The sequence below is a fragment of the Rhizobium laguerreae genome (genome assembly GCF_019778565.1).
Classification (GTDB): Bacteria; Pseudomonadota; Alphaproteobacteria; order Rhizobiales; family Rhizobiaceae; genus Rhizobium; species Rhizobium laguerreae.
In genome coordinates, this window is the sequence record NZ_JAAXQT010000013.1 from 1 (window position 1) to 115,343 (window position 115,343).

Sequence of the window (115,343 nt, forward strand, 5' to 3'; positions counted from 1 at the left end):
TCCACGCGATCCGATCGACCCGCGGTAACGTGCGAATAATGGACAGGGAAAAACTGATCGAAATTGCCGGTGGCTGCTATGGAGTGCCGGAGCGCGAATACGAAAAGCTGCTGGGTCCGCTCCGCGCCAGGTAGATTAGCCCATTCGCTTAACCGCTTCGGAAAAGGGCAATACGAGCAGGATATCGCCTGTTTCGTTTCTGATCTCGACGCTTCTTGACGCAATGTCATATCCAAGCAGCACGGCACTGCTCATCAATGCGCGAGCATCACGCACCGCTTCCATGCGAGCGGCATCCAGATCAGCAAGCTCGGTTCCTTCCCAGTCGTCGAGCGATCCTGCTTCAGACAGAATGTTGAAGTAGAAGCGTGGCATTCGAAATCCTTCACAGCCCGGCGTGGCCGGCAGGATAGCCTGTTCATTTTGCCTGTCTGTCGCGGTCAAAGCAACAACATCAGTAACGCGTTCGCCACTATGCCATGTCGCAGCCGGCAACTGTCCGCAACCGCACGGATGGTTGGCCTTGGGAGGTTGATGCACTACGGTTCTTATCGCGATCCGGGCGAGCTGTTGCGAGGCTCAAGGAGGATGATATGGCGAACTTCAATCTCTCACTCCAGATAGAAGACGTGAACGTGCTTTCGGACGCTGTTCGGACTTGGTGCCGGCATAATCACGCCGCGCCAACGGAACAATCAATGCAGTTGCTTTGCAGCGCGGCGGTCGACCTCTATAATCAAGGACACAGGACGCGCGAGGAGCTGGTCACGCTGTTGATCACTAGGTTTGATAGCCCCGACTCGCTGAAGGTCAACGCGCCGTCGTCCACGTCTCACCACTAGTGATATCGGTCTCCTCTCCTGGCCTGACACTAGAGGGTGACAAGACGCTCCTATCGGATCTTGGAGGCATAGAAATGCTTCAGTCCCTCATTTCATTGCCCGATCAAGACATCGAGCTCGTCATCACCGCGGTTCGGCAGTGGTGTACAATGAACGACTGCGAGATCGATAGTAACGAAGGCCGTCGCGCCCTGACCCTTGCCATCGACCTCGTCCAGTACTCCTCCCGAGATACTCTCTTCCAGGACTTGACTAAGCGCCTTTGCCCCCGGTCCGGTCCGATAGACGCGGAAACCTCCGGCGCTGGTTGACGAGCACGGGTACGAAGGCTGAAATTCTTCCGATTCATGGACGTGGAACGCAGGTAGATTCCTTTGCACATTTGCGGTGCGTTTATCAGCGCCGGCTGTCGGTGCCGCTCATCCAAGCTCATGCAATGGTCGATGCCGGAGCTATCGACCGCGTTTCAGCCAACCATGCAATTCCAACAATTTTTCGTAGTCCTTCTCGACCATCCGGCATGGGACGCGGTCGAACGACTGTTCGCCGTGGAGACCGCTGAAGTCAGGGTGTCTCTCCTGGCCAGGTCTCGCGCCATTTGTAGATCGGCTGGTATATACATCTTCCACTGCTGGACTCATCCATCGGTAGACGGCAATTTAAGCACTTGCTGATGTATGGTGACAAGCCGGTTCGATTCCGGCCCGCAAGCCGCGAAATTCCGCGCAGCCGAACCTTCCACAGGAACGCTCATGAGAGCACCCTCGCAGCGACAGCAGCCTCCATGAACGTCCTGCGGGCAAGCTCAGCGCCTCCACGGTGTCTGATGGCGTCTGAGCATCTGCATTTTGCAGCCGCGTATTCTGGTTGCGATTGCGATGGCCAACGATGGAGCAAGGCTTCCAATGCAGCCTTAGGACCGTCGATACGCTCGAGGAAGCCATTTCCGATACGAACGAACACGGGGGCTCCCCAACTGATGTTCGGGTCAGCTTTGATGATCGTCTCCATTGACGAGCCTCCTTCTTTAGCTGCGTACGATGCCAGTCGACCGAACCTTGCTGTTGCGCGGCAGTTCCCATTCGTCGGCGTCTGTGCGCAATCGGACAGGGATCAACAGCGCAATATCGGAGAGATGGCCCCGATACCTGATGGCCGCGCGGACCTCCTGGCAAGCTTTTCGGTGGTCGACTTCAATCCCTCAGCACCGCGGGGGTGTTGGCATCGTTGCCGATGACCGCGAGACCGTCGAGTGGGAGGGCTGCAGGTTGGGCTGCGCCGGGTTGGCGACGTGATGCAGAGGGAAAAACTTCAGCTCCCATCGAAGTAACGAAAACAAAAGTCTCCGCCGAGCCGGCCATCAGCGGCGTCATTGTTATGCTACCGGTGGGGTTGCGGCCGGGCCGAGTTCCGGCTGTTCAACGGTGTCCACAAGCACCTGCAATTCACGCTCATCGAGAGTTTCCTTCTCGAGGAGAAGCCTAGCGGACCGATCCAGTATCTCTCGCCGCTGTCCGAGGAGCGCCACTGTTTCATCGAAGACACGGTCGACGATCCGACGGATCTCCTCGTCAACCCTCGCTGCGGTCTCATCGGAATAGTCGCGCTCCTGCGGACCGTAATACAACCGATCAGCCCCCAGTAACGAGCGCCGGTCTTTCTCCAGAGCCACGTGTCCCAGCTTGTCGGTCATGCCATAGCGTGTGACGATCGCGCGGGCAATGTCCGCAACTTTGACGAGATCGTCGGCAGCACCCGTCGAAAGATGGCCAAAGACGATCCATTCCGCCGCGCGGCCACCGAGCAGCACGGCCATCTTGTTCTCCAGTTCCTCCCGCGTCATCAGGAAGCGATCCTCGATCGGACGCTGGACGGTATAGCCGAGGGCACCGATCCCTCTCGGAATGATGGACACTTTGTGCACCGGATCGACGCCGGGCAGCGCCATGGCGACCAGCGCATGTCCCATCTCATGATAGGCGACGATTTCACGCTCTCTTGGATTGAGCAGGCGATTGCGCTTTTCGAGACCGGCGACGATGCGTTCGCGTCATTGAAATCGGCCATCGTCACCGCCTCCGCCCGACGGCGCGTGGCGAGCAGGGCTGCCTCGTTGACGAGATTGGCGAGGTCGGCGCCAGTGAACCCCGGTGTGAGCGCGGCGATTTTTTCCGGTGAGACATCGGCCGCGAGCTTCACTTTCCTAAGGTGCACGCCGAGAATCTGGAGCCGGCCCGACTTGTCCGGCCGATCCACCAGCACCTGCCGATCGAAACGACCGGCACGCAGCAGAGCGGGATCAAGTACCTCTGGTCTGTTGGTTGCGCTGTCTGCGGAGGAATACATGAACTACCTCCTTGGTGGTCCAGTTTTCGTCCGCGCCCCCGTTTCGAACCGCTGGCACGCTATCAACGCACGCAGCATTTAACTGATAATAGGACTTGAGCTGTCTTGGTTCGTGCATGTCGTTCGGCCGAACTCGACCGGTTTTATGTCATAGCCCTCGTCAAACGATAGAAGAATGAGGACGCTAGAACCCTTGTTCTGGAAGACATGGTAGTCTCAATCAACGCTGCCTCTGTTTTAAGCTTTTCCGGTCACACACGATCTTTTTCAGGGGTACTGACCAGCTTCGCGGCGTCTATATTCGCCTTCCCAAGAGCAGAGTTCATCGTTTTCCCAGATGCGATTTCTGCAGCCAGCACGCCAATGAACTCGTCACCGGCGCCATGGGTGCTTTCAACAACGACCCTGACGGCCTCAATAAGGATTTCATTCCCTTGGCGATCTGCAAAAGCGACACCGACACCTCCTGCGGTCACCACGACCTCGGGAAAGACACTGGCAAGCCTCTTTGCAGCTTCCAGAGCGCCAGCGAGTGTTTCTACGACTGGAAGCCCTGCCAGCATTTCCGCTTCGATTGCGTTGACGACGAGGATATCGATGAGCGGCTGAAGATCGGACGATAGCGGGCGCGCCGGTGCTGCATTGATCAGCACACGCCCACCCGCCCGCTTCACCGCTCTTGCCGCTGCGACATTGGCGGCATCCGGGATTTCGCTCTGCAAAACAAGGAGCGTCGTCCTGTCCAGAAGATCCCGAGCCGCTGCGACATCGCCATCGCCAAGCGTGAGATTGCTTCCGGAGACGATGACTGCGCCATAGTCTCCTTCGGCATCGAAGATCGCCACACTCATGCCGGTGGATTGCGATGCGCTACGCCGAACGAAGGTGTGATCGACATTTTTGCGATCGAGATTTGCAATGAGAAACCGCCCGAATTCGTCATCGGCAACCGCCCCTATCATCGACGTCGCAATACCCGTGCGCGCCGACGAAACGGCCTGGTTGCCGCCCTTGCCGCCGCTTTTCGGATGCCATGATGTTCCCGTCACTGTTTCACCCTTGCGCGGCCGGGCCGGTCCCATCACGGCGATGTCGTAGTGGAGGCTGCCAAAGACGGTGACGCGGGGTGCAGTTGTCATGGGAGTCGATCTTTTCGTTTGGACGTGACGGCGGACATGGTCCGCTCGAGATTGCGTTCGGCAGCTTTGTAGTCACGCTGGGCAACGGCAACGAACACAGCGTCGAGGATGTTGAGCTGCGCGATCCGCGCGGCGGCATTCTCGCCCATCAGAGGAGAACCCTGCGCGGTGGAACAAAGCACCACGTCGGCCGCCTGCGCCAACGCAGACGAGTTGTAGTTGGTGATGGCAATCGTGCGAGCGCCGTTTCGCCGCGCAAGCTGGATCGCCTCGATCACCGCCGTGGTATTGCCCGAATGGGAAAAGCCGATTGCAATGTCTCCGTCGACCAGCAGCGACGCCGACATCAGCATCATGTGCAAATCATCGAAGACGCTGGCCCGCACGCCGATCCGCAGAAATTTGTGCGACACATCCCGCGCAATTTGCGCGGAGCCGCCCACGCCATAGAAATCGCGCTGTTTGGCACGATGGATCAGATCCGCCGCCCTGTCGAACGCCTCCATGTCGAGGATCGACAATGTTTCTTCCAGGGCATTGATCGAGGTGCGAAACACCTTTTGCACGATCTCCTGCGACGTATCGTCTACCGAGAGTTCCTGATGCATTTCGGCCGTGGGCTGGCGGTTATACTGGCTGACCGCCGCGCGGAAATCCCGATACCCGGCAAAGCCGAGTTTCTTGGTGATCTTCACCACCATGGCTTCCGAAACTCCGGCATCGTCGGCAATCTGTTTCAGAGACGTGTCGTCGCTGAAGTCGCGCAACGCAAACACCGTATCGACCACCTTAGCTTCAAGCGGCGTCAGCAAGGGCATCATCATGCGGATTCGAGGGCCGACGGCCTTCGTGTCGAAGTTTTCGGTATTCATTCTCGTCCCCTCGTGGCGCGATCGATCATCATCGCAACGAGGATTATAAGACCGGTTGCCAGCAGTTGATAGAAGGCCTGGACGTTCATCAACGTCAGACCGTTGCGCATCGTACCGAGAATGATGGCGCCGAGGATCGTTCCCAGAATGCTGCCCTTGCCGCCCATCAGCGAGGCTCCGCCAATGGCCGCGGCGGCAATCGCATCAAGCTCCCAGAGATTGCCGAGGATCGGCTCGGCAGCGCCCAGGCGCCCGATCAGAATCAGGGACGCAAGAGCTGCAAGTCCACCGGAGATCACATAAGCCGTGATCTTGGTACGGGCGATCGGTACGCCGGCGACGTAGGCCGCTTCCTCGTTGCCGCCAACGGCCAGGAGATACTCGCCGATCGGGGTCTTCTTGAGTAGGACCCAGGCGGCCAGCGCCACAACGGCAACGATCAGAACGGGTGTTGGGATCCCCAACAGGTTTCCATTGAAGAGCGATCGAAAACCCGTGGGGATGCCAAGAACGGGATTGCCGCCCGTATAGATGAGCGCGAGCGCGCGGTATGTACTCAACGTACCGAGTGTCACGATGAAGGGCTGCAGACCGACATAGGCGACCAGCACTCCGTTTATGAAACCGCAGGCGATGCCGATCCCGAGGCCCGCCAAGATCGCAAGTGGAACCGGCGTTCCGGAAAGAAGCAGGGTCGCCGTGATGACCGCCGATATCGCAGCCGTAGGACCGACGGACAGATCGATACCGCCCGATATGATCACCAATGTCATGCCAAGCGCCAAACAGGCGTTGATGCTGGATTGCTGCAGGATATTGACCAGGTTACGTTCCGACAGGAAGCCGGGAACCAATGTTGCAAACACGGCCATGATGACGACGAGGCCGATCAGCGTGCCGGCGTCTCTCAAAGAAAACGAGAAGCGACCGAATGCGGGCAAGAGTTTCGTGTCGGCGGCGGCCGGCGAGTTGCTCATAACGTGTTCCTTTGTTTCGTCCACGCCTAGGCGGCCGGAGCTGGCGTGCGGCCGGTATTTGCACCGGGAATGGCATGCGCCACGATGGCGCTTTCGGTGAGGTCGGCGCGTGCGATTTCCGCGGCAATCTGCCCGTCCCGCATGACAAGGACCCGATCGGAAAGCCGGATGACTTCCGGCAGTTCGGACGAGACCACCACGATGGAATACCCATCGGCGGCCAGCGCCTCGATGAGGTGATAGATTTCCGCCTTGGCGCCGACGTCGATTCCACGTGTGGGCTCGTCGAACAGGAGAATCTGCGATTTACTTGCCAGCCAGCGGGCGATGATCGCCTTCTGCTGATTGCCACCGCTGAAGAGCCGGATCGGTCTGTCCAACTGAAAAGGCCTGAGATTGACCCGGCGCAGCAGGTCCTCCGCCGTGTTGCGCAACTTGCCGCCCTGAATGATGCCGGCTTTGGAGAAACTTCCGAGCGAGGGAAGTGCCATGTTGATGGTGACCGAGCGGACGGGGATGATCCCCTCCCGCTTGCGCTCTTCAGGAACGAGACCAATGCCGGCAGAAATGGCATCGCGGGGATTGCGCAGGTTCACGGTTTTGCCGTCTATGTCGATCGTGCCCGCCGTCAGTCTGTCAGCTCCAGCCAGAAGGCGCAGGAGTTCCGTCCGGCCGGATCCGACAAGCCCGGCAATGCCGAGAACCTCGCCACGGTGAAGTTTGAACGATGCGTCCCTGATTTTCGTCAGCGACGAGAGCCCCCGCGCCTCGAGTTTGACCGTCGCGGTCGCGTGTGAGACATGCTGCTCCTGCATCAGCTCGCGCCCCACCATCATTGTGATGACATCCTGGTGGGAAGCCGCTCGTACATCCACCGCACCGACAAGCTTGCCGTCGCGCATGACACTGGCGCGCTGGCAGATGCGGAACACTTCGTCCATCTTGTGCGAGACATAGATAATCGTCACGCCACTGGCCGATAGCTTCGTTATAACCTCGGCCAGCCGTTCGAACTCACTGGGCGTCAGACTGGATGTCGGTTCATCCATGGCGATGATCCTGGCGCGGTCGAGCAAGGCCCGGGCAATCTCGACGATCTGGCGCTGCGCCACCTTTAGCGAAGAGATCGGGGCCGCGGGATCGATGCCGGGTTCGATCATCGACAATGCTTCGGCAGCCCGCCGCTCCTGCTCGCGCCTCGAGACGAACAACCCGCCCACGGTCGTCAGCGGATGGCCGAGGAACATGTTCTGCGCGACACTCAGATGCGGGACCTGCTGCAGTTCTTGGTGGATCATGGCGATGCCGGCACCACGCGCATCCATCGGCTTGCGAAAGGAGACATTTTCGCCGTCGACAAACATGGACCCGGAGGTTGGACGAAAGACGCCAGACAGGATGCGGAGCAACGTCGACTTTCCCGCGCCGTTTTCACCGAGAAGCCCATGGATTTCGCCGCGCGCGACATCAAAGGACACGTCGGACAATGCGTTCACGCCCGGGAAGCTTTTGGATATCGCCTCGAATCTCAATCTCGGTGTCATTGCGTCACCCTCCAATCGGCAAGAGATGCCGGCCAGAACGACCGGCATCTTTCTCGTTTGGCGATCACTTCGCCTTGGCTGCGTCTTCCATCAGCACGGCGCGGACATCGACGCCCTCGCCCTGGTAGCGCGCGACATTGTCCTTGGTGATGAGCGCCTGCGGCGTGGCGACGACGCGGGGCAGTTTCTGGCCGGCAACAAGACGCAAGGCGGTTTCAAGAGCTACTTCGCCGGTCAGCACTGGGAAGCTGTCGACGGTGCCCGTCAATTCTCCAGCCTTGATCGACGTATAGGCATCGGATATGCCGTCCGTGCCGAATACGGCGACTTTGTCCTGAAGACCGGCTGCCTTGACCGCCTCGACGATACCGAGCGCCATGCCGTCATTGTTGGCATAGAAGCCGATCAGGTCGGGATGCTGCTGCAGGATGTTGGTGGCGGCGTCATAGGATGTCTGGCGATCCCAGTTGCCCGGAACGCTTGCGACGACTTCGAACTTGCCGCCTTCGCTGATTGTCGACTTGAAGCCATCAGTGCGCTGGACGGCGGCGTAGACACCAGCCTGCCCTTCGACGATCGCAACCTTGCCGCCTTCCGGCCGGTTCTCGATGAACCATTTCGCCACGCGCACACCATTGTCGCGCTGGACGTTGCCGACATAGTGCTCCGCCTGCGGAATTACGGCATCGTTGACGTTGACGACCGGAATGCCGGCAGCCTTCGCCTGTTCGATGACCGGCTGGAGATTGGCGTCGGTCTGCGGCGAGACCAGCAGGACATTGTATCCCTGGGTGATCAGGCCCTCGGCGATCGTCAGCTGACCCAACTGATCGCCTTCGCTCTGTGCCGCCTGGTAGACGACAGGCACGCCGACTTTGTCGCCAAACTTCTTGTAGCCATCACCCAGCGAGCGCCAGTATTCGTTGGTCAGCGTCTTGGACACGGCACCAGCCTTTGTACCTTCCGGCAGCTTGGGAAACGCACCGAGCTTGGCTTCGAGCTGCGACCAGTCCATGCGGTCCTTTTCGGTGTCGGAGTTGAGTGGGGCAAGATCCTGCGCGATGGCGGCGCTGAACAGGAAACTGGCAGCCAGACCTGCGGCAACAGTCGTCTTCAAAAATGTCTTCATCGGTTCCTCCCGAGTGTGAAAGTCACACGCCGTCTGGCGTGCTGTGGCTGTTGGAGTTCAAGATCCCGCGCCAAGCATCACTTCTTGAATGATCGCCTGGGCGGAAACGGCATCCTGACGGTCAATCGCACCAGACAGGCGATTGTCCTGCTCAAGGCGGTCCACGACATCAAGCATGCGCTTGACGGTCTGGATGTTCACCTCGCATTCGTGGACCGGATCGAGACCGGTCATATCCGGGAATGTGTCGAAATAGATCGCCCCGTCATAACCGTCCTTGCGGATCTGGCGCAGCAGTTCGATCGTCTGTTGTGTATGAACGGCGCCAACCATCAGGCCATCGTCACGCTTGGCGTAGCCGTCGTTCAGATGGACGCCGAGCACCCGGCTGTAGCGGGCGATCAGCGCCGCCGCGAAGGCCGGCTGCTCATCGGCATAGAGCACGTGGGCGAAGTCCAACGTCACACCAAGATTGGGGAGGCCGATTTCCTTGATGGCCAACAGCGTCGTGGCGCAGTCGGGCATCAGGCTATAGGAGCGCGGCTCGTTCGGCTTGTATTCGATGCTGATCCGGCAATCGGGATCATGCTCGCAAACTTCACGAATTCCAGAAATCTCGTGTTGCCACAAGGTTGCATAGTCGGCCTGGAACGCGTAATCGAACCCATCCTGCCCGAGCCAGATGGTCATCAGATTGCTGCCGGCCTCACGGGTCGCGTCGATGCCCTTCTTCGTGAGGTCGATGGCTTCACGGCGAACCGCTGCATCAGGGTTGGTGAAGGCGCCAATCTTGAAAGCGGGATTGGTGTAGTAACGCATCGCAAAGCCGTTGACCGCAAGGCCCATATCCCCGATCTGCCGTGCCAATTCGCGCGAATCTTCAGAGACGTGGTCAGGATAATTGAGATCGAGATCCGTCAAGCCGTCGACCTTTGCAGCACGGGCGACCATCTGCTTGACACTCGGCTTCCCGGAAAGATCAGGCCATTCGGCCTGCGGCCGGGAGGCAAAGGAGTTGAGGCGGGTGGCGAATTTCAATGGGGTCACTGGACTGGGCTCACATCGTTTAGCGTTGGGGTCTACTTCACATAATAATAGTAATTTGTAAAGTTATGAAATGTTGTGCGGCGCACCATTTCGCGCGATCGTGCTCGTCCTGGGTCGACGAACGAGGCTCCGCGCTATTTCACCGCGCCCGCCGTCAGGCCTTTAACGATGTAGCGCTCGAGGAATATGCCGATGAGCAGGAGCGGGAGAATGGCAGCACTCGCGATCGCTGCCATGGACCACCAGTTGATGCCCTGCGATCCGGTCTGGCTTGCGACCATTACCGGCAGTGTCTTGGCTTCGGTGCTGGTCAGAAGGGCTGCGAAGAAATACTCGTTCCAGCATAGAATAACCGACAGAATGAAGGCTGCGACCATGCCGGGCAGTGCAATGGGCAGCACGATCCGCACGAACGCGCCCCAGATCGAGCAGCCATCGACAAGCGCAGCCTGCTCCAGCTCCAGAGGGATCGTGTCGAACTGGTCGCGCATGATCCAGATGACGATCGGCAGCACCATCAGCGTGTAGACCAGGATGAGGCCGACAAGCGAGTCCAGCAGCATCAGTTGCTTGTAGAGAACCAGGAAAGGCATCGCGAGCACGACCGGTGGCAGGATGAGCTGGGACAGGAAGAAGAAGGAGATGTCCTTGTTGCGCATCCAGAGGAATTTGTAGGAAAAGCGGCTGAGGCCGTAGGCCGCGAGCGATCCAATCATCACGGCGAGCAGCGAGGCGCCCGCCGACGCAACGACACTGTTGAAGAACCGGCGGATGAACTCGTCGCGCACGGTCGATTGGGCAAAGATCGTGTCGGGCGACAGGCCGAGCGAACGCCAACCTTTCCAGTCCGGCTTGAAATCCACGAAGGGAATGAGATGGCCCTGAGTGACGTTCACGGCGGTCTTGAACGACGTCGTCACCGTCCAGTAAATCGGAAACAGAGAAACGAAGGCCCAAAAGACCAGGGCGGCGTAGATCAACATGCTACGGGTCATGAAGCCGGGCAGCGCGAAGCTTCGACGTGCGGGCGTTTCTGGACGGATTGCCCCATGTGCTGTCGACATCGTGTCAGCCCTCAGTTGTTCTTTGCATCCATCGGCTCGCCCATTTCAGGATGAGCGCGACAAAGACGATGATGATGACGAGATAGACTTCGGCAAGCATGGTGCCGTAGCCGACGTTGGAACGGTCCCGATATTCGCGGAAGATGAAACTCGACACCGTGTCCGTCGCGCCACCCGGGCCGCCTGCCGTGACATTGATGACGATATCGGCGAGTTTCAGCTCGAATATGATCCGCAGGATCAAGGCGGTCATGCTCACCGGCAGCATCAGGGGGAAGGTGATCTCCTTGAACGATTGCCAGCCGGTGGCGCCATCGACCCGCGCCGCCTCCTTGATTTCCGCAGGCAATGCCTGCAAGCCTGCCAGCAGCAGAACCATCATGAAGGGAATGGAGACCCACGCATCCATGGCCATGATCGACAACCGCGCCAGCCAGGGGGTCGAGAAGAAGGCGGGATTGTCCCAGCCAAGATAACGTGCCAGCGTCGCCGCGGGACCGAAGCGGTACTCCATTAGCGACTTGCCGATCATCCAGCTGACGGCGACCGGACTCAGCATCAACGGCAATAGAAAAGCGACGCGGAAGAACTTGCGCGCCTTAATCTCTGCGTTGAGGAGAAGAGCAAGGCCGAAGGCGATCGCATATTGAACGAGAACCGCCAGAACATAGTAGACCATGTTCAAAAGCGCGTTCCAAAAGTAGGCATCCGCTAAAAGCGTGCGCAGATTGTCGAGGCCGTTGAAGTGTCGTCCCTCGACCGCACTGAGGTTCCAATCGGTAAACGCGATGTAGAGGCCGAAGATGGTCGGAAAGATCACCATGGCGACGGTAAAAAGAACGGCCGGAAGGATGAAGGCCGCGCGCTCGCCAGCCTCACCGCGGATCATCACCTGGGATACGCCGAAGACCACAGCCCAGATGAGATAGACATAGAGCAGAGGGCGCCAGCTCTCAAAGCCCAGTGCGATGACGCTCATGGCATCGAGCGACTGCAGCGCCAGGACCGCGATGAAAGCGATGGTCGCAAATGTCAACAAAGCCCTGCCGAGCAGGATATGCTTTCCGGCAGGAGCAGCACGGCGCGCTGCGAACGGTGCATTCGTGACCAGCGTCATTGACTGAGACATGGCAGCAGACCCTCACGGCAGAAGTTCGAAAATTGTTTCTGCGGTTCCGGCGACATGGGAGAATCATGCCGCCGGAGCCCTTCAGATGAGCCTTTGAGGCGATTGACCTCAGGCTCAGACGCCGAGCGATGCCTTGTAAAGCGCTATCTGCTTGTCGCGACCCAGTTGATCGGTGATCTTTTCCCAGGCAACGGCAATCGCATCCGCCCCCTTCTGGGCTGTCATCTGGCCGGCGAACACCTTGGCCAACTCGTCTTCTGCAACGCTGTAATACTGGAAGATGCCGGGGATGCGCGGCTCGATGGCAGCATTGGGGTGATTATACGAGTTCGACTGCGAGGCAAGATAGTTCGAGATGAAGGCCTCGTCGTAGCCAGCCTCGACCCATTCCTTGGTGTCGAACTGGCTCTTGCGATAGCACTGGAAACCGGACGGATATGCCGCCATCCACAGAGCCAGGTCCTTGCCGCCGAGATGGGCAGCCGCGCTCCAGGCTGCCTTCTTCTTTTTTTCGTCGCTGTCGACCCGGGCCATGACGTAAACGCCCCATCCGAGGTAGGCCATGTTCGGGGCGTGGTTCGGACCACTCGGCAACTTGTCCCACTGACCGGTCTTCGAATTGTAGACGTCGTCCGAGCCAGGCAGGATATCGAAGGCGACGGTGTCGCCGATCACCGACGTGTCGCTGGTGCGCGCGCCGGAGCCGACATCGCCCCACCAGGAAACCATGGATCCGGTACCAGCCAGGAACTGCTGGAAGGCGGTGGTGCCGGGGTCCGCATTGAGCTGATCGCCAGACTCCGACGGCAGCGCGTCGATCACGTCTTGAATGGCCCGGACCCAGGCCGGGTTGTTGATCCGCGGCTTCATCGTATCAACGTCGAAGAGCCAGGCCTTGTCGTCTGGATGCTTGGCATAGGCGGTGGCGCGGCTGCCGAGGAAATAGAAGCCGAACCCACCCCAGGCTTTCGGCGCATCGAGATAGCCGATCGCTTCCATGCCGCCGATCGTCTTGCCCTTGAGGAACTTGGTGACTTCCTGAACCTTCTGCCAGGTCTTGGGTACGCCCCAGTCGCCCTCATGTCCCTCGTCCTTCCAGGCCTTTGCCAGGTCGGCATCGGTGAAGTAGTCGGCGCGGTAGTTGAAGTTGTGGCAATCGCCATCAACCGAGATGCGATACGTTTTGCCCTCCCAGGTTCCGACCGGCGCCTTGAGGTAGTCGACATAGTCGTCCATGTCGATCTGGGCCTTGACCCAGTCCGGCATTTCGGATGCAAGCCCCTTGCCGCAGACGTCGCCCTCGAAAGGCGCGCCCATCTCCAGGATATCGAAATCCACCGTCCCGGTGGCGATGGCCTGCTGCAGACGCGGATTATAGTCTGCCTGCGCCAGATCGATCCACGAAATCTTCGCACCCGTATAATCTTCCCAAGATTTCAGAAAACCGCGGAAGATCACATTGTGGAGATTCTGGTTGTTGAGCCCCATGAAAGACAGTTCGACGCCGGCGAATTCGCCCTGCTTCACGCTGCTCTTGGTCGCGCCGAGGCACAGTTCCCCGACCTTCTGCCAATCCGCATCGGTCGGCGAACCCTTGCCGACGCCGGGAATCTGCAGGATCTGGCTGCGCAAGGACGCGTCCTGCGCGCGGGCGCTGCCGACAGCACCGAGAATGGTGCCGGCGGCGGCAAGAGCCCCCAGACTGGCGCCGGTCTTCAAAATGGCGCGGCGGCTCAGGCCGATCGCCATCATTCTTTCGAAGTCACTGACCTTCATAATTCACTCCTCCCGTTGAACAAATCATCACATGTGATGGGTATCGGCCGAGCCCCTGCGTCGCGGTGCATCGGCGAAGCGGCTTTCAATCGAGCCGCAATCCGGTCTCCAGATCGAAAAGATTCACGGATGCCGGGTTTGGCGTCATCGCCATCGGCTGGCCGGATTGATCCTCCACCCGGTCGCGAAAGACGCCGATGACCTTCTGGTTGCCGATCCGGGCAAAAACCTGCGTCTCCGATCCCGTTGTTTCCACGACAGTGACGTTGGCCGTCACTTCGCCGCCAAGCGCGAAATGCTCCGGCCGGATGCCGTAAAAGGCGGGCCGGCCATCGGAGCCTTCCGGGGAGCGAACAAGCGGCAGCCGGATACCGTCGTCGGTCTCGAAAAAACGTGCCCCGGACGTCCGGATGTGGCCTTTGAGCAGGTTCATCGACGGCGAGCCTATGAAACCGGCAACGAAAATGTTGGCCGGCTTGTCATAAAGTTGGAGCGGTGAACCGGCCTGCTCGACGCGTCCGTCCCGCAGCACGACGATGCGATCCGCCATCGTCATCGCTTCGACCTGGTCATGGGTGACATAGATCATCGTGGTCGCGAGCCGCCGCTGCAATTCCTTGATCTCTGCGCGCATCTGCACCCGCAGCTTCGCATCCAGATTGGAAAGCGGTTCGTCGAATAGAAAAACCTTGGGATCGCGCACGATCGCCCGTCCCATGGCGACGCGTTGTCTCTGGCCGCCTGAGAGTTGACGCGGATAGCGTGCGAGATAAGGAACCAGATCGAGAATCTCGGCCGCTTTCTTCACACGGGCATCGATATCCGCCTTAGGCTCTCCGCGCATTTTCAAGGCGAAGCCCATGTTCTCGGCGACTGTCTTGTGGGGATAGAGAGCGTAGCTCTGGAACACCATCGCGATGTCGCGATCTTTTGGCGGCAGATCGTTCACCACCTGGCCGTCGATGAGAATATCGCCGAATGTAATCGGCTCTAGGCCGGCGACCATGCGCAGAAGGGTGGACTTCCCGCAGCCCGAAGGGCCGACCAGCACCACGAACTCGCCGTCGGGTATTTCCACCGAAACCCGGTGGATAACGGTCAGGCTTCCGTAGGCTTTGCCGACGTTCACGATATCCATGGATGCCAATGCGAATTCCTCCCGATGCGTCGCGCTCCCCACGACGGTTGATCGTCCCTCCAGAAGGCGGCGGCGGGGCGTCGCATCCAGCAACACCGCCGCCGCCCGGTCCGCCCTGGAAGGGACATCATTCGGCTAGAAACTTCACATAATAACATCTGCGTGTAAAGTCGTTTACCCGCACGTCCGAAATATTTTTATGCCGCCTCTCATTCTCCGTTCTTTGCTCCTATTTATGCCTGCAATAGCCGGTGGATCGCCCTAGATACCCGATGACGATCCTCTGCTCGACGTTAAAGCATGATTTGCAAACATCACGACGTGTATATACTATGTGAAGAAAATCGCTGCAGCCAAGGGAGGCACCAGGTGCTGAAAGGAATCGATCCGGTCATCAACGCTGAACTGATCCATGCGTTGATGCTAATGGGGCACGGGGACCAGCTGGTCTTGTGCGATATCAACCATCCCGCCCAGACCATCGCCCGGCACACCACCTACGGCCGCCTCATTGACCTCTCCGGCTGTGGTCTTGAGCGTGCAGCGGAAGCGATCCTAAAGCTGTTTCCGCTCGACACATTCGTCGACGCCCCCGTGATACGGATGCAGGTTGTGGGCGACCCGGAAAAGCAGATGCCAATCTTTTCCGCGATGCAGACGGTCCTCGATCGCGCGGAGGTGCGGCCGATCAGGATGGACGCATTGGAACGCTTCGCATTCTACGAGGCGGCAAAAAACTCGTTCGCAATTGTCAGAACCTCGGATCCCGGTCCGTACGGATGCTTTATTTTCAGCAAAGGTGTCATTTAGTCGAAATGACCGCCTTGAAAGGATTGGAACCAGCGACCCTGCTATTGGAATATAGCCAACGTGCTGAAGTTTCTAAGCCATCGGAGCGCCGTTTCGTGAATAGGAGCGAGGCGAAGCCGCTCCGGCCAGACATGCCTCATCCACCCCGCGAATGGAGCCCCTGTCGTCAAAGGAAAGGGATATGGCAATGGCGGCCGACAAAACCCGGTCCCGAATTGACGGGGTACAGGATTGGCCAGATCACTGAGTTCACCGTTAAGACCCTTCATACAAGGTTCCATTCACCGAACATCTTTGGTGACAATAAATGCTTGTCGTCCCAAGCTTGGCATGTCGCGTTAGACTTAAAGTTGCAGGGTCGCCGTTTTGATGTTAATTCTCAACAGGACAGAATTGTTTTACCAGGACCATCATGACCTACAAGGATGCGCGAAAGTGGATCGTTACTTGGAGCTTTGGCCTCATGACAGTCTACGGAGCTGTGTTCATTGTCGGGCCAGCCCTGAGATACCCTCTGGCTTTTGATCAAAGTATTCAATTATTACAAATCGTGTTTCCGCTTTTTCTCGGTTATCTTTCGACGGCAATCGTGTTCATGTTCGAAGGAACAGATGCTCCCCCAGCGATAGCCACGCCCGAATTGCTCGGACTGTTGACTAAAGGTCCATTCGTTGCAGCATCAATAATGAGCCTCGCGCTTTTCGTGGCGTTCTGGATAGCAAACAGCACAGACTCTGGTAGCGCGCTGTCGGACTCAATGTCATTCGAGACGTTTTCTTCCATATTTTCATTGGTCATCGGGATTTATACGGCAACGACCAGCGCTCTGGTCGCATATCTGTTTAAGAAAGAGCGGCAATGAGACGCGTGCTCCTATTGCTGGCTTTCTCCGCCACGCTTCTCAGTCCAAGTCCTAACCTCCGTGCAACCGACGATATCCTCACACTCCAACAGCCAGGTCGACTAACTTATATCGATTTACACGTCAGAAACGAGAGTAGGTTCTTTGGCCTGTATGAATACAATGACAGCGCGACTGCTCCGTTTGATTTTATATGCAAGACTTTAAGTTGCGTCGACACTGGATCTCAGCTTAACAACAAGCTGGGCACGTACAGCCGCTACTTAGAGTTAGCTCGGCCATTTAGTTCCTTTATGTCCCTCGCCGATGAAGAAATTCTCAAAGAAATTACGACCGAGCGCGATGCTTCGCTAAACCGGGCGCGCTACGTCACCACCAATTCAAGCTATGCCTATGCTTTTCTCGAGAAGCAAAATATAAGGCAATTCGACGAACATCGGTATTTGAATTTCCGTCTTGTCGACCGCGATACGGCCTACAAATCCGTCACGGTCTCGATCCCGCCATTGGTCGCCAGGGGTATCGCCATCTGCGCAACCCGCTTGCGCAAAGGTCGGGAAGGCGTGATGCACGGTTGCTATTTGATCGCAATATTGTCAGGCGACCGGCCGTTATTTCGGACAATTGTAGGCGTTAGGACAACACCTGCGGAACGACGGGCTAGCAACCCGTTTGTGGACGCCTCATATCAACATGCGCCGATTTCCGAATTAGATCTAGACAGCAGTACCCCATCGTACACCCTGCCAGCTAGAGCGGTCGCAATACCGGACACTTGTAGGAGGAAAATGGCGGAGGGACTGCATGATGCCTTGGCGTCGAACCCGGGTATCGCCTTCACCAAAGATCGCTTTGAACTGGAGATCGAAGAGCGATGGTTCCGCATCGTCGGTGAAACCGAAACGAGAGTTTCCAAAATCAGAAACGATTCTTGGGAGTCAATCGCGGCAGACATCAGCTTCCGGCCGGGCATCGGCGATACGGGTTCGCGCGTTGTTCGCCTGTACGGTTATTTTGGCCGGCAACCAGGCGATCGCCGGGAAGCGCCAACGCAAGTATATCAAGAATATTACACGAGGATTTCTGCGGTGTGGAGTGACGTCTCTAGCAGGTACTGTCAATAATTGCGCGCTTAAAATTGGTCCGCTACGAGTTTCTGTTGCGTTAGGCCGCAAGATTCTCTCGAAAACCCGCTGAGGCGCCTGAGCAGCGAGCCGAGTCCGGGTTCGTCGACCGCACCAGCCGCCTCGTGTGGGTAAACTAGCTTAACTGCCGGACTGTTAAGCTCTTGAGCCAATTCGAACCAACGACCGGTAGTTTGTGCGATCGCTACCGCATTGTTTGTGTTACGATCATGTTGCGGCAAAAGTCCTAGCCGTGAAGATATACGAACCTAGTCAACGGCTAGTCGAGAGCGATGTCGTTTGATGATCTCTCCGCATGGGCAACGGCCAATCCTGGAAGATCTAAATCCGCAGCACGCATCCCCGACCAACTTAGGCTTATCACTGATAGCCATCGTCCATCCTATTCGCACCTTCAAACATCGACAGTAGAGATCTTCATCTGATGGTGAGCCTGTGAACTTTTACGATCTCGACGAAGATGCCCGTCAATCGCTTCTCATGGCACGCCGCGGTGGTATTAAGAGCTTCGCCCGAAAGGTCGATGGGATTGCTAGCACCATCTACTGGTTTTATCACGGCCATAATGTTCATCCGTCTCACATTGTTGCAAAGCTTCAGAGGTCGCTTATTTCGAATGCACCTCCAGCTAACAGCGCCCGGTCCCTAGAGGAATGACCAATCTGGGCCGTTTGCCGACCGGCAGTTTCTGGCATCCGAAAGGCGATAGCGGACAACCGATCCGGTAGGTCCGTGGTCCCTGACCGACCATTCCTGACATCGCGGATGCGCCTTTCGGTCTCGCCATAGCAGTAGCACCATAAGGCGCCGACGAGGGCGAGACCGTCGATGGGGCGATCCAGGCGCAGGGCGATCTGACTGGAGCTTCCCCGGGCGGGCGAGCATGGGTAGGGTAGATCGTTCGAAGATCGGACGGCGGAGCTGCCGGTCTTGGCCAACCGTGGCGAGCGCCAAACCGGTGCACGTCGGCTGGCCAGTGGAAGCTGGACAGGCCAGCAAGTGCGCTATTTCGAGCGTAATAAAGGTTCAACGGTCTCTTTGTACGACCATTCCGGCACCACAAATGGACCATCAGGTCCATCTCTCAATGATTCCCGCAGTCGAAGGTCATTTCTAAAAAGCTTCTCTCCGATCTGCCGGACCTCGGTAGCGTGATAATCACGCAGGGCAATGTAGCGGTTCGCAGCAACATCTGATGTTGGCATTGCAGCCTTCGCCAGATTGAGGCCGGCCGAAAGCAGGGAGAGGAAATTGAAAAAACCCGCTGACGCATCAGAGCGCCGCATCTCGTCAATTGCGCCCTCGATTTTGCGTGTCATTGATTCATTTGCTGCCACCAAGTTTGAAATTTCCTCCTTGATGCCCATTTTAATCAGCTGTTCTTGGTACTGTTCGTAGTAGCGCTGCCAAGCCACTGCTTGCAGCCTGAGTTTCTCAACGCCAGCGCTTGTCGCATGCAGTTTTGCCAGGGCGGTCGCCGCCCGCATTTGCTGATCAGCAGCAAGTTCCGCGTCCGCGATCCTTACTTTATCGGTTCTCCACACACGCCTTGCCGGGTCATACTCAAGCCAGAGTCCGTGTCGTAAGACAGGAACATTGCTGCGTTCAGCGAAGTCATCGATCCGCAATTGTCGGTCAGCAATTTCATGTTGCATATCTGCCGAGAGGTTAGGCTCTTCGGATGCAAATGTTCTCTCATTGATGATTGCGTGAGAGGGCGTCTGGCCGTATCCACGCGGCACCATCAAGGCCTCGTATCCATCATCCCCTTGGACCCAAACCACCTCGAACAGGACACCGTACTTTCTGTACGAGTTCGGAAATCCGCTCTTATAGGTTTCCAACAAGGCCGCATCGAGAGTGCCGTCACGCGGCGTATAGTCGCCCGTCAAGTCGCTGTATCCTTCTGCAAGCTTGTCGAGCCCTTTCGTGAGACCCCACGCGCCCAGTGTTTCCAGAAACCACGCGGCAATAGTTGGAACTGGCAAACTACTTTCCCCCGATTTCTCGTGCGACCCTTGTCAGTGTCGGATACAGCGACATTTCAATTTTCGCGTCGTAGGGTGCCGCCTGCTCCACCAGCATTGCCGCTGTCTTGCGGTCTAACTCATCGATCGCAGCAAGGAATCCTCTACGAACAATGTCCGGTTGGAGAGCATTGATATCCAACCGTGAGAGTGTGTCCTCTTGGATGAGTCCTTCTTTCGTCACCGGGTAGTTACAGTCAATGCGAAGCTCTTCATTCAGTCTCTGCAACTCATTATATGTCTGCTGGTCGAGGCTAGATACACTCTGAGTCGGGCCTATCCTCATGCCGAATGGTTTTTCAGATCTCGCTGCCAGCGTTAGCTCGCCTTCGAATCTGTTGAAATTGTATTCACGATAGTAAAGGGCGCGAGTTGTATATATTACTGTATTTGAATCCGAGCCGCCCATGCCATCGGGAAATGTGTAGGCTTCCTCGTGGGTCGAGTCCACATAATAACAGATAAACTCCGATCGCTCAATTGTAGCGTATCTACGCAGCGCCTCCAGCGAAGGACTTGAATAAGGCTCTAACAAGCCACTGATCTTTTGGTTCAGCGCGCGCCTCTCATTTGCGAATGACCCCGTAAAGTTTGCATCGACGGCCATGTTGTAAAACCGGAGGTAATTGCTTAACGCGCTAATCCACGCAGCCTCGCTGACAGCGAACGGTAGCAGCGCGTTGTCGCTTGCATTCCCGGTAAGCGCTCCGGTGAGCAGGGCATAGGCCTCCTGCTCAATCATGAACATCAGCGGTAAATGAATCACAAGATTTTCGCCGACTTCATACGATTCATTCAGCACTTGTTGCCGAGCTTTTCTAACGTCGTCGTAGAGAGCGAAGAGGTCGCGGTAGTAAGCGTACCTATCTGCGTCAGTGTTTGATGTCTGACCCTGCTCTCGAAGTTCATAGAGTGCTTGGGCCTGGCCCGCAACGGCCCTCACGGAGAAGTAGTCATAGATATTTACCGGAAGTTTAGCCTGCCCCTCTCTGATCGCTCCAAGCTCACTCAAGGCGGTCTGCAAACCGCGGTTGATCTGAGACAGATTTTCCGACATAGCTGTCAGAATGGAGGTGAGCCCGCCGCTGCCGCTTTTCCTGAACGCCCCTACGATCGTAGAGGCGGCGTTTACGACCAATATGGCGGTTTCTACTTGGCCCGCAGCCGGTTGGACAAGAGCCAGCCAGGTACCGATTAATGGGGCCAAGAGAACTGCGGTACGCTTGGTCATTGGCTTGCGGCATCCCGATTAGATTGAAAGGCAAGCTAGCACATGATCGGCTCCTGGTCACGGTAGCAGCCTGATGCGATGATCGATCAAAGTGCCGGCAGCGTTGCTCTAGCTTGACCGCCAAACTCGCCATGTGTGGTTGGGTCGTGAAGGCCTAGTCGCCAAGTTCCAAGATGGGCGTCGCGAGGTTGGCTGTATCCGACGCCGACTAGCGAGCTATACGCCGGATGGCGATGGGGCCGAATGCTGCTTCCTGCTTAGTAGGCTAGCAAGTGCCAACGTGTGATTCCAGGCGATTGGCCACAGTCGGCTGTTGGCGCAACTACGATGTTCAGGCTAGTCGCCAGCAACGTCTGCTATCGGGCAACAGCAAAGATCAGCTCAACGGCCGACAAGCAGGCGCAAAGTTGACGTTCAGCGATCTGACCTTCTATTTCCGATTGGGCGCCATTGCGAAAGTGAACGATGCTCGCCTTGAGCGGATTCGAACCGTTGACCCTCCCTTTACTAGAATTTCAACCACTTGAGAAGGTTTGATAGTTTCACTCTATCGATTGTCTCGCCGACGGTTCGGGAACATGTCTTCGCCGCGATGGTGCAGACGCGTATGTTGTAGGCGGCATAGCCAACGTAGAGTTACACGTATGGCTGAAATTGCGCTCTGTCGAGATAGAAGTCTCTCTGCGGACTGCGCTCGCCGGTCTGTACGTCGACCACCTGTGCAGTCGCTTACCCCATATCTTCCGGCAGGCGTGAGATTGAGTGCGGGCAGATCACCCAACGACAGATTGACGTCACGGCGACGTAGCAAAAGTTCTTTCGTACATCCGCCACTCCAGCGTCGAGACAAGAGTGTTTTTTTCACCCGGACCCAACCCCAGGATTGTAGTATGGCGACGTATCGCAAACTCGGGCGCCGCCATCCAGGATGCGAGCAAGCTCGTCTTCCATGTGAGTTGCTTGGGCAGCGGAGTAAGCAGACCCTGTCGAGGAAACACCTTCTCATTGACCAACCCAGTACATAATTCGCCCAGCGCGCCCGTGGTAAGGTCCGCAATAGCAGCAAGATCTTCGAGAACTAGACTTCCATCTTCGGCAATGCCCGTTGTGCTGCAGCGAATGTGACCGAGGGAATGGGAAAAATAGGAGGCCATGACACGCTGGAAAAGTCGCGTTAGGCTTGTAAGCAAACTCACATTCGCGGCGATAGCGTCTTCATCAATAACCCAAAGAACGTCCTGTCCTGGCGACGACAGGCCTGACAATAGAAATGCGCTCAGGTGCAACACTCGTAGCAAGCGCTCTTGCACATTCGCCTTCCATCCCTTCAGTAATTCAGCGCCCACCTCGTCCTCGGCGGGACCCGTGAAAAGTGATCCACCCTTTTTGGATATGGCAAACTGTACCAAGTAACCTTCGATACCAGCCGCCGCCCGCATGAATGGAACTAGTGCCTGACGCCGCATACCGTCGTTTAGTGCCTTGAAGGACATTCGTCGGCTGTTCGGCAGGATTGAATGGCGAAATCGGCGTTGGTGCGCCAACCAGTTCTGGTTTTTCGCAAGGTCCAATATCAAGAATGTGTAAGTATCAAAGTGCTGCTTTTGATGGTGGCCGCCAAAATCCGCGACTAGCAGAAGCGTGCGACCCCGCGTGAGGATCGGGAATTGCAACCGCTTAGCAAGGAGGTCAGCATTAAAGCTATCGCTTAAAAACTCGCCCACACCTTTGGGCGAAAAAGTAGATAAATGGCCCGACGAAGGTAATAGGTCGAATGAGACCTGAAAGGGAGTTGTCATGGATGTTCAGCTCGGTTCACGAGGGACAAACTTCCCATATTAGAAAGGCGCATAAATCATTTCTACAATCTATAGACGAACACTGCAAATTAACGAGAATTAAGGGTATGCTGATGTCATATCACCCAGACTATCGGAGGGTTGCAAGTGGCTGAGACGCAGATCGAATGGACTGACGCGACATGGAATCCCGTCGCGGGTTGCACTATCATGTCCGCTGGATGCACGAACTGCTACGCAATGGCCATGGCCAAGCGGCTGGAAGCTATGCATGTAGACAAATATGTGGGCTTAACCCGTACGAGCGGAACAAGGACAATCTGGACCGGGATTGTCCGGGAGGATGAAACCGCCCTCCTCATTCCGCATGCGTGGAAAAAGCCTCGCAAGATTTTCGTCAATTCGATGAGCGACCTTTTCCATGGTTCAGTCTCCGATGAATTCATTTCAAAAATCTGGCAGGTGATGCGCGAAACGCCGCATCACAACTACCAGATCCTCACTAAACGGCCAGACCGCATGGCTGCTGTTATACGCCAGGTGATTGGCGAAATTCTGCCAAACGTGTGGCTTGGAACCAGCGTCGAGAACGAGGCTGTGACGGAGCGCGTTGACCATCTTCGTCAAGTGCCTGCAGCCATTCGCTTTATTTCTTTCGAACCGCTGATCGGTTCTGTCGGCACCATTAATCTTGCCGATATCCATTGGGCTATCGTCGGCGGAGAAAGCGGCAAATCTGCTCGACCACTTCAGGAGGAGTGGATCGATGAGATATACGCCCGTTGCCTGGACCACGAGACGGCGTTCTTTTTCAAGCAATGGGGAACGTGGGGCAAGGACAATAAGCGGCGGTCGAAGAAAGCAAATGGCCGAGAATATAAAGGCCGCACATGGGATCAGATGCCTACCCATGCAATAGCGTGAGGTCACCACGAAACGCTTTCACAATCGGGGGATGAGTGGTCAGGAAACGGTATGATTGGGAAGGTGGCGCGCAACTTGACGAGCACTCGAAGCGCAAACACAAGATTCTGCACGAATATGTCCTGCAATATATAGTTGTCAGATGTAAGCACCCGCAGCAGCCACGCTTCCGCTTCGCCATTGTTGACGGCTTCGCTGGTGCAGGACGATATGCTGGAGGCGCCCTGGGCTCACCCCTCATCTTCGTTGACCGAGTAAATGCCGCTGCTGAGGAGATAAATCTGGCGCGGGCTATCGAAGGGCTTCCCAACATCGACCTAGAATGCCACCTGATTCTGAATGACTCTGACCCGACCGCACTTTCTCTCCTGAAGCAGAACATTGCTCCACTGCTTGCCGAGGTGCGGGAAAGCAGCAAAAATCTGCGAATTGAAACGAGCTTTCTCAACGAGAGATTCGAAGACGCTTACCCAACGATCAAAACAATACTGACATCAGCGAAAGTTACGAACGTATTGTTCAACCTGGATCAATGCGGACATAGCTACGTCGACCGCGCGACATTGGTCGACATAATCCAGACCTACCAATCTGAAATTTTTTACACCTTCAGTATCCAGTCGTTCTTGGCCTTTTTGAGCCGAACAAACCCCGATCTCTTGCTGTCACAATTGGCTTTCTTGGGCTTGCCCCTTCGAGATATCGAGCAGTTGAATTTTCCGATGAGCAACGAACGATGGCTGGGCACGGCAGAGCGCCTCGTGTTCGGCGCGTTTCAGGTCTGCGCGCCATTTGTGAGCCCATTCTCCATCCACAATCCAGATGGATGGCGCTACTGGTTTATCCACTTCGCCAAGTCATACCGCGCCCGCCAAGTCTATAACAATGTGTTGCATGACAACAGCAGCTCGCAAGCCCATTTCGGCAGGGCCGGCCTCAATATGCTGAGCTATAACGCTCGTCACACCGACGGCCATCTTTACCTTTTCGATCAAGCAGGGCGCACAACGGCGGTTGACCAACTACGGGACGACGTCCCGCGACTTCTCACCGACAGGGGCCGTGCGATTAATGTGCTTGATTTCTATGAAAGTATCTACAATTTGACGCCTGCGCATTCGGCCGACATACTTTCATCGCTGGTTGGTCATCCCGACGTCAAGGTCACGACCAAATCCGGAGGCGAACGGCGCAAGGCCAGTACCATTAAGGTAGCTGATACTATCAGTCTGAACCCTCAACGTACATTCCATCAAATACTACGACCGATTGAAAGCTGACGACCGGAAATCGGTCCGTATTTAGGTTGAGCCCTTCCGGACTTTAGGCAGCTTATCACCCATTCTCAGGATGTAGTCCGCACCCTCAAGGCCTTTGCGATGCGGGCCGGCCCATAACAAATAGTACAGCGGTGCGCCGCGCCTATTGCAGATGAGCCTCGGTGTCGACACAAAGCCAAACGCGTTTTTGAGGTTGCGCCGGTACAATTCCAGCAATCGCACAGAATAGTCGTCTCGCTTACGAATTTCTGTCGAAGCGAACAGGCCATGAGCATCGGATGAGTAAACCTCGTCGAACCACTCGTGGCTACCAAAATAGCGATCCAACGTTTCGGCCCAAGCAACCGGCACGTTGCCGTCATTAGGAAGCATCCGATTGATCGCCATATTGAGGGCAAAGTTTACAACGACTTCGAATAAGCCGGTATCAGCCAAGGATTTCACGCTTGACCATTCAAGCCTTGCCCCGAAGGGATCGAGAAACGCCACACCACGATGTTTACTCTTGGAAATCGCCTGGGTGGTTACCCAAGCAATTCCTTCTGCTGCTGGCACTCTGAGCGTTGTGATCTGTCTGCTGTCGCCGAACTCTGCTTCAAGTCCGCTCAGCTCTTCGGCACGTTTGGGCGCAGGCTCGATAAAAACATAGCGCGAGAAAGGATTGGCGATACCAAGCGCCACCCTGGGCGACCCATCGAGAAATTGCGTCTGTTCACTGTCCTGAGCGTCAGGTGTTTCCAATAGGTCGGGCGTTGCTATCGGTTCGTTATTGTTGCGCACCTTGGCACGTCCACCGCCGGCGAATGCATCGACATAAATGGTGCGCCATGGCTGATTCTTGAGGACTTTTGTGTAAAAATCAAGATAGCGGGCCAGGATCTCCAGCTTCTCTTTTGCCCAAGGGCCAACCTCAGCGACCATCGTAACTCTCACAGCTATTCATCCATGCACACAACGTAAGGGTGTTTTCAGCGCCATTCAATTCGCGTGAACACGTCAAACAGAGTTCCGCAGTGTTTCGAGACGAAATTTGACGTCGGTGTAGACGACCCTTTTTATTCCCGAAGCGCCGCGGCCAAGTCTAGACTCGTGTAGAGCATAGTTCGCGTGATCATGTTGGGCGGAGTCGAGTGTATGTTTAAACGAGTGAGTGAGCTGCGCACGCCTGACCCCTATTTTTCAGGGGCAGCCGGCTTTATTGAAAGCAGCCTTGAGGACCTGTATGATGACATGTGCAGATTTGAACTACCCCAAAATGTCCCAGACACCGTTCGCCGATGTCACGACGCTGTCCGTCACTCGTATATCTACTCATACTATTCGTATGACCTTCTGACCGTAGCGGCAGCCCAGACCTTCCCCTGCCTTGAGCTGGCGCTGCGGGAGCGCATCGGCTCGCAATTCTTCGGAAGACTGGACAGAAAAGGCAAGCTGCGGCCTGCGCCGATGCTCGACGAGTTGCTCAAGAGCGCGAAAGCCCAGGGCCTGATGTCGGCTGACGTGGTGGGCCTGAGCCATCTGCGAAACATGTTCGCCCACGGCACAGACGCCGTTCTGAACCCGCCGATGTTTCTCACGCCCTTCGAACTCGTCACCGAAACAATCGCGGAGCTGTTCGCTTAGCCATAATTTTCGCTACCGAAAAATAGCACCGCCTTTGAACTCATACCAACCGGCGGCACCTACCCAGTCGGCTACGTGACTGATATAATTGCCACTTTTTACTTCGAGACCCATTCTCCTGAAGTTAAAGTTATGGGCACAAGCGACCGAAGCATGGCCCCATATGCCATCGCTACCATCTCTGGCTTGATGCGCGCAATCGGCGCAGATATGCGCGGTCATCAAAAGCGGGGATGTTCCCCTGAATCACATCGCGTGGCACTGAAGCATTTCACGTCAGATACTGGTACCCCAACCGGGTTTAAGCGACATGAAAACGCGCCTGTCGTACATGTGGCTGATGTTGTGCCGAGCGCGACGGGTGTGCAGACATTGCATCGATAAAGGTCGAGGGTGTCTCCAGATATTGCTCCAGCTTGTCCTCTCTCATCAATGATACGAACAACGCACACGACTTTGCCTGACAGTTAATCGATCTGTTTGGATTAAATTCGATGTCTGTAAAACCATCATACCGCTTCTCACCGTCCACACGATTTTTGAGCCATTGGCGGTGTGGGAAAATTGCATTGAGATAGAGCCAGTCGTAAAACACCGTCGTAGGTTCTAGGGGAAATTGAAATCCACTGTATTCGAAACCAGTGAGGGCTCCAGAACTGCGAAGGCGTGGGTCCCGTTTCGCTTCTCTTGGATCAACGTCATAGAGCTCAGTATAGGGGCCACCGTGCTCGAACACCTTGCTACCTTGAAAGGCACTCTCAAGCGGCATCTCGCCGCCATCGCTGATAACTCGGAGATGAAACGCACTCAGGTGACGTCCCGCCACCTCGTCGGATTTAGTCGAAACCTCCAGGAGAGATTCATATCCGGCGGCCTTGGCGGCGTTATGGAGCGAACGAATGTTCTTCTTTTTCTGAACCTCGGCAAACCCGCCCGCCCACGCAATCTCAAAATCGATGCTCCTGACGTAGCCATCTTCCTCAGATGTGGGAATGAAGATCGGTCTCTCTGCCATGCTATATGTTCCTTATATAGGCCAGCGGAATGACATGAGGGACTAGCACCTCATATTTTTCCACTTGGGAAAGACGCGCTTTAATGGCAGGGTCTTTCCAGTCTGTCCGGGTGTACAAAACTTCGAAGTCAATGAGAGCTTCTGCAATCGCAACTGATTCGACCCCGGCCTTGTTCGCTACGTCATTCGTGAAGCGGACACCGTCAAACTGCATGACCGACGGGTGGATTTGCAAAAAGATTGTGTCCGTAATCCGCCCCTCCTGACGTGCCACAAATTCCATAGGATGGGTGCTGCGAAAGCAGAGATGGACGTAGTTACCCATTCCCTTTAACGCGTCCGCGTCCCGGCTCCATTCATTGCCACCAGGTGCAGGAACCTTGACCCTTCTCTGATCAAGCTGCGCCAAAGGGTAGAGACCTCCCATCTCCTTGATGATCGATAGGTTTCTCCGATCAGTAAAATGATAAAGCAGAGGCACTTTTTCTAGACTATCAATAGCCATTCATCCTCCCAAGGACCGCTGTTTGGTCTCATTCAGAAGAATGTTAATGGAAAACGTCCACAATTCGAAGTGCGAAGACACAGAAATATCATTTACCTCAGTCTTGCCGGGAGACCAAACGACTGTAGAGCCCCATCAGCATCAGCCGACAAGGATCGCTCCACCCCTAGCAATTTCTGACGCTTCTCTGCCGGCTCATCGGCGAAGGCGAAGGTGCCAGCTCTCCGCGACTTTTAGGACGCCAGACGACGTTTTTATTCCTCCAGCCGCTGGCGATAACGCTCGCACTCCTCTTCAAACCCGTTGGGTACATTGTCGAGCGGGAGGTGGCCCCGCGGATGCGCTGGGTCGCGTTTTCGATCTCCCGTTCCGCTTCATGGATCCGGAGCCGCACCGCATACTGGTCATCATGGGCTGCTCGCAACCGCTCCCGGCGAGCTATATCCGCTTCAAGTCCAGCTTTCCGCATATCGCTCATCGCTACTGGCGATCGCCTTTGTCATGGCGCACTGGCTTGCCTGCCCCTCGCCCATGTCTTCAAGGCCCAGGATCGACGTGTCGCCGGAAAGCCCCGCCGCTATCGGATAACTTCTAAAAGCTTTTGAGACCAGCGTGCGAGTTAGGATTGCAAGTTTCTATAGCCGAATCAGTCTTTGGTAGTGTTTGATGCGGCGTCTTTTACTTGCGTGAGTTGTAGCCATGGTCGATATTACCGATAGCCTGACGAAAGCACTCCACACCAGCGGCTCAGCACCATTCCTTTTCGTTGGTTCAGGTTTCTCAAGGCGATATATCGGGTTGGAGACCTGGTCCGATCTGCTTGCTCGGTTCTGTAAAAATATCCGCGACTATGGCTTCTATTTGTCGAACGCCGATGGAGACCTGCCCCGCACTGCCTCCCATATCGCGAAGGACTTCAATCCGATGTGGTGGGATCACTTAGACTACGAGAGCAGTAAGCAGGAGTACGGCAAAGAAGCCACAGAGCAGTCAGCATCCCTTAAGTTCGAAATCGCAAAATACCTGCGCGGCCTATCCCTTGAATACAAGGATAAAGGGCTGGCTGACGAGATCAAAGTACTGGCACAGATGAACGTCGACGGCATTATCACCACAAACTGGGATCTACTTCTTGAAGATCTGTTTCCTGACTACAAAGTTTTCATCGGCCAAGAGGAGTTGATCTTCTCAAACCCTCAGTCAATTGCTGAAATTTATAAAATCCACGGTTGCTCGTCCCGTCCGTCGTCGCTCATTCTAACCGAAGACGATTATAAAGATTTTCAGAAAAAGAACCCGTATCTCGCCGCGAAACTCATCACGATTTTCGTCGAGCATCCTGTAATTTTCCTCGGTTACTCGATAAATGACCCACACATCCAAGCCATCATCGGGTCCATTGCCGAGTGCGTAGGAGGTGACAAGCTCAAACAGTTCGAAGACAACCTGATCTTTGTCGAGCGACCAGACAGCGGACAGGACGACGCCTTCGAAGGAGCGACCATCACGATCGGGGCCAGTAAGGTCCGCGTGACGCTGGTCAGAACGAACGACTTTTCTAAGATTTACGCAGCGGTCGAGGCGACCAAGCGTAAGATCCCTGCTCGCGTTTTGAGATACTGCAAGGAGCAGATGTACGAGTTGGTGAAATCAATTGATCCTGAGGTCAAGCTGGCTGTCAGAGATCTAGATGACATCGGGGAAAAGGACGACATCGAATTTGTCGTCGGCGTCGGCGTGGCCAAGGACTTCAAGAAGCGGGAAGAGACTGTCACTGAGAAGCAGAAGGAGATCCTGACGGCCCGCGGTTACACAGGCATCACCGTCGATGACGTCTTCGACGATATCCTTCTGGAGAAGACGAATTACCACGCTGACGAGATCCTGAAATCGACCTACCCGCTATTCAAGAAGCTATCAAACGCAAATATCCCTGCTTTCCGGTACCTTCGCGAGGCAGGGATCACGGATAGAGACGGTCTTCAGGCATGCCCATACGCTGATGCGCGATTGGTCGCGAACCGCACGCTTGGTCGCGGTTTTACCACCAATGGATATCGCACGCAGTTTGATAGAGATTTTAGGGGTCTCAGCACCCTAGAGATCATTGATCGCACGACGCCTGAAAAAGCTACACTGATGCTGCCATTCCAGCAGAAAACCGAGATTGATCTAACGGTGCTTGGCCAGTTCCTGAGGGACAACTCCGATAGGTTAAAAGAAGGCTCATACCGTTCATTCTTCAAGAAGCTCGCTTGTATGTACGACTATCTCGCCTTTGGCTTCGAATTGTAGAGGAATGGACGGTGATTACCGCAGGCTACTTTATCGGACAGCTTATTGACGACCTCGCCTCTATCGGAGGTCAGGTTGCGAATAGAAACAAGCTTGGTATGACCGATCTTACAAAGCTCCTTGAGAACTTTTACCGAGACATCATCAACAACATCTACGGCTATAGCCTGAAAAATGCGAATGAGGAGCGTAGTAACGCACCTGGTCTCGACCTCATCGATGACGTTCGCGGGATAGGGATTCAAGTCACGTCACAGGGCGGATCTGGCAAGATCAACGATACGCTGGAAGTGCTTACAGCCGAACAGATCACACTGTATCCTCAAATGATAATTATGATCGCGGGGACAAAGCAAAAGAGCTACACAGGCCTGAAGCAGGAGTTCATCGACAAGGCCAATTTCAAGACTGAGGACATTTGGGACTACACCGACCTTTGCAAGGCGCTGGTTAATCTGCCTCTAGATGAATTACAGGGCCTTCATCAGCTTGTCTCGCAGCAGGTTGCGCGGGTGAAGATCGAGCTGGAAATTCCTAACGAAGACGGAACCTTCGCTACGGGGATCGAGCAGTATGCCGAGGCGATACCTCGTGAGAGATTATCAGACCTTAAAAAATTCGCATCCTTCCTGCACGCCGATATGGGAGCGACCGAGGGCGAGACGAGAGAGTTTGTTGAGGCATTCGTAGCCGATTTAAAAGAACTACCTCGCATCACACGCGAGATATTTGAATATATGTGGACGCGGCGGGAAAAAGCCATGCATCGAGCGCTGAGTCCGATAGATATAAGGTCTCCCACACAAAGCTAGAGCGCTTGCTCGAACGTTATAAAGACTTAGAGGGTGATCTTCGTCTTCTAAGCGATGCAGGTTTTATTACAACATACGAGTCGAACGAGACAGGCGACGGTAGTTGCTTCCATGTGCTCAGAGAAGGCAGCGCTTCGGCCATGCTGGATAGATTTGGCCTTTTTTACCTCGAGCAGTTTATGACCAAACACGGTATAGAATCTAAAAAAGTGTTCGTCTCTCTGGATTTCGGTGAATTCTAGTCTTTCCGGCGTACTTGCTTGGACGCTGACGGAACCCAAAGCGGCGCGGTGAACGTGGTGGTAAAGTTTGGCGCAGCGCGGAGACTCGCCCTCAAGGGCGCCATCCCTAGAAAATGCGGTAAGCACTGTGCCGGCGTCATTGCATTCCGAGACCTTGGTGCAATCTATCCAATCCTCTGAAGGATGTAGCCGTCGAATATTTCTTCGTGGCACTCCATCGAGCTGGTTATCTGCCGTAGGCTCTCCAAGTCTTCACTGGTCGAAAATATCACCTGCTGCCCTCGATCGCGCGTCTTCGAAGCGCGTCTGAGCAAACTTTCAAAGCTAACCTTGGACGAAGATTGCTGGCGAGGCTCATCGAATATCAGTAACTCCGGATGATTAGTCCGGAAACTCGACGCAAGTTCGAGCAGACTTAGCTGATACGCCCACTTCAAACGGATCGCGTCGCTTGCAGACGTCTCAAACCCGATCTCGAAGCCTTCTTTCTCGGGTCTATAGCTGTCATCGGAAATCTCCAGTTCGCTCGCCGAAAAGGTGCTGAATCCGAATTCGGCGGCTTGCGACTGGAGCAGCGTTGTCAGGTTATTAAGTTTGGATTGGTCGGTCGCGGAAAGTTTGTCCTTTGGAAGCTTTGCTTGCTCGAGCAGTAGCGAGGCATAATCCTCTTGAATCACCGCCAATCTATTGATAGCTTCTTCGAAGACTCCTTGGAGTGCCTCGAGATCGCGAACCTTCGCTTCAGCTCGGATACGATCTTCGATAGCCGCGGCCGACGGATTTGAACCAGGAGCAACAAGCTCCGAACGAAGTGATCTAATCTGCGCGTAGAGATCAGCGAGTTCGCGATTGATAGCGTTGAGCTGATCGGCTCTGCTCTCGTCGTCAGTGGACTCGCGCCCCAGAATGTCCTCGAACATTTTCTTTTGCGAACGAATGTACTCAATATTATCGGCAATCGGCATGACAGCAGACAGCGCGTCTTGGGAAAGCAGCGTGTCAATCAGGGCCTGCTCACAGGTTGGGCAACGATCCGGTGTGAGGATTGCCGAGACACCGGAGTATCGTTGTAACTTCTGTACGTCCAGGTTTTTTGCAAGATCGTCAGCTAGCGTATCGATCCGCCTTTGCAACGAGAGCATGTCTGCCGACTTCAACTGCCTGATACCGTGAAGGCGAATCCTCTCGGCGTTAAGGTGGTCGACTTCTTGAATTCGTTGCTGCAAGCGACGGGAGACCTCAGTCGACTGTTCACTAACCTCTGGGACGGATACGGCGCTTAATTCCGCTGCTATCGCACGATAGCGTGCTACCATCGTCGACATGGGGGCCCAGTTGACGCCTTCAGCCATTTCCAAGTGAGCGCGATCGAGAATTCCAACGTCCGCTAAAGGTTTATCCAAAAGCGCAACGACCCTGCCCCCGTTGCGGGACGCGAACCGATTTATTTCCTCATGCACCGCTGACCACTCTTTGGCATTCGTCGCAATCCGCTCCGATAGTCGCTCGCGCTGCAGCTCCAGTTTATGGACATCCAGATCGAGAAGAAACTCCACCGCCCTCTTATGAACTTCACGGATCCGCATGTAGGTCGGTATTGCAGCCGGGATCGCTGACCAGCCGTATTTCTGTTCCACCCAGAAAAGTGGGAATACCGTTTCAAGATACAGCTTGGTCTCCGGAGAGTCGTAGCGGCGTACTTTCGGCAGCTCCCATCCCAAAAACTGCTCGAGAAAGAAATGGAATCCATCTTCGCGTTGGGCTGCGCCGCTATCAAGGACGAAGAAGTTTTGAGTTCGGAGCGGCTTGGAGCCATCCGTAAGAGCGGCACCGAAATCGACAGTAATCAATCTGCTGTCCGTGGGCGCCTTAACAGCCCTATGAACTGTTATGATCTGCCCTCGGCCATTGGAGATTTCTAGCGACACCCGCGACTCGACTACGTCGACACGCTGCCCGTCGTCACGATTCAGGTAGGACGTCATTGCGTGCGGCAAAGGAATCTCTCTGCGCGGGCTCAACATCTTCTCCAAGCCAAGCGCGTACAGCATGCCCTGCATGCAGGTCGATTTTCCCTTGGTGTTATCTGCCCACAGCACCGTCAGACCTTCGCCGAATCTGACGTCTGCGCCATAGGTTCCATCAGACGTCAAGGCTCGCAGGCGAAGGTGTCTAAACCTCATAGTCAAATCAGGTCCTCCAACCGCCATACGCGCTTCATAAGAATATCGGTCATCCGCGGTGCAACATCACGTAAAAATCTGAGTTCCTCCTCAAGCAAATCGCCTGCTTTGGCGATCGCCTCCGCTGTGATCTTGCCACTATCCGTCAAAGTAATTGAAACTCCCCGTTCAATGTTCACCAGCTTTAGCCCAAAGGCCAGAGACACAGCGCGATTGAGAGATGGTTCGACCCGAACTGATACGTCGGAGGGCCGATATTGCCCCGAAAGCAGACCTCGAACCTCTTCTCTTCCTTCCGGCAGACGAACCGAGTGGGCGAGAAACTGCAACTTTTGAAAATTTGATTTCTTGCCCTTGCTGTAGAGTAGCGCAAGCAAGAGAACCGCGAGGCCCCATGACATTCTCAAATCAGCTGGCACGGGATCTGGTCTCGGCGTGTAAGTAAATGTGCCGCTAAGAACCGCGTTTCGGAAAGGCGATTTGTTAGACATTTGGGAAATCCAATGGGCAACGCATAATCCACTCCGAGATTGCGCCATACGCGATCTGCTCGGCGTTCTCATCGGAAAGGTTTGGGGCAGCTGATAGGACAGCTGAGATCAGTGAGTCCAGTTCAGCATGCAAGATGCCGCTTGCACTTTGCCCACCTAGCGGACCGGCGAACTGGATCCGTCGAGCTCGACTTTTAATGGCCGCGGTAACTTTCTCATGAAGGTCCGGTGACCCGTTGCGCAGTGCGTCAAGCAAAGCATTCCCTTGCAGGAATGCTGAGGTTGCATCCGCAACAGCGTCGCCAACATTCTCGGGAGATGTGCGCTTTGAAAGCTTATGATGGGCGTTAGCCAGCAAATTGGATGATCCCACAGTCCAAGCTGCCACCTCTTCAGTTGAAGGCGCAGGAACAGACAGCTTCACACTCGAAATCGAGGTCAGGCCGCTTGCGATCACCGCAGACGGAAAAAGAGTCATGTCATGAATGGCAACTTCAAACGCGTCGTCTAAAACGCTGCATTTCTTTTCACGCATATCCTTTGTCTTTTTAGAGCAATGGAGGTTCACTTCCTTGCTGTCATGCAGCGGTGAAAGAAGAATCCAGTGTTTAATTTTGACATCGTTGAACAGTTTTTTTATCTCAAGCGCGTTCGCGACGATCTTGGCCAAATCTCGGGTGATTTTCGTTTTTTGCCTATCAGCTCGGGTCGAGATGTCTATTGGCTCTTCCACTGCGTAGCACTGATAGGCGACGGCCTCCTTTGTGCAGTAGAAATCAATCCCGAAGTCGCCTTGATGAGTGGCTGGAATTTTGTGCACATTCAAAGCGCCATGCCGATGCTGAAGCAGATTAAGTGAGAATAATTCCCAGTCGTCAGGGGCTCCAGACCTGAACTGCGCTCATTGCCAATTATGAAATCCCCCACGATTTAATCTGGCCATCCTTACATTCGAGGGCGGCACAATCAATTGGTTATTACAGCACTCTGGAAGTACAACCTTGTTCGGAGACAATAATCTACAATATCCCCCACGCCCGAAACCTCCCCCTCCCCGTCATCTCGCGCAGGCCCAGCTCCAAAACAATCCGCCGCGCCGCCTGTGGAGTGACGTCCAGCGTCTTCGCCGCCATCCCGGCCGACACCAGCGGTTTCGCCATCACCAGCTCGACCAGCTCCGGCAATTTCGAGGAGGTTCGCCGTCCTTCAAGTTTTCGGTCCATCATCGTCTTCGCCAGAGTCAGCCGGTCATGCTCTTTCATTCCGACTTCGGCGGCCGCCAAAAATCCGTGGGCGATGGCCAGCAGCCGGGTCTCGCGATCGCGATGCCGGCGCCGATCGACCGGAATGGTTTTGAGGCCAAGGTTGATGGCCGCGAGATGGGCGCCGGTGGTGACGCCGGCCTGGCGCAGGATCGACGCGGCCAGCAGCCGGCCGAGCCAAGGGGCGTGCTGAAGCACGGAGAGTTCGTTCCAGGCATCCAAGGCGACGATGGCCTGCAACACCGCCGGCAAAATTTCGGCCTGACGCAACACGCCGCGCCATTCGTCGAGCCTGGAATCCTCGTCCCAGTCGAGATCATAGACCAACGGATCTTTTTCTCGCGCGCCGGCACGGCTTGGCCGAGTAGCACTTTCGATCGCCGCGTCCGATCGGGCGAGCAGCGCATCGATGGCGGCATAGTCGACGCCGGGTAAATTCTCCGCGTTATCACCATCGTCCTCCTCCCCTTCCGGACCGAAGGCGACCGCTGGCCGAACGACGCTGGCCGGCTCCACCGCCTCAGCGCTGACCGGATTGATGTCCGACGTCTGTCGCAAAGTTCGGATACCCTCTGCCGATAACGCCCAGCCGGGCAGCTGGGCGGCAATGCGCCGGCGGGTACGAAGAACGTCGCGGGCGATTGTCAGCTCGTGGGTGGGCGTGCGAATATCCTTCGTGGCGTCGTGGAGGACGAGGTCTTCGAGATGGACGAGTTCGCCGTCGATCCACAGCGAGGCGCAGGCATCGGTGAAGTGGGATCGTTCGATCCAGCCCGCGCCAACCGGTGAACGGGCGATACGCTCATCCAGACGCGTGAGCGCGAGACCGGCGTCGAAAGCCGGCCGCATCAGGGCTGTCATACTGATTTTCGCAAGATCGTAAGCCATTGATTTTATGGTAAACGATTTGCTAAACGAACTCTATATGATTATTACAGTTCCTCACGTGATATGGTCCACAGTTAGGGTTATAACCATCGATAAGTACTGGTTATCGTTGGTTGTTGATCTGGAGTCGCAAATCAGCAATGTCGGTCGTCCTGGATGACTGGAAACGCTTGGTTTTCCGGCGTTTCGAGCAGATTTCGGCGAGGTTCGGCGGAAACGTCTCTGCTCTGCTGGCTACTCACAGCGGCCCTCCCTGCCTATGAGCGCAGTTCCTCCATTATCTTTTCGCGCAAATGGGCTTTCATGTTCCCTCCCCTCCTCCGATCTCCTTATTTTTCCGGCATTTCGGACGCAGATGGCCACCAGAGCGCGTTTCACGCTGGATACGGCCGACGCTCGTTCGAAGCTGTTTATCGAGTCTGGCGGGGCTGCATTTATGCCCTAAAACACGCTTGCAACTGGTCATTTTCTCACGCGTTCCTTAACTGTACAAAGCACCGTAAAATCGCGCGAGAAAATCATGGCAAAACGGCAAGCCGCCAATCCAGCGCCGGCCCCCAAACGTCTTATCGGTTATGCACGCGTCTCGACCGACGATCAGGTCCATGATGCGCAGATGGACGAGTTGCGCGCCGCCGGCTGCGAGCGGATTTTTCAGGAGCACGGATCCGGTGCATCACGGGCCAGACCGATTCTGACGAGACTCCTCGTCGAGCTCGCGGCTGGCGACGTGCTTGTGGTTGTCCGGCTGGATCGCCTCGCCCGCTCAGTCAGCCATCTGTTGCAGGTGATCGAGGACCTTGAAGAACGCGGCGTCCATTTCCGATCGATCCGCGATCCCATCGACACGTCCACCCCCCAGGGGATGTTTTCTCTTCAGGTTCTCGGAGCTGTCGCGCAGCTCGAACGGGCTTTAATCGCCGAGCGAACCAGAGCTGGCATAAAGGCGGCAAAAGCGCGTGGCAAGCTGCCGGGCAATCCTGGACTTCGAGAGCGGCGGCCAGAAGCGATCAAGGCGGTGTCGAAGGCGCGAGACAAACTCTATCTCGACGAGTTGATCTCGTCCGCCCAAACGTGGCTGCCGATGGTGCGGCAACTCCGGCCTCAGCACAGCTGGGACAATGTCGTCCGGGTGCTAAATCGCCGGGGCCATGACTGGACGGTGGAACGCCTGCGCCGCGCCGTGCATCGTATGGTCCGCGAGAAGCTTGCCGGCTCCGAGCTTTTGGGGCGCTCGCCCCGTCGTGCCCCAGAGGATCACCTGATGAAGCTCGTTGCAGCGATTGCCATTGCTGATCCAGATCTGTCGCTGCGCGATATTGCCGCCCAACTGGATCAGATGGGTGAGCGGCCGGCACGCGGTGGGCGCAAATGGCAACCGTCCTCTGTTCGCCACCTGCTGGATGAGGCACATCGGTTTGGTCTCATCCGTCATTGAGGGCACAGAGCATCAACTTGCCGATTGCCCGGTTTCTTGCGCGCCCTGTTTTGGACGGCAGAGATTTCCAGCCTTCGCTTTCGACAATGCCGCGGGCCAACTGCCGGTACTTGGTTTCCGCACGTAGATTTAGAACTGACGCCGCCCGCGTTGGTGGAGGTACCGGATGATACTCTGGGACCGGCCCGCGCTCGAATTGCCGAAAGGCTTCGCGAACGGAGGCAGAGAGTAGAGCCTTCTTGGCGGTCTCCTGAAAGAGGAGGTCTGAAATGGCCGTAATGGTCACGGCTCGCCATGCCGGTGGAAGGCTGGCCAGCGGCGCCGCGCCTGCCGTAACTGACGGCCGTTGACCATAAGGCAGCGATAAACCCAGCGCGGCGATGTATGGTATCCCTTCCGGCCGTGGCGACCAGAGGAAGCGGCTTGCCGTCTCGGTGCATTCAAACTCCGACCCGCCCTTGCCGATGGCCTCGCCTACTAACGATACGACCTGCAGCAAGTCTGTTTGATCGCGGCGCTGGAACCGCCGCGCCCAGACGACCGCATCCAATCACGGCAAACCAGTCTAACAACACCATCAGGCGTAGACCGAAACTGAAACAGACAGCTGCGGAAACATCCGCCGCAGTTAATCTCGAGGCCAATTCTGTGCCGGGGGCAGACCACTGCTTCGACGCATGGCCACGATTGGCGGCAGTAGTGGTCCCTCCCCTCCTCGGCATCTTCGTCCAGGCATGCCGGACAAACGCCTCGATGCGCCGCATCGCTGACGAAAGACGCTCTGCTGCGCCCGGTAGCCTTCAGAGACAGTCGCTCCAGATCGACTTGCCGCAGACGACAGGCAAGCGCCCATAGACGCGGACTGGTCGGTCGGAATGTCGTGATTGAAGAATTGTGTGTTCGAGCCTTCCGAAAGTCCACTTATCCAGTTTCCAACCTGCCGGGGTGAGATGGTTGGAGTAATGGCTCGCCACCCGCCAACAACAGCTGAGAAGCTTATCCTCAAAGGGCCGTCGGGCAATAGCCAGCAGCCGCACCGGTCTCACTGGGTTGCATGTCGCTGCAGGCGGCCTTCAGTGCGCCGCGCCATCGCAACCAGCGGCAGGACAAGGTTGTCACCGTCGAAGCTCTCAAAAGTGATCGTCTCCTTCCCATTTCGGACGGCTTCGAGCGCAACTGTCTCGATCAGGCGAAAAATTCGCACCGTGAAGCCATCGGTCATATCCAGAACTTTGCGGCGAACCGCTGCGGTCCCAAGCTGAGATGACTGGCGCAGAGGCATTATGCTTTCGAGACTTGCGAGCAACTGCGCAAACTGCTGTGTATTTGACCACCGCTTAAGGTGAAATGCTTCGAACCTCTCCGCGAGCTGAGGATCCGTCAACAACGCCTGACGGGCGAGATCGGTACCGGCGCAGGTCAACGGGACTTTCAGATCGTTCGCCAGAAAGCGAATGACGTTGAGGAAGACCCGTTGCTGCCGATACGTCCCGGTCAGCAAGGCATGGATCTCATCGATGATCAGCATCCGAGTGCGGCAAGTGGTCTTCAGACGGAAGGTCTCGTCTCCGCTTGGACCCGGTGCGCTCATTGCATTGAGGCGTTCGCCGTATACATCGCCTTCGACGGGTTCGGCCGGCATCTGCATCGCCACGACCGGCATGCTCGTCACCCCGGTTCCACGATCGGAGATGGGCTGGTGATCGCGAAGAAACTTTCGGATGATTTTTGTCTTTCCCATGCCGATATCGCCATAGAGAAGCAGACAAGGCATTCGATCGCGCGGCGGATAGGAGAGCAGATCTTCCAGCCGCGCCAGTGCAGCCCTCGCATCGGCTGTTTCCTGCCAACGATCTGCACGGATCCAGGCGACTCGTTATTCAATCCCCAACTCGGCATACTGGCGATAGGCTGGCAGGAGGTGGAGATATTCCGTCATGACCATTCACCGACAACGGTGCCAAATCAAAGAAATCGCTTTGGTCGGTCATCCGTCATTTCCGCCTGCTGCCGGTTGGTCGCCAGCACTAGGCCTCCGATCTACATTTGTAGGGAGTGATGATTCCCGCCGGCCTTCGCGCTGGCCGCGCCCAGTGACGGTCAAGGGGTCCGAAGGTCACATTCGCACGGCGACTTGCCCTTGACCGTTGCTCCAGTCCGGTTTTCCACCCGCGGAACGCATATTGCATAGGCTGCCGAACTATCATCGTCGCCGTCTCTGCCGTCAGAGCGAGCCGCGGGGTCACCGTTCGGGCCTTCCCCATTTTCTGACGCCACAATTCAGCTCTCTCACCAGTCGAATCTTGTGCTCTGCCTCGGGACGCAACTTGTTCATAGGCGCACACCGCGCATAATTAGCTCCGACAAAAATCTCGATCCGAAAAAACCATTATCTTTCAGCACCTTATACCGGTGGTCAGTTGACCACCGAAGAAAACTGGTTTCCGCGTCATGAAAATTTTGAGTTCGGTCCCAATTCACGATGATCAAAGCTCTACCCAACCTTCAACCTGCCCTCCCCGTGCGCCCGCAGAAGCGCCATCAGCATCGGGCCGATCGCGAATTCTCCCTTTTCGCTTCGCCGCGTCAGGCCACGAAGATAGCCACCTGCCGAATTGATGTGGCCGCCGCGCTCCAGGATGCATGCCATTACGGTCGCGGCATTTTCCGGACCCATCACATTGGCGGCCTCTTCGTAAGCCGACGGACTGACGCCCAGCATCGATCGAACGATGACGGCTGCGGCCATCAGATCACGCCAGTTGCGGATTACGCCATCCGGCCCATAGGCAAGGATTTCCGGGCAGGCCTGCAGAACGAGGCCCAGCGGGAAGGATTTCAGGCCGCCACCATCGTTGCGGCCGCCCGACTGCCGACTTTGCTCTGCCTCACCCCTACCCTTCTCTGGCGTCACGACCCCTCGATCGTTGTCTTGCTCAGCCATCGCGCCCCGCTTCGTTTCGAAGCTTGGTTCAAATTCAATAATGGATTCGGGTTTTGAATTCTGTATGTGACGCTCAATATAATCGGCATTGCCGCTCTGTTTTGTTGATTTAATCCGAATTTCCAATCGGTTACGGATACCCGCCCGCTGAACCTCCAATTCATCCAGCAGCAATTCAAGCTGCGCTACCGTCGGCGATCGCGGCAGGCCTTCGATCAGGTCCCGGAATTCGCTGTAGAGGCCTTGCCAATCCCCGGGGATCTCTTCTTCAACTGCCGCTTCGATCAGTTTGGCAATGTCACGGCGGCAAAGGGTGATGCGTTCACGCAAACGCTGGACATGCAGCCGCTCAGCCATCACTGCGGCCGCAAGCTGTTCGATCTCCTCGGCACGGGCAAGCAGCGGCGCCAGCGAGAAGCCGAAAGCCTCGTCGACCTCCCCTGCCCTGTCTCTGCGGACATAACGCTTGCCATTGGGACTATCCTTACGCAGTAGAAGACCTGCATCGACGAGCGCGGCGAGATGACGCCGCACCGTCTGTTCGGCCATGCCATGCGTTCTGAGCGAAAGCTGGATATTCGACGGGAAGACGATCAAATCGTTTCCCTGGGCCAGCTCATTCTTCGGATAAAAGCTCAAAAGAGCGTTGAGCACGGTAAGCGCCCGATCGCCGATGCCGAGCAGCGGCTTTGCTTCGCATAGCGCGCGAAACAATTTCCACTTGCCGACCGACTGATCCGGTTTGATCTCCCCGGCCATGACCTGGTTTGCAAGCATGCCAAGAGTCATCGACCGCCGCCCGAAGGGCGTCGTTACGTTTGTCGTGTGCATTATCTTTTACCTTTCAGCAGGCAAAGGAACTCAGCTCACCAACACGGCGCTAAAAACTCTTGACGAGGATTCGAGGAAATGCGATTCTGTTCTTGCTAGAGAGACAGAAGGGCTTCCGCGACGGCGACGTTGAGGGGGCTCTTTTCTTTTGCGGTTTACTCTCCGTGTTTCCGTTGATTCTCAACATGGTACGCTTGATACAACGCTGGCAAACGCTCAAGTACGAAGGTCGCAAAATCAGGCGTCGCCTTCCTGTCAATCGTGATTTCCAGTTTGGCCTTGCTCTGCGTCACCTGAGCAATTCTGGTGCCGTCCGGGGTGGCCATGACCTCAGGAAGTCCGCGCGCAACGCGACTGGGCTTCAGACTAGCGATCACCACCTTGAACCGTTCTGCCGATGGCAGCGCTTGAACTTCCTCCGACATCGCATATTTCGACACATCGGCCGGTGCAGGCGCTCTCTCGATCAGTTCCGCTAGCTGCTGCCAACTCGGCCGTCCAATGCCAGGAGCAGCACCAATAGCATCGATTAGTTCAGAGGGGAGGGCGTCGACGAGCAGAAGCATCTTCGACAAATTACTCTTGTCGATAGACATCGCGGCGATGACGATTTCTCTTGAAAACTGCCTGTTTAGGTGATGTGCGAAGCGCGCCTTTTCGATGAAGGTAAGATCTTCTCGCTCATTGTTTTCCTGACCCTGCGCTACGACCAATTGCTCGTCTGTCAGTTCGCGAACAACCGCCTTGACCGGGATGCCCAACTCTGAAACGGCGCGCAGCCGACGGTGGCCGAAAGCAACTTGATATCGGGCGGGCTGGTCCGGATGAGGTCGTACAAGGATGGGGACTTGCTGTCCTTGGTCGCGGATCGAAGCAAGGAGCCCGTCGATGTCCCCCGGCATACGATCCTGCACAAACGACGGCTCAATTGACGAGGCATCCAACTCAATCACTACCTGCCCTTCAGCAAGACGCCGCTCGATCTCTTCGGCACGGCTGAGACGATCGTTTTGCTCTCGCAGCGCGTTTCCAATGTTCGCTGTGAGCTTCGTTGCGGGATCGCGCTCCTTCCTTGCCACCCCGAGAAGCGGCATGGATCGATTCTTTGCGGCCCTGTAGTCTGCGGACGACGTTTCGGGCGCGTCTGTTGAGACGTCAAGAATGTGCTTCCGGCTCATGTGGGTCTACCCCATGCTTTTTTGATCAGTGTTTCGATTTCGTCGTTGACGGCATTCATCGCCTCCAACGCTCGGTCATAGGTCGAACGCGTGAACTGGCCACGCTCGATTTCAAATAGGGTCTGGTTTGTCAGACCAGCATCCGAAACCGCGGTGGTTTTAAGCATCGGGAAATTAAGGACATTTTCGCCGAAAATAGACCGCAGATAACCGACCATCTGATTTTGCGGTCCATCGCTCGGTTCGAAACGAGTTATCAAGTAGCGCATCCAATTAAACTTGAACTCTGCGCCAGCGTTCTCGATTTCGCGCAGAAGGTTTGATGTCATTGCCAGAAACTGGTTCATCGACATCACGTCCAGCATCTGAGGATGGACAGTGACTAGGATCGATGTTGCGGCAGTCAGAGCCGAAAGCGTGAGGTAACCAAGCTGGGGAGGGCAGTCGATCACCACGACGTCGTAGTTGTCTGCGATGTCTTCGATCACCTGACTGATACGACCGTAAAAGAGCGTGTCGCCTTCCTTGCGCTTCATCAGCGCACGCGGCGTGTCGTGCTCGAATTCCATCAGCTCAAGATTGCCCGGGATCAGGTGGAGATCAGGGATATACGTTGCTCGGACAACCTGCTCGATAGCAACCTGCTCTTCATCGTATCTGATGGCGCCGTAAAGCGTCTGGTTCGGACCAACGTCGGTTTCCGGCTGGCTACCGAAGAGCGCGGAAAGACTCGCCTGGGGATCCAGATCTATGGCCAGGATGCGATATCCGCGCATAGCGAGATACTGTGCCAGATGCGCGGCGGTGGTGGTCTTGCCAGATCCACCTTTGAAATTCATAACAGAGATAACCTGAAGCTGTTCGCCATCTCGACGATGCGGCAGGTAACGCCGGTTCCCGCGGCCGACCTGGTCCATATGCTTCCGAATCGCATGGATATCTTCAATTGAGAACATTCGCCTGCCACCCGGGCTCATGCTAAGATTCAACTCTGGCATCTCTGACGCGGTCTGGCGCAAATAGGACTCGCCAACGCCGAGCAGCTTAGACGCCTCAGACGGCCCGAATGTTCGAATGCTCTTCTCGGAATGCGGTGGGAAGACCTTAAGATGATGTGCTTGAAGTTGGCTCGAGAGGGCGTCGGCATGACGCTCCATCAAGGCTGTCAATCCTTCAACTACAGGTGCTTCTTTTGCGGCGGCCTTCGCCATATCAATAACCCATTTGTTGCCACTGGCGGTATTTTTCGCGAAACCGGTAAAGTTCCGCCACCGGCAATAAGCGCCGATTCGAATTTTTGAGCAAGGGCTTTTAGGTTAACGAAAGGTTAACGCGAAACCCCCGGGAAACGCCAAGCCCAACAACTTTTACGTTCTTTATCTGTAAGTTAGCAAGGCTGGCATCCCGGTATGTTCATGATCTGTTTTACTGTGAATCCTACAACCGTCCCGGTCGCTTCGGTGCACAGGGAGAGCATGACCCACTATTCGCACGATGGCGGCTCCATTCCCCTTCAAGAGCTTAGCCGGTTCGTACAACATTGAGCGTATACGCTGCGTATGGGGGCATTTGCTCCGCTCTCTGGATTGGGGTTCGCCTCACCCTTAGTCGTCGAGCGCGAAGTCTGCGAGACATAGATCGGGGGACGGCGCCCCGCGCCTGCACTGCGTTCCCAGAGTTCTTTGGCATGGCGCTGAATGCGCTCCGAAGTGGTTTCCATTTGATCCTCCGCTACCTTACAAGGTGACTCTCGCTTTAAAGCGTGACGGCTTTTTAGCCCCGTGACGGTTTTTTAGTCCATTGACGGATTTTACATCACGTGACGATTATAAGTGCCTCTCGCGGGCGGGTCAATTACAAAAATCATTTCGCAAGCTACGAAGCGCCCATCCGTCGGCGCAGGCCTTTCGTGAGCCTCAATTGGCCTTGCCGAATTTGTCGCGTGGGATCGGAACGCGTTTCCAGTCCAGTCCATCGAACACCGCCAAGAACTGCGCGGATGTCAGATACAACCGTCGTGCATCCGGGCAATGGAACGCGACATCCTCATGCCGCTTGGCGACCAGGCACACCAGAAGATCAGCTTGATCCGGTCCCTTCGTTTGGCCCGGAACACGTAGATCGTGCCAGAGAATGGGTCGGCACCCATCTGGGCCTTCACCAGCTTTACCGCATCGGACTTACCGATCAAGATTGAGCCTTCAACGCCTGGATAACGGCGACAATCGTTGTGGCATCGGTGCCGGAGGCGATGCGCAGCGTGGCTCCATCAATTTGCAATTCGATAGCCGCTTCCGGAGAAGCTTTCCTTGGCGAACGTGCCCGCCGCGCCTTCTTCGGCTCTGGCTTCCCGGGCGACACGACGACCGCTGGCGCAAACATAGGATCTTCCTCGGGCACAGAAAGTACCTCGGCTGCTTTCGGGCGAGCCGTCGCCATGTGAACAGTTGCTGCGGAGTCACCCCATGCCGCTCCACAGAGCACACCGTCCTTCTGATCGTCGCTCCATTCGCGGCGACGGCCATTGCCAGTGAACACCTCAACCCGGCGTACCGGCTCACCCTTGGATTTAAGCGTAAGCTTGGAAATCGACATATGTTTAAGCCCTCTTTCGAGGTTGAACATCGATGATCAAGCGATGATCCGGTCGGTGGATCAGGACATGATTTACCGGCATTCTCCACGGTCGACACTTGCTAATGGCTGCATTCGACAACCCCCTGCAAGTTTGTAGGATTCTACAACTGCCCCTCGGTCCCGATATATGCTGATTTCCAGCCGTCCAACAATGACGGAGAAAATCATGCAGGTCCTCGCGCTCTCAACACCCCGGACGATCCAAGAGGCGCATCTCCTACACATCCACTATCAGCTTCGTGCTCGGGTTTTTTCCGATCGCCTGGGTTGGGAAGTGGACGTAACGGCCGGCCGCGAGTCCGATCGTTTCGACGCGCTTCGGCCGACCTATGTGCTCGCCGTCGCAGAGACCGGCGAATTGGCGGGGTGCGCGAGGCTTCTCCCTTCGCTTGGTCCAACAATGGTGGCCGACGTTTTCCCGTCTCTGCTCCCCGGCGGTCAACTCAATGGGCATGCCGCGATGATCGAGAGTTCTCGCTTCTGTGTCGACACGACTCTCGCTGAGGGGAGGGGGGACGGCTCGGTCCATGAAGCGACGCTGACCATGTTCGCTGGCATCATCGAATGGTGCATGGCGAATGCGTATACTGAGATTGTTACTGTGACCGATCTTCGATTTGAGCGCATCCTCGCTCGCGTGGGATGGCAGCTTCAGCGTTTGGCCGAACCCAAGAAGATCGGCGTGACGATGGCCGTAGCCGGGACGCTGCCTGTCACTGCGGCCACGTTCCTAAGGCTCCTCCCCTCAACCTACCGCTCTGAATTCACCCCCTCTCGGCCAGGCAGCCTAAGGAGAAATCCGTGAACCAGCTTCGCTCTCACCCTCGGCTCGTCCGCAAACTTCAGGAGGCGCTCGGCGATCAGCTTTGTGTTGCCCTGGACGACGCGAACGTCGTCGAAATCATGCTCAATCCGGACGGCAAATTATTCATCGAACGGCTAGGTCACGGCGTTGCGCCCGCAGGCGAGATGTCATCCGCTGCAGCGGAGATGGTGATCGGTACAGTGGCGCACGCGCTTCAGTCAGAGGTCGACACGGAACAGCCAATCATCTCCGGCGAGCTGCCAATCGGTGGCCACCGCTTCGAGGGACTGTTGCCTCCCGTTGTCACCAAGCCCGCCTTCACGATTCGTCGCCGGGCATCGCGCCTCATTCCACTTGAAGACTACATTCGCGCCGGCGTGATGACAGAATACCAAGCCACAACGATCCGCAGTGCCATTTCCACGAGGCTGAACATCATCATTTCCGGGGGGACGAGCTCGGGTAAGACGACGCTTGCGAACGCCGTAATCCACGAGATCGTGAAGTCCGCGCCACAGGATCGCCTCGTCATCCTTGAGGATACCGCGGAAATCCAATGCGCAGCCGAGAACGCCGTACTCCTCCATACCAGCGATACGATCGACATGGCGCGGCTCCTCAAGAGCACGATGCGGCTGCGCCCTGACAGGATCGTCGTTGGCGAAGTTCGCGACGGCGCGGCCCTGACCTTGCTCAAGGCCTGGAACACCGGTCACCCGGGCGGCGTAGCAACCATTCACTCGAACACTGCCATGTCGGCGCTACGCCGCCTCGAACAGCTCACGGCCGAGGCAAGCCAGCAGCCGATGCACGAGGTGATCGGAGAGGCCGTTGACCTGGTCATTTCGATTGAGCGGACGCCGCGTGGGCGGCTTGTTCGCGACATCATCCAAGTCGAGCAGTTCATCAACGGACGGTACGAGATCGAATCCGACCAGCTCACCGAAGAACAGGAGGCGCGCCATGTCGCGTAAGCATACCCTCATCGCCGCCGCGCTCGTGGCGACGCCCATCATACTTGCCTCGGTCGCGCCGGCGCTCGCCAGTTCCGGCGGCAGCCTCCCGTGGGAAGGGCCACTGCAGCAGATCCAGGAGTCGATAACCGGCCCGGTCGCGGGTGCGATCGCGCTTGCAGCCGTGGCCATTGCCGGCGGCATGCTCATCTTCGGCGGCGAGCTCAACGATTTCGCGCGGCGACTGGTGTACGTCGTTCTCGTCGCCGGCATCCTGCTCGGCGCCACCAACATCGTCGGCCTGTTCGGTGCGACCGGCGCTTCGATCGGGCTATCCGACGAGCAGGTCATCTCAATTGGTTCGAACGAAGGAGGGGAGGGCGATCATGGCTGAGTCCCTGTCCGGCCTGCGGCGTAACCGCATCCATCGCGCGCTCTCCCGCCCGAACCTACTCATGGGCGCCGACCGGGAGCTGGTGCTGATCACCGGTCTTGCAGCAGTGATCCTGATCTTCGTCGTGCTTACGGCCTATTCGGCGCTTTTCGGCGTCGCTGTCTGGGTCGTGATCGTTGGGCTGCTCAGGATGATGGCGAAGGCCGATCCGCACATGCGGCAGATCTATATCAGGCACATATCCTACAAGCCCTACTACAAGGCAACCACTTCGCCATGGCGGCGGTATTGAGGAGGCGGCCATGGTAGCTCTCAAACGCTTCCGGGTGACCGGCCCATCGTTTGCCGATCTCGTTCCCTATGCCGGCCTCGTCGACAATGGTGTCCTCCTCTTGAAGGACGGAAGCCTGATGGCTGGCTGGTACTTCGCTGGCCCGGACTCGGAAAGTGCGATTGACCTCGAGCGCAACGAGCTGTCGAGGCAGATCAATGCCGTTCTGTCGCGGCTTGGAAGTGGCTGGATGATCCAGGTCGAGGCTATCCGCATTCCGACGGTCCACTATCCCACAGAAGACCGTTGCCATTTCCCGGACCCGGTGACCCGCGCGATTGATGCCGAGCGCCGCGCACATTTCGCGCGCGAGCAGGGGCATTTCGAGAGCAAGCATGCGCTGATCCTGACCTACCGGCCGCTCGAGTCCAAGAAGACCGCTCTCAGCAAATACATCTATTCGGATGAGGAAAGCCGGAAAAAATCCTACGCGGACACGGTGCTCTTCGTGTTCAAGAACGCAGTGCGAGAGCTTGAGCAGTATTTTTCCAACACTCTTTCGATCCGGCGAATGGAAACCCGCGAAACGGTCGAAAGGGGAGGGGAGCGAATTGCCCGATACGACGAGCTGCTGCAGTTCGCGCGGTTCTGCACCACCGGGGAAAGCCATCCAATCCGGCTTCCCGACGTTCCCATGTATCTCGACTGGATCGCCACCGCGGAGCTTGAGCACGGACTGACGCCAAAGGTCGAAAACCGTTTCCTCGGCGTCGTCGCGATCGACGGCCTACCGGCCGAAAGCTGGCCGGGCATTCTCAACAGCCTTGACCTGATGCCTCTGACCTATCGGTGGTCGTCACGTTTCATCTTTCTCGATGCCGAGGAAGCTCGACAGAAGCTCGAACGCACACGCAAGAAATGGCAGCAGAAGGTCCGGCCGTTCTTCGACCAGATATTCCAGACACAAAGTCGATCCGTCGACCAAGACGCGATGACTATGGTGGCCGAGACCGAGGATGCCATCGCGCAGGCCTCGTCGCAGCTGGTTGCCTATGGCTATTACACACCGGTCGTCGTGTTGTTCGACAGCGATCGCGAGGCACTGCAGGAGAAAGCCGAAGCGGTCCGCCGGCTGATCCAGGCGGAAGGTTTTGGGGCGCGGATCGAAACGCTCAACGCCACCGACGCCTATCTCGGCAGCTTACCGGGCAACTGGTATTGCAACATCCGCGAGCCGCTGATCAACACCAGCAATCTCGCCGACTTGATTCCGCTGAACTCGGTCTGGTCGGGAAACCCGGTCGCGCCATGCCCCTTTTACGCACCGAATTCCCCGCCCTTGATGCAGGTTGCGAGCGGATCGACAGCGTTCCGTCTGAACCTGCACGTCGATGATGTCGGCCACACGCTGATCTTCGGCCCAACCGGCTCAGGCAAGTCGACGCTTCTGGCACTGATCGCCGCGCAGTTTCGCCGGTACGAACATGCGCAGATCTTTGCCTTTGACAAAGGCAGTTCACTTCTGCCCCTGACGCTCGCAGCCGGCGGCGATCACTATGAGATCGGCGGCGACAGTGTGGAAGAGGGGAGGGCATTGGCCTTCTGCCCACTCTCCGAACTCAAAAGTGTTGCCGACCGGGCTTGGGCGGCGGAGTGGATCGAGATGCTGGTCGGTCTGCAGGGTGTCACCATCACACCCGATCATCGCAACGCCATCTCTGGGCAGATCGGCCTGATGGCGAGCGCCTCTGGTCGCTCACTCTCGGATTTCGTCAGCGGCGTGCAGCTGCGCGAGATCAAGGACGCACTGCATCACTACACCGTCGACGGCCCGATGGGCCAGCTCCTCGATGCGGAAGAGGATGGCCTCACGCTCGGCGCCTTCCAGACCTTCGAGATCGAGCAACTAATGAATATGGGCGAGCGCAATCTCGTGCCAGTGCTGACCTACCTCTTCCGCCGGATCGAGAAGCGTTTGGATGGGTCGCCAAGTCTGATCGTCCTCGATGAGGCGTGGCTGATGCTCGGCCACCCTGTGTTCCGCGACAAGATACGCGAGTGGCTTAAGGTGCTGCGCAAGGCAAATTGCGCCGTCGTTCTTGCGACCCAATCGATCTCGGATGCCGAACGATCCGGGATTATCGACGTGCTGAAGGAATCCTGCCCGACAAAGATATGCCTTCCGAATGGCGCCGCCCGTGAGTTCGGCACTCGGGAATTCTATGAGCGAATAGGGTTCAACGAGCGTCAGATCGAGATCGTCTCGAGCTCGATCCCCAAGCGCGAATACTACGTCGCTACCCCCGACGGCCGGCGGCTCTTCGACATGTCACTTGGGCCAGTTGCGCTGAGCTTCGTCGGCGCGTCGGGCAAAGAGGACCTCAAACGCATCCGCGCACTGAAATCCGAACATGGCCGCCACTGGCCGATCCACTGGCTTGAAACGAGAGGAGTTCACGATGCCGCATCGCTACTCAAGTAGATGGCTCGTCTGCTTAACAGCCGCCGCTCTCACGATCGGAGCCGCAGGCGCAGTTCAAGCCGGTACAGCCACCGGCGCCGCGACGGAATGGACACAGCTCGCCAACAATACGCAGCTCGTGGACCTCATGAAAAGCTCCGGCATCCAGGTCGACAATCAGCTGACCCAGATCAGCCAGCTTGCAGAGCAGATCCAGAACCAGCTGAAGATCTACGAGAACATGCTGCAAAACACAGCGCAACTTCCTGACCATGTCTGGGGGCAGGTCGAAAGCGATCTCAACCAGCTGCGCAGTGTCGTCGACCAGGGACAGGGCATCGCCTTTTCGATGGGGAATGCGGACGACGTTCTTCAGCAGCGCTTTCAGAGTTATGCCGATCTCAAGACCAATTTACCGAGCAACGCAACGTTCTCCTCGACCTATCAGTCCTGGTCGAACACCAACCGTGACACGATCGCCAGCTCGCTGAAGGCGGCGAGCCTCACGGCCGACCAGTTCGAGAGCGAGGAAGACACGATGTCCTCGCTGCGGTCGATGTCCGAGACGGCTGACGGGCAGATGAAGGCTTTGCAGGTCGGGCACGAAATCGCCGCTCAGCAAGTCGCGCAAATGCAGAAGCTTCGCGGTCTCGTCTCCCAACAGATGACAATGATGGGAACCTGGCTGCAGACGGAACAGACCGACAAGGATCTGGCGCAGGCGCGGCGGGAAAAGTTCTTCAACGCCGAGGTCAAGAGCGTTCCGGAAGGCCAGAAAATGGAGCCCCGCTGGTGAACCGCGCCGTCGTCATTGCCTTGCTCGTACTCGTCGCCGCTGCATCGTCTCTAGCGACAGTGCTGATCGTCAATTCCCGAAACACAGGAACACCTGCGTTCACCGAGGAGCAGCACGCCGTCCGGGAAAAATTCTTCGGCTCCGACAAAGAGCTGCCGCCGATCAAGGAAGGTCAGGAGATGCGCCCGAGATGGTGAAGGTTGCTGTCGCACGCTCGTTCCTGATGACAGGTCTCTTTTTCCTCGCCTATGCCGTTCCCGCGTTCGCACAGGAGGGGCAAGTCCTCACGGAACTGGAAAACCAGGTCTCGTCTGCTGCGAGGGGGTGGGAGACCACCATCATGGAGGCGGCGAAATCCCTATTCTGGATTCTCGCAACGATCGAGATCGGCATTGCGGCCGTCTGGTTGGCGATCCAGTCAGCCTCATTGGACAGCTGGTTTGCCGAACTGGTGCGGCGGATCATGTTCATCGGGTTCTTCGCATTCGTTCTGACCCAAGGTCCGACCTTTGCGCGAGCGGTGGTCGACAGCCTTTTCCAGATTGGCGCCGGCGGTGGTTCAGCTTCACCCGCTGAGGTGTTCGACGCCGGAATCCGCGTCGCGTCGCAAATGTCGGAGCAAGCACAGTTCGGGGTGTTCGAAGACAATGCGCTTGCGATCGCGGCGGTGCTGGCGATGGGCATCGTCGTTATCTGCTTCTCGCTTGTCGCAGCGATCTTCGTGTCGGTCATGGTCGAGATGTATGTCGGCCTGCTCGCCGGCATGATCATGCTCGGGCTGGGTGGTTCGTCCTTCACGAAAGACTTTGCTGTTCGCTACCTCGTCTATGCCTTCGGCGTCGGCATGAAGCTCATGGCCTTGGTGATGATCGCCAAGATCGGATCGAACGTCCTGCTTGGCCTTGCGCAAGCTCCGACTGCCTCATCGGACCAGTTCGTTACGACCTTGGCGATCGCCGGTATTTCCGTCGTAGTCTTCATCATCGCCATGTATGTCCCGAACATCATCCAGGGCGTTGTCCAGGGCGCATCGGTGTCCGGAGGAATGGAAGCGATCCGCCACGGCGGGCAGGCGGCGTCTTTCGCCGCAGGCGCTGGCTTCCTCGCCGCCAGCGCCGCCGGCGCAGGCTTTGCGGCCGCGCAAGCCGCACGAGCTGCTGGTTCATCCGTTGCAGGTGCCGCTCTTCGCGGCATGGGCGCGAGCTTCAGTTCCGGCGCGCAAGCAGCCGGATCAGCCGCGAAGGAAAAGGCAATCGGCTCTCCGGGCGCTTATGCCGGGTCCATTCTCGGACTGGCCAATGCGAAGCTCGATGAACAGCGCGGCGGTCATAGCGGACCGAAGCCTCCTCCCGAACGCAACGACAAACCGTAATCGAGACAAGGGAAGAATAAATGGCAGCGAACCGCGCCCCGGAAAACCCATACCTTGCCGCCCGCCAGGAATGGAGCGAACGCTATGGTTCCTATGTGAAGGCAGCCGCCGCATGGCGGATTGTTGGTGTCCTCGGTCTGGTAATGGCCGTCATCGGCTTCAGCTACGCGATGTATCTCAGCACGCAAGTGAGGCTCGTGCCTTACATCGTCGAGGTCGACAAGCTCGGAACTGCGGTCACCGCAGGCTTCCCCGAGCAGATCGAGTATGCCGATGTCCGCGTGGTGCGCGCCACACTCGGCAACTTCGTCACAAGCTTTCGCTCGATCACGCCGGATGCAGTGGTGCAGAAACAATATATCGACCGCACCTACGCTCTTCTTCGCACCTCCGATCCGTCGACGGAGAAGGTCAACGCCTGGTTCCGAGGCAATTCTCCGTTCGAGAAGGCAAAGTCCTCGACCGTTGCCATCGAGGTCAACAACATCGTGGCGCTCTCGAACCAGACCTATCAGATCGACTGGACGGAATACGAGCGGGACCGCAAGGGCAAGGAAACCGGCACGCGGCGGTTCCGCGGGATCGCAACGGTGACGCTCACCGCGCCACAGGATGAGGCGACGATCCGCCTCAATCCGATCGGCCTCTACGTCCGGGATTTCGACTGGACGGCACAGCTTTAAGGGTAGGGACTCTTTCAATGAAAAAAACGGGATTGATCGCGGCCGCCGGCTGCATGGCCGGACTCTTGCTTGCGGCGGGCGCGCAGGCGCAAAGCATGACGAGCAACGAGGTGAAAGGAACAAATCTTTCCAAAAAGTGGCGCGGCACGCCGGGATTGGTGACGACGGGACCGGACGGAAAGGTGATCTTCCTGTTCGGCGAAACGCAACCTTCCGTCGTCTGCTCGCCGCTGCAGGTCTGCGACATCGAACTTCAGGGTGGCGAGATCGTTCGCGATGTTATGGTCGGCGACACCGTGCGCTGGAAGGTAGAGCCGGCCACTTCGGGGGCCACAGGCGGACAGGCGATCCATCTCATCGTCAAACCGTCGGAGCCAGGCCTTCTCACCTCAATGGTCGTGACGACATCGCGGCGCACGTATCACATCCAACTCAAGTCCCATCCGAGCCAATACATGGCGCGCGTTGGTTTCGAATATCCGGAAGACGTGTCCACCAAGCTCGCCGACATCAACACCCGTCTCGAAACGGGCGGCATTCCGGGCACCGCGCCGGACAAGCTGAACTTCTCCTATTCAATCAGCGGCGGTGCTTCGTGGAAACCGAAGCGGGTCTATTCGGACGGGGTGAAGACCTACATCCAGTTCCCGAAGTCGATCTCCGGCCAGGATGCGCCTGTGCTTTTCGTCGTCTCCGGCGGTCAAAATCGCATCGTCAACTATCGCATGAAGAACGACATGATGACCGTCGACTATGCGATCGACAAGGCGATCCTCGTTTCCGGTGTCGGTTGGCGGCAGCAGAAGATCACCATCCGGCGGGGAGGCTGAACCATGCGCAAGCTTCTCACATATTTCGTCGTGGGCGCGCTGCTCTCCGGTTGCCAAACGGCGGACGACGCACTGACCACCAGTTCCACACCTGTGGCCGTCACCGGACCGGCTGCAAGCGCCATCGCCGGCGACATGGCAAGTCGTCTGGCCGAACAGATCGGCCCGGCCGGTGCTACGACCACGATCAAAATGGAGACGGACGCATCGGAGTTCGCATCCGCCCTCGAGGCGGCCCTGAAGGGGCGGGGTTATACGGTCGTCAGGGACGGCAAAGTCGCCAAAGACATCAAGCCGGTCGAGCTTGCCTATGCAATTGAGGGAATCGACGGGCAGCTGCTCGCGCGGGTTTCGACGCCTTCGATCGCTCTCGGACGTGCTTATACGCCAACGGCGGCAGGCGCCACGCCGGCTAGTCCGCTTTCGATCATGCAGCGTAACTGACGGAGAGCAATATGGTCCAGTCGCTCCAACTTGGCGCGTCAGCCCAGGCCGACGATCAGAATGGCATGCGCCGGCTCAACCGCCTGCCGATCATCGTCGCCATCATCGTCATCGTGCTGTTCGTCGGCGTGGTCGTGATTGGTCTGTCACTGCGCGGGCTTTCCTTCAATCATGGCGACATCGAGGGTGCTTCCAACAGCCCTGCGACCAGTTTCGGCGATCAGCTTAAGCGGGGTGTCACCGACGGCATTATCGGTGACCCAGAGCAGGAGGTGTTTCAACCGACGCCAGTCGTCGCGGAGAAAAAGGAAAAGCAGGAACCGGTCTTCGAGCGCCAACCAACAGATCGACAAGATCGCCGACAAAGGCTCGAATCCGAAGAGGAGTGGAAGGCACGCCTGAAGCGAGAGCAGGATGAACAATATATGCGCGAAGCCCAGCGGCAACGGATGGCGCGTCTCCAGGCCCGTTCCGCGGCGCTCGATTCGCCGCTAAAGGTAGACATCTCCGATGTAGAGAAGGCTGCAATCTCCACCAATGACACCGTCCGCCAGCCGACAAATGCCGTGACGAGCAGCGCCTCAGACCTTTATGGCGCGGCCATGAAATCAGGCTTGATGGAGCAGAACGTCGATCAGAACGGGCAGACGTCGAAGGAGGACTTCTTTAATCAGGACATCAAGGATCTCGGCTACCTGCCAAACCAGGTCGTGCCGCAGATGTCACCCAACGAATTGAAGCGCGGTTCAGTCATCCCGGCGACATTGATCACCGGCCTCAATTCCGACCTGCCGGGGCGCATTACCGCTCAGATCAGCCAAAATGTCTATGACAGCGCAACCGGTTATCGCCTTCTCATCCCGCAAGGCGCAAAGCTCGTCGGTCGCTACGATTCCAAGGTGTCTTTCGGCCAGGAACGGGTACTCGTCGTCTGGACGGACCTCATTTTTCCGAACGGGTCTACCCTGCAGATCGGTGGTATGGCGGGCACTGACGCTGAAGGTTATGGCGGCTTCCAGGACAAGGTCGACCGACATCTCTGGAGAACATTCGGTTCTGCAGCCCTGGTGGCAATCATCGGGGCGGGTACCGATATGTCGATGCCCGAGAGTTCGACGCTCGCGACGCAGGACACGGCTTCGGATGCAGCAAGACGGAATTTTGCCGCGTCATTTGGCCGCGTAGCAGAAGAGACGATCTCGAAGAACCTGAACGTTCAGCCGACGATTCGCATCCGGCCGGGCTACAAGTTCAATGTGTTAGTCGATCAGGATGTTATTTTTCATTCTGTCTATAGCGGCCGTTAAACAGCTAACGGACGCCCAGATTTTCGCTTGTCGCTGAACGTCGCAAGTACCGCGCGGGGCGCAGGTGTGACTAAAAATCTCTATAAAAATCATCGTCTTTAGATCAGAAAGAGTTGAATACCCGGCAGAGGTCAATAGACCTAAGCGATGCAACGAACGTGGATCTGCTTCGCGTAGAAGCAACTGCCGTATCGTCCAATGTCCCATGTGGTTCCGGCTAGCCGAACGGTGGCAACCGGTACCTCGCGGCGTCAGAACGGCGCGACGAGTGGGAGGCTTGCACCGTCGAAAAAAGGAGAAAAGTTAGTGGACGGTGACCTTCGCTCTCTCATCGATATGACAGAAGCCGCGCATGATGAACGTATGATCAAAAGTGCTTTGAAAACATTTGCGCACGCATGCGGCTTCGACCGTTTTGCTTATCTGCAGACTGAGGGGTTGGAAATCCGCACATTCAACTCCTATCCGGAGGAATGGCAGAGTGTTTATCTCGAAGGCCATTACTCCCGCATCGACCCGGTCGTTACTGAAGCCAAGCGTCGCATGGAAATGTTTTCCTGGACGGCCGACGATTGGCCCGCTCGTGGAACCTCCGAACTCAGGCGTTTTCGGGACCAGGCGATCGAGTACGGAATTCGGAGTGGGGTGACGATCCCCGTCGAAGGAAGTTTCGGGTCGACGATGATGCTGACGTTTGCATCTTCGGCGCCGACGGCTGACGTTTCAAAACTGCGGGATGCGCAACAAGCGATCCGAGCGGTGCTGGCGATCCATTACTGCCTGAAGATTATCGCTGCGACGACCATTGTCGCTCCGAGACGGTTGCTTTCACCAAGAGAAGCAATGTGCCTCATGTGGGCGGCAAAGGGTAAGAGCGCTCCCGAAACCGCAATGCTAACGGGGATCAACCCGAGGACAGTGCAGCACTACCTTGATAAAGCGCGCGAAAAACTTGAGGCTGCGACCGTCCCACAGCTCGTCGCAATTGCTAAAGATCACGGGTTGGTTTGACCGTCATTCATGTTTATCGAGTGGAACCTCGGGGACGTAGCCTAACGCATCGATGATTTCCGAAAGTTCTTCTTGCTGGACTTCAGATTTCTTTTGGCGCGCGACATACTCCTCCTGCAGGCTCTTGAGCACGGCGGCGGAAATTGATGGGTCTGCGGTCGCGCGAGCCCATTCCTCATAGACAGCTTCGTCGGCGGCGATCAGGAGGCGGTGTTCGAGAATTGCCGAGACAGCCAACGCCTCAAGCTTCGACTGTTGCATCGAGCTGAAGCGCGATTCTCTTTTCTTTTCTCGACCATTTGCATCGGATGAGCTCGCTTTGTTCACCCGCTTCTCCCAAACTTTCATTCTCTCACCAAGCGGCCCCGAAGGTTCGCCTACATCAAATGGGACACCGTTACATCCGAAATCTCTGAGTTGCAGACAATGTGCTGATGCTTATATCGACAACTAAACCCATTACCCACCCGCATTGGCGGGATTTACGGGAAGGAGCTTTACATACTTTAGTTGATAAACTCCGAGTGTGTAAACGGCGATCTTTCGGCGCATGGACATGCGCAAACTGGTCGGCTCGAATTTTGCCCGCCTGCGTCGGGAGAAAGGCCTGACACAGGAAGAGGTCGAGGCGCGTTCTGGTTTCAGCCAGCAATATCTTAGTAGCCTGGAGCGAGGTCGTCGCAACCCAACTGTGATTACGATTTATGAACTGGCTCAAGCCTTAGATGTCAGCCACGTCGAATTAGTGCGACCGATTGGTGAGACCCAAGTGAGTACGCAAACAGGCGCATAATCTGGGATCTCAGCAGCTTCAATCCGGCCCGCGACAACGAGAAATCGTCGAAGCAAGCCAAAGGGAATTGAGATTTGTGCTCCTCTCGAGTCCGAACAATCGCTGCGATGAAATTGCAAGGCGCTGCCGCAGACGAGATCGTCGAGGGTTATCCGGCTCTCACTGCGCGCATGGTGGACCTCGCCGCAAGCTACATCTTTACTCCAGGCGACCACTAGAATTGTCAACTTTGTCCATCGAGGCAATTAGCGTGGTGAAGAATTCATAATGCGAGGGCTTTCTGGGCCCCAGGGATTGTGATACAAATCCTAGGATAATAGATCCTATTCTCCGAGCTTTTATATCGATGCCCAGTTCAGTCACGCAACGCCAAATCGCTCGGACCGTGCTAACCGAGCGCGGAATAGCACGTTTCGTCGAACTGCGGAACGCAGGAGTCACGGCTGCCACCATGAGCCGAATGGAACGAGATGGTGAAGTGCTGCGGCTTGCCCGCGGTCTCTATCAACTTCCTGATGCGCAGCTCGACGCCAGCCACAGCCTGGCGGAGGTTGCCAAACGCGCGCCCAAAGCCGTTATCTGCCTCGTTTCGGCATTGGCATTTCACAGCCTGACAGATCAGCTCCCCGGACAAATCTGGCTTGCCATAGGCCGTAAGGACTGGCCGCCGAAGCTGGAAGCCCCCGCTGTGCGCATCGTGCGCTTCACAGACAGCCTTCTCAACGACAGCGTCGAAACCCATATCATTGAAGGCGTTCCTGTGAGGGTCTTTGGAATCGCCAAGACAATTGCCGATTGCTTTCGATATCGCAACAAGATCGGCCTTTCGGTAGCGATAGAAGGGCTGCAGGAGGCGCTGCGGCAACGAAGGGCTACTCCTGGCGAAATCGCCAACCAGGCCGAACGCGGTGGCGTTGGCTCTGTGATCCGGCCGTATCTCGAGGCGCTGACCGCCAATGGCTAAAGAAATCAGAAACGTCGGCGCCTCGGTGCGCGCCCGCCTGTTGCAACTCGCCAAGGCAAGCGGGCAAAGCTTCGATCTCGTCCTGACGCGTTTCGCCCTTGAACGGTTATTGTTCCGGCTTAGCCAGTCGCCCCACGCCGATCGCTTCGTTCTAAAAGGGGCGATGTTGATGATGAGTTGGTTCGACAATCCGCACCGAGGCACGCGCGACCTGGATCTTTTGGGTCTCGGTGATCCGAGTCCGGACCCGATGCTTGAGACATTTCGGGAAATTCTGGCGCAAGAGGCCGACGATGGCGTTACGTTCGACGCTGATACGCTGCATGTGGATCGTATTCGCGAGGCACTGGATTATGGTGGGCTCAGGCTGCGGGTGATCGCTTCGATCAGCGGAGCCCGGATCAACCTGACCATCGACATCGGTTTTGGCGATGCGCTTGAGCCTGGGGTGGAGGTTTTGGATTATCCTTCCATGCTCGATTTTCCGATGCCGCGGCTTCGGGCCTATGCGCGAGAAACGGTCATTGCCGAGAAGTTCCAGGCAATGGTGATGCTGGGGCGAGTAAACAGCCGCATGAAGGATTTCTACGACATCTGGATCCTCAGCAGGTCTTTCGACTTCAGCGATGATCGGCTGGCGCGCGCAATAGCCGCTACCTTTGATCGCCGCGAGACACCGATCCCCATTGACCTGCCGGACGCCCTAACGGACGCCTTTGCCAAGGACCAGCAAAAGCAGCGACAATGGCGTGCTTTCATTGAAGGCGTTGCACACAATCCTGGCGATCTGATCGACGTCATCGCGGGGATTGCCACATTCCTGATGCCGCACGCGGTTGCGGCTGCGAGGCTGGACGAATGAGCGGTTTGGTCGCAACCACGCGAATTCATGGCTCAGCGAGCAGAATTCAGATCCTGTCGGGTTTTTGTCGGGCAACTTCATAGCTGGAACCCGTCAGTACGCGGGTTTTACTGGCTCGCCGCCATTGCAACCGCGGACGAGGCATCTGGAAGGGCATTAATTTCATGCTTTGGAGTCGCCTAAACTTTGGCTTGGCCGGAACATGCCTCGCCAATGCGAGGTGAACTCAACGCTGTTGTTGACCACCAATGCGGGAAAGATCGATCCGTATGTCCGCATGCCTAACATCCTGCATCGTCTCTGGTTGTAAGTCTTTCGGCGTCGCTTCCTCGCCATCCACTTCCTTATCGCTTTGCTGCGGCGCTTCGATGGGTATGCCAGGATCCTCCGCCTGAAACACGCCGACACCCCCGAACTCGCCGGTCTTCCATGCGTAGACCGCGTCCTCGAAGATTTGCGGGAAGACGTCTTTGCTCGTGGGGTTGCCATACCATTTTGCAACGATCCTCAATACCTTGGCGAACATCGCAGTGCCTTTCCGGAGGTTCTGGCAAGGATCGACGAGATCGGGCTTCAGATCCGCCGGTTCCTTGACTCCCACGCCAGCGGGGAACTGGGTGAGCCCTACGCGGACGACCGCTTGACCAGCATATTGGCGCACGATCGCAATCGCCTCCTCGGCCGATGCCGCTTTCGGAACGAGGATCAATCGGTCGCCTGATTTGACGGTGACGGCGAAGGGATCAGCCGAGCCCGCCGCCATCACGAACTGCTCGACGATCGTCGGCTTGAGAGAAGGGTCTGCGCATTCATTTATCAGGGCTGCGTCGATCATGGTGTCTCCTGAGCACTCAGGTGTTGAAGGCAATAACAATCGGTTTTGCGAAGAGCTTTGACCACGCTGTAGTGGCAGTTCGCTGGATAGCAACGATTGATGTCCCTTCGGTCCACCACCCGTTTCCGACAGCAACAATGAGGTCCGGATCGTGCAGCATCGACTGAAGCACCGGCCAAACAATCAGTTGCTCGTAGCAGATCAGCGGTGCCGCGCGGCTGGCGCCGATGGAGACGACCGGGTTCGCGAAGAAATCCGCCCGAGCACCACCACTCTCCCCAAACCAGGATCGCCACGGCTGCCACATCGAACCGGGAACCGGCATACGTTCGCGATAGAGGATGTGGCCGCCCCTCCCGTCGACCGCGACCAGAACATTGTCGTAGCCCCCAGCATCGACCATCGCCGCACCGGCGATCACCGTCCCATCATCATCCCTGAAGGCGTTCGTCCAAAGCCGCGCCACGGTCGGTGTCCAGAAACCGAGCGCAGTTTCCGGCAGCACCACAAAACGGGCCCCATCGCTGGCCGCGCCACGCACCGTTGCGATCATGTCACGCTGGCGTTGAAGCCCGGGCTCCCGACCGAGCGAAGCCCCCATATCAAGATCGACGCCGCGCCAGCCTTCCGGTAGTTTCGGGTCGGTCCAGATTGCGGCGGACCACAGCCAAGGGCCTGCGAAGGCGATGGCGACAGCTGGCCAAATGCGGGTTACGAGACCCGCAAGGCCGGCTGTCATGAAGCCAAGTCCCCACCATCCCCATCCCGGAAACAGAACACCCGCGGCGGTGACAGGATGCGCCCAGCCCGTGATGCCGAACGGCGGGACGGCCATGACGGCTGCCGCAAGGAGGTAGCGAAACGGACGCGCGCGTCCGTTCATCGTCCAGAAGAGCGTATGCACGGCAACGAAACTCATAGACGCACCCAGCCAGAGCAGGAGGCCTGGCCAGATATCCGACGAATAAAAGGCGGCAACGCCTTGTGGCAGACCCCGGGACGCGGCCAGGAAGTATCCGCTGGAGACAAGTGCCGCGACCGATCTCGTTTGCGAGATCGACCAAAGAACCGGAAACCCGAGCGCGACGGGTAGGAGCAACACATGGCCGCTCCAGCCCACCACGCCGATCGCGATCGAAGCGAATATCAGCAGCGCCGGCTGAAGGTAATCACGGCACATAGGTGAACACCTCCTGCGCCAGCCCGAGAATGCCGGAGATCGGCACCGGGCCAAAATATCGGGAGTCATAGGAGCCGGGGAAGGCGGAATGCAGGAAGACATATCCTGGCGGTATGATGCCGCTCGGAAACGGCGTCAACGGCCGGCCTTTTCCATCTCGTAGTGCGAGACTGGATGAGGAAACCACCCGCCCATCCACTCTCACGTCGACGCCGATTTCGACACGCTGTCCTACAACGGCGATCACTGTCTTGATCAACGGTGCGACGTCGCCCGGGCAGAAACCGGAACGGAGATAGCCGCGCGCTCGCGCCTCCCGCATTTCCGCGGTTGCCGGTGGGCAGATGAACACCAGGTCATTGACAGCAACGGGACGATCGAGCGGAACAATGCGCCACAGGCCGAGTGGCTTGCTCGGTGTCAGATTGACGCGGTAACCGCCGGCGAGGGCGGTGCCGATCGCCAGCATGGCGACCAATGCGGCAACCAAAATGATCCCAGTCGCTTGTCGTTGTTGCGCGGTCATCGCCTGGCGCGTTCCAGCTCCCGCCGTCATTTCAGCGAGAGTCCTTGGCTCCTAGTTTGCCGCAGCGTCTCGGCCTGCTTCAGCGCTTCGGTCGTTCGTTCATGAGCAGCCAGCTGCTGAACCGCCCGCATGGCGTCCCAGGCGTTCCGGACCTCGGCCTTCTGGCCGGCCGTCATGCCTGCCGTGACGGTCTCGAAGGTCTTGCCGTCAGTGTCTTTCGCCGCCAGTGGCAGGAACGTCCGTTCCCCGAAACGTTCGGAAACCGCCTTGGCGAAACCTTCCAGTTCCGCTTTCACCATTTTGTCGGCGAGCACGTATTCGAGGCTTGCGGACAAATCGTTGCGATCGATCGCATCGCGCACCCGTTCGAGCGTTTGCTTGGCAGATGGGGAGAGCGCCGGGACGTCGACCGAAACCTTGAGCCGGACCGCGCGCTCCTCCGTCTCATGTTTCAATTCGGCCTCGGTCCGCTCACGAAGATAGCGTTCCAGGTTCCGGCCGAGCGCCGGCACATTGGCGCTCGCTCTTTCCCGATCCTGCTTGTCGGCACGGCTGGCGAGAAGACAGGTCTTGCCCTTGAGCGCGCCAAAGCTCTCTGGCTCTCCGGCAATCCTTGCCAGGGTGGACTGCGCGACCGACTGGTCCTTGACCATGGTGTCGACGTCGATCGCCTTGAAGGCAGCTTCCGGCTGCGCATAGACGAGCTGGAAGCGGGTTGAGACGTCTTCCCATTGCTTCTTGAGCCCGGGATCGGCGGCGAGCTTGTCTTCGACCGCCTGATCGAACGATTTCGGGAAGGTGGTGATGCCTGATACCATGGGCTTGGCCTCCTTGATTGTATCCGGGATGGATTGCTCGTTGCTGCTGCGGACCAATCCGAGCGTCGCACCGATTGCGACTAGACGGGCGCGAAGGTCGGAGAGTTTCTGTTTTTGCCGAACGGCCCATTGGAGGCGATCGTGTGCGATCGTGCGGGCGACGTTGACAAGATGAAGGCCGCGGGCTTCCGCGAAGCGCAGCGCCTGGCCGTAGAACGACCCCTTCTCGTAATCGAGGGTCGTCTCCTTGGCGTTTTGGCGAGACAGGATCGGGACGAGGCCGCCGGATTTGGCGAAGGAGCGTCGGCCGTAATAGACGGCGAGATCCTCGCGATGGCGCGTCATGGCCACATAGATGAGATGCTTGTCCAATGAAAGGGAAGCAAGCACCTTCACCCGATCGACGGTCGCGCCCTGGCTCTTGTGGATCGTTGTCGCATAGCCGTGATCGAGGTTGTTGTAGAAGCGCTGCTCGACCGTGACATGGCGACGATGGTCCCCTTCGCCGATCTCAGCAACAATCCGTCCGGGTGCAGCCTCAAGCACCTTCGCGAGCATGCCGTTCTTGACGCCAAGGCTGCCCTCGTTCTTTAGAAACACGATTTGGTCGCCGATCGCGAACATGCGGGTTCCGTCCTCGGCCTTGAAGGCAAAGCCGTCTGCGACGACGCCGCGCTCGACCAGCTTGGCGCGGGCCATCTCGTTCAACATCCGAACGTCGCGGCGTAGATGTGCGAGGATCAGGCTGGTCTTCGAAGGATCGTAATCGCGATCCCAATCGGCGATCAGGCTTTCGACCGCCTGCGCCTTGAGGTCCAATCCTCTCACGTGCCCATGGGCACGATAGGCATCGACCGCTTTGCCGCCGTTGCCCCGCGCCAGATCGAGTGAAGCGTCCCGCATCCATTGCTGGCGCTGACGATAGATCGTCTCGAGTTCGGCATAGCCGATGCGAGCCGCAATCGCCCGGAAGGCAGCTCCCGCTGCGATCGGCTGGAGCTGTTCGGGATCGCCGATCAGAACGAGTTTCGCTCCCGCCTTGGTGACGGCTTCGACGAAGAGCGCCATTTGCCGTGACGAGACCATGCCGGCCTCGTCGAGGACGAAGACCGTCCTGTCGTCGAGCTGGTTGCGGCCCTGGTTCCAACGAAGTTCCCACGATGAGAGCGTACGGGACTGAATTCCGCCTTCCTTCTCCAAACCTTCGGCGGCTTTGCCAGCCAACGCTCCGCCGACCACACTATAGCCGGCCGTTTCCCACGCCTCGCGCGCAGCCTTCATCATCGTCGTCTTGCCGGCGCCGGCGCGGCCGATGACGGCGGCAATCCGTTCGCCGCCAGCGACATGCTCGATCGCCGCCCGCTGCTCGTCCGACAGACGGGAATGGCGCGCAAAGGTCGCTTGCAGCACCGTCTCACGGACGCCATGGGAGGTGCTGCCGGAGAGCCAGATCGCGCGATTGGCCATCTCGGCTTCAAGCCGGATCATCCCCCGCGTCGTGTACTTGGCTGGTGTCCGAATACCAGTCGCAAAGTTGATCCGCTCACGTTCGAGCCGGAGTGCTTCCGGACTTTGCAGAATGCGGACCATCAGACTTTGGAACAGAAGGACATCGTCGATATAGCGATACAACACCTTCGCAACATCGCGTTCGTCGAAGACGCTCTTCTCCCGCGTGATCAGGTCGAGCACGATCTCCGGACGGCGCTGGATGCGGCGGGCGTTCTCCCTGCGGCGCTCCTCCTGAAGCCCGACGCGTTCGAGTTTGGGAGTCGAGGTCTCCGACTTGTGGTCGGATTGCTCGGCCTTGCGCTCGATGGCTTTGGCGCCGACGCCGAGGTGAATGGTTGGCTCGAGGTCGATACCCTGCTTTTCGAAGGAACGGCCATCAATGCGGATTTCGAGGCCGGCAAGCGCCAGATGTTTGTTCTGGCAGGCAAACCAGCCGTCGCGAAACGCATTGAAATCCTCAGTTCTGCCGGCCCATAGCTCATAGACGATCTTGCCGGCATCATTGCGGATCGGCTTGCCGTCCGGGGCGAGAACCGCGACCTTCTTTGAGCCGAACCCGTCCTCGGTGAGCGGCCGCAATGTCGTCATCAGATGCACATGCGGATTGCCTGGGGCGTCGTGATAGACCCAGTCGGCGACCATGCCCTTCGCGGTGATGTGGCACGCCACAAAGTCGCGCATGAGCGCGATGTTCTGCTCGGCCGTCAGTTCGAGCGGAAGGCCTATGGTGACGTCCTTGGCGAGCTGCGCGTCGGATCGCTTCTCGAAGCCCTCCACTTTGTTCCAGAAGGCTTCGGATGCGCCGGCGACCGAGCGATCGGCAATCATGCTGCGCACCCATTCCGGCGCGTCGGCAGGGATCACGAACTCCTCATGCAGGAGCCCCTGCTTTCGCGTGTAGTCGATCGTCCGGGCTTCCCGCTCAAACTCCATCTTAGCGCAGTGCCGGTAGGCCGCCGACAGGACGGCGCTGCGGCCTGAGCCACGGGCGACGACGCTGACGGAGAAGTGAGGGACGGCCACGGCGAAGTTCTCTCCCGGTTGCAAACGAAATCAAAGGGTTCGTCGGGAGCGGCGGCCCCGCCAGGCACTCTCAGCAACACGTCGCGCCAGCGACGTATAATTGCGCCCTTGGAAGCCGCTCCTTCGGAACGGCCGGGATCATCCACCAAAGCATCGCCCTTGGCGATTGTAGGATTCACAGTAGTGCGTTCGCTACTTAAGTTCCGGAAACTGGCTTCGAAAGACAAGCTTTCTCACCCAGGGAGACAAACGGAATGAAGAAGCCATCCGCGAAGATCCGCGACGAAATTGCCAAACTGCAGGAGCAGCTCAAGCTCGCCGAGACACGGGAAGCGGAACGCATTGGCCGGATCGCGCTCAAGGCAGGCCTCGGCGACATCGAGATCGACGAGGCGGAGCTTCAGGCAGCGTTTGACCAACTGAGCAGGCGATTTCGCGGAGGGCAGGGGGGTACGACCGGAGGGAAAAAGGGCGCAGGCGATAGCAGCGGTGCAACGTCGACCACGGCGGTCGCGTCTGGCGCGGCTGCGGGCGGCACTGGCGAGGCTTGAACGGATGGTGAGGACTTTGACATCCGACGCCCGCAAGAAGGACACGCGCGAAAAGATCGAGCTCGGTGGTCTGATCGTCAAGGCCGGTCTGCGCTACGAGAAGCGAGCGCTGGTGCTGGGCGCGCTGATCGATGCAGCGCGCCGCATCAAGGGTGACGATGGCGAGCGATCCAGGCTCACCGCACTCGGCGTGGAGGCGTTCGGCAATGACGATCAATAGGATTGCGCTCGTCGTCGTGCCGGCGGCGTTGATGATCCCGGTCGTTATCGGAATGACCGGGATCGAGCAGTGGCTTTCCGGTTTCGGTAAGACCGAGGCCGCGCGACTTGCATGGGGGCGGGCAGGGATCGCGCTTCCCTATCTCGCAAGTGCGGCGATCGGAATCTTGTTCCTGTTCGCGACCGCCGGCGCGATCAATATCAAGCAGGCAGGTTGGGGCGTCGTTGCGGGATGCAGCGGGACGGTCCTGATCGCGGCACTTCGCGAGACAATACGCCTTTCCGCTTTCATGAAGACGGTACCCACCGACAAGACGGTCTTGGCCTTTCTCGATCCGGCAACGTCGATCGGAGCGAGTGCGGCCCTCTTATGTGCCTGCTTCGCACTCCGCGTCGCGTTCATCGGCAATGCGGCATTCGCAAGGGCCGAGCCGAAGCGCATTCAGGGCAAGCGGGCGCTGCATGGCGAGGCAGATTGGATGAAGCTCACAGAGGCGGCAAAGTTGTTTCCCGATGCTGGTGGCATCGTCATCGGCGAGCGCTATCGGGTCGATAAAGACAATGTCGGCGCCCGAGCGTTTCGCGCCGACAGCGCCGAGACCTGGGGCGCCGGTGGCAAGTCGCCGTTGCTGTGCTTCGATGGCTCGTTCGGCTCGTCGCACGGGATCGTCTTTGCCGGTTCCGGCGGTTTCAAGACAACGTCGGTGACGATCCCAACGGCGCTCAAATGGGGCGGCACGCTGATCGTGCTCGATCCATCGAACGAGGTCGCACCGATGGTCTCCGCGCATCGCGGCGGAGCGGGGAGGGACGTATTCGTTCTCGATCCGAGGAAACCGGACATCGGCTTTAACGTCCTGGACTGGATCGGCCGTTTCGGCGGAACCAAGGAAGAGGATATTGCCTCAGTGGCCTCATGGATCATGAGCGACAGCGGCAGTGCGCGTGGTGTCCGTGACGACTTCTTTCGTGCATCGGCGCTGCAGCTTCTCACCGCGCTGATCGCCGATGTCTGCCTGTCGGGTCACACGGACGAGAACGAGCAGACGCTTCGGCAGGTGCGCATGAACCTCTCCGAACCTGAGCCGACATTGCGCAAGCGGCTGCAAGACATCTACGACAATTCGGGTTCGGATTTCGTGAAGGAGAACGTCGCAGCCTTCGTCAACATGACGCCGGAAACCTTCTCCGGCGTCTATGCCAATGCGGTCAAGGAAACGCACTGGCTTTCCTATCCGAACTATGCCGCCCTCGTGTCGGGACGGAAATTCTCGACCGGCGACATCGCGGCTGGGAATACGGACGTCTTCATCAACATCGACCTAAAGACATTGGAGACCCACTCGGGTCTTGCGCGGGTCATCATCGGCTCGTTTCTGAATGCGATCTACAATCGCGACGGACAGATCAAGGGGCGCGCGCTGTTTCTCCTCGATGAGGTCGCCCGCCTCGGCTACATGCGGATCATCGAGACCGCGCGCGACGCCGGACGCAAATACGGCATCACGCTGACGATGATTTACCAGTCGATCGGCCAGATGCGCGAAACCTATGGCGGCCGCGATGCTGCAAGCAAATGGTTCGAGAGTGCCAGCTGGATTTCGTTCGCCGCGATCAACGACCCCGAGACCGCCGATTACATTTCTCGACGTTGCGGCATGACCACGGTCGAGATCGACCAGGTGAGCCGCAGTTTCCAGGCAAGGGGATCATCGCGGACGCGCTCGAAGCAGCTCGCTGCCAGACCACTCATCCAGCCCCACGAAGTCCTGCGCATGCGTGCCGACGAACAGATCGTGTTCACCGCAGGAAACGCGCCGCTCAGATGCGGACGAGCTATCTGGTTCCGGCGCGGCGACATGAAGGCATGCGTCGGCACGAACAGGTTTCACATGATCGGCGATACGCCAACTGCATGATCCAAGCCGGCGCGCAGTGCAAACAAGCAAGGCTGATCCAGGAAAATGAAGAGTATCGGAGAAATCAGCATAGCGACGCCCGACGGGCGGGATTTCGGGAATTCTCGTCGTGCGACGGGCGGGAAACAGAGCAGCCGCAGGAGCCTCAGCATAGTGGCCCCAAAGGGGAGGCGGGATCGACTGCTCCCCGCCCCTCGCACACCATTTTGGCGGCCACACCGCAGCCCGCAGCCAGGCTCCTCCGTAAACGCAGATGAAACCGGGTCCGACATAGGCTGAGGCGAAACGAGGGGATCGTATAGTGGTGAAATCGAATATAGTTCCGTTCAGAAAGCCGCCGAAGGCCGGACGCGCCCGCGATCGGCAGCGCGCGGGCGGAGGACTGGCAAGATCTGAGCGGATCAGACGGCGTAAACGCTCGGCGGCAGTTCTATGCACTGTGATCATTGCCGTTGGAGGTTGGCTTGCCTATGGCGGCAACGAAGCTCTCCCTGGTTTCGGCACTTTGGCCAAGACACCGACGACGGATTCATTGTCGGCGGCATTTTCGATCTGCGGCGACAGCCACCGGACGAACTGCGTCGTCGATGGCGACACCTTCTGGTTCGAGGGCGAGAAAATCCGCATCGCCGACATCGATACGCCTGAACTCAGCCCGCCCCGCTGCGAGGCCGAAAGGATCAAAGGTGAAGCGGCAAAATCCCGGCTGCTGGCGCTGCTCAACGCTGGGAAGTTCTCTCTGGCGGCCGGGTTCCGTGATGAAGACAAGTACGGTCGCAAACTTCGCACCGTGTCTCGCGCAGGCAATTCGCTGGGCGACGTCTTGATCGGCCAAGGGCTCGCCCGATCATGGGATGGTGCCCGACACGGCTGGTGCCAAGGCGGGTGACAGCGAACCATCGCTTCCCCGGCACGGGAGAAGGATAGGGGTTTGGGGAAAGGGAGGAGGGAACCGTCCCCTTTCCCCATGGGAGGAAGTTTGAAGGAGGGGCGTTGCCGTTCCTTCATGGGGTGAGGTTTGAGAGGGGCGGCAGAGCCCCCCTTTCATAGCCGCTCCGGCTGGAACGGCTCACGCGAAGTCAAGGACCAGAGGCGGCAAGCCGCCTCTGGTCTGGATCTCAATCAGCGGGATCGAAGAAGGGCTCTTTGTCCTCCAGGCCGATATGCCATCGTTTGTCGGACCACCTCGACGGGAGGTAGATCTCGTCGCCGCCAGAATGCGCAATGATGATCTTGCCGGCTTCGTGAAACAATCCGAAATCGACCTTGTTGTCGATTGCCCAAAGCAGCGCCGCTGACAGAAACTCGCGCGAGATATCGGCGGGAAGATGCACCTCCGCGTCGAAAACTCGGCGCAAACTTTCAAGCCAATTCGACTGTTGATCCGACCGCTTCTGATCTTCGCCAACCAGGTGAGTATTTTGATGCTTTGCCATCAGAGTCTCCTTTTCGTTTCTGACGAAAGGTGTCTGCGCCGTAGCCGTGAGGGGTCAGGGACCGCGGAACGCGGCCGCACTGCGGCAAGCGGAGGAACCGATTTTCTCTGTGCCGCTTGCGGCGCTGGGAAAATTGGAGGGGCCGCGATGTCCTTGACGCCGGAACGACGGGTGCAAAATGGGATGTCAGAGAGAGATTAAACCGCGTCCTGAAAGGACGCGACCGCTTGCCAGCACCGCTGGCCATGGGACGTTCCGGCCATATCCCATTACGATAGCAGGCACAGGAATGCGTCTTGCCGCGAGAGGATCGTAACCCGCCAGGGCGCAGACCGCGTGCGGGCTTGGGTCGCAGCGCGACTAGAGCCGTGCGCCGTCGGCGCCTCGCCCGACACGCCATTCTTCACGAAAATGAATCGGTCGCACTTGTAAGATTCACATATGTCGTTGGACGTGGCGGCGACGTGTGGCGATCATGCCGGCATGATTTCGCAACCCTACCAGCTCTACGTCGAACGAATGGACCCAGCCAAGAACATGGCGCGGTACTATGCCATGGAGATCGAGCAGACGATGTTCGGAGAGGCTTGCCTGATCCGGCGATGGGGAAGGATAGGCAAGCGCGGGCAGGAGAAACAGCATGTGTTCGAACGGGAAGAAGAAGCGGTTCACTTGTTCCTTGAGCTGTTGAAGCAAAAACGTGCTCGCGGCTATCGGCCCAGAACAACTCTGCGATATTTGCAGAGCTGACCCCAATCGTCTCCGATCTCTCAAATGGCGAAACAGGGGCCGCCGAAGCGGCGCCTGTTGGCGCGTTATTCTCGCCGGTTCCAGTCGGTCTCGAACGACGCCTCGATCTCGACGAAGAACGGGATCTTGATTGTGAGCTTGAGACCGAGTTTCCCCTTGCGGAAGAAGTGACAGATCACCTTGCCGAGGACGCGGAGCCGACGGCCGGTGGCGGTGAGGAATTGAGCGAGCTGTTGCACGGTATTTTCAGCCTTCGAAATGCGGACATTGCGGGGATGGGCCGCATGACGGACAAGGAGGGGCGCACCTGAAAGGCCGAAACGGAGGTGGAGGACCTGCCGGCGTCTGAATTTTGCTCCCGCGAGGAGCCGCAACGCGGCGGGGAAATTCTGGCGCCGGCCGGTTGCGGCGCGACGGACGGAATGCAGCATCCCCATGTCGATGACAGGAGATCGAAAGGAAAGTTGCAGCGGATCGCTCCTCTCGGACCTGCGAAAGATACCGTCCAGAGTGCTGGTGATATGCCGCCCTCAAGAGGGCGGGTCTTCGGAAAGAAGAGCATCAAGCTCTGCGTTGGCAAAGGCAAGCTCCTGCCTCGCGCCGGCCAGAGCCGCCTCGATCTGAAGGCGCTCGTCCCAGTCCGCGCAATTCGCCAACTCGGCCCGCAGTTCCTCGATGTGCTGTTCCAGGGAAAACGTCATCGTCTCATCTCCTTGAGTTCGTGAAAGACGATCCCCGGCACCGGGGAGGTGACGACGGGGTCAAGGATCGCGACAGCGACCGGCAGAGCCGGGGAGTGGGGGAGCCGATTTGCGCAGGCTGCCCTTGGGGCAGCTGGAGTAAATTGGGGGAACCGCTCATCCTTGGGGCCGTCGTCGCCGACCGGTATCCTCGACACGATCTGAGCCGCTCACCCCCTCTCGTATGGCACCAAAAAAGCCGGACCGGGCTCGATGCCCGATCCGGCTTTGATATTTCGGCTGATCAGCAGGCCCCGCCTGGTAGCGGGGCCTTGTTGGGACCTCAATCCCGGTTTGGGCGGGACCAGATCAGCTGGTAGCCGTCCTCGCCTTCGACCTCGGTGAGCGTTGCGTAGATCGGCGTCGGGAAGCTCGGGTCATCCAGCTTGACCGAGAGGTAGTCGCGGTCGGTCTCGCTGGAGCGCTTCTGCCAGGCCGCACCCAGCTCAACGTTGCCAGCGTAGATGCGGAAGTGCGGACCTTTGTCGGAGGGGTTGTCGACGCGGGCGATGCGGGCCTTGACGTTGAGTGCGAGGGTGCGGATCGAGCCGGAGAAGCCATTTTCGGTGGAGGTGAAGGTGCCGATGGTAGCCATTGTCTGTTCCTTTCGGTTGTTTCGGGCCGCGCCCTTCGCGGCCTCGATGGCTGTCGCAAGGATCGGGGACGATCGGACCGCACCCCGAAGGGGCTGAAACGACGTGGAGGGCGGCCGGGAGCGGCTTTGTTATTGCGCGAGGAATGGGCGCGCAGCGCTCAGGGGAAGAAAGTTGCGGACGGCCGTTGCGGGAGAACGATCGAGGCGAAGCCGGTCTCCGATCAGACATGCCTCATCGAGCCCGCGGAGGACGTGGCCTATGACAGCAGTGGGAGGAACTTGGACATGGCGGCCCTCGTCAGCGCGTTGCCATGTCGGAACATCGCGGCCGCGATCCCGTTGCTCTGTCTCGGTGTCACAGCGCTGATATTGCATGCGACAAACTCGGCCGACCGGGCAGTTGCCTCCTGCCATTAACGCGGTATCGTGCGCTTGCGATTCGTCGCCTGGAGGATCTATGCGTCAGCAGACAAAGCCGTTTATCGTCGAAATCAAGCAGTCCCGAAAACTGAAAGCCACCGATCCAAGACCATCGATCTGGGGGAAACTGGACCTCACGTCCGATCAGCACACGCCGGCGGAGAAAGAGCCGAGAGACCTGTCGGCCGTTGCGGGTGACAACGACCGACCTTGACGTCTCCTACGCAGCCGCTTTCTCATCGACCTGCTTCGGCTGGAGTCCGTGCAGGAAGCTGACAGCACGCTGCGCATGCGCTGCCGCCTGAAAAATAGCCCGCCTGTCGTCGGAGAGGACCTTCAGCCACGAGCCGAGATAGGACGCATGGTCCGGCCGTGGCTCCAACTCCGGCACGATTCCGAGATCAGCGCAGAGGAAGCAGCTTCCAAGTTCGGCGATCAGCTCTTCGCGGGCGCGCTCGCTCTTGTCTTTGGCATATCGGCTGAGATCGCGGCCGACACGATCGGGGCGCGCCGTCCAATGGCAACTTTCGTGACTCAGCGTTGCTACGTAGGACGCGGCGTCGCGAAACGTCTCGAACGGCGGCATCTGGATGTGATCCGTGACCGGCGAATAGTAGGCTTGCGGGCCGCCATGCCGAATGACGGCCGCCGTGTTCCGGAAAAAGCGATCGGCGTGCTCGACTCGCGCGACAGGATCGAGCACCGGCGTCGGTCGGTGATGATAGTATCCGGGCAGCCCGTCGACCTGCTCGATATTGAACACCGTGTATGCCTTCAGGAACGGGATTTCCCGGTCGACTTCTCCACCATTGCCGTCCGCCTCGGACTTGTTGAAGCGGCTGGCGAAGACGACCGTCGCACCGGTTTCGCCCCTGCGCACTGCCGCTCCCAGTTCGAGCGCCTGCTTGAACGTCATCCACATGGGTGAGGTGAAGCCGCGCGCCATTGCCTCCGACCATAACAAGAGAATGTTCATGCCCGAATAGGGCTGACCGTTGTGGCGTAGCGGCCGGGTAATCCGGCCATTGGTGTTGGCCGCGTGCCATGGCTTCATCCAGGGTTTTACGCCCTTCCCGAGATCTGCGACGATCCGGTCGGTGATCCGCGCATAGATGTCGGCGCGTTCGCCTTCGGCTTTCCTGCTCATGTCATTATCCTCCGTTTTTGAGGCCGCGCCATCGCGGCCCCGTCGCGGAGGTCCGAAAGCAGGAGCGATCAGGCGGCTCGCCGCACCGGAACGGCCGGAACGGAGTGAAGGACGGCAAAGCCGTTGCGGCGGGCAACCGGCTCCTGCAGGACCGCCGACCGGGACGGGGTGGCGTGGCGAGCGGGGTCCATGTTCTTCCTCTCCCTTCCTTCTGATGACCTGGAAAAAGGCCGGTCCCAAAGGAACCGGCCTAATGATCAGGGAGAGGGAAGAAAGGGCGGAGCCGAAGCTCCGCCGACAAGCGGCTCAACCGAGAGCTGCCATCTGCGCCTCGGCCGCCTTGTGGTCGAGCGACTGGCCTGGGTTTTCGACCGGGCGGTCGAAAGGCTTCCAGGCTTCGCCGATGACGTGGCTGTAAGCAGCGACTGCACCTTCAGCGGCCATCCGCAGGGCGTGGGACTGTATGCCCATGTCCGCGGCGAATTCGCGCTTGCGCTGGGCGGCGCTTTCGTAACCGACCGGGCCGTCGAGGTCCTCGTCGCGGGCATCGTTTGCTGATTTCGCGGTGGCGTCACGCGCCTCCGATACCGCGCGGCTGTAGAACTGGCCGGCTCCGTGCGCAGAGCCGACATAGGCCCCGACGATACGCTGGAGATGGATCTGCATCGCTTTCTCGCCGAGACCGTCCGAGAGGCTGTCGGCGGTCGCAATGATCAGGCGCTCGTGGAGCTCACGGATGCCGTCGCTGTCGACCACCGCGGTCCCGAAACTCTCGGCGATCAGCATTGCCTGCGCGGTGTCCGGGCATGTGAGCCTGACCATTTCAAGGGTGGCGCCCTTTCGGAGCGGCACGACGCGGGTGGATTGGCGATTGGTTGCGGGCTTGGCCATGGGATCTTCCTTTCGTGGTTTTCACCGAAGCGGCTCCAGCTCCTGCCGGTCTGCCCTTCGATGCGGTCGACAGGAACCGGTTGAGGACGGGCGATTTCACAGGTCCGGGACGGCCGGGCGAGCGAAACGGGTTTGCGGACAAGCGGGATAAAGTGCTGCGAAGGACGCGGAGCCGTTTTGCGAGGAAGGCTGCACCGGCCGCTCCGCGGCGCGCCAGCGGCCTTGAAACGACCGGCCGCCGGTTCAGACCGCAGCGAAAACGAAGGGCAGACCGGCGGGGGCCGGGCGATGACGCCGAAACCCCGGAGGAGAGAGCCCCACCGCGACCGATCCCTTCCTCCAGCGCGGATCAGCCGCCACGAAAGCTCCCCATGCGGTCGGACTCACGCCGCCGCATTGCCCGCATCATAGCCGAGCCTCATACGCATGGTAGTGATCGCCCGCTCCTGATGTTGGAGTTTGCGAGCTAGGGCAGCGATTTCCGTTCGCCGCTCGAAGCTGAGCCGCTCGACGTGATTCTGAAACAGCTGTTCGTCGGAGCGCGTCCACCGCGGCCCGCCCCGGCGGTGCGAGCGGGCTTTCGCCTTCTCGGTGACCGCTATCCGTTCGGCCCGGCCCGTGGCCTGCCGATGAATGCGATCGAGATGGTGGCGCGTCTCTCGCCGCGCCGCCTTCATGCTGGACAGAGGAAGGCGGGGACTGACCGGATTCATGGACTGATCACCCGCGCCTGCCAGTCGATGAACGACGACGGTCCGTCATAGGCAGAGTGGCGCGCCGGATCGATGACGACACCAAATCGGCCAACCTCGTACTCATCACTTGGCACGAGGAAGCGGCGCACTTCAGCATCGGCGGCACGCACGCCGCCAATCGTGGCGATGACCTCGGTCATCCCGGCATGGTAGTCCGAGCGTAGCGCAGAAATGACGATCCAGTCGCCGGCATGCTCGCGTTCAAAGGCGCAGCGATCCCTCTCATGGGATTCACCGGGCGCAAGGGGGCGACCGAAGATCGCTTCCCAGGCATCGGGCCACGAATCCCGGATCGTCCGATCGGCGCACTTGCGCTCGTATCCGGAAAAGAGGTTCGGATAGGCGAGGGCTATAGCGGCCCACGCGGCATCTTCCTCGTACCAGCCGCCGGCGCAACGAAGCATCGGATGAATCTTGACATCGCGCTCGTTGGACAACTTGAACCCACCATGCCCGGCCGTGGTGTGAGAGACGATACCCTCCGCGTAGACGGTGGCGCCCAGCGAAGGCCCCCACGGCGTGGAGCTGTTCATCCGAACCGTTGGCCGGGCGAGCGCCCGGAGCTCGCGGCTGTGTTCGGCCTGTTCGAACATCCGTGCTTGAAATTCCGTCTCATCGGCAACGGCGCCATGATGCGAATAGAAGTCGTCGCGTTTGAGCTCGGAAAGCGGCCGTGCCACACGCCAGGCGCTCACGAGAAAATGCTGGCCATCTCGTCCCGACACCATGGCGAAAACGAGATCGCCGACACGGGCGACAGGCAGGTCATCGGCGCTGCGGCTGAACTCCGGCCCTGGCAAGTCACGGGCGGAAGCTGCTTTGGCTTGGAGAGCAGGCGTGTTCATGCCGCGACCCTCCCCTCGACGTGATCGGCCGCCACTTCATCGGCAGTGACCTCTTCCAGCACGGCATCGGGATAGCCATGCCGCGCCAACCATTCCTCCGCGGCTTGGCGATTAGCGGCGAGGTGGACGAGTTCGGCGTTGTCGCCGGCGCGGTCGAAGACCCTGATGTGGCCGAGCTGCGGGCGCTCGATCACCTTGAATGTCAGGCTGCTGTCGAGCGAGAACGTCCTGTGGATACGGATCGTGATGACGCCATTGCCGCCGAAATCGCCCTCATGCAGCGTAAAATCCGGCGACAGGTTGGCATTGCCGATGCCGCGCTTGCCCTGTTTGCGGATCAGCCTACCCTTGCTGTTGCGGTTTTCCCAGGCGGCGAGCTTCTTCCTGTGGCGCTCGGGCGGGCGGGGCGTGCCGTCGGACCAGGCGACAATGGAGCCGATCGGAGCGCGTTCGTAAATCAGAAACGCAAACATGCGCTTTCTCCTGTTGGATTGTGGATGCTGAAAAAAAGCCGCCGCCGGTGATGGCCGGCGGCGGTGTTCTGGGGGGAGGTTACTCGGCCGCAATTCCGTATGCGGTATCGGAATCCTCAGTGCTGGTATCAGCGTCGGCTCCATCCGGATCGCAGAGCCCGGTGTCGGCTGCGCTGCCGCCGTCCTCGGCTTCCAGAACTTGCGGTTTATCGCCTGCGTCGTCCTCAATCGACGGATCAGACTCACCGTCGACGCCGTCCTCGATGCCGCCCATCGGCCCGTCGGCGGGTGCGTCGTCGTCCTCGCCCCCTTGCTCCATGTTCTTGGCCAGCCACTCGCCCAACTTCACGTCATCGGGTGCGAAGAGGCCAGACGGATGCACGAAACGCTCTTCCTTGAAGTGCTCGACAAGGGCAGCGCGGGTGTCCCTGACGCGCGCGCGGGGGGCGACACTCGTGCCTCCGCAGGACGCTTCCAGCACCGGGCGGGAGAGGCACGCGAGGAACTCCTCTGTGCCCATGTTCGGAAGATAGGCGTCGGCGCCAACGGCATCACCGGCAATCCGGACAACGATGCCGCTATCCGTACGATTGGTGCGAGCCGACAGTGCGTCGATCAGGGTCAACCTGGCCACGACACGAAGCGTATCCATGTCGAACTCCAGCTTGCCGCTTTCACCGATCAGCCGGACGGCGTGCCGGGCGAAACGTCTGGAGCCGTAGAGACGGTTGGAGGTTTCGGAGCCGGAGTCGACCGAGACGTTCTGCCCCGCGAAGGCGAGGACGAGCAGCGCCATGAGGGTATCGTCCTCGATCGGCGCTCGTGCCAATGCCTCGTGCAGAGCGTCTGTGCGGAAATCGCCGATCATGTCGAGGCCGTTTCGGGTCACGTCGGGACGGGTCTTGGCTGCAACATCGATGGCCTCGTTTCCGTCCTCACCGCGGGGCGCGGTCGGATCGGCTTTGCCGTTCGCCTTCTTCGCCTCCGGCATCCGGAAGTGGGCGGACTGCACCTTGCCCTCTCGATCGAGATACATGGCGGTGCAATCGCCCTTGCCTGGCTTGCCGTAGACACGCTCCGCCTTCGGCGGCAACTGCGGCTGGCCCCAATTGTTGAGCTCGACGATGGAACCCTTCTTCGGGAGATTGCTGCTCATCCATTCCTGCTGCGCACCGAGGAACGCTTCGACGTTCGTCGTGAAGCGATTGTCCTCGTCAGCCGGTCCGAACAGGTCTTCCGCCCATTCGATGCCATAGGCCTGGCGGAGATCGTCGCCAAAGCTCGCATCGCGCGCGAACATGCGGGTCTTGGTGAGGCCGGTGGCGATCGCCCACCAGGATGCCGTGTCACCCTTCTTCGGCTTGTGGGCCTTCCAGACTTCCTTCTGCTCGTCGAGCGGCGCCGCGGAAATCGTACGCAGTTGCTGTTCGTTCGGCATGTCGCCCTTGGCCATGTGGTCGAGCATCGCCGGCAGCACATTGGCGAGCAGGCGAAGCTTGCGGATTTGCCGCACCGGCAATGCCAAAGCGATCGCAATCGCCTCCTCTGTCCAGCCGAGGGCGACGAGGCGCTCGATGCCGCGCCATTGATCGACGGGGTTGAGCGGCTCGCGCGCGATGTTTTCGATCATCGAACGCATTGCGCCATTGTCGTTGGCCGCCTCGACGACGATAACATCGATTTCCTCGATGCCGGCGGCGATCGCCATGCGGGTGCGCCGGTGACCGGCTTCGATGACATAGCCGTTGCCGCCGGCTTCGGCGAAAATGACGGGTGGCTGGATGATGCCGACGGCCTTGATGGTCGCAAGCAGCAGCACGTCGGCCTGGGGCGTCGACTTCGACTGGCGCGTATTGTCGGGATTGTCCTTCAGCGCACGCGGATCGACCTTCATGAGTTGCATGGGAGTGTTCCTTTCCGGGGGATGCGGACCTGGCCCTCTGCCGGTCCTTCCAGTCTTCATTTTTTCCTGAAGACATCTTCCGGACCGCAAAGCGGCCCGACCGGCGCAACAGCGGTCGAGCAGCCCTGCCGCGAAGGACAAGCGGGGCTAACAGCCCTGCGAAGGACGAGTGGCCGGGATGCGGAGGCGGCGGTTGAGCGACAGCGGCGGCGGGAGGACCGATCTGCGACCGGTTCTCCTTCCCTTTCCCCTTCTCCCTTTCCCAACTTCTTCTGATAAGCGCTCTGCTACAGAGCTCGAAATCTGGTTGCGAGGGAACAAAAAAATGGGCCGTCGGAAAACCGAGGCCCATGAAGTGTGAAGGTCAGAAACCTCCAGAGGGGAACAGCTGTTGCGGCGGCACTGGGAGGAGACCGCCATGTGCATCAGCTGTGTGCACTATGATCATTTTTTGATCAGATGGAAAACATTTATTGTGCAATGCACCTATGCGCATGCGGCACTGCTTCCAAGATCAAGCTGATTGCCTGGCAGAGGTACCTGCCTCGCGCGCCTCGGCTGCGAGTTCCGCCTCAACGTCCCGGAGCTGGCGACGCTTTTCGCCCAGTTCCGCGGCAAAGGCGAATTCGCCACCGTCACGGGTTTGGTATGAGGCAAGACGTCTGCGCGCCTCCTCCAGCCGCTGGCGATAGCGTTCCCGCTCCCCGTCGAAGTCGTCGAGCGCGTGCTCAAGGCGGGAGACCGCGCCGAGCGGCGTCACCGTGACAGCGAGATCGATCTCGTAATCCGCGCCCGTGCGCTGAAGCAGGGTCGTGTAGCGATAGCCGTCAGACCTGCCGAACCGCTCGCCATCATAGACGAGATCGAAGCCACCAATGGAGGCGATGACGATCTCACCCTCCTGTTGAAGCTGGACGAGGGTAAGGACTTCCTTCATCAGCGCGCGGCCGGCTTCCTTTCGCTCGCCGTATGAAAGACCTGTGACGGTCATCGTGAAGGCATCTCCCGCAGTCGGAACCAGCCGTCGGATATCCCTGCCGATCTCGTCGATACGCCGGATCGATACCTCGATGTCGCGTTCGGCGTCCCGGACTTGCCGACGCACCGCGAACAGATCATCATCATGGGCGGCGCGTAACCGCTCGAGACGAGCGATTTCCGCTTCGAGCCCGGCCTTCTGCATCAGGCGCTCGTCGCCCGATGCAATCGCCTTGGCCATGGCGAACTGGTTGGCCTGGCCTTCCCCAAGGTCGTCCAGCCGGCGGATCGAGGTGTCGCCAGAAAGGGCGGCGGCGATAAAGCGGGCCTTGCGCTCATTGTTCTGCCACATCGCAGCATCGAGTGACCCTTGCGTAGCATAGGCGAAGATATCGACGACATCGTGCTGATTGCCTTGGCGGACGATTCGACCCTCGCGCTGCTCGATCTGTGACGGCAGCCACGGCACATCGAGGTGATGCAGCGCCTTCAATCTGAGCTGGGCGTTAACGCCGGTGCCCATCATTTCCGAGGAGCCGATCAGGAAGCGAACCTTGCCCGAACGGACGTCGCCGAACAGGCGTTGCTTTGCCTCGGTCTTCTTGAAGTCCTGAATATAGGCGATTTCCGATGGCGGGACACCGAGACGGACCAGTTCGTCGCGAATCCAGCGATAGGCGCTGAAGCCGCGCGTCTTCTCGGCATTAATGGTGCCGAGATCGGAGAAGATCATCTGCGCGGCGCCCGGCAGTTCATAGGGCTTGCCGTCCGGGCGATGATAGGTGTTTTCGCTCGTTTCCCTCCAGATGCGAAAAGCGTTCTCGATGAGCAGGTTGAGCTTGTTGTCCGGCTCGTTGTCGTTTGCCGGAATGACCAGCCGCAGGTCGATCGCCGCGTGGCGGCCGTCGGTGATGACCGATAACAGGATGTCGTCGCCGGGCTGGGCCGGGCCCTCGCGCATCTCGATCGCCTTGATGCGGCTGTCGAGGATCTGCTGATAAAGTTTGAAGGCCGGCGTCGGCCTGGCCGTGAGAATCTGCCGCCGGCCGGTCGAGAGTGCCGGGACCTTCACATATTGTTTCAGGTCCTCCGGCATCACCACGTCGGCGAAGGAGCGGAACATGGCGATCAACTCCGGCACGTTGACGAAGCTCGCAAACCGGCTGACCGGCTTGTATTTGCCGGACGGCTGGATTTCGAGTTCGGTCGTCGTGTCGCCGAAGGTCGAGGCCCAGGCGTCGAATTCGTGAAGCCCGCGTTCGCGGAGCGCCTCGTGGCCGAGCAGGCGCTGGATCGAGAACATCTCACCGAGCGTGTTGGTGATTGGCGTGCCGGAGGCCAACACCAGCGCGCGGCCGGGATTCTTGGTCTCGATATAGCGAGACTTGACATAGAGGTCCCAGGCCCGCTGCGATCCGTTCGGGTCGATGCCTTTCAGTGTCGACATATTCGTCGCAAAAGAGAGTTTGCGGAATTCCTGCGCCTCGTCGACAATGATCTGATCGACGCCGATTTCCGAGATCGTGAGAAGGTCGTCCTTGCGGGTCGAGAGCGCTTCCAACCGCTCTTGCAAACCTTCCTTCAGGCGCTCGAGCCGCTTGCGCGACACCCGATCCTCGCTGTCCACCTTGGTCAGAAGATCCTCGTAGAGCTCGAGCTCATCATGGATCATTTGGCTCTCGAACACCGACGGAACGGCGATGAACCTGAAGGCCGAATGGGTGATGATAACAGCATCCCAGGTGGCCGTGGCGGCGCGCGACAGGAAACGTGCCCGCTTGTCCTTGGTGAAGTTGGTTTCGTCGGCGAGGAGGATACGGGCGTTCGGATAAAGGGCGAGGAACTCGCGCGCTGCCTGTGCGAGGCAATGGCCTGGCACAACCAGCATCGCCTTGGCGATCAGGCCGAGACGGCGCTGCTCCATGATTGCCGCGGCCATCGTCATCGTCTTGCCGGCACCGACGGTGTGAGCGAGATAGGTCGAGCCGGCGGAGATTATCCTCCAGATTCCGCGCTTCTGGTGCGCGTAAAGCTGGAAGGCACCGCTGGCGCCGGGCAATTTCAGGTGCGAGCCGTCGAACTTTCGCGGCGCGATATTGTTAAACCGGTCATTGTAGACTCGCGCCAGCCGGTCGGTCCGATCAGGATCGGTCCAGACCCAGCGCTGAAATGCCTCTTTGATCTTCTGGAGCTTGTCGCGGGCTGCTTCGGTATCGACGACGTTCAGAACGCGGCGTTCACCCCCAACATCCCTATACACGTCGAATATCTGCGGAACCCGACTGTTCAGCGCATCGGCCAGCAGTTCGCCGGCGTGACGGCGGCTTGTGCCCCACTCGGAGGTGCCGCCGGCGCTATAGCCAAACTGGCGTGCCTCGACGGTCCATGACCCGAGTTCCGGCATATGGTGGATCCGGATGTCAGCATCCATCGTTTCCTTGACGAAGGCGACGACATCGGAGGCCGGAATCCAGGGTGCACCGAGGCGGGCGGTGATATCCGACGGCCGGAGGTCGGCCGGCTGGACGTCCTGCAACGCGCGGACATTGCGCTCAAAAGCCGGATCGAGAGCAGCGGCCGCTTCGGCGACCATGAGCTTGGTGCGGACCGAACCGGCGAGATAGGCGTCGGACGTCAGCCATGACCCGCCGGCTGGATCGCGGAAGATGGCGTCACCGAGTTCCCCGATTACAGCGTCGGGGTCGCGATGCAGCAGCTCGGCAATATGGTCGAGATCGACGCGGCCACGCTCGTTGAGAACGACGGCGAGCGCGTCGGCTGCCGAGGTTATGACGGGCGGTGCCGGAGGAGAGATGACCCGCTCGGAGAAGATCGGACCGGGCTTTGCCGTATCGGTTTCGAGGTCGTAGTCCTCGATCGAGGCCACCAGCCAGCAATCCGGGTCGTCCAGGAACGGCTGGAGATTGGACCGGCGATGGGTTTCGCGGACCTCGCCGGTCTCATCATCCTCCGAGATCGACGCCGTCGTGTGGTTGATCGGCCCGAAGTCGCGCACAAAACTCGACCAGGCGATGCGCAGCCGAACCTGCAGTTCCCGCCACGGCTGGTCGCGTTCCTGCGCTTTCAGCACCTCGCGCACGGCGTCGCGGATCGGAATCAGCTTCTTGATGATCCGGACATGCTTTTCGCTTAAGCCGTCGCCTGACCGGCCTTTCCGCACCGAAACCACGAGCGGTGCTCCGTCGATCATTTGCATGAGGCCGTGGCGGTTATCGATGAAGAAGCTGCCCTCGCGGACCTTGTCGTTGCCGGAGCGGAGATCGACGATCTCGCCCAGTTCCTCTTCCAGATCGATGTCGATCTGCGTCGGCTCGCCGTCATACCGATTCTCAGGCAGAAGAGCGATCACGGCCTTCAGTGCCGTTTCCAGGTCTTCACCGGCGCGTGGCCGGCACGTATAGGTCTCGCCGAACGGGCCAGACGTTAGGGCGTGCTCGCCGAGCACGAGATCCGGGTGCTCTGCGAACCAGCGGTTCACGCAGATTGCACCGTCGTCGGATGTGGCCGGGCGCACCTCCTCCAGATCGAGCCACGACAGTTCGCCCTCCGGCTCGGCGATCCGGCGCTTGCGGAAGAACAGAATGTCCACCACTACATCCGTGCCGGCATCTGCCTGGAAGCTGCCCTCGGGCAGGCGGACAGCGGCGATCAGATCGGCGGATCTGGCGATATGCTCGCGGGCAGTCGCGTCCGCCTTGTCCATCGTGCCGGCGCTGGTCACGAACGCGGCGAGTGCACCAGGCTTCAAGAGATCGATCGACCGGGCGATGAAGTAGTCGTGCAGCCGCAGACCGAGCGGACGGTACTGCCGATCCGAGCGAACCGTTCGTTCGGAGAAGGGCGGGTTGCCGATGGCGAGATCATAGATCGCGTTGAGATCGGTGCGCGCGAAGTCGGCGTTGATGACGCGCGCCTTCGGCTGAAGCAGCCGGGCAAACCGTGCCGTCACCGGATCGAGTTCGATTCCGGTAACATGGCTGGTATCCCTGAGAGCTGTTGGCATCAGCGCCGGAAACAGTCCCGTGCCGATCCCTGGCTCCAGAACACGTCCGCCACGCCAGCCGAGACGCTGAAGGGCCGCCCAGATTGCGCGGACGATGAACTCGGGGGTGAAATGGGCATACTGGGTGCAGCGCGCCAGCGAAGCATAGTCGGCATCGGTGACGGCGCTTTCCAGCGAACTGCCGAGGTCGCCCCAGCCTTCCCGGAAATCGACTTCGCCTGGACGCCGGAACATGCCGTTCGCGAGCTCCGATGCGCCAAAACCGATGAAGCGGGTCAGGCTCGCCTGCTCGTCACGGGTGGCGGGTCGATCCTGTTTTTCGATTTCGGTGGCAGTCAGGATGGCCGCAAGATTTGCCTTCGCCCGCTCCTTCCAGGTCGCGGCCAAGCCGCGGTCGTCGCCGTCGTTGAGATAGAAGTTGGTTCGCTCGCCGTGTCTCCGCGTCGCCGGCCGCTTCGTAGCTGGCAGAGGCAATGCCGGCGTGGGGGAGGGCGGCGGTGGATCGGGATAGTCGTCATTGGCGGCGAAACCGCCAAACGCGGTGACACCCAGGCCGAAGCCGGACGACAATGCGCTGCTGCCTGATATATCGAGGGTGAAGGGATCGTGGGACATGAAAGCTCCTTTTCGAGGATGTGCGCCATCGCCCACGGGACAGGTCCCGTGGCTGCGAAGGCGGATGAAAATGAGTTGTGGGAATTGGACCTGGTTCGTCCGGCGGCAGCGATCGCGAGCTACGAGCGCGTGATTACGGAGAGCTGCGTTGTTTCCGTCGCAAACTCCGCCCGCAGATACGTGGCTTCCGGGTTTGTGGAAAGCATGGCTTCCAGGCTCTCAGCGTCGATGAAGACGATGCCGTCGTCTCCCCCGAAATACCGGCGCTTGTAGTGCCGGCAGTCCGGATTGGTCTTCGGATCGCACTCCTCGGCATAGACGGCGAGCGCTCTTTGGCCCTCCGCCAATTTTCCGTTAGAAAGCAGATAGACGCCTTCATCGCCGACGATCCACAGGCCTTGCCGTTCGTCCTTATCCGGGAGAAGCCCATAGTGAGGATTGCGGAAACCGCCATTGGCTGCGGCGTCGGTGCGTCCGCGCGCGATCACCACACGAACGTCCACTACGCTAAAAGTGAACATGGCGTCCTCCTCACGCGGCGATCGGGGAGGGAAGGCGGCGAGATGCACCGGCAGCTTCACAGCGATCTCCCCGTCGGTGAGTTCCTCGAGTAGCTTCAGGAAAGTGCCCTCGTTGCCGCCATAGAGCACGACGGTGCGCTTGCCGCGAGCGGACTGCGGCCACTTGTCTCCGGCATAGCCGCGGTAATCGTCGGCAGTCGTGCTCCAGATATGCTCGAGCCGCTCTTGCCGCGTCATGGCCCGGACCGGACGGCTTTCGCGCTCGATGATGGCGACGCGCATCGTTTCGACGGATGCCTTGTCGGAAAGATCGCAATAGCCATGGAAATACCGGATCGCCTCGTCGATCCTGAGCGCGAAGAACACTGATGTCACCGAGCCGGTCATGTATTCGCGCATCGCAAACATGGACCCTCGGATCCACAATGGCGGTAGGATCTCGAACATGTAATCATGCTCGGTCTCGCCGATCTCGAACCATTCGTCTGCGTAGAATGGCGCGGCATCACCATCCCAACGGTTTGGGCGCTGCGCGTGGCGATCGAACATGCGGAACATCTGCTGGCGGCTTGCGACGCCCTGAAAAACCTTGGCGATTGCGGGAGAGGGGATCATCTGCGGCTCCTTGCGCGTTTTCGGACCGAAGTGCGGCGCCGTCCTCTCGACCTCGCCATCCTCTTCAATCCTTCATGACCCCTTCCGAGCTGCCGGCATCGCGACCGGCCGGGTCAAGGGCCGGCTCCGCCGGGCGAAGCCTCCCTTGATGCGGGCGGTGCGAATGCGGCACGCCTCTTTCCTTTTCCCGTTTTTCCTTTTCCCCAATCTTCAGGGTCTCGTTCCAGTCCTCCTCGGGCGGGCGCAGCCGCGTCCAGTCGCACCCGGTATCCTCGGCGAGCGCCCGTAATCGCTCGGCAAACAGATCGCCTTGTGCATTGGCGTCCGTTGCGGCGACGAGTTGGGCGCCGGGCCGGAAGGTCAGTTCCCACAGCGCGGCTTGCGTGGCCGGCGACCATCCGCCGCCGGTGCTCAGATAGAGCGTGCCGTCGCGCAAACCCTCGATCGCCGCGAGACTCATGGCGTCAATCGCAGCTTCGGTGACGGCCAGGCGCCACGCAGTAGGCGGCCCGAGACGGAAAAGAACCTTGTTCCCTCCAGAGGCGAACCCTCGGTATTGCGGACCTCGCGCCTCCCAGCCAGTCACAACACCGACACCGTCCGTATGAGCTGCCCACATGCTCCCGTATGGCCCTTCCCGCAGAAGGTCGCCTTTGATCGCCACGCGGAGCAACGGCACCGGCAGGCAACGATCGCCATGGAGATAATGCCATGTCGGTGATCCGTGCCATGGGCGCCGGCGCGCCTGCCAGCGCTCGGGAAGAGAGAGGTTGTATCCTCCTTCACGCCTCGCGGGCTGCCACTCCGGATCTGTGATCCTGACACCGACGAGATCCGCGACCCTTTCGGCGCCTTCGAGAAAACCGACATGGTCGAGATGCTCGACAAGCCCGAACACGTCGCCTTTCGCATCGCTGAGCGGATCGAACCATCCGCGCCCCTCATGCGTGACGATGATGATTTCACCGTCACGGCGAAACTTGATCGCCCGCCGGGTGCTTTCCTTGATGTCGATGGCGAAGCTCGCCCTTTCGAGAACGGCCGCGCAACTGACCCGTTCGCGCAGCGCTTCTATGTCTCTTCTCTTCATTTTATTTCCGATCGCCCGGCGATCGGCCCTCGTTGCCTTCTTTGCCCGTCGTTTCGCGGGCACCCTTCGGCCAGCCGCGAAGAGCAAAGGCGGCAAGGGCGCGGCTGACAAGTGTCGGATCATGCTATGCTCGACCGCGGCGAAGCCTCCCTTGCGGCTTGCAGTTCGCAAGCGGCACGCCAGAGGCAGGGGCAGGTTCAATGAGCCGGCCAGGGAAAGAATTCGTGAACGATCGCAAGATCGTTGTCGGGGTCGATTCCGTCAGAGGGTAGAACGCCGTACTCGCCATCGGCTTCGACGCGGGAGAGCTGGAAGGCGTTGGACCGTGCGAAGGAAAGATCGCGCGACTTTAAGGAGGTTCAATGGGAGCTGGCCAATTCCCGCTCAATGGCTCCTCAAAGGCAGGGGACGGACGCGATCAGCCCGACGCGGAGCGGCAGCGGCCACAACTTCCTAGCGGACCTTCAGCGGGTTGACCGTAGAATCCGGAGCTCGGCCAGGATCTATCACAAACACGCGGATCGGCCTGCTTTCGTGCCACCTCTCAGCGGCGTGCCGCACCGACCTCAGGAGCCAGTGTCTCCGTACTTTCAAAACCGATGGCGCGATCTTGCTGCGGGCTGACGTTGCCAAGACGACGCATTTAAAAGCAGCATGCAAAGCAAGGTGAAAGCGTCCGGCGCCAGCGACCGTGGCGATCAATCTGACCGCGTGATCTTCATTTTCTCGAGCGCCTGTTCCACTGAGTCGGCGTTGAGCGAAATAACCGCACGCTCCACGCACACCTCAATTTCAGCGGTATCCTTTCCCTCGATCAACGCGATATCAATCACCGCCCAGCCTCTAGATATCCAATGGAGGCAGGTTCGTTCAAGCGGCGAGAGTATCGCAATCTTCATGGCGTGCTGGTTCCACTCAGCCAAAGCCAGCAGGCTTCCGAGCGGAAAGCATCGACCATGAGATTGGAGAACCTGTGCAAATTTGATCCAAGATCACCATGATCGCTTGTCTCGAAACCCCGTGGCCTACCTGTCCAGCTCGACTTCAACTCAAACCTAGGGTCAACACCAAGAGATCTGCGTCGTCTTCAGGCACAAGCCGACCTTTGTGCTCAGCATGCTCATGGCGTTGGTGGGTCCCGCAAGCGGGAAGCGTATATGTCAGAGCAATCCAAGCGGCGACGGCGCGCGTGTGGCTGCCTTGGGAAGGCGGCCCGCGACCAAGTTGGGCTCGAGACCGTAGTTTGATGCGAGTGACAGCCGAATCGAAGCGACGGCAATTTCGCGCTTAGCTCGATTGAATATTTCAGGGATATGGCGGCGTGGTCGGACAAGCCTCGAGCGACTGTGACGACGAATTCGGAGTCCAGGGCGCGCAAACCGCATCGAAGGCAGCCAAGTCATTCGCTAAGCGACCGAGCAATCTGGCCGCAGCTTCTGAACTTCGTCGATCTCTCGGCGCATGTTCGTTTTCATGGTGGCGTGCATGATAGGATCCTGTCTTGTAAGAAGAGGGGTCAGTTTTCGAGAAAGGTGAGCTCGGTGACGAAACCTTCGGCATCGCCTCGGAAAAGAGAGCGGGTGAATAAGATCGCACGGCCCGAAGCAAGATAGTCAACGCGCTTTGTCAAAAGACCAGCCGTCCCGACCGCGACCCCAAGCGTTGTGGCGTCCGGATCTTCGATGTTAAGTGCGAAAGTGCGCTGGATCGCACGAACGGGTCTAAAGTCTGCGTCCGCGAGTGTGTTGCAGATGGAAGAGGTAACGGTACGAGCGTCGGGCAGGAACTCGGAGGAAATGCATATGCGTTCAATCGCAAGCGGCTGGCCCGCCGAGCTTCGCAAATGCGTGATGCGCACGACGTGACTGTCGCTTGACAGGCCGAGTGTCATCATCTCCTCTGGTGCAGGATGAGACGTGCTGCGCTCGATGCACTCGACTTTCGTGCCCGATCCAAGCCAGGAAATGCCACCCGTCAAAAGGTTCGCGCGTGACGGAGGCTGATCTGCGCGGACCGCCGATCCGGCCACGAAGGTTCCTGAGCCGCGCCGGCGAACCAGAAATCCGTCTTGCACGAGATGGTCGATTGCTTTGCGGACCGTTACACGGCTAACGCGGACATGTTCAGCGAGGTCTCGTTCGGGATAAAGAACGTCGCCCACTTTGAGTTTACCCGACAGGATCGCCTTTTCAAGCGCCAGGCGAAGCCTTTGATAGAGCGGACCGGCGCCGTTGATGTCTGTGCCCCATCCTGGAAGCATAGCCGCAAGCGTGTCGCTCATTCGATCGCTTTCAGATGCCCGAAGCGCGACACAGCCAGGGCCACGGCCCCGCTCAGTGCATCGCCTTCGGGCGTTACCAGTAGACTTTGATGCCGTGCAGCGATCCAGGACGAATACAGCGGCCCCAATCCCCCGAGCAGGCAAATCTTCTGCGTTCCTCGAGCGACTAGACGATCAAGTGCTTCGTCGACTGAAACAGCGGCTTCTTGCAACAGGCGCGCGGCGACAGCATCGCCCCGTTTCATGTGCTCGAATACGCGCGGCGCATAGCGGCCGAAGGCGCCGGGCTTTGCATGCCGCGCAAACTCGACGATATTGCGCGGGTCATTTTTGAATTCCGCAAGGACGGAGGCGGTCATCGCGGACATGTCGTGGATGCCGTCATATGCGAGCAGCGTTTCTTGCAAAAGCGCATGTCCAATACGAGCACCGCTGCCGAGGTCGCCCACAGTAAAGCCCCATCCGCCGACGTAGGTCACCGTTTCGCAGTGGCGGGAAATGTAGATCGTGCCTGTTCCTAAAATGGCGACGGCTCCGTCTTTATCACCAAGCGCGCCTTGTAGCGCGATCAGCCCGTCTGACTCGATGTCCGCCTGGGCGAAGGGTAGCCTGTTTTTCACGTAGTGAACGGCCTCGCCGACATTATTGCCTGCGACCCCAAGTACTGCACGCGCCGAGGCGATGCTACGCGCATTGATGCCAGCTGCGTAGAAAGCCGCGCGGGTCGCACTGGCAATGTTGTCGACGGCCGTATCCGGATCGGAGAGAATGTTAGCTGGCCCGGCTTGAGCCCGCGCAAGGATACTCCCGTTCGCACCGGCGACTGCAGCTCGGCAGCTGGTGCCACCGCCGTCGATTCCGATTAGGTAGACAGTCATCCGCCCGTTCCTTCAGGATGTCATCTGACACAACGTCGATCGCGTTCAGGCCGCACCAGCCGCGCGCACCGCCTTAGTACGTACGTCGCACAAACATACTGGGCTGTCAATTCGAAATCGGCTAGGTGTTTAGTCCCGGGAATTGATGGATTGGATTGAGGCTGAAGTATTTCGGCTCTGAAGTCCATTGTCTACAGATGAATTCGTATGGCGTGAGGCCTTTGAGGGTCTTCAAGCGGCGGCCGAAATTGTAGGCGGCGAGGAAGTCGGTGAGATGCCGGGTGAGTTGGTCGTGACTGTCGTAATGATAGCGTTTGACGGTGGCTTCCTTGATTGTCCGGTTCATTCTTTCGACCTGACCGTTGGTCCAGGGGTGATTGGGTTTGGTCAGTCGGTGTTCGATGCCATGTGTTCGGCATGTACGATCGAACATATGCATGCGCAGCCTTGCCGTGGGTCCATTGCGGCGAGAAGGCAGATCGCAAAACTGGATGCCGTTGTCCGTCAGGACGGTATGAATTTTGTAGGGGACGGCCTCGACCAGGGCCTTCAGGAAAGCCGCAGCGGTATGGATGTTGGCGCTTTCCTCGAGGTGGGCGAAAGCGAATTTGGATGTCCGATCAATGGCAACGAAGAGCTGGAGCTTGCCTTCGGCAGTCTGAACCTGGGCAATATCGATGTGAAAGTAGCCGATAGGGTAGGCTTTGAATTTCTTCTTCGCCGGCTTGTCACCGTCGATATCGATCAGGCGACTGATGCCATGTCGCTGAAGGCATCGATGCAGCGACGATCGTGTAAGGTGAGGAATCGTTGCCTGCAGACTGTAGAGGCAGTCGTCTAGCGGCAACAGCGTATGCCGGCGGAAGGCGATGATGATCGCTTCATCTTCGGTCGACAGAACAGTGGACTTCGGCTCTTTCGGCCCAGTCGGAAGATCGGCGATCGAAGTCCGTTTCTTCCACTTGGCGACCGTCTTCTGATTGATCCCGTAGCGCTTCGAAAGTGCTCTCAAGCTCTCTTGACTATGCTGTATCGCTCGACGGACCGCCTCTGTCGTGCGGGCGCTCCCATGTAGAATTTGTCCCATAGCGAATCTCTCCAGGCTTGCGAGAAGATTGCACCATCAAAATCCGGGATCAAACAGCTAGGGAGAGTATGGGCGACCCAGCTGAAGCAACCCGTAATGCCTTTCGATCTGAACCCTTTCCCCGTCGCGAGTAACCGTCATACAATTTGGGATATGCTCGTGCGCAAACACGTCGGCAGCTTCGTCGCCCAGGGTTGGAAGATCTTTGCTTCGTCGTTCAAGCTTGAAGGATTCTGCGGGTCGGCCTCGTGTCGAGGCAGGCGCTTCCAAAAACAGCCATGGCACGGAACCTTTGATCTGGATCAACTCGCGGTCCCGGCGAAATTGGTAATCATCAAGCCGCGCCGGAGGAAATCGGGATAGCCGAACCCGCAATCGCGACGTAAGCGTCTGAGTATGCCCAGCATGCGCAGCCACATCCGGCACACGCGGATTTTGAAGGGATCAGGACATGGACATCGCACGCAGTAAGGGTTCCGACGCCGGCACTCCCGTCGCTTGCGCTTCCTGCCAGGCGCGGCACGGCGTCGTCTGCGGCGTACTGTCGAGCGGTCAGTTAAAGGACCTCGGCCGCCACTCGCTGCGCCGCAAGGTCGATGCCGGCAGCGAGATCATCGCTCAAGGGTCGGAAAGCTCTTTCTATTCGAACATCATGCGCGGGGTGGTGAAACTCTGTAAGGTGATGCCGGACGGGCGCCAGCAGATCGTCGACCTGCAATTCGCCCCCGATTTCGTCGGCAGGCCCTTCGTGCGCGAAAGTACGCTGTCGGCTGAGGCTGCGACCGATGTCGAAATCTGCGTCTTCCCCCGCGACCTGCTCGACCGCATGATATCGGAGACGCCGGAACTGCGGCGCAGCCTGCACGATCAGGCGCTGAAGGAGCTGGACGCCGCGCGCGAATGGATGCTGACGCTCGGCCGGCGCACCGCCGAGGAGAAGGTCGCAAGCCTGCTCCACCTCATCGCCACCCACGCCGAACCGCAGACCGCCACGACCACCGTTTTCGACCTGCCGTTGTCCCGCGCCGAGATTGCCGATTTTCTCGGTCTGACCATTGAAACCGTCAGCCGCCAGATAACCAGGCTGCGCAAGAGCGGCGTCATTCGCATCGAGAAGTTTCGACATATCATCGTCCCCAACATGGATGAGCTGGAGCGGATGATCAGCGCATAGAACGGGATCAGCTGCCGAATTCGGGATCAGCGCGTGATTACGACGCGGTTGTTGGCGAGGCCAGCCTGTGGCGCCAGCAGCGCTCCTCATCACATCACCCACCCGGGACGCCGGTCCCCATTGAAGCTCGAACGAGGCAGATACATGAACAAGATCAAGGTCGCCAATCCCGTCGCCGATCTCGACGGCGATGAAATGACGCGCATCATCTGGCAGCTCATCAAGGATAAGCTGATCCATCCGTATCTCGACCTCGACATCGACTATTTCGACCTCTCGGTCGAAAACCGCGACGCCACCAACGACCAGGTCACCGTCGATGCCGCCAACGCCATCAAGAAGTACCGCGTCGGCATCAAGTGCGCGACGATCACGCCGGATGAGGCCCGCGTCAAGGAATTCAACCTCAAGGAAATGTGGAAGAGCCCGAACGGCACGATTCGCAACATCCTCGGCGGCGTCATCTTCCGCGAGCCGATCATCTGCAAGAACGTGCCGCGCCTCGTTCCCGGTTGGACCAAGCCGATCGTCGTCGGCCGCCACGCCTTCGGCGACCAGTACCGCGCCACCGATTTCAAGTTCCCCGGCAAGGGCAAGCTGACGATCAAGTTCGTCGGCGAGGACGGCACCGTCATCGAGAAGGAAGTCTTCAACGCACCGGGCGCCGGCGTTGCCATGGCCATGTACAATCTCGACGAATCGATCCGCGAATTCGCCCGCGCCTCGATGATGTACGGTCTGATGCGCAAGTGGCCGGTCTATCTGTCGACCAAGAACACCATCCTCAAGGCCTATGACGGCCGCTTCAAGGACATCTTCGAGGAAGTCTACGAGACCGAATTCAAGGATCAGTTCAAGGAAGCAAACATCACCTACGAACACCGTCTGATCGACGACATGGTCGCCTCGGCGCTCAAGTGGTCTGGCGGCTACGTCTGGGCCTGCAAGAACTATGACGGCGACGTCCAGTCCGATACCGTTGCCCAGGGCTTCGGCTCGCTCGGCCTGATGACCTCGGTTTTGCTCACGCCCGACGGCAAGACGGTCGAAGCCGAAGCCGCTCACGGCACGGTCACCCGCCACTACCGCCAGCACCAGAAGGGCCAGGAAACCTCGACGAACTCGATCGCCTCGATCTTCGCCTGGACCCGTGGTCTCGCCCACCGCGCCAAGCTCGACGACAATGCCGAGCTTGCCCGCTTCGCCGCAACGCTCGAAAAGGTCTGCGTCGACACCGTCGAATCCGGTTTCATGACCAAGGACCTGGCGCGGCTGATCGGCCCCGACCAGCCGTGGCTCTCGACCACCGCCTTCCTCGACAAGATCGATCAAAACCTGCAGAAGGCCATGGCGTGAGCCGGCCTTTCCAAAATAACATCGAAGCGGCGGGATTTCCCCGCCGTCAGATTGCTGCGAGTGTTCGACGCCCCGACGCTCAGCCCAGAACCGCCGCGGTTACAACGATAAATTGGTTGCCCGGGACATCTTCGATTACATCGTCGAACAGGCGATCGGCCACGGGCTGGTCGGCACGGTGGCGTTACACGGATTCGACCCATCTGAAGGCCAATGCCAACAAGGGCGAATACGATCTTGCAATGGTCGAGAAGTCGCACGCCGACTACTTGGCCGATCTGGATGCGGCGATCGAGGCCGAACGCAAGCTGCACGGCCAGAAGCCCTTGAAGGACAAGGAACGCCGGCCGGAGGTGACGACGACTAAGGTTGCGCGCAGCGTTCAGACAGCGGCTATATGGTGCGCGACGGCAGGCCGAAGGGCTTCTTCTCTCTCGATCATCGCACGATGGACGGCAAGCTCGCCATCATCACCGATACTTATGTCACGCCAGCCAATGTCCACGACTCGATCGTCTATCTCTCAAGGCTCGACCGGCAGCAGACCCGTTTCGGCTTCGATGTCGGCGCGGACGGGCTGGATGCCGGCTATGCTACGCCGGGCATCGCCAAGGGCCTGGAAGACCGGCAGATCCTTGGCGTCACAGGCTATCGCAATCCCACTCCGCCCAAGCCCGTCATGATGCGCAAGTCGACGTTCGTCTTCGAACCCGAGACCGATGGCTATCGCTGCCCCGAAGGCCATTTGCTGACCCATTCGACGACACCGACGAAGCCGACAGATTCTTTGGTCTAAACTGTCCATCCATCTGGACCGCGGAACGGTTCAAACGTCAACGCTGCTACCTTTGTCACGACGTAGTGAAGAATTGTCGAGGGCAGGCGCATTCGCCATCACTGCTTTTCCTCTCGCGCGCCTCGGCTACCATCTCCTCAAGCCTAACAGCAACACCGTGAGCGCGGCGATAGTAGGCGGATTCTGGTATCCCATACCGGTCAATTGGCGTCTCGAAGTTGAGCGGAGTCTGATAAGGAGTTGAGGCGATCGCCGAGGCGATCGTGTGCCAATCTAATCGTCCGTCGAATGGCAAGAGATGGTCATCCACTGCTCCGAAATTGTCGTGAATGTGAGTAGCAATGACGCGATCCGCGAAGCGCTCAAGCACGCTGAGCTTGCCTGGCTCGATCAGTTCCCAGTGGCCACAATCGAAGCAGACGCCGATGAACTCCTTGCCGTATCGAGCGAACAGCCGATCATAGAGGTTGAGGAAATTCTGGGCGTTGGCGCAGAGGAGAGTTTCCGCGGCAATCTGGACGCCCTTTTCGACGCAGTAAGGCCTGATTTCGTCGAGAGACTGGAAAAGGGGGTCGAAGAACGCTCGTTCGGCGGCTTCGCTGCCGAAGACGTTGTCGTTGATATCGATGTGAAGAACGATATTGGGGGACTGGAACGCGGCCGCCAGGTCGACACGGTTACGCAACAGCTCGACTCCGCTGCGGCGCTGCCATTCATGCGGCGACAGGAAGTCCTTGCGCGTCTCCATCGCGAAAGGGCCAGGGTTTTTGTAGCCGATCTCGGTGATAGGATTGCGGCCATTGCTGGCATGAACCGAGTGCACTTTCAGCCCAGCATCGGCCACGATCCTGCTTGTAAACTCGATCTCGGCGTCGGCCAGCCAGTACGAACTGCCGGAGTCGGGATTCCAGTTGATGTGTGTGAAGCCAGCTTCCTTAATGAGGGTGAGCGAGTTGCGAATGCCTTCGTCGTACCAACGCTCCTGGTGCGGCCAATGCCAGACGGTGATGCAGGTATCCAATGGATCAGTCTCCTGTTCTACAATGTTGTGGTTTCTGGACCTTTGCCAAGGCCGATCCGCTCGGCCAACAGAATGATCGCCATTGAAAACACCATGATCAGATTGACGTAGACGAGGTTGAGGGCCGCCTGCTCAGGATCGACAGACAGCGAGCTGTCTACGATTGCAATCGGCAGCGGCTTGTTATTGACGTTGTATAGAAAGGCCGACAAGGGGTATTCCGACAGGAGATCGTTGAAGGCCATCCCGGCGACGAGGATTACAGTCGGCGCCACTATCGGCAGAATGATGCGGCGATAGCGATAAAGACCGGTGGCGCCCATCGAGCGGGCGGCCTCGTTATAGGCCGGATCAATTCCTACGAAGGCGGCCCTCAGGAACCTCACCATCAGCGGCAAGGCGACGATGGCGTAGCCAATCGGCAGGAGCCAGTAGCCGCCGAGGAGAACTGCGTTGCCAACGAGCGGGTTTGGCGAGTCAAAGGTGACGATCAGCCCGACAGCGAGCAGAATACTAGGAACTACCCATGGCAGGAAGAAAGTGATGTCCAGAAGGCGCGTCAGCCAACTGCGGCGGCCAAGAATAACCGGGACGGCAAACAGTGTAACGACGAGCGCCGCCGATACCGCGACAAGGCTCATCACTATGGAGTTGAAAAACGGAAGAAAGGCGCTGCCTTCGGTGAAGACGCGGGTATAGTTCTTCAGTGTCAGGCTGGATGGGATCACTTCGATGCCGATGCTCGCGGCAGGGGCGAAGGAGAAGAGTACGACAAGCGCGATCGGCACCGTATAGATAGCCACGAGAAGATAGGCAAAAAAATGTAGCACTGCATTGCCGATGGGGCTACAAATTTTGCGTAGCTGGATGGGCGCAGTCGCTTTCGCGCCGCCGACATAGGAGCCGCGCGCTTCGAAATATTGAGACAGCAGTATAAGCGCCATGAGACATAGTCCCATCATAAGCGCGAGTAAGGCGGCCATGTCGGGACGGCGCAGGCTGTTCAAGGTCAGCACCATCTGGCTCAGCATGTGGAAATCGCGACCGCCCAGCACCTGAGGGGCGGCGAAAGAGCTGATTGCGGTGTAAAGGGTGAGAAGGGTGACGGCGAGGAACGTCGGCATGATCGCGGGCAGTACCACACGCCACAGGATCGTATATTCCGAGGCACCCATACTGCGCGCAGCTTCGATTGTTGCGTAGTCGACGCGGCGCATCGCAGCGCGCAGAAAAAGATAGTAAAAGTTGGTCATCAGAAAGGTATGCGTGAAGAGCACGCCAAACCAGCCGATGAACCAGGCTTGCGGGAGGCTGGAGACGGCGGCCTTCACCAGATGTGTCACCGCACCGCTGGGACCATAGGTGAAGTTGTAGCCCGCCGCCGCAACGACACCGCCGAAGACCAGGGGCGTTGCATAGGCGATTTTCAAGAGTGCGCGACCGCGTACGTGAAAATATTCAAGGACGACGACCTGGAACATCCCGACAATGGTCACCGTAACCATGGTCGCTGACGTCATCCAAAGCGTGTTCCAAAGGGCAGCGCGCACTCTTCGTGATCTTGAAAGTTCGCTTGCGATCTGGCCGACCACCAGGCTGCCGTCCTTGAAAAAGGCCGCATGAAGTGACGCGACTAGCGGCAGGATCAGGAAGGTGATGACGATCCAGATCAGGGCCGCCACTCCGATCCAATAGACTACGCGCTCGACGGGCGCCGCGCGGTTCATCTGCCCGCTTCCTCGAAGATATGCGCCGAGCCCGGCCGGACCGTCCAGGACACGGTCTCACCGATTTCAGGTAACTCGTGCCCCATCCTGGCGGCCGAAATTAAGTGTCCGCCGGCATCCAGGTCGATGCGGCTGTGGGCGCCAAGAAATTCCACATGGCGGACGGTCGCCGGCAACCCGGCTTCTACCGCTTTCCCGACGAACACATCTTCGTGGCGGACAAAGATGCGCCCCCGAACGTCGCGGCCCAGAATTTGCGCGACAACCGGTGCGAGCAGTTCGTTGGCGGTGCCGATAAACTCGCAGATGAACGGCGTCGCGGGCTTTCGATAAAGAGTACGTCCGTCACCGATCTGTTCAACGCCACCGTTCGCCAGCACGACGATCGTGTCGGACATGGTGAGTGCATCTTCCTGATCATGCGTGACAAAGACCGCCGTGAAGCCAAATTCCTGCTGGAGCCTCTTGATCTCGCGGCGCATCGTCACTCGCACCTTGGCGTCGAGATTGGACAATGGTTCGTCGAACAAAAGCACCTTGGAGCCCGCGACGAGCGCGCGCGCAATCGCGACCCGCTGTTGTTGCCCACCTGACATGGTCGCGGGCTTCTTGTGCAGTTGCTCCGTAATCCCGGATGTTTCGGCGATCTGGGTGACACGCTTGACAATCTCGCCCTGCGGGATCTTCGCCACACGCAAAGCAAAGGCGATATTCTCGAAAGCCGTCATCGTTGGAAACAGCGCATAGTTCTGGAATACCATGCCGACGTTGCGCCGCTCCGGAGGCTCGATGGTAATATCTTTTCCTTCAAGAATAATCCGACCGCTCATGACCGGATGAAAGCCAGCCAGGGTCCTTAGGACGCTGGATTTGCCGCTGCCGGAAGCCCCGAGCAGAGCAACGAACTCGCCTTCGTGAATCTCAAGCGAGAGGTCGCTGATGACAACCTTGTCGCCATAGCCAATATGCAGTTTATCGATGATGAGGATCGGGGTCGGCATAAACATACTCCTGAGAAGCCTGGCGATCTGCGTCGCCCGGCCCTACATCCTCACCGGATTTCTAGCTCGATCTTCTGCAACCAGCCGTCCAGTTTGGGCGCGACGGCATCCCAATCGATCGGCTGCGCCTTGACTAGTTTCGCATTCGCCTGCACCTCTGGCGGTGATTTGGCCAACGCCGCCGGCAGCACCGGAACCTGACCGAATTTCTTGGCGTAGCCGGCCATGACATCGGCAGAGCCGAACCAGTCGACGAAAGCCTTTGCCTGCTCCAGCTGATCGGTTCCCGCCATGATCGCCACGCCTTCAGAGATGACGGGCGTGCCACCTTCCGGGTCAATGACCTTGACTTGCATGCCGAGCTCCTTGGCGTCCTTGATGACGCCGCCGAACCAGTTCAGATTGATGATCGCACCGCCCGATTTGAAGGCTTCCTTGCGCGCATCGGCGTCATCGACAACGATCGCGTTCGCATAGAATGCGCCAAGAAAATCCCATCCAGCCTGAGTGACTTCGCCCTTGTCGTCGAGGAACCGGGCCAAGATGCCGGCAAGATAGACCCTTGTCGTCTGCCAGGCGGTGTTGCCGATGACGTATTTGCCTTTGTATTCGCCCCTTGTCAGGTCCAGCCAGCTTTTCGGCGCCCGCTCAGCGGCAAGCTTGTCAGACTCATAGGCGATGACGACCGGTGTGCTCCAGAATTTGTAGACAATGCCTTCCTTGTCCTTGTAGTGCGCAGGCAGGTCCGCCGCCCAGGCTGGTGTGTATGGCTGGAACAGGCCATTCTTTTTGAGCAGAGCCATAGACGCGTCGACCATGCCAAGTACGACGTCGGCCTGGGGGTTGTTCTTCTCGGCGACCAGCCGATCAAAAAGTTCTCCTCCGGGTGCGCGCAGAAACTGCACGTCGTGACCGGCGGCTTTAGCCTGGTCGATTATCCATTGAACGTTCTCTTCCCCCTGAGGTGAATAAACGACGAGACTCTTTGCCAAGGCCGGAGAGGCGATCGCGATCAGCACGGCGGCGAGGCTCAACAATCGTTTGATCTGGTGCATGGTGTTCTCCCATTTCATTTTGGCGGTCATTCCGGTTTGGCTTTCTTAAAGGATCCTCATGACAGATTAATTACATTGCGTAATTTAATATATATTGCAATAGCTGTTTGGCTGCTGACAATTTGACACTCTTGGAACCAATGGACCTTTCACGGAACGAACGACGACTGGTCGAACTGATTTTCGTAGGCAAGCAGATTGCGCGGGTCGACCTGGCGGAACGGTCCGGCATGACAGGTGCTTCTGTCACTCGGCTGATAGGTCGCTTAATTGAGATCGGACTTCTGATCGAGGTGGTCGAGCGGACCGGCGCCCAAGGCCAGCCTCGGCGCTTGCTGAGCTTGCGGGCTGACCGATATCTTTCCGCGGGAATAACATTCTCGGTCTCCCGAATGGAGGTAGCAATTGCTGATCTAGCGGGTAAGATTCTTACCTCCCGATCTGTAGACATCGAGACCAGCACAGCTTTGTCTGTGGCAGAGGCGGCGCAGGCTGCTATCGCAGCGATGCTGACCGATCTTGGCACGCGTAAAGATCGCCTTCTCGGGGTCGGCTGCTCGGTGCCCGGCAATTTCGGCACGATGTCGCACATCCTCAAGGCCCACAGCTTCTTCCCGGCTTTCGATGATGGTGAGGCGGACCAAGCTTTTAAAGCGACTTTCGAAGCGCCCTATTACATCGAGAATGATGGAACAGCTGCATCGCTCGGAGAGTATGTGTTCGGCGGACGCATCCCGCAGCCTGATCCGATGTTCTTCATTCACATCGGACACGGTGTCGGGGGAGGGGCGGTTATCGACGGGCGGCCGTACCGCGGTGTCAATGGAAACGCCTGCCTGCCCGGAGTTCTCTACCCGTACGACCAGCCGCGCCCATCCGGCCAAGACCTTTTTGCCACCCTCAACAGTGCCGGCTTCGCCATCCACGACTTCATCGACCTCGATCGGTTGCCAGATAGCGCCGAAGCGGCGTTAGAAATCTGGATTGAACGCGCCGGAAAGCAGCTCAGCGAGACGGTGCGTGTAGCTACGGCGATGTTCGACCCCGCGCTGATTGTCCTTGGGGGACGGCTGCCAGAACTAGTGACAGACAGGCTGGTACGCGCAATTTCCAGTCAGCCAATCCTTGGCCCGTCGCGCGGCTTGGAGGCTGCCGCAGTTGAGGCCTCTCGACTTGGCCCTCGCGCCGGCGCGATCGGGGCGGCCTGCATTCCGTTCTTTGCCTCTCTCTTTTCCGCCGCCGTCGCAGACGATGGCAGTCCTTACCTTAACGGTCGCAAGCCCAAATCCCGACCTTAGAAAATTCGATAGCGCGCCTGAGTCTCTTTAAGAAGCCTACCGGACAGGCCTTGCCCGGCGCGAATCGACACAACAGGTCCGCAAGCCCCTTCGTTGCATATCGGTGTCGCTACAAAGCCTCAAATGACCAGCTTGAGGTGGCTGGATAAAACCAGACCGGCGGCGCCGCGCAGAGCCGTATGGCCTTCGCCGATACCATTCACCGTGATCGATATCTCCTGACCAGGTCTCTTCACCACTAGCTGCTCTACATGCTGCCTGATCAGCTCTGCTGCCTTCATTCCGCCTCCGGCGACGTCTCCATGAAGGACGTAGGAGTTGAGGGAGAGTGTTTGCTGCAGATTGACGATGCCGAAAGCCACGTTCCGTGTGTAACGGACGAGAAGCTCCTCTGCCGCATTCGAGCCTTCGTCTGCTTCCTTGACAAGCCTGGCACAGGTGATGCTCTTGGGATGCGGCAAGCCCATTCGGGCGGCTTCCTTTCGTAACCACGGAAGAGCAGCGACCGTCTCCCAGCAGCCGTGCTTTCCGCAGTTGCAAGGGGCACCATCGATCTGCACCACGGTGTGCCCGAGCTCGCCGCCGGATCCGGCGAGTCCACGATAGACCTTGCCGTCGATGAAGAAGGCGCCGCCGAGAACCTCGCCAGTATAGACCGCTGCGAAATTTTGTTGACCGCGACCGGGTCCGAACCATCTGTCCCCAACAAGCAAGGCACGGGGGTGGTGATCGATGGCAACCGGAAGAGAGAAGCGTTCTTGTAGTATTGCTACGAGGGGAAGTCCCGTTAGAACGGGAGCAAGATTGACGGTGAGAATGGTTCCATTGTCACTGTCGATCATTCCAGCAGAGGCCACGCCAATGCCAAACGGCGCCTGCTGGGCCTGAGACAGTGTGGCAGTAAGCGTCTCCGCCATGACCGCGATGAATGCTTCTGTGTCGCCATGCGTATCAAATTCAGCTTTCGCAACGGCCTTGATCTCACCGGTTAACGCCACGAGGCATGTTTGTATCGTGCCGGGCAGAAGGAGGACTGCGCCAAGCATCGGTGCATCGGGGTTAAAATAAAGCGGACGAGCCGGCTTGCCGCCTTTGACGTCGGAAGGCGACGCATCTCCCTCAATAAGAAGCTGGTCTTCGATCATCGGCTGCACAATACCGGTTATCGTGGTCCGGTTGACACCTGCAAGTCGAGCGAGATCTGCCCGGCTTTTGGGTCCGTTGTCATATAAGGCTTGAAGGACGCGACCGCGGTTTATCGCTCCAAGCGCCGATTGGGAGACAAGTGTCACGTTACCGCCGTTCTCGCCGACGGCGACTTCTCTGCTGGCAGGGGTGCGCTGGCCCAACGAATAGGACGGCTGGCTCTCAAACTTCAATTCTCTTCTCCAATCTACCGGATCCTTTTAGCCCGTACATTATCGAACGGCCATACAACATAAGCCCTTTCGGGTGATGCAAGCAGGACCTCGATGACAACCGCACTACCGCGCCGGAATTTTCGCCGCGACACCTTCTTGACACTAACATAAGTTTGTGCGAGGTACAAACTAACTGCTTACAAAAAGCACATTAGGGGTAACAATCTCAGTATCGACCAGCGGAAGCCCAGGGGCTGCGCTGAAGGGCCGGGGTTGGGATACGAAACAACTGAGGAGGCTGTTTATGACAATCGATATCGGAAATATGTCGCGACGTGACCTGCTGAAAAGCGCTTCCGTCGCAGCTCTTGTGGCTGGCGCGGGATCATTGGCCATTCCACGGAGGGGTGCCGCGCAGGATGCGAACACCGTGCGCGTCCTGTCCGTTGAAGACCCATTTTTTTTCTCAATGAAGGCGCTGGTGCCAGAATACGAGAAGGAAACCGGCATCAAAGTCGAACTGGAGAGTCTCTCCTATGACGCCCTTCAATCGCGCCTCGTGTCTGCCTTTGTCGCCAAGACCTCCGACGCCGATGTCATCGTCGTCGACCAGATGTGGCTCGGGCAATATCTCGACAACGGCTGGATCATCTCGCTGAACGATTTTATTGCCAAGGACAGCGAATTCGACCTCTCCGACTTCATCCCCGAGGTCCTTTACTCCTCGAATATGTGGCGCGGCCAAGTTGGCACACTGCCGGTTGCCGCCTATGCGCAGGGGGTCATGTATCGCAAGGACGTCTTTGACGAACTCGGCATTGCAGCGCCGCCGACCGAGACATCGGAAGACTGGACCTGGACGAAATACATCGACACACTGAAGTCGATGGAAGGCAAATCATTCGCCGGTAAGCCGCTCTTTCCAACCGTCGTTTGCGGTTCCCAGCCGTCGCCGATCGTCCACATGTTTACGCAGGTGTCGGCAAGCCACGGCGCGAATTGGTTCAAATCTTTCCCGGCCGCTCCGTGGGATTTCTCCCCGCAACTGACGAGCCCCGCCTGGATCAAGTCTGTCGAAGTCTATAGGCAGCTCTACAAGTTGTCTCCGCCTGAAGCGATCAACTATGTTTGGTTCGATGCCGGCACCCGTTTCGCCAAGGGCGATATCGGCATGTTCTACTGGTGGACCCCGTACTTCTATCTAATCAAGAACTCGGGCTACATGACCGGCAAAAAGTCGGACATCATGGATAAGTACGTAACGGCGGCCTTGCCGAAGGCCGAGGGCGTGCCTCAGACGGTTAGTCTCGGCGGCTGGAGCCTTGGCATTCCATCGAGTTCCGAAAGGCAAGAAGCAGGCTACGCCTTTATCAAATGGGCGACCTCGAAAGCCACGCAGAAGAAAATGGCCCTTTGGCCGGACCTCAACTACCAGTTCTCCGACTTTGCGCGCATTTCGCTCTATCAAGACGAGGAAGTCAAGGCGATCTATCCTTACCTCGATGTGCAGTATGCGATGATGAAGCAGGGCAATGGCAAGATCACACGCCCGCCTGTCCCTGGTTACACAGCCATCGAAAGCGTGTTGGGTCTCACATTGAACCAGCTTCTGACCGGTAGCGAAGAGCCGAAGACCGGCCTCGAGCGCGCCAACAGCCTGTTCGAGAGCATCCTGAAGGGCAATCTCATGATCCCTTATCAAAAGGATAGCTACACAGATACTCTTGATGGGGCCAAAGCCCTGATCGCCAAGAACTAATTAGAGTTCTCCTCGGGCCGGCGCGAGAGCGATCGCGCCGGCAGCCAAGTGAAGAAGAACTGGATCTGGCAATGCACACGACTACTGTTTGCTCTCCGCGAGCCCTCGGGCCCGCCCGGAAGAGCTTTATCCGACGAAACCTGCCCTACTTGCTGATTGCGCCTTCGGTGGTGATGCTGCTCGCTCTGATCGCCTACCCCTTGCTGTTTGCCCTAAGATCGAGCTTCTATTTCTGGAACCTGCAAATCGGCCCGGAGCCGCTCCAGTTCATTGGGTTCGAGAATTATGTGCAGGCCTTCAACGCTTTCGACTTTCGCGCCGCGCTCACCAATACCCTGATCCTGTCGATCCTTGGCACGGCACTTGAGTTCACGTTTGGCCTGGCGATCGCGCTCATTCTGCTCAAGGCACTGCCTGGCATGAACATCGTGCGGGCCCTGCTGATCCTGCCAACAACGATCGCGCCCATCGTCGTCGGCTTTTTGTTCCGCTACCTCTATGATCCCGGCGGTGGCCTGTTGAGTTGGGTGTTGCAGTCGCTCTGGCTCCCCGTTCCCGCAGAAGGAATTCTTGGCTCGCCATCGACAGCACTCGCGGCGATCCTCTTCGTCGACATCTGGCAGTGGACACCGTTCTTTGCAATCGTTCTCTATGCGAGCCTTTTGGCCGTGCCGGACGAGATTTTGGAGGCCGCACGCCTGGATCGCGCGTCTGCATGGACGATCCTGATGCGGATCAAGCTACCGCTGATCAAACGCACCGCAATCATTATCGTCATGCTGCGCTTCATGCAGATCTTCAACACCTTCGACACGGTGCTTGTGCTCACGCGCGGCGGACCGGGCACGTCTACACGCACCCTTGGATACTCACTCTACGAACAGGGCCTTGTGAACTTCAACATCGGACTGGTCAGTGCCATGACCTGGATCACCGTGCTGATCGTCAACGTCATCGTTGCACTGTACGTCTTCTTCGCGTTCCGGAACGAGGAGTGGTAAAATGTCGCGCCGACACACGAGCTTCAACACGGCACTCACCTACGCCGCCGGCCTCCTCTTCCTGGCAATCTTCGTCGGTCCGATCCTGTGGTTCATCGCCCTTGCGATCCGGCCGGCCGAGACGGCGTTCACCATGCCGCCGCAACTCACATTCGAGCCCAATCTCGACGCATTCCGGCACATCCTCGTCGATCCTGGCACCAACGCGCCGCAACTGGTCAACAGCCTCATCGTCGCGATCGGTGCTGTGCTACTCAATCTGCCTTTTTCGGTTCCCGCAGCCTACGCGTTGTCCCGTTTCAAGCTCCGCGGCAAGAAGAACATCATGTTGTGGTATCTCGGGCTGTTGATGGCCCCGCCGGTCGCGTTTCTGATCCCATATTTCATCCTCATCACGCGCATTGGCCTCCAGGGTTCCTACTTTTCGATGATCCTGGTCCTACAGACGCTGACGATCCCGTTTTCCGTCTGGTTGATGAAGAGCTTTATCGATGAGGTGCCAGTGGAACTGGAGGAAGCTGCCCGGGTGGACGGCGCCCGTTGGTACACGATCATGTTGCGGATCACGCTACCGATCGTTCGTCCTGGGATCATTGTTACCTCGATGTTCGCCTTCGTGTTCGCGTGGAACAACGCCGCTTTTCCGCTGGTGCTGAGCTCACGCTCGACCGCCACCCTTCCGATCGGAACACTTGGGTATTTCGCAACGAGCGGAGTGACCTGGAACTACATCGCCGCCGCCGCAGTGCTCGCGATGATACCTCCGATGATCATCTTCCTTGTTTTCGATCGATACGTCGTACGAGGCCTCACCTTTGGTTCGGTGAAGGGCTGAGCTTTCCTTTATGAATGGAGTAATGAAATGAATAGACTGCGAATGGGCGTCATCGGCGCCGGTCTCTGGGGCGGCAATCATGCCCATACCTTTAATGTCTTGCCGGAGACCGATCTGGTCGGCGTCTGCGATCTTGATGAGGGCCGGGCGCTGAAGATGAAGGAAAGCTACAGCGCAATGCAGGCCTTCACCGACTACCAGAAGCTGATCTCAAGCGATCAGATCGACGCCATCTCGGTCGCAACGCCTGACTTTACCCACACGCCGATCATTCTAGCGGCTCTGAAAGCCGATAAACACGTGTTGAGCGAAAAGCCGCTTGCGACGACGGTGCGTGAAGCCGAGGAAATCGCTGCGGCTGCCGCTAAGTCCAAGGGCAAGCTGATGATTGATTTCCACAACCGTGTGAATCCGATCCTCGCCCAGGTTCGTGACATGATCCAAAACGGTCAGATCGGCTTGGCCAAACACGGGACCGCGCGTCTTTCGAATACGACATTCGTTCCGCTCGAAATGCTGAGCTGGGCTGCAAAGTCTTCGGCACTCTGGTTCCTGGGCAGCCACCTCGTCGATGTCCTACGTTTCATTCTCGCAGACGAAGTCGTGCGTGTTTATTCGGTTGCCCGCTCGGGTACCCTATTTGCCGCCGGCGTGGATACGAAAGACTTCCATGTGTCGGTGCTTGAATTTTCCAAGGGCACGGTCGTGACCATGGAGAACAGCTGGATCCTGTCGCGTGACAATCCTTCGCTTGTTGATTTCAAGATCGAGTTCGTTGGTGAAAAGGGCCAGGTCCAGGCGGACCCCACCCATAATGGCGGCCTGCGCAAGATCGTCGACGGCGGACTGAAATACAATGACTACATCGGCATAACACCAACCGGCGCGACACGGATCGGCGGTTTTGTCTTGGAATCCATTGCCCGCTTTGTCGATAGCGTTGTGCGAGACGCTCCGCTGCTGGCAGATGCGCAGGACGGTCTGGCAAACACAAAGATCCTGGCGGCGATCGAGGAATCCGTCGCGACCGGCAAGGCTGTGAACATCGGCTAAAGCCGGAACCAAAGGCGAGGGGCATGTCCGCACAAACGGTGCGGCTTGCCTCGCTTGAAAAATGCGGGAGTACATAAAAATGGCGTCCATGACCTTCGACGGGATCGGCAAGACCTTTCCGGACGGGACCGTTGCCGTTGCGAATGTAAGTTTTTCGGTCGCGGACGGAGAATTCGTCGTGTTGGTCGGCCCGTCGGGTTGTGGCAAGTCGACACTATTGCGGATGGCAGCGGGTCTTGAAGCGCTCAACAGCGGCCGGCTGCTCATGGATGACGCTGACGTGACGGAGACAGAACCCCAGGACCGGGATATTGCGATGGTTTTTCAGAACTACGCGCTTTACCCCCATATGACCGTTTACGACAACATGGCCTTCGGTCTGCAGCAGCGAAAAATGCCCAAGGACAAGATCGACAAGCTGGTTCGCGACGCAGCGGAAATGCTTGATCTTACCCGTTATTTAGAGCGCAAGCCCGGGGCATTGTCCGGCGGTCAGCGCCAACGCGTGGCGATGGGCCGGGCGATCGTTCGCCATCCCATGGCGTTCCTGATGGATGAGCCTCTTTCCAACCTGGATGCAAAACTCCGCGTGCAGATGCGCGGCGAACTGAAGCTCCTTAATCAGCGGCTCGGCGTCACAACCCTTTATGTGACCCACGATCAGGTCGAGGCTATGACCATGGGCGATCGTGTGGCTGTGCTGAAGCCGGTGTTTAATGGACAGGAGAGTAATCTTCAGCAGATCGATACGCCGCAGATGCTTTACGACAAGCCGTCCAATCTGTTCGTCGCGGGGTTCATCGGTTCGCCCGCCATGAATTTTGTTCGGGTCGAGCTGACGGCGGAAGGCGGGTCGCTAAAAGCTGCGGTAACTGGAACGAAAATATCCTTCTCGGTCCCAGCCCAGGGGGCACTGTCGGCCTTCGCCGGGCGACAAGTCATTGTTGGAATTCGCCCAGAGATGTTTAAGGTTTGTCCCGAGGCCGAGGCGTTGTTCAACGAGCAGATCCCGGTTGCCGAAGCGCTTGGAGCCGACACCTTCGTGTTCTTCGACATCGCGTCACCGTCGGTCAATATCAACGATGCTGAAGATACCGAAGACTTTCTCAATAAGGGTAAGAACCGGCTCGTGGCGCGTATACCACCGGCGCTGACGCCTCGACCCAATCAGGTGCTGCCATTGACTGTCGACCTGGAGAAATTGCACTGGTTCGATCCAGTAACCGGGACTGCGATCCGCGACTGACAGAAAGTGCACTTACTATCGCCATCTGGGGTTTCAACTCTTTTCTCCTGCCCTCCCAGGCAACTTGGCTGTCGTCGATTACGAGGTCGGCGGCAGCCATTTTTTTAAAACCCGAGACATCAAACCATCAGAATCTGAACATCCATCTGCCGTAAGTGATCCCGAGCTTAGAGGAGTGGCCTGTGAAACACGTTTCCATTGTCGGTAAGTTCTTTATCATCGTGGCTGTCTTCGGCATCCTGGCACTCGGTCTGACGTTCTATCAGAACCGGCAAATGCTGAAGGTTAACGACAGATATCAGGAGCTTCTCGATAGAGATGCATCTGCAGCACTACGCTTGACCCAGTCGAACCGAAGTCTGGAAACAGCGCGTGCCAGCATCAGCGACATGGTGATGACACGGTCGAAAGAGGCGAGGGCGCGCGCTGAAGCTGGCTTGAATGACGCACGAGAAAACTTCGTCAGGTTCATGGATCTGGCGATCGCTGCAGTTCCTGAGCAGAGCGAACTGCCGAAGTTGAAGGCGGATGGATTCTCCGTCCTGACCGATACGTGTGGTGCAGCCATCGCAGTTGGTCGCGGCGCAACTAGTGAAGCCGAGCTTGCCATGGTGCAGCAACTCTATCTCACTCTTTGCCAACCCGCCTTTGCTGCTGTCTCACCGAGATTCACATCCGTCACGGAAAAACTCGCTTCGGACGCAGAGCAAAAGCGTGGTGACGTTTCAAGCGTTGTCCGTGACACGTCCGTGCTGAGTTTGGGAACAGCTATTGTGGCACTCTTCGCTGTCTCGTGCTTCGGCTTTCTCGCAATTCGCTCCTGGTTGGTCAAACCGATCAAGCAGATGGTTACGACAATGGAGGTCATAGCCGACGGCGATCTCATTTCGACTGTTAAGGGAACGATTCGCCGCGACGAGATCGGATCGATGGCCCGGGCAGTACAGATATTCAAGGACAACGAGTTACGGGCGCGCGATTTCGAAAAGGATGCAGAGACAAGCCGTGAAGCAAATGAGATTGAACGTGCGCGTCTCGCCGAGACCGAGCATCGGCGAGCGCGGGATATGGCGGAGGCTACGTCCGGGCTTGCAGAAGGCCTAAGGCATCTCGCCGACGGGAACCTCCTGTTCAGCCTCGACGACAAATTCGCCGACGACTTCGAACCGTTACGGGCGAATTTCAATGCTGCCGTTGCCCAACTCGCTGAGAGCTTGAGAGCTGTGTCGTACGCAACTGAATCGATCGATGGCGGGGCGCAGGAAATCAGTTTGAGCGCGCAGGACCTGTCACGCCGCACAGAGCATCAGGCTGCTTCACTGGAGCAAACCGCCGCCGCTTTGGATCAGATTACCCAGAACGTCGCCAGTTCCTCAAAGCGCACAGCGGAGGCGCGACATGTTGCGATCGAGGCAAACAAGTCGGCGCGCCACTCCGGCGAAGTGGTCTCAAGCGCTGTGGCAGCAATGCAACGCATCGAACAGTCATCCTCGCAGATCTCCAGTATTGTGGGGGTCATCGACGAAATCGCGTTTCAGACCAATCTTCTGGCGCTCAACGCAGGCGTCGAGGCGGCACGATCCGGCGAGGCAGGAAAAGGTTTCGCGGTGGTTGCCCAGGAGGTGCGGGAGCTTGCTCAACGCTCCGCGCACGCAGCAAAAGAAATCAAGAATCTTATCCTCAATTCGGTTGATGAGGTCAGCAGTGGCGTCAAGCTGGTCCGAGACACCGGCGAAGCACTCAAGATTATCATTCAACAGATAGTCCTGATCAACACTCAGCTTGATGCCGTCACCGCCGCTTCCAACGAACAGTCCGCAACCCTTTTTGAGGTCAACCGGACAGTCAATCAAATGGATCAGGTTACGCAGCAAAATGCAGCCATGGCCGAGGAATCCACGGCCGCAAGTACGGCACTTGCCATCGAGGCAAAACAGTTGCGCGGGATTGTAGCGGAGTTTCAAATTGAGAATGCTCTCTCTGAGAGGCAGACCAGTCAAACCAACCCGGAGACAGCGTCAATGTCTTCGCCAGCAAGCCGGATGCTTGAAGAGGTCGCGAACGCACTCGGCACAGTGAGTGACCGTCGAGTTGCAGATAGATCCCGGCAATGACCGCGGACCGCCTCAGGTCGTTCCCAGATTGCTTCAAATGGAGTCCATTTTGCCGCCACTTAAGAAGCTTCCGAAGGATCTGTAGCGGATGTCATTAGATGACGAAATTCAGCAATTCAGAAAGAAGAAGACTGGCGGCACCGCGTAAAGCCGCCAGGCATTCACTGTCTCCGAAAGCAAGGGCAATTTCATCACCCGGGCGATGGAATACCAATTCCCGGAAGCTTTCCTGGATTAAATGAAGCATCGGGTTTCCCCCTCGTACGATGTCGCCGTGAATAATGATGAAATTGGGCGCCATGAACTGCTGGAGGTTCGCCAGACCGACCGAGATATTGAACGCGTAGTCGCGAAGTAATTCTCTTGCGCCTGGGACATTGTCGTTGGCCAGAGTCAATAATCGGCTCACATCCAATGAGTGAGGTTGTGGCAGCCGCCTGACCTTGGCCTCGTCTGCTAACCACTTCGAGCTGGCAATTGATTCCCAGCATCCGCGTCGGCCGCACTGGCATAACCGACCTTTGATGTCTACGGTCGTATGACCGATTTCACCGCCTGCACCTGCGGATCCCCGATAGAGATGCCCATCAAGGTAAAGCGCTCCACCCAAAGTCTCGCCGATATGGACCGAGGCGAAGTTTCTCCGACCGCGGCCTTGCCCAAACCATCGGTCTCCAACCAGCAAAGCTCTGGTATCCTGATCGACACACACGGTAACTCCAAATCTTTTGTGCAACTCGGCTTCGAGGGGTAAGCCGTCCAGGAATGGCCCGAGACTGACGGTCACAATTGTGCCCGTCTCCGTATTGATCGTTCCAGCCACTGCTACACCTATCCCTAAGATCGGCTTGCCAGATGCGATAGTTTCTTCGACACAGGTGCATATAATGCGTGAGGCGTCGGAGGGGTGTGTTAGGTTCTTCGGAAAATCGGCGGCGTGTTGAGCATAGACCTCGCCCTCCAAAGAGACCAAACACGCACTCACGCGGTCGTGCAGCAGGAGCACCGCGCACATAGGTCTTGCATCCTTGGAAAACCATAACTTGGTAGCTGGCTTGCCCCCTGTTTCGTTCGGAGGTATCACTTCTCCTTCCGCAAGAACACCCTGATCGATCAGGGGCTGGACAATCCCTCCGATAGTTCCTCGAGTCACACCGGTAAGGCGGGCCAGATCTGCTCTGCTAGATGGCCCTATGTCGTACAAGGCTTGCAACAATCGGCCCCGATTCGCGGCGCCCAAGGTTCCCGTTGGAATCAATCTTTGAGCCAGTACAATACCCTTAGTGCTCTCATCAATATGGTGATCGTCAGGACTGCCCTCGCGTTCTCCCAGTCGATGAGCTTCGTGTCTTCTTATCAAGGATTCCATAGCATCCAATCCTGTTGCCGAATTCCATTGCCACCAACGGCCAGTACTAGCGGAGGGCGACCTTTCGCCATTCGGTGGGGCTCGGATTATGAGCTGGGGTGGCAATGTGCTGTTGGTCCAACGCTTCTTCAATCGGCACCGGGCGTTACGGGAAACTTTGGCCGGTTCCCGTCCCCAGCCTCATTCAGTGATCTCAGTTGTCCGGCCAGCCGTTAAAAAACTATTGAAATTTCCAACGTGCTCCGCACAGAAGCTGACCAAAGTGACGCCTTAAGCGCCCGTCCGCCAATATACAACAAATATTCAGTAACATACTTATTGTGCCCGCCTGCTCCTAATCTACTTTAAAATATACTTTGTGATATACTGTAATTTAGCTACCAAACGTGGGAAAGCAGTGCTAGCGTTTGTGTGGGCTGATCAGCATTCTAGTGAGCATGATTGGAGAACGTGATGAACGGATTCGGTGCACTACGGCTCATAACTCGCAACACAACTGGTGCTTTCTCAGGCGAGAAGCTCGCCGTTTTCGGTGGGAAGCCTGTGGTCCCCCAGGGACGTGTTACACCTTGGCCCGCCGCGGAGAATAAGCACTTGCATGCACTCCAAGGTGTTGTGGATGGTGGAAGGTATCACCGCGTTAACCACCCAATCGTGAGCGATTTGGAACAAGATCTTGCAAGCTGGACTGGGAAGTGGCAAGTGCGCGCTGTCGGCAGCGGAACGGCGGCCATTCACATCGAGCTCGACTACGTCAAAGAGCGAGGCGAGCAAGTTGTTACCGCGGCACTGAATTGGCCAGGAGCGGTAGGACCAATCAAAATCAGCGGTCTCGAACCCGTCTTCGTTGATGTCGACATGAACTTGGCCGGGATTGATCAGCGCGCGGCCGCTGAAAAGTTCGGCCCTAATGTAGCTTCAGTTTTAGTCACTCACCTTTTCGGAAACAATGTTCTCGTCCCCGACGCGAGGTCTGCAGCGCGAGCTCAAGGCATTGCTGTGATCGACGACATCTGCCAATCAATCGGCGCCGCGAAAGCAATCGTCGGCGGTGCGCATCTTGATGCAGACGCGCTCGCTCTATCCGGAAACGGCGCCAAGCACCTTGGGGCCGGCGAACTGGGATTTGTCATTACTGAGGACGCCAACTTGATTGCACATGTTGATCGCGTATCGCTGTCCAGCTCGTCTCGAAGTGGAGCGCGAATATTCTCGCCCTATTCCCAAGGGTACAACTACAGGCCGAACGTATTCTCGTCATCTATAGCGAAGCTGCGGGTAACAGAGATGGATACGCAACTGCAAATCCGAAGAGACAATTGCAAGCTTTTGTGGGAATTGATCGGCGAACTTGTGGGCATATCTCCTCTCTTCAACCCATCCGACTGCGACCATTCGATGCTCAACTTTCCCCTCCGGATCGAACCTGAGGCGCTTGGCTTCGCACCCGGCCCGGCTGCAAGGGATTTCGTGGTCAGGTCTCTGCAGGCCGAAGGCGTGCCTATCTGTGTTTGGCTCACGAAGCCCGTATTCGAATATCTTCCGGACATTTGCGACAACTGGAAGGCCGCCGATTTCCCGAACACAGTGAAACTGTTGGATACGATGTTTTACGTCTCGGAGATTGCGCCACCTAACAATGGCGAATTGATGGAGCTTTATGCAGAGGCGTTTCACAAGGTTTGGAATGCTCTTCATAAGCAAGGCCCGAAGATCGCCGCAGGAGCAATTTCCGGCTGAGCACCGCGCATCAATTTCCCAGTGCCGCAATGGTCAACATCCGATCGGATACAATCCTACCCTGCTCAATGCCTGGAAGATTGAAAGCTGGCACTGGGACAAAACTCAGAGTCATTCTATAATGAGGACTGCTTATGTCTTTTTCAAAAAGTCCGGAACTACTGATCTTCGACTGCGATGGGGTTCTCGTCGATAGTGAGCTTATTGCAACTGCGGTGCACATCGAAGCTTTGGCTAAATTCGGCTACATCATATCGGCTGAAGAGTATAACGATCGCTTCATAGGGATGACTGACCAGCAAAGTTATTCAGTCATAGAATCCGAGGGCGACTTACGCCTACCGGAGGATCATCATGAATGTGTGATGGCCGAAGTTGCGAAACGATATCCTCGCGATCTGCGTGCAATCAGCGGCGTTCGGCAAACCTTGGAGACCATTAATTTAAAGAAGTGCGTGGCGTCGAACAGCGATGCTGCAAAGCTTTCCTTGGCGCTTAAAGTCACGGATCTACATGATTACTTTTGGCCCCATGTCTTCAGCGCTTCGCAGGTTGCGAGTGGTAAGCCTGCGCCGGATCTGTTTCTGTTTGCAGCAGATCATATGAACACACCGGCTAGCAGTTGTCTCGTTATTGAAGACAGCGTTGCTGGCACTCAGGCGGCGGTGGCAGCCGGGATGATGGTGATTGGCTTCGTAGGTGCTTCGCATTGCCTTCCTGGGCACGGAGACAAACTGATGGAAGCAGGTGCCACTAAGCTGTTTAGCCGCATGACCGCGTTGCCACAAATCTTAGCAGGTTTTTGATCACGCTGTTGCGTGCTGGCGACCCGTCTTGAATCGCGGCGTCACCGTGCAGGATATATCGTGAGGTCCGATAGCTGACTAGTGCACGGGCTTCACCTCAAGTTGACCGATCGTCACTCGATTGCTCGGCCCGCCAAAAAATGGAGACACTATGACCGAGAAAGCAATGGTAGCTGGAACTCCGGTAACGATCGAGTACCTAGAAAGATTTCCGAATTTCATTTCCATTTGCGCAAGTTGGTCTTTCGGACAATGGGGTTGTCAATCAAATGGCTCGTACGAACAAACGCGAGGCGAGTTTGAAGCGGCAACAAAAAGCTCGATGCCGCTAACACTAGTCGCCATCGAAAACGCGTTGCCAGTAGGAATGGTCACGTTGGCTGATCGTGATTTCGATGGAAAATCTCATCTATCCCCTTGGCTTAAGTCGCTTTTTGTCCATCCATTTCACCGCAAAAAAGGAATAGCCAGGTTGTTGATCGAGCGGCTCGAGCACGAAGCATCGTGCCTCGGTTGCAAGAGTCTTTATCTGACAACAGAGAACGCGCAACTTCTTTACGAGAAGAGCGGCTGGCGGGCAATTGATCACGTCCAAACATCGTATGGCGAAGCGGCGTTAATGAAGAAAGCCCTGCTTCCTCTCAACTGAGGCTACGCTAGGACGAGATAATTGCGCCGGAGCTCCAAGCTGCTTTCATGACAACTCTCTCAACGCTTGAGCACGCGACGTCGCGACGTGGCAACGCAGCGCCTTGGGTGGAAGCTGATTTATGGATCATCTTGATGTTGAAGAGCGTGTTATTGCCGGCACATCGCAGCGATAGTGGGCCGGCTAAAAACTTCCTCGCACTACGGGCACCCCCCAGGATTTCGCTCCCCCAAGCCTTAGCCACTGCTGTGATGGGCTGTTGCAAAGGCCGCACGAACAAGCCGTACAAAGTAGCGAGCTACCCGAAATTCTCATCGAAAGGTTCCGAAACTTTATGGACACCAGCAACAATGTGGCATCAGTGCTTGTGAATTTTTGCTCCTCGCGTCTCGGTTACCTCGGCGGCCGACGTGATCTGCGTGCATCGCTCACTTTAACTTCTCTTCTTGCTTTCGGTATTCCATCCTACGCCGCAGCAGAGGCGCTACTTCCGGTAAAGCCTTCACCATATCTTGTAAGTGCGATTACAAGAAACATGTTCAAGCTGCCGAAACCCGATGACGACTTGGTCCTGCTATCTGCGCACCGCGGATCTTGGGAGATCTATCCTGAGAATTCAGCCTATGCCTTGCAAGACGCCTGGAATTCGCAGATTGAGAGCGTGGAGGTCGATGCCCGCTTCACCGCAGACAAAGAAGTCGTTCTATCTCATGACTACAGGATTGAGCGCGAATCAACTGGAAGCGGCCTATTATATAATCAGAACTTGTCGCAGCTACGACAGGCCGATCTACGGGACCGACATGGCCGCGTTTTTACGGATTCACAAGGGCGAAAGGCGAAGTTCCTAACATTCTCCGCCGCGCTCGATCTACTCGCCGAATATGTTTCCGATGATGGTCATGGGTACGTGATGATCGTCGATATCAAGGCGGCAGTCGATGATCAGGACCCTACTGATCCCATCGAGCTCATGCAACGCTGCCTTGACATTCTCGCGAGCAAGGGAAATGCGAAACTCAGCAAAGCCGTTGTATTCAAGCTCAAAGCAAAGGATGCGGCGGATGTCGGCACGATTCTAAATCGGACAACCTACGACCCCAACCTCATTGGCGGGCTAATTGTCGTCGAAAACCCGGATGACGAGAATGTGAAGGATTCCAGCTATGATCCCCACGAGGATCCAATCTACGATCAATGGAATGTGGTGCCGTTCTCCATTCAGTTTGAAATGAACCAATTCTATAAAGGTGACGGTCTGCAGGCATATTTCGACTATATCGACCAGCAGCAGGGCTTCGCCACCTATCATGAAAGTAACTACTTTCCAGAGGGCGTCGCAAACAGCGCCGGAAAATGCTGCTTCGAGCACAACACGGATCCGAAATCGACCGCTCAGCGAGGGATCGTACCAGATTACCGAGGAGATCCTGAGATGGCGCTCGTCAATCGTACCAATCTTATCACCACTGATTGGCCCGACGTAGTCGGCGATATGCTGCGCCAGATCCGGCGCCGCAACACCTCCGAACTCACTCGCTAGTGCAAGACCTCCGCTTTCAAAAAGGGAATGTTTTGATGAATAATGGAATAAAAATCTTCCTATTGTCTTCCGCGCTGGGCTGTCTTGTCGCTGGAGAAGGGCAAGGGGCATCATGTACCAATGAAGCCAATTGCCTTAGAAGCGCGTCGGAGAAAGTATCTCAGACGCTCACACCGAAGGTAGTGCCCATTTTCGGGGAATTTCCAAAGCTGTACATACACGACTCGGCGGCAGAAGCGGATTATCCGGTGCCCGAAGATACGAGGCAGGCATTTGACTTCTATACCAACAAGACTTCCTTCAACCTTCCACCGCGCACGTCAATCGAGACTAGTCAAAGCGCGTCGATCAGACCAGACACGGGGTTCACTGTCCTTTTGGTCGAAAAAACCCGTGAAAATACTGTTCCTAATGGCGGCAGCGCCTTATCGCTTCTAAGTT

At 57.9% G+C, this 115,343-nt stretch carries 106 protein-coding genes and 4 pseudogenes (1 of these 110 running past the window's edge); 49 read left to right on the top strand and 61 right to left on the bottom strand.

What is annotated here, in order from left to right; translation table 11 throughout:
* Window positions 1-134, top strand: a pseudogene (locus HFO71_RS36025) (Crp/Fnr family transcriptional regulator); the annotation flags it as partial.
* A 1-nt stretch (window position 135) separates the two neighbouring features.
* Here the strand turns inward: HFO71_RS36025 and HFO71_RS31060 are convergent.
* Window positions 136-375 carry a DUF6894 family protein gene (locus tag HFO71_RS31060; RefSeq protein WP_221978087.1) on the bottom strand — a complete coding sequence of 80 codons (240 nt, stop codon included), beginning with the start codon at window positions 373-375 and terminating at the stop codon, window positions 136-138.
* Window positions 376-593: 218 nt separating this feature from the next.
* Here HFO71_RS31060 and HFO71_RS31065 point away from each other — a divergent pair, with 218 nt between their 5' ends.
* Entirely contained in the window at window positions 594-842 is a 249-nt protein-coding gene (locus HFO71_RS31065) for a hypothetical protein (RefSeq protein WP_168337581.1), read from the top strand.
* A 74-nt stretch (window positions 843-916) separates the two neighbouring features.
* Window positions 917-1,153: a hypothetical protein gene (locus tag HFO71_RS36030; protein WP_003551300.1), complete on the top strand. Its 237-nt coding sequence runs from the start codon at window positions 917-919 to the stop codon at window positions 1,151-1,153.
* A gap of 439 nt (window positions 1,154-1,592) precedes the next feature.
* Here the strand turns inward: HFO71_RS36030 and HFO71_RS31070 are convergent, their stop codons facing one another.
* The 12 genes and pseudogenes from HFO71_RS31070 to HFO71_RS31125 all read right to left on the bottom strand — a co-directional run bounded on the left by HFO71_RS31070 (window position 1,593) and on the right by HFO71_RS31125 (window position 15,012).
* Window positions 1,593-1,853 (bottom strand): DUF982 domain-containing protein, encoded by a 261-nt coding sequence (locus HFO71_RS31070; protein ID WP_221985637.1) that lies wholly within the window; start codon window positions 1,851-1,853, stop codon window positions 1,593-1,595.
* Window positions 1,854-2,217: 364 nt separating this feature from the next.
* A pseudogene (locus HFO71_RS31075) lies at window positions 2,218-3,170 on the bottom strand (ATP-dependent metallopeptidase FtsH/Yme1/Tma family protein); the annotation flags it as partial.
* A 269-nt stretch (window positions 3,171-3,439) separates the two neighbouring features.
* Window positions 3,440-4,327, bottom strand: coding sequence for a PfkB family carbohydrate kinase (locus HFO71_RS31080; protein ID WP_221978026.1), 888 nt, complete (start codon window positions 4,325-4,327; stop codon window positions 3,440-3,442).
* Entirely contained in the window at window positions 4,324-5,199 is an 876-nt protein-coding gene (locus HFO71_RS31085) for a MurR/RpiR family transcriptional regulator (RefSeq protein ID WP_037168216.1), read from the bottom strand. Before HFO71_RS31085 ends, HFO71_RS31080 begins: the two co-directional genes overlap by 4 nt.
* Complete coding sequence (locus HFO71_RS31090; RefSeq protein WP_221978027.1) at window positions 5,196-6,176, bottom strand: ABC transporter permease; 981 nt, start codon at window positions 6,174-6,176, stop codon at window positions 5,196-5,198. The genes HFO71_RS31085 and HFO71_RS31090 overlap by 4 nt, the downstream gene beginning before the upstream one ends.
* A gap of 26 nt (window positions 6,177-6,202) precedes the next feature.
* Window positions 6,203-7,720 carry a sugar ABC transporter ATP-binding protein gene (locus HFO71_RS31095; protein ID WP_221978028.1) on the bottom strand — a complete coding sequence of 506 codons (1,518 nt, stop codon included), beginning with the start codon at window positions 7,718-7,720 and terminating at the stop codon, window positions 6,203-6,205.
* Between the two features lie 64 nt (window positions 7,721-7,784).
* Window positions 7,785-8,849 (bottom strand): sugar ABC transporter substrate-binding protein, encoded by a 1,065-nt coding sequence (locus HFO71_RS31100; protein ID WP_168337904.1) that lies wholly within the window; start codon window positions 8,847-8,849, stop codon window positions 7,785-7,787.
* A gap of 57 nt (window positions 8,850-8,906) precedes the next feature.
* Window positions 8,907-9,887: a sugar phosphate isomerase/epimerase family protein gene (locus HFO71_RS31105; RefSeq protein ID WP_168337918.1), complete on the bottom strand. Its 981-nt coding sequence runs from the start codon at window positions 9,885-9,887 to the stop codon at window positions 8,907-8,909.
* Window positions 9,888-10,030: 143 nt separating this feature from the next.
* Window positions 10,031-10,891 carry a carbohydrate ABC transporter permease gene (locus HFO71_RS31110; protein ID WP_245007033.1) on the bottom strand — a complete coding sequence of 287 codons (861 nt, stop codon included), beginning with the start codon at window positions 10,889-10,891 and terminating at the stop codon, window positions 10,031-10,033.
* A 73-nt stretch (window positions 10,892-10,964) separates the two neighbouring features.
* The gene (locus tag HFO71_RS31115; protein ID WP_245007020.1) at window positions 10,965-12,089 is read right to left on the bottom strand and encodes a carbohydrate ABC transporter permease; all 1,125 of its coding nucleotides are present in this window, start codon (window positions 12,087-12,089) and stop codon (window positions 10,965-10,967) included.
* Between the two features lie 114 nt (window positions 12,090-12,203).
* Complete coding sequence (locus HFO71_RS31120) at window positions 12,204-13,865, bottom strand: type 2 periplasmic-binding domain-containing protein (protein WP_168340150.1); 1,662 nt, start codon at window positions 13,863-13,865, stop codon at window positions 12,204-12,206.
* 85 nt (window positions 13,866-13,950) lie between these two features.
* Complete coding sequence (locus HFO71_RS31125) at window positions 13,951-15,012, bottom strand: ABC transporter ATP-binding protein (protein ID WP_168337902.1); 1,062 nt, start codon at window positions 15,010-15,012, stop codon at window positions 13,951-13,953.
* Between the two features lie 360 nt (window positions 15,013-15,372).
* Between HFO71_RS31125 and HFO71_RS31130 the strand changes: the two genes are divergently transcribed.
* The 3 genes from HFO71_RS31130 to HFO71_RS31140 all read left to right on the top strand — a co-directional run bounded on the left by HFO71_RS31130 (window position 15,373) and on the right by HFO71_RS31140 (window position 17,799).
* The gene (locus HFO71_RS31130) at window positions 15,373-15,813 is read left to right on the top strand and encodes an RbsD/FucU family protein (RefSeq protein WP_168340152.1); all 441 of its coding nucleotides are present in this window, start codon (window positions 15,373-15,375) and stop codon (window positions 15,811-15,813) included.
* Window positions 15,814-16,225: 412 nt separating this feature from the next.
* Window positions 16,226-16,675 carry a hypothetical protein gene (locus tag HFO71_RS31135; protein WP_221978029.1) on the top strand — a complete coding sequence of 150 codons (450 nt, stop codon included), beginning with the start codon at window positions 16,226-16,228 and terminating at the stop codon, window positions 16,673-16,675.
* Complete coding sequence (locus tag HFO71_RS31140; RefSeq protein WP_221978030.1) at window positions 16,672-17,799, top strand: hypothetical protein; 1,128 nt, start codon at window positions 16,672-16,674, stop codon at window positions 17,797-17,799. The genes HFO71_RS31135 and HFO71_RS31140 overlap by 4 nt, the downstream gene beginning before the upstream one ends.
* Before the next feature lie 1,025 nt (window positions 17,800-18,824).
* On the opposite strand, the gene HFO71_RS31145 is transcribed toward HFO71_RS31140, so the two are convergent.
* From HFO71_RS31145 to HFO71_RS31155, 3 genes are all read right to left on the bottom strand, one after another.
* Window positions 18,825-19,808 (bottom strand): hypothetical protein, encoded by a 984-nt coding sequence (locus HFO71_RS31145; protein WP_221978031.1) that lies wholly within the window; start codon window positions 19,806-19,808, stop codon window positions 18,825-18,827.
* 1 nt (window position 19,809) lies between these two features.
* Complete coding sequence (locus HFO71_RS31150; protein ID WP_221978032.1) at window positions 19,810-21,078, bottom strand: hypothetical protein; 1,269 nt, start codon at window positions 21,076-21,078, stop codon at window positions 19,810-19,812.
* Between the two features lie 794 nt (window positions 21,079-21,872).
* Window positions 21,873-22,877: a hypothetical protein gene (locus tag HFO71_RS31155; RefSeq protein WP_221978033.1), complete on the bottom strand. Its 1,005-nt coding sequence runs from the start codon at window positions 22,875-22,877 to the stop codon at window positions 21,873-21,875.
* A 147-nt stretch (window positions 22,878-23,024) separates the two neighbouring features.
* Between HFO71_RS31155 and HFO71_RS31160 the strand changes: the two genes are divergently transcribed.
* Both HFO71_RS31160 and HFO71_RS31165 read left to right on the top strand, forming a co-directional pair.
* Complete coding sequence (locus tag HFO71_RS31160; protein ID WP_221978034.1) at window positions 23,025-23,801, top strand: phage Gp37/Gp68 family protein; 777 nt, start codon at window positions 23,025-23,027, stop codon at window positions 23,799-23,801.
* Window positions 23,802-23,836: 35 nt separating this feature from the next.
* A complete protein-coding gene (locus HFO71_RS31165) occupies window positions 23,837-25,081 on the top strand; it encodes a three-Cys-motif partner protein TcmP (RefSeq protein ID WP_221978035.1) in 1,245 nt (414 codons plus the stop codon).
* 21 nt (window positions 25,082-25,102) lie between these two features.
* Here the strand turns inward: HFO71_RS31165 and tcmP are convergent, their stop codons facing one another.
* Window positions 25,103-26,002, bottom strand: a complete 900-nt coding sequence (gene tcmP, locus HFO71_RS31170) for a three-Cys-motif partner protein TcmP (protein WP_221978036.1) — start codon at window positions 26,000-26,002, stop codon at window positions 25,103-25,105.
* Window positions 26,003-26,215: 213 nt separating this feature from the next.
* On the opposite strand from tcmP, the gene HFO71_RS31175 reads away from it, so the two are divergent.
* Window positions 26,216-26,704: a hypothetical protein gene (locus HFO71_RS31175; RefSeq protein ID WP_221978037.1), complete on the top strand. Its 489-nt coding sequence runs from the start codon at window positions 26,216-26,218 to the stop codon at window positions 26,702-26,704.
* Between the two features lie 301 nt (window positions 26,705-27,005).
* Here HFO71_RS31175 and HFO71_RS31180 read toward each other — a convergent pair whose 3' ends face one another.
* The 3 genes and pseudogenes from HFO71_RS31180 to HFO71_RS36510 form a co-directional block, all read right to left on the bottom strand.
* Complete coding sequence (locus tag HFO71_RS31180; protein WP_221978038.1) at window positions 27,006-27,719, bottom strand: DarT1-associated NADAR antitoxin family protein; 714 nt, start codon at window positions 27,717-27,719, stop codon at window positions 27,006-27,008.
* A gap of 1 nt (window position 27,720) precedes the next feature.
* Window positions 27,721-28,224, bottom strand: coding sequence for a DarT ssDNA thymidine ADP-ribosyltransferase family protein (locus tag HFO71_RS31185; protein ID WP_221978039.1), 504 nt, complete (start codon window positions 28,222-28,224; stop codon window positions 27,721-27,723).
* Window positions 28,225-28,561: 337 nt separating this feature from the next.
* Window positions 28,562-28,805, bottom strand: a pseudogene (locus HFO71_RS36510) (hypothetical protein); the annotation flags it as partial.
* A 118-nt stretch (window positions 28,806-28,923) separates the two neighbouring features.
* On the opposite strand from HFO71_RS36510, the gene HFO71_RS31190 reads away from it, so the two are divergent.
* Window positions 28,924-30,519: an SIR2 family protein gene (locus HFO71_RS31190; RefSeq protein WP_221978040.1), complete on the top strand. Its 1,596-nt coding sequence runs from the start codon at window positions 28,924-28,926 to the stop codon at window positions 30,517-30,519.
* Window positions 30,520-30,530: 11 nt separating this feature from the next.
* Window positions 30,531-31,331 carry an SMEK domain-containing protein gene (locus tag HFO71_RS31195; protein ID WP_221978041.1) on the top strand — a complete coding sequence of 267 codons (801 nt, stop codon included), beginning with the start codon at window positions 30,531-30,533 and terminating at the stop codon, window positions 31,329-31,331.
* A gap of 406 nt (window positions 31,332-31,737) precedes the next feature.
* Here HFO71_RS31195 and HFO71_RS31200 read toward each other — a convergent pair whose 3' ends face one another.
* From HFO71_RS31200 to HFO71_RS31215, 4 genes are all read right to left on the bottom strand, one after another.
* Window positions 31,738-33,633 (bottom strand): hypothetical protein, encoded by a 1,896-nt coding sequence (locus HFO71_RS31200; RefSeq protein WP_245007022.1) that lies wholly within the window; start codon window positions 33,631-33,633, stop codon window positions 31,738-31,740.
* Between the two features lie 125 nt (window positions 33,634-33,758).
* Window positions 33,759-34,247, bottom strand: coding sequence for a helix-turn-helix domain-containing protein (locus HFO71_RS31205; RefSeq protein ID WP_245007023.1), 489 nt, complete (start codon window positions 34,245-34,247; stop codon window positions 33,759-33,761).
* Entirely contained in the window at window positions 34,240-35,067 is an 828-nt protein-coding gene (locus HFO71_RS31210; RefSeq protein WP_338150498.1) for a hypothetical protein, read from the bottom strand. Before HFO71_RS31210 ends, HFO71_RS31205 begins: the two co-directional genes overlap by 8 nt.
* A gap of 199 nt (window positions 35,068-35,266) precedes the next feature.
* Window positions 35,267-36,397, bottom strand: coding sequence for an RHE_PE00001 family protein (locus HFO71_RS31215; protein ID WP_221978043.1), 1,131 nt, complete (start codon window positions 36,395-36,397; stop codon window positions 35,267-35,269).
* A gap of 520 nt (window positions 36,398-36,917) precedes the next feature.
* On the opposite strand from HFO71_RS31215, the gene HFO71_RS31220 reads away from it, so the two are divergent.
* Window positions 36,918-37,835 (top strand): recombinase family protein, encoded by a 918-nt coding sequence (locus HFO71_RS31220; RefSeq protein WP_168337884.1) that lies wholly within the window; start codon window positions 36,918-36,920, stop codon window positions 37,833-37,835.
* On the opposite strand, the gene HFO71_RS31225 is transcribed toward HFO71_RS31220, so the two are convergent.
* The 8 genes from HFO71_RS31225 to HFO71_RS31255 all read right to left on the bottom strand — a co-directional run bounded on the left by HFO71_RS31225 (window position 37,822) and on the right by HFO71_RS31255 (window position 45,413).
* Window positions 37,822-38,385: a hypothetical protein gene (locus tag HFO71_RS31225; protein ID WP_245007025.1), complete on the bottom strand. Its 564-nt coding sequence runs from the start codon at window positions 38,383-38,385 to the stop codon at window positions 37,822-37,824. The two genes, HFO71_RS31220 and HFO71_RS31225, sit on opposite strands and share 14 nt — an antisense overlap.
* A complete protein-coding gene (locus HFO71_RS36515) occupies window positions 38,313-38,756 on the bottom strand; it encodes a TniQ family protein (protein ID WP_376775548.1) in 444 nt (147 codons plus the stop codon). Before HFO71_RS36515 ends, HFO71_RS31225 begins: the two co-directional genes overlap by 73 nt.
* 121 nt (window positions 38,757-38,877) lie before the next feature.
* A complete protein-coding gene (locus HFO71_RS31230; protein WP_312886398.1) occupies window positions 38,878-39,699 on the bottom strand; it encodes a TniB family NTP-binding protein in 822 nt (273 codons plus the stop codon).
* A gap of 630 nt (window positions 39,700-40,329) precedes the next feature.
* Window positions 40,330-41,610 (bottom strand): plasmid replication protein RepC, encoded by a 1,281-nt coding sequence (gene repC / locus HFO71_RS31235; RefSeq protein ID WP_221978044.1) that lies wholly within the window; start codon window positions 41,608-41,610, stop codon window positions 40,330-40,332.
* A 155-nt stretch (window positions 41,611-41,765) separates the two neighbouring features.
* A complete protein-coding gene (repB, locus tag HFO71_RS31240) occupies window positions 41,766-42,788 on the bottom strand; it encodes a plasmid partitioning protein RepB (RefSeq protein ID WP_221978045.1) in 1,023 nt (340 codons plus the stop codon).
* Complete coding sequence (gene repA, locus HFO71_RS31245; RefSeq protein WP_221978046.1) at window positions 42,785-43,999, bottom strand: plasmid partitioning protein RepA; 1,215 nt, start codon at window positions 43,997-43,999, stop codon at window positions 42,785-42,787. The genes repB and repA overlap by 4 nt, the downstream gene beginning before the upstream one ends.
* 791 nt (window positions 44,000-44,790) lie before the next feature.
* Window positions 44,791-44,979, bottom strand: a complete 189-nt coding sequence (tnpB, locus tag HFO71_RS31250; protein ID WP_221978047.1) for an IS66 family insertion sequence element accessory protein TnpB — start codon at window positions 44,977-44,979, stop codon at window positions 44,791-44,793.
* Window positions 44,976-45,413 carry an IS66 family insertion sequence element accessory protein TnpB gene (locus HFO71_RS31255; protein WP_168337878.1) on the bottom strand — a complete coding sequence of 146 codons (438 nt, stop codon included), beginning with the start codon at window positions 45,411-45,413 and terminating at the stop codon, window positions 44,976-44,978. The genes tnpB and HFO71_RS31255 overlap by 4 nt, the downstream gene beginning before the upstream one ends.
* 178 nt (window positions 45,414-45,591) lie before the next feature.
* Here HFO71_RS31255 and traI point away from each other — a divergent pair, with 178 nt between their 5' ends.
* The 13 genes from traI (at window position 45,592) to HFO71_RS31320 (ending at window position 56,752) form a co-directional block, all read left to right on the top strand.
* Window positions 45,592-46,230 (top strand): acyl-homoserine-lactone synthase, encoded by a 639-nt coding sequence (gene traI / locus HFO71_RS31260; protein ID WP_221978048.1) that lies wholly within the window; start codon window positions 45,592-45,594, stop codon window positions 46,228-46,230.
* On the top strand, window positions 46,227-47,204 hold the full coding sequence (gene trbB, locus HFO71_RS31265; protein ID WP_221978049.1) for a P-type conjugative transfer ATPase TrbB: 978 nt from the start codon (window positions 46,227-46,229) through the stop codon (window positions 47,202-47,204). Before traI ends, trbB begins: the two co-directional genes overlap by 4 nt.
* Window positions 47,194-47,577, top strand: coding sequence for a TrbC/VirB2 family protein (locus HFO71_RS31270; RefSeq protein WP_221978050.1), 384 nt, complete (start codon window positions 47,194-47,196; stop codon window positions 47,575-47,577). The genes trbB and HFO71_RS31270 overlap by 11 nt, the downstream gene beginning before the upstream one ends.
* Entirely contained in the window at window positions 47,570-47,869 is a 300-nt protein-coding gene (locus HFO71_RS31275; RefSeq protein ID WP_130679567.1) for a conjugal transfer protein TrbD, read from the top strand. Before HFO71_RS31270 ends, HFO71_RS31275 begins: the two co-directional genes overlap by 8 nt.
* 10 nt (window positions 47,870-47,879) lie before the next feature.
* On the top strand, window positions 47,880-50,330 hold the full coding sequence (locus HFO71_RS31280) for a conjugal transfer protein TrbE (RefSeq protein ID WP_221978051.1): 2,451 nt from the start codon (window positions 47,880-47,882) through the stop codon (window positions 50,328-50,330).
* On the top strand, window positions 50,308-51,105 hold the full coding sequence (gene trbJ / locus HFO71_RS31285) for a P-type conjugative transfer protein TrbJ (RefSeq protein WP_221988874.1): 798 nt from the start codon (window positions 50,308-50,310) through the stop codon (window positions 51,103-51,105). The genes HFO71_RS31280 and trbJ overlap by 23 nt, the downstream gene beginning before the upstream one ends.
* On the top strand, window positions 51,102-51,302 hold the full coding sequence (gene trbK / locus HFO71_RS31290; protein ID WP_221978053.1) for an entry exclusion protein TrbK: 201 nt from the start codon (window positions 51,102-51,104) through the stop codon (window positions 51,300-51,302). Before trbJ ends, trbK begins: the two co-directional genes overlap by 4 nt.
* Window positions 51,296-52,477, top strand: a complete 1,182-nt coding sequence (gene trbL, locus HFO71_RS31295) for a P-type conjugative transfer protein TrbL (protein ID WP_221978054.1) — start codon at window positions 51,296-51,298, stop codon at window positions 52,475-52,477. Before trbK ends, trbL begins: the two co-directional genes overlap by 7 nt.
* Window positions 52,478-52,497: 20 nt before the next feature.
* Window positions 52,498-53,160 carry a conjugal transfer protein TrbF gene (locus HFO71_RS31300; RefSeq protein WP_034523051.1) on the top strand — a complete coding sequence of 221 codons (663 nt, stop codon included), beginning with the start codon at window positions 52,498-52,500 and terminating at the stop codon, window positions 53,158-53,160.
* Between the two features lie 17 nt (window positions 53,161-53,177).
* Window positions 53,178-53,990 (top strand): P-type conjugative transfer protein TrbG, encoded by an 813-nt coding sequence (gene trbG, locus HFO71_RS31305; protein WP_087002831.1) that lies wholly within the window; start codon window positions 53,178-53,180, stop codon window positions 53,988-53,990.
* Between the two features lie 3 nt (window positions 53,991-53,993).
* Window positions 53,994-54,434: a conjugal transfer protein TrbH gene (gene trbH, locus HFO71_RS31310; RefSeq protein WP_221140562.1), complete on the top strand. Its 441-nt coding sequence runs from the start codon at window positions 53,994-53,996 to the stop codon at window positions 54,432-54,434.
* An 11-nt stretch (window positions 54,435-54,445) separates the two neighbouring features.
* Window positions 54,446-55,741, top strand: a complete 1,296-nt coding sequence (gene trbI, locus HFO71_RS31315; protein WP_221978055.1) for an IncP-type conjugal transfer protein TrbI — start codon at window positions 54,446-54,448, stop codon at window positions 55,739-55,741.
* 306 nt (window positions 55,742-56,047) lie between these two features.
* Window positions 56,048-56,752 (top strand): autoinducer binding domain-containing protein, encoded by a 705-nt coding sequence (locus HFO71_RS31320; protein ID WP_221978056.1) that lies wholly within the window; start codon window positions 56,048-56,050, stop codon window positions 56,750-56,752.
* Window positions 56,753-56,755: 3 nt separating this feature from the next.
* Here the strand turns inward: HFO71_RS31320 and HFO71_RS31325 are convergent, their stop codons facing one another.
* On the bottom strand, window positions 56,756-57,079 hold the full coding sequence (locus HFO71_RS31325; protein WP_246763174.1) for a transcriptional repressor TraM: 324 nt from the start codon (window positions 57,077-57,079) through the stop codon (window positions 56,756-56,758).
* Between the two features lie 223 nt (window positions 57,080-57,302).
* Here HFO71_RS31325 and HFO71_RS31330 point away from each other — a divergent pair, with 223 nt between their 5' ends.
* The 3 genes from HFO71_RS31330 to HFO71_RS31340 all read left to right on the top strand — a co-directional run bounded on the left by HFO71_RS31330 (window position 57,303) and on the right by HFO71_RS31340 (window position 59,371).
* Entirely contained in the window at window positions 57,303-57,545 is a 243-nt protein-coding gene (locus HFO71_RS31330) for a helix-turn-helix domain-containing protein (protein WP_087002841.1), read from the top strand.
* A 346-nt stretch (window positions 57,546-57,891) separates the two neighbouring features.
* The gene (locus tag HFO71_RS31335; RefSeq protein ID WP_127431473.1) at window positions 57,892-58,509 is read left to right on the top strand and encodes a type IV toxin-antitoxin system AbiEi family antitoxin domain-containing protein; all 618 of its coding nucleotides are present in this window, start codon (window positions 57,892-57,894) and stop codon (window positions 58,507-58,509) included.
* Window positions 58,502-59,371, top strand: coding sequence for a nucleotidyl transferase AbiEii/AbiGii toxin family protein (locus tag HFO71_RS31340; protein ID WP_221978057.1), 870 nt, complete (start codon window positions 58,502-58,504; stop codon window positions 59,369-59,371). The genes HFO71_RS31335 and HFO71_RS31340 overlap by 8 nt, the downstream gene beginning before the upstream one ends.
* A gap of 226 nt (window positions 59,372-59,597) precedes the next feature.
* Here the strand turns inward: HFO71_RS31340 and HFO71_RS31345 are convergent, their stop codons facing one another.
* Genes HFO71_RS31345 through traA form a run of 4 tightly spaced genes read right to left on the bottom strand, consistent with a single transcriptional unit; the run spans window position 59,598 to window position 65,265 of the window.
* Window positions 59,598-60,206, bottom strand: coding sequence for a TraH family protein (locus HFO71_RS31345; protein WP_221978058.1), 609 nt, complete (start codon window positions 60,204-60,206; stop codon window positions 59,598-59,600).
* Window positions 60,207-60,222: 16 nt separating this feature from the next.
* Window positions 60,223-61,386 carry a conjugal transfer protein TraB gene (locus HFO71_RS31350; RefSeq protein WP_168257338.1) on the bottom strand — a complete coding sequence of 388 codons (1,164 nt, stop codon included), beginning with the start codon at window positions 61,384-61,386 and terminating at the stop codon, window positions 60,223-60,225.
* Window positions 61,376-61,942, bottom strand: a complete 567-nt coding sequence (traF, locus tag HFO71_RS31355) for a conjugative transfer signal peptidase TraF (RefSeq protein WP_168257339.1) — start codon at window positions 61,940-61,942, stop codon at window positions 61,376-61,378. Before traF ends, HFO71_RS31350 begins: the two co-directional genes overlap by 11 nt.
* Window positions 61,939-65,265 carry a Ti-type conjugative transfer relaxase TraA gene (traA, locus tag HFO71_RS31360; RefSeq protein ID WP_221978059.1) on the bottom strand — a complete coding sequence of 1,109 codons (3,327 nt, stop codon included), beginning with the start codon at window positions 65,263-65,265 and terminating at the stop codon, window positions 61,939-61,941. The genes traF and traA overlap by 4 nt, the downstream gene beginning before the upstream one ends.
* Before the next feature lie 254 nt (window positions 65,266-65,519).
* On the opposite strand from traA, the gene traC reads away from it, so the two are divergent.
* From traC to HFO71_RS31380, 4 genes are all read left to right on the top strand, one after another.
* Window positions 65,520-65,816: a conjugal transfer protein TraC gene (traC, locus tag HFO71_RS31365; RefSeq protein ID WP_183856169.1), complete on the top strand. Its 297-nt coding sequence runs from the start codon at window positions 65,520-65,522 to the stop codon at window positions 65,814-65,816.
* 4 nt (window positions 65,817-65,820) lie between these two features.
* The gene (gene traD / locus HFO71_RS31370; RefSeq protein ID WP_183856171.1) at window positions 65,821-66,036 is read left to right on the top strand and encodes a type IV conjugative transfer system coupling protein TraD; all 216 of its coding nucleotides are present in this window, start codon (window positions 65,821-65,823) and stop codon (window positions 66,034-66,036) included.
* Window positions 66,023-67,954 (top strand): Ti-type conjugative transfer system protein TraG, encoded by a 1,932-nt coding sequence (gene traG / locus HFO71_RS31375; RefSeq protein ID WP_221978060.1) that lies wholly within the window; start codon window positions 66,023-66,025, stop codon window positions 67,952-67,954. The genes traD and traG overlap by 14 nt, the downstream gene beginning before the upstream one ends.
* A gap of 439 nt (window positions 67,955-68,393) precedes the next feature.
* Entirely contained in the window at window positions 68,394-68,843 is a 450-nt protein-coding gene (locus tag HFO71_RS31380; protein WP_221978061.1) for a thermonuclease family protein, read from the top strand.
* Window positions 68,844-69,072: 229 nt separating this feature from the next.
* On the opposite strand, the gene HFO71_RS31385 is transcribed toward HFO71_RS31380, so the two are convergent.
* Window positions 69,073-69,390 carry a hypothetical protein gene (locus tag HFO71_RS31385; RefSeq protein ID WP_163928109.1) on the bottom strand — a complete coding sequence of 106 codons (318 nt, stop codon included), beginning with the start codon at window positions 69,388-69,390 and terminating at the stop codon, window positions 69,073-69,075.
* A gap of 441 nt (window positions 69,391-69,831) precedes the next feature.
* Between HFO71_RS31385 and HFO71_RS31390 the strand changes: the two genes are divergently transcribed.
* Window positions 69,832-70,140, top strand: a complete 309-nt coding sequence (locus tag HFO71_RS31390; RefSeq protein ID WP_221978062.1) for a WGR domain-containing protein — start codon at window positions 69,832-69,834, stop codon at window positions 70,138-70,140.
* A 65-nt stretch (window positions 70,141-70,205) separates the two neighbouring features.
* Here the strand turns inward: HFO71_RS31390 and HFO71_RS31395 are convergent, their stop codons facing one another.
* The 3 genes from HFO71_RS31395 to HFO71_RS31405 all read right to left on the bottom strand — a co-directional run bounded on the left by HFO71_RS31395 (window position 70,206) and on the right by HFO71_RS31405 (window position 71,475).
* Window positions 70,206-70,379, bottom strand: coding sequence for a hypothetical protein (locus HFO71_RS31395; RefSeq protein WP_168257345.1), 174 nt, complete (start codon window positions 70,377-70,379; stop codon window positions 70,206-70,208).
* 291 nt (window positions 70,380-70,670) lie between these two features.
* Entirely contained in the window at window positions 70,671-70,841 is a 171-nt protein-coding gene (locus HFO71_RS31400) for a hypothetical protein (protein ID WP_221961049.1), read from the bottom strand.
* Between the two features lie 322 nt (window positions 70,842-71,163).
* Window positions 71,164-71,475 carry a DUF736 domain-containing protein gene (locus tag HFO71_RS31405; RefSeq protein WP_221961050.1) on the bottom strand — a complete coding sequence of 104 codons (312 nt, stop codon included), beginning with the start codon at window positions 71,473-71,475 and terminating at the stop codon, window positions 71,164-71,166.
* A 457-nt stretch (window positions 71,476-71,932) separates the two neighbouring features.
* On the opposite strand from HFO71_RS31405, the gene HFO71_RS31410 reads away from it, so the two are divergent.
* Entirely contained in the window at window positions 71,933-72,109 is a 177-nt protein-coding gene (locus HFO71_RS31410) for a hypothetical protein (RefSeq protein ID WP_204339740.1), read from the top strand.
* 6 nt (window positions 72,110-72,115) lie between these two features.
* On the opposite strand, the gene HFO71_RS31415 is transcribed toward HFO71_RS31410, so the two are convergent.
* From HFO71_RS31415 to HFO71_RS31480, 14 genes are all read right to left on the bottom strand, one after another.
* Window positions 72,116-73,042, bottom strand: a complete 927-nt coding sequence (locus tag HFO71_RS31415) for an ArdC family protein (protein ID WP_221978063.1) — start codon at window positions 73,040-73,042, stop codon at window positions 72,116-72,118.
* Window positions 73,043-73,110: 68 nt separating this feature from the next.
* Window positions 73,111-73,233, bottom strand: coding sequence for a hypothetical protein (locus HFO71_RS36250; protein WP_260684809.1), 123 nt, complete (start codon window positions 73,231-73,233; stop codon window positions 73,111-73,113).
* A gap of 115 nt (window positions 73,234-73,348) precedes the next feature.
* Window positions 73,349-73,933, bottom strand: coding sequence for a hypothetical protein (locus HFO71_RS31420; RefSeq protein ID WP_221978064.1), 585 nt, complete (start codon window positions 73,931-73,933; stop codon window positions 73,349-73,351).
* A gap of 383 nt (window positions 73,934-74,316) precedes the next feature.
* Window positions 74,317-74,646 carry a hypothetical protein gene (locus HFO71_RS31425; protein ID WP_221978065.1) on the bottom strand — a complete coding sequence of 110 codons (330 nt, stop codon included), beginning with the start codon at window positions 74,644-74,646 and terminating at the stop codon, window positions 74,317-74,319.
* On the bottom strand, window positions 74,643-75,533 hold the full coding sequence (locus HFO71_RS31430; RefSeq protein ID WP_221978066.1) for a DUF7007 domain-containing protein: 891 nt from the start codon (window positions 75,531-75,533) through the stop codon (window positions 74,643-74,645). The genes HFO71_RS31425 and HFO71_RS31430 overlap by 4 nt, the downstream gene beginning before the upstream one ends.
* The gene (locus HFO71_RS31435; protein WP_221978067.1) at window positions 75,530-76,006 is read right to left on the bottom strand and encodes a hypothetical protein; all 477 of its coding nucleotides are present in this window, start codon (window positions 76,004-76,006) and stop codon (window positions 75,530-75,532) included. Before HFO71_RS31435 ends, HFO71_RS31430 begins: the two co-directional genes overlap by 4 nt.
* Window positions 76,007-76,085: 79 nt before the next feature.
* Window positions 76,086-77,909, bottom strand: a complete 1,824-nt coding sequence (locus HFO71_RS31440) for a ParB N-terminal domain-containing protein (protein ID WP_221978068.1) — start codon at window positions 77,907-77,909, stop codon at window positions 76,086-76,088.
* 514 nt (window positions 77,910-78,423) lie between these two features.
* Window positions 78,424-83,526, bottom strand: a complete 5,103-nt coding sequence (locus HFO71_RS31445; protein ID WP_221978069.1) for a DEAD/DEAH box helicase family protein — start codon at window positions 83,524-83,526, stop codon at window positions 78,424-78,426.
* A gap of 119 nt (window positions 83,527-83,645) precedes the next feature.
* The gene (locus HFO71_RS36520; RefSeq protein ID WP_376775552.1) at window positions 83,646-84,662 is read right to left on the bottom strand and encodes a DUF1419 domain-containing protein; all 1,017 of its coding nucleotides are present in this window, start codon (window positions 84,660-84,662) and stop codon (window positions 83,646-83,648) included.
* 64 nt (window positions 84,663-84,726) lie between these two features.
* The gene (locus HFO71_RS31460; RefSeq protein ID WP_221978070.1) at window positions 84,727-85,752 is read right to left on the bottom strand and encodes a DUF3991 and toprim domain-containing protein; all 1,026 of its coding nucleotides are present in this window, start codon (window positions 85,750-85,752) and stop codon (window positions 84,727-84,729) included.
* A gap of 698 nt (window positions 85,753-86,450) precedes the next feature.
* The gene (locus tag HFO71_RS31465) at window positions 86,451-86,651 is read right to left on the bottom strand and encodes a hypothetical protein (RefSeq protein ID WP_168257355.1); all 201 of its coding nucleotides are present in this window, start codon (window positions 86,649-86,651) and stop codon (window positions 86,451-86,453) included.
* Window positions 86,652-87,268: 617 nt separating this feature from the next.
* Window positions 87,269-88,033, bottom strand: coding sequence for a GntR family transcriptional regulator (locus HFO71_RS31470; protein ID WP_168257356.1), 765 nt, complete (start codon window positions 88,031-88,033; stop codon window positions 87,269-87,271).
* Window positions 88,030-88,911, bottom strand: coding sequence for a glucosamine kinase nucleotide-binding domain-containing protein (locus HFO71_RS31475; protein WP_168257357.1), 882 nt, complete (start codon window positions 88,909-88,911; stop codon window positions 88,030-88,032). Before HFO71_RS31475 ends, HFO71_RS31470 begins: the two co-directional genes overlap by 4 nt.
* Window positions 88,912-89,032: 121 nt before the next feature.
* Window positions 89,033-89,998: an IS481 family transposase gene (locus tag HFO71_RS31480; protein WP_221978071.1), complete on the bottom strand. Its 966-nt coding sequence runs from the start codon at window positions 89,996-89,998 to the stop codon at window positions 89,033-89,035.
* Between the two features lie 451 nt (window positions 89,999-90,449).
* On the opposite strand from HFO71_RS31480, the gene HFO71_RS31485 reads away from it, so the two are divergent.
* From HFO71_RS31485 to HFO71_RS31495, 3 genes and pseudogenes are all read left to right on the top strand, one after another.
* The gene (locus HFO71_RS31485; protein ID WP_168257358.1) at window positions 90,450-91,172 is read left to right on the top strand and encodes a Crp/Fnr family transcriptional regulator; all 723 of its coding nucleotides are present in this window, start codon (window positions 90,450-90,452) and stop codon (window positions 91,170-91,172) included.
* 144 nt (window positions 91,173-91,316) lie between these two features.
* Window positions 91,317-92,528, top strand: coding sequence for an NADP-dependent isocitrate dehydrogenase (locus tag HFO71_RS31490; protein WP_221978072.1), 1,212 nt, complete (start codon window positions 91,317-91,319; stop codon window positions 92,526-92,528).
* 60 nt (window positions 92,529-92,588) lie between these two features.
* Window positions 92,589-93,294: pseudogene (locus tag HFO71_RS31495) on the top strand (transposase); the annotation flags it as partial.
* Window positions 93,295-93,379: 85 nt separating this feature from the next.
* Here HFO71_RS31495 and HFO71_RS31500 read toward each other — a convergent pair.
* The 4 genes from HFO71_RS31500 to HFO71_RS31515 are packed head-to-tail and all read right to left on the bottom strand — an operon-like array spanning window position 93,380 to window position 98,107.
* Complete coding sequence (locus HFO71_RS31500) at window positions 93,380-94,345, bottom strand: sugar phosphate isomerase/epimerase family protein (RefSeq protein WP_127431447.1); 966 nt, start codon at window positions 94,343-94,345, stop codon at window positions 93,380-93,382.
* A 17-nt stretch (window positions 94,346-94,362) separates the two neighbouring features.
* Entirely contained in the window at window positions 94,363-96,072 is a 1,710-nt protein-coding gene (locus tag HFO71_RS31505; RefSeq protein WP_221978073.1) for an ABC transporter permease, read from the bottom strand.
* Complete coding sequence (locus tag HFO71_RS31510; RefSeq protein ID WP_168257362.1) at window positions 96,069-97,073, bottom strand: ABC transporter ATP-binding protein; 1,005 nt, start codon at window positions 97,071-97,073, stop codon at window positions 96,069-96,071. The genes HFO71_RS31505 and HFO71_RS31510 overlap by 4 nt, the downstream gene beginning before the upstream one ends.
* A 50-nt stretch (window positions 97,074-97,123) precedes the next feature.
* Window positions 97,124-98,107, bottom strand: coding sequence for an extracellular solute-binding protein (locus tag HFO71_RS31515; protein WP_245007026.1), 984 nt, complete (start codon window positions 98,105-98,107; stop codon window positions 97,124-97,126).
* A gap of 128 nt (window positions 98,108-98,235) precedes the next feature.
* Between HFO71_RS31515 and HFO71_RS31520 the strand changes: the two genes are divergently transcribed.
* On the top strand, window positions 98,236-99,426 hold the full coding sequence (locus HFO71_RS31520; RefSeq protein WP_245007027.1) for an ROK family transcriptional regulator: 1,191 nt from the start codon (window positions 98,236-98,238) through the stop codon (window positions 99,424-99,426).
* A gap of 119 nt (window positions 99,427-99,545) precedes the next feature.
* Here HFO71_RS31520 and HFO71_RS31525 read toward each other — a convergent pair whose 3' ends face one another.
* Complete coding sequence (locus HFO71_RS31525) at window positions 99,546-100,805, bottom strand: ROK family transcriptional regulator (protein ID WP_221978074.1); 1,260 nt, start codon at window positions 100,803-100,805, stop codon at window positions 99,546-99,548.
* A 286-nt stretch (window positions 100,806-101,091) separates the two neighbouring features.
* On the opposite strand from HFO71_RS31525, the gene HFO71_RS31530 reads away from it, so the two are divergent.
* The 6 genes from HFO71_RS31530 to HFO71_RS31555 all read left to right on the top strand — a co-directional run bounded on the left by HFO71_RS31530 (window position 101,092) and on the right by HFO71_RS31555 (window position 108,795).
* Entirely contained in the window at window positions 101,092-102,546 is a 1,455-nt protein-coding gene (locus HFO71_RS31530; RefSeq protein ID WP_127431442.1) for an ABC transporter substrate-binding protein, read from the top strand.
* A 71-nt stretch (window positions 102,547-102,617) separates the two neighbouring features.
* On the top strand, window positions 102,618-103,547 hold the full coding sequence (locus HFO71_RS31535) for a carbohydrate ABC transporter permease (RefSeq protein ID WP_127431441.1): 930 nt from the start codon (window positions 102,618-102,620) through the stop codon (window positions 103,545-103,547).
* A 1-nt stretch (window position 103,548) separates the two neighbouring features.
* A complete protein-coding gene (locus HFO71_RS31540; RefSeq protein ID WP_027681768.1) occupies window positions 103,549-104,382 on the top strand; it encodes a carbohydrate ABC transporter permease in 834 nt (277 codons plus the stop codon).
* A 27-nt stretch (window positions 104,383-104,409) separates the two neighbouring features.
* Window positions 104,410-105,435, top strand: a complete 1,026-nt coding sequence (locus HFO71_RS31545) for a Gfo/Idh/MocA family protein (protein ID WP_127431440.1) — start codon at window positions 104,410-104,412, stop codon at window positions 105,433-105,435.
* A 79-nt stretch (window positions 105,436-105,514) separates the two neighbouring features.
* Complete coding sequence (locus tag HFO71_RS31550; RefSeq protein WP_127431439.1) at window positions 105,515-106,681, top strand: ABC transporter ATP-binding protein; 1,167 nt, start codon at window positions 105,515-105,517, stop codon at window positions 106,679-106,681.
* Between the two features lie 182 nt (window positions 106,682-106,863).
* Window positions 106,864-108,795 (top strand): methyl-accepting chemotaxis protein, encoded by a 1,932-nt coding sequence (locus HFO71_RS31555; RefSeq protein ID WP_221978075.1) that lies wholly within the window; start codon window positions 106,864-106,866, stop codon window positions 108,793-108,795.
* Window positions 108,796-108,889: 94 nt separating this feature from the next.
* Here HFO71_RS31555 and HFO71_RS31560 read toward each other — a convergent pair whose 3' ends face one another.
* On the bottom strand, window positions 108,890-110,164 hold the full coding sequence (locus HFO71_RS31560; RefSeq protein WP_127431437.1) for an ROK family protein: 1,275 nt from the start codon (window positions 110,162-110,164) through the stop codon (window positions 108,890-108,892).
* Window positions 110,165-110,617: 453 nt separating this feature from the next.
* Here HFO71_RS31560 and HFO71_RS31565 point away from each other — a divergent pair, with 453 nt between their 5' ends.
* The 5 genes from HFO71_RS31565 to HFO71_RS31585 form a co-directional block, all read left to right on the top strand.
* On the top strand, window positions 110,618-111,904 hold the full coding sequence (locus HFO71_RS31565) for a DegT/DnrJ/EryC1/StrS family aminotransferase (RefSeq protein WP_131702649.1): 1,287 nt from the start codon (window positions 110,618-110,620) through the stop codon (window positions 111,902-111,904).
* 134 nt (window positions 111,905-112,038) lie between these two features.
* The gene (locus tag HFO71_RS31570; RefSeq protein WP_168257367.1) at window positions 112,039-112,710 is read left to right on the top strand and encodes an HAD family hydrolase; all 672 of its coding nucleotides are present in this window, start codon (window positions 112,039-112,041) and stop codon (window positions 112,708-112,710) included.
* 151 nt (window positions 112,711-112,861) lie between these two features.
* Window positions 112,862-113,359, top strand: a complete 498-nt coding sequence (locus tag HFO71_RS31575; protein ID WP_245007028.1) for a GNAT family N-acetyltransferase — start codon at window positions 112,862-112,864, stop codon at window positions 113,357-113,359.
* Window positions 113,360-113,693: 334 nt separating this feature from the next.
* On the top strand, window positions 113,694-114,902 hold the full coding sequence (locus tag HFO71_RS31580) for a glycerophosphodiester phosphodiesterase family protein (RefSeq protein WP_245007029.1): 1,209 nt from the start codon (window positions 113,694-113,696) through the stop codon (window positions 114,900-114,902).
* Window positions 114,903-114,937: 35 nt separating this feature from the next.
* Window positions 114,938-115,343 carry the 5' portion of a hypothetical protein gene (locus HFO71_RS31585; RefSeq protein ID WP_206118687.1) on the top strand. The gene runs 677 nt beyond the window's last position, so the window shows 406 of its 1,083 coding nt (coding positions 1-406); the start codon lies at window positions 114,938-114,940; the stop codon falls past the right edge of the window.

What these genes read in the sequence shown, in the direction of transcription:
- HFO71_RS31135 (WP_221978029.1), top strand. Translation starts at nt 16,226, where the DNA reads ATGACCTACAAGGATGCGCGAAAGTGGATCGTTACTTGGAGCTTTGGC.
- HFO71_RS31275 (WP_130679567.1), top strand. Translation starts at nt 47,570, where the DNA reads ATGGCTGAGTCCCTGTCCGGCCTGCGGCGTAACCGCATCCATCGCGCG.
- repA (WP_221978046.1), bottom strand. Translation starts at nt 43,999, where the DNA reads ATGGCGAAGGCCGCCGCAAAAGAAGCACCTGTAGTTGAAGGATTGACA.
- HFO71_RS31390 (WP_221978062.1), top strand. Translation starts at nt 69,832, where the DNA reads ATGTCGTTGGACGTGGCGGCGACGTGTGGCGATCATGCCGGCATGATT.
- HFO71_RS31155 (WP_221978033.1), bottom strand. Translation starts at nt 22,877, where the DNA reads ATGACAACTCCCTTTCAGGTCTCATTCGACCTATTACCTTCGTCGGGC.
- HFO71_RS31185 (WP_221978039.1), bottom strand. Translation starts at nt 28,224, where the DNA reads ATGGCTATTGATAGTCTAGAAAAAGTGCCTCTGCTTTATCATTTTACT.
- HFO71_RS31480 (WP_221978071.1), bottom strand. Translation starts at nt 89,998, where the DNA reads ATGGGACAAATTCTACATGGGAGCGCCCGCACGACAGAGGCGGTCCGT.
- HFO71_RS31530 (WP_127431442.1), top strand. Translation starts at nt 101,092, where the DNA reads ATGACAATCGATATCGGAAATATGTCGCGACGTGACCTGCTGAAAAGC.
- HFO71_RS31570 (WP_168257367.1), top strand. Translation starts at nt 112,039, where the DNA reads ATGTCTTTTTCAAAAAGTCCGGAACTACTGATCTTCGACTGCGATGGG.
- HFO71_RS31280 (WP_221978051.1), top strand. Translation starts at nt 47,880, where the DNA reads ATGGTAGCTCTCAAACGCTTCCGGGTGACCGGCCCATCGTTTGCCGAT.
- HFO71_RS31190 (WP_221978040.1), top strand. Translation starts at nt 28,924, where the DNA reads ATGGTCGATATTACCGATAGCCTGACGAAAGCACTCCACACCAGCGGC.
- HFO71_RS31205 (WP_245007023.1), bottom strand. Translation starts at nt 34,247, where the DNA reads ATGTCTAACAAATCGCCTTTCCGAAACGCGGTTCTTAGCGGCACATTT.
- HFO71_RS31405 (WP_221961050.1), bottom strand. Translation starts at nt 71,475, where the DNA reads ATGGCTACCATCGGCACCTTCACCTCCACCGAAAATGGCTTCTCCGGC.
- HFO71_RS31435 (WP_221978067.1), bottom strand. Translation starts at nt 76,006, where the DNA reads ATGTTTGCGTTTCTGATTTACGAACGCGCTCCGATCGGCTCCATTGTC.
- tcmP (WP_221978036.1), bottom strand. Translation starts at nt 26,002, where the DNA reads ATGGTCGCTGAGGTTGGCCCTTGGGCAAAAGAGAAGCTGGAGATCCTG.
- trbI (WP_221978055.1), top strand. Translation starts at nt 54,446, where the DNA reads ATGGTCCAGTCGCTCCAACTTGGCGCGTCAGCCCAGGCCGACGATCAG.
- HFO71_RS31090 (WP_221978027.1), bottom strand. Translation starts at nt 6,176, where the DNA reads ATGAGCAACTCGCCGGCCGCCGCCGACACGAAACTCTTGCCCGCATTC.
- HFO71_RS31180 (WP_221978038.1), bottom strand. Translation starts at nt 27,719, where the DNA reads ATGGCAGAGAGACCGATCTTCATTCCCACATCTGAGGAAGATGGCTAC.
- HFO71_RS31460 (WP_221978070.1), bottom strand. Translation starts at nt 85,752, where the DNA reads ATGAAGAGAAGAGACATAGAAGCGCTGCGCGAACGGGTCAGTTGCGCG.
- HFO71_RS31120 (WP_168340150.1), bottom strand. Translation starts at nt 13,865, where the DNA reads ATGAAGGTCAGTGACTTCGAAAGAATGATGGCGATCGGCCTGAGCCGC.
- HFO71_RS31215 (WP_221978043.1), bottom strand. Translation starts at nt 36,397, where the DNA reads ATGGCTTACGATCTTGCGAAAATCAGTATGACAGCCCTGATGCGGCCG.
- repC (WP_221978044.1), bottom strand. Translation starts at nt 41,610, where the DNA reads ATGCACACGACAAACGTAACGACGCCCTTCGGGCGGCGGTCGATGACT.
- trbJ (WP_221988874.1), top strand. Translation starts at nt 50,308, where the DNA reads ATGCCGCATCGCTACTCAAGTAGATGGCTCGTCTGCTTAACAGCCGCC.
- HFO71_RS31085 (WP_037168216.1), bottom strand. Translation starts at nt 5,199, where the DNA reads ATGAATACCGAAAACTTCGACACGAAGGCCGTCGGCCCTCGAATCCGC.
- HFO71_RS31505 (WP_221978073.1), bottom strand. Translation starts at nt 96,072, where the DNA reads ATGAACCGCGCGGCGCCCGTCGAGCGCGTAGTCTATTGGATCGGAGTG.
- trbG (WP_087002831.1), top strand. Translation starts at nt 53,178, where the DNA reads ATGAAAAAAACGGGATTGATCGCGGCCGCCGGCTGCATGGCCGGACTC.
- trbL (WP_221978054.1), top strand. Translation starts at nt 51,296, where the DNA reads ATGGTGAAGGTTGCTGTCGCACGCTCGTTCCTGATGACAGGTCTCTTT.
- HFO71_RS31565 (WP_131702649.1), top strand. Translation starts at nt 110,618, where the DNA reads ATGAACGGATTCGGTGCACTACGGCTCATAACTCGCAACACAACTGGT.
- HFO71_RS31080 (WP_221978026.1), bottom strand. Translation starts at nt 4,327, where the DNA reads ATGACAACTGCACCCCGCGTCACCGTCTTTGGCAGCCTCCACTACGAC.
- HFO71_RS36250 (WP_260684809.1), bottom strand. Translation starts at nt 73,233, where the DNA reads ATGGACCCCGCTCGCCACGCCACCCCGTCCCGGTCGGCGGTCCTGCAG.
- HFO71_RS31200 (WP_245007022.1), bottom strand. Translation starts at nt 33,633, where the DNA reads ATGCAGGGCATGCTGTACGCGCTTGGCTTGGAGAAGATGTTGAGCCCG.
- HFO71_RS31100 (WP_168337904.1), bottom strand. Translation starts at nt 8,849, where the DNA reads ATGAAGACATTTTTGAAGACGACTGTTGCCGCAGGTCTGGCTGCCAGT.
- traC (WP_183856169.1), top strand. Translation starts at nt 65,520, where the DNA reads ATGAAGAAGCCATCCGCGAAGATCCGCGACGAAATTGCCAAACTGCAG.
- HFO71_RS31150 (WP_221978032.1), bottom strand. Translation starts at nt 21,078, where the DNA reads ATGACCAAGCGTACCGCAGTTCTCTTGGCCCCATTAATCGGTACCTGG.
- HFO71_RS31400 (WP_221961049.1), bottom strand. Translation starts at nt 70,841, where the DNA reads ATGACGTTTTCCCTGGAACAGCACATCGAGGAACTGCGGGCCGAGTTG.
- HFO71_RS31340 (WP_221978057.1), top strand. Translation starts at nt 58,502, where the DNA reads ATGGCTAAAGAAATCAGAAACGTCGGCGCCTCGGTGCGCGCCCGCCTG.
- HFO71_RS31065 (WP_168337581.1), top strand. Translation starts at nt 594, where the DNA reads ATGGCGAACTTCAATCTCTCACTCCAGATAGAAGACGTGAACGTGCTT.
- HFO71_RS31430 (WP_221978066.1), bottom strand. Translation starts at nt 75,533, where the DNA reads ATGAACACGCCTGCTCTCCAAGCCAAAGCAGCTTCCGCCCGTGACTTG.
- HFO71_RS31580 (WP_245007029.1), top strand. Translation starts at nt 113,694, where the DNA reads ATGGACACCAGCAACAATGTGGCATCAGTGCTTGTGAATTTTTGCTCC.
- HFO71_RS31270 (WP_221978050.1), top strand. Translation starts at nt 47,194, where the DNA reads ATGTCGCGTAAGCATACCCTCATCGCCGCCGCGCTCGTGGCGACGCCC.
- HFO71_RS31255 (WP_168337878.1), bottom strand. Translation starts at nt 45,413, where the DNA reads ATGTTCAACCTCGAAAGAGGGCTTAAACATATGTCGATTTCCAAGCTT.
- repB (WP_221978045.1), bottom strand. Translation starts at nt 42,788, where the DNA reads ATGAGCCGGAAGCACATTCTTGACGTCTCAACAGACGCGCCCGAAACG.
- HFO71_RS31410 (WP_204339740.1), top strand. Translation starts at nt 71,933, where the DNA reads ATGCGTCAGCAGACAAAGCCGTTTATCGTCGAAATCAAGCAGTCCCGA.
- HFO71_RS31535 (WP_127431441.1), top strand. Translation starts at nt 102,618, where the DNA reads ATGCACACGACTACTGTTTGCTCTCCGCGAGCCCTCGGGCCCGCCCGG.
- HFO71_RS31415 (WP_221978063.1), bottom strand. Translation starts at nt 73,042, where the DNA reads ATGAGCAGGAAAGCCGAAGGCGAACGCGCCGACATCTATGCGCGGATC.
- HFO71_RS31095 (WP_221978028.1), bottom strand. Translation starts at nt 7,720, where the DNA reads ATGACACCGAGATTGAGATTCGAGGCGATATCCAAAAGCTTCCCGGGC.
- HFO71_RS31220 (WP_168337884.1), top strand. Translation starts at nt 36,918, where the DNA reads ATGGCAAAACGGCAAGCCGCCAATCCAGCGCCGGCCCCCAAACGTCTT.
- HFO71_RS31550 (WP_127431439.1), top strand. Translation starts at nt 105,515, where the DNA reads ATGGCGTCCATGACCTTCGACGGGATCGGCAAGACCTTTCCGGACGGG.
- HFO71_RS31425 (WP_221978065.1), bottom strand. Translation starts at nt 74,646, where the DNA reads ATGAATCCGGTCAGTCCCCGCCTTCCTCTGTCCAGCATGAAGGCGGCG.
- HFO71_RS31420 (WP_221978064.1), bottom strand. Translation starts at nt 73,933, where the DNA reads ATGGCCAAGCCCGCAACCAATCGCCAATCCACCCGCGTCGTGCCGCTC.
- HFO71_RS31445 (WP_221978069.1), bottom strand. Translation starts at nt 83,526, where the DNA reads ATGTCCCACGATCCCTTCACCCTCGATATATCAGGCAGCAGCGCATTG.
- HFO71_RS31350 (WP_168257338.1), bottom strand. Translation starts at nt 61,386, where the DNA reads ATGTGCCGTGATTACCTTCAGCCGGCGCTGCTGATATTCGCTTCGATC.
- HFO71_RS31465 (WP_168257355.1), bottom strand. Translation starts at nt 86,651, where the DNA reads ATGAAGATTGCGATACTCTCGCCGCTTGAACGAACCTGCCTCCATTGG.
- HFO71_RS31560 (WP_127431437.1), bottom strand. Translation starts at nt 110,164, where the DNA reads ATGGAATCCTTGATAAGAAGACACGAAGCTCATCGACTGGGAGAACGC.
- HFO71_RS31175 (WP_221978037.1), top strand. Translation starts at nt 26,216, where the DNA reads ATGTTTAAACGAGTGAGTGAGCTGCGCACGCCTGACCCCTATTTTTCA.
- HFO71_RS31110 (WP_245007033.1), bottom strand. Translation starts at nt 10,891, where the DNA reads ATGACCCGTAGCATGTTGATCTACGCCGCCCTGGTCTTTTGGGCCTTC.
- HFO71_RS31575 (WP_245007028.1), top strand. Translation starts at nt 112,862, where the DNA reads ATGACCGAGAAAGCAATGGTAGCTGGAACTCCGGTAACGATCGAGTAC.
- HFO71_RS31345 (WP_221978058.1), bottom strand. Translation starts at nt 60,206, where the DNA reads ATGATCGACGCAGCCCTGATAAATGAATGCGCAGACCCTTCTCTCAAG.
- HFO71_RS31330 (WP_087002841.1), top strand. Translation starts at nt 57,303, where the DNA reads ATGGACATGCGCAAACTGGTCGGCTCGAATTTTGCCCGCCTGCGTCGG.
- traI (WP_221978048.1), top strand. Translation starts at nt 45,592, where the DNA reads ATGCAGGTCCTCGCGCTCTCAACACCCCGGACGATCCAAGAGGCGCAT.
- HFO71_RS36520 (WP_376775552.1), bottom strand. Translation starts at nt 84,662, where the DNA reads ATGATCCCCTCTCCCGCAATCGCCAAGGTTTTTCAGGGCGTCGCAAGC.
- HFO71_RS31140 (WP_221978030.1), top strand. Translation starts at nt 16,672, where the DNA reads ATGAGACGCGTGCTCCTATTGCTGGCTTTCTCCGCCACGCTTCTCAGT.
- trbH (WP_221140562.1), top strand. Translation starts at nt 53,994, where the DNA reads ATGCGCAAGCTTCTCACATATTTCGTCGTGGGCGCGCTGCTCTCCGGT.
- HFO71_RS31385 (WP_163928109.1), bottom strand. Translation starts at nt 69,390, where the DNA reads ATGGCAAAGCATCAAAATACTCACCTGGTTGGCGAAGATCAGAAGCGG.
- HFO71_RS31060 (WP_221978087.1), bottom strand. Translation starts at nt 375, where the DNA reads ATGCCACGCTTCTACTTCAACATTCTGTCTGAAGCAGGATCGCTCGAC.
- traD (WP_183856171.1), top strand. Translation starts at nt 65,821, where the DNA reads ATGGTGAGGACTTTGACATCCGACGCCCGCAAGAAGGACACGCGCGAA.
- HFO71_RS31485 (WP_168257358.1), top strand. Translation starts at nt 90,450, where the DNA reads ATGGACATCGCACGCAGTAAGGGTTCCGACGCCGGCACTCCCGTCGCT.
- HFO71_RS31490 (WP_221978072.1), top strand. Translation starts at nt 91,317, where the DNA reads ATGAACAAGATCAAGGTCGCCAATCCCGTCGCCGATCTCGACGGCGAT.
- HFO71_RS31510 (WP_168257362.1), bottom strand. Translation starts at nt 97,073, where the DNA reads ATGCCGACCCCGATCCTCATCATCGATAAACTGCATATTGGCTATGGC.
- HFO71_RS31335 (WP_127431473.1), top strand. Translation starts at nt 57,892, where the DNA reads ATGCCCAGTTCAGTCACGCAACGCCAAATCGCTCGGACCGTGCTAACC.
- HFO71_RS31470 (WP_168257356.1), bottom strand. Translation starts at nt 88,033, where the DNA reads ATGAGCGACACGCTTGCGGCTATGCTTCCAGGATGGGGCACAGACATC.
- traG (WP_221978060.1), top strand. Translation starts at nt 66,023, where the DNA reads ATGACGATCAATAGGATTGCGCTCGTCGTCGTGCCGGCGGCGTTGATG.
- HFO71_RS31440 (WP_221978068.1), bottom strand. Translation starts at nt 77,909, where the DNA reads ATGCAACTCATGAAGGTCGATCCGCGTGCGCTGAAGGACAATCCCGAC.
- HFO71_RS31540 (WP_027681768.1), top strand. Translation starts at nt 103,549, where the DNA reads ATGTCGCGCCGACACACGAGCTTCAACACGGCACTCACCTACGCCGCC.
- HFO71_RS31475 (WP_168257357.1), bottom strand. Translation starts at nt 88,911, where the DNA reads ATGACTGTCTACCTAATCGGAATCGACGGCGGTGGCACCAGCTGCCGA.
- HFO71_RS31545 (WP_127431440.1), top strand. Translation starts at nt 104,410, where the DNA reads ATGAATAGACTGCGAATGGGCGTCATCGGCGCCGGTCTCTGGGGCGGC.
- HFO71_RS31115 (WP_245007020.1), bottom strand. Translation starts at nt 12,089, where the DNA reads ATGTCTCAGTCAATGACGCTGGTCACGAATGCACCGTTCGCAGCGCGC.
- HFO71_RS31070 (WP_221985637.1), bottom strand. Translation starts at nt 1,853, where the DNA reads ATGGAGACGATCATCAAAGCTGACCCGAACATCAGTTGGGGAGCCCCC.
- HFO71_RS36030 (WP_003551300.1), top strand. Translation starts at nt 917, where the DNA reads ATGCTTCAGTCCCTCATTTCATTGCCCGATCAAGACATCGAGCTCGTC.
- traF (WP_168257339.1), bottom strand. Translation starts at nt 61,942, where the DNA reads ATGACGGCGGGAGCTGGAACGCGCCAGGCGATGACCGCGCAACAACGA.
- HFO71_RS31300 (WP_034523051.1), top strand. Translation starts at nt 52,498, where the DNA reads ATGGCAGCGAACCGCGCCCCGGAAAACCCATACCTTGCCGCCCGCCAG.